The sequence below is a fragment of the Corynebacterium matruchotii genome (assembly GCF_011612265.2).
In the GTDB taxonomy this organism is placed as follows: Bacteria; Actinomycetota; Actinomycetes; order Mycobacteriales; family Mycobacteriaceae; genus Corynebacterium; species Corynebacterium matruchotii.
On record NZ_CP050134.2, the window covers coordinates 979518 to 1094860 of the forward strand.

Consider the following 115343-nt stretch of genomic DNA (forward strand, 5'->3'; position numbering starts at 1 on the left):
CAACACACATGCTCGATGGTGGCGCCGACCTGCGGGTCGTGCAGGAACTCCTCGGCCATTCCTCGCTGCAAACCACCCAGATCTATACCCACGTGAGTACCACCCGGTTAAAGCAGGCATATAACCAGGCGCACCCCCGGGCCTAAGCGCTCGGTGGGGGCTTGAGGCGAATCACTGGTGCCGGCAGCAGGGTTAGCGGGTTGATGTAGTCGTCCGCCCCGAATTTGGCGCCCCACTGCAATCCTGGGTAGCCGTGAGTGCCGCCCGGCGCGAGCGTGCCAATAGGTTGCTGTCCAGTCACGGTATCACCCACCGCGACGAGGGGCAGCACCGGCTGATACGTGGTACGCAATCCGCCTGGGTGTTCGATTGACACGGTGGGGATGCCGGCCAGTATCCCGGCGTAGATGACGGTCCCGTCACCCGCGGCATAAATCGGGTCGGTGGGGGCGGCCTCCAGGTCCACGCCACGGTGTCCGGGTAGCCAGTTTTTCGCCGGTTTGTTAAAGGTGCGCAGCACACGATTGGGCCGAGGCAGGCGGGTGACTGGATTGGTGAATCCTGTGGGGTGGCCGGTGTGTGGTGAGGCAGGATGCGTGGATCGTGTAATTTGTGGCTGGCTGGGGTTAGCGGTGGCAGGTGGGGGAGTGGATACCATCATGAGCACGACCATGAACAGCAGGAAGAGGAGCGGTGGGCGAAACCTGTAGCAGCTTGTCACAGCCTGGTGCGTCCCATCAAAGGCCATGTGTTGTGAGGTTTGTTGTAAGGTCATGCCTCCAGGCTCACCCCGGCTTTGGTGCCACCGCCAGCGGCCGGAAAACCGCCTGTGGAAACCGGTACAGGTGGTGCAGAAACATGCTTCTGGTGCGCCTGTGGCGTGGACCTGTGGATAACTTTACGGTGGGGTATGAAGGTGTGCGGCGCCGGGGCGTCGTAAAGCTCAATATAGCTGGCGGTACACATTTGTTTTCGTGGGGAGAAAAGACTACGATGACTCGCTGGTGGTGTGTCATTCGTGGCCGCGGTACCCCCGGGGCAACCCCGACGCATGTACCAAGAAAAATACGCGCGATCACGAACCCGCGCCCTCATCTTCCCTCGGGGGAATTGCGGTGGGGGTTGCAGGTGCCGAAATCCTCGAAACATGGTCCATATCATTGTGGTGTTTCAGGCGGTGCTGGTCGCTAGGGTGTGGGCAAAACCCACACAATTTCCATAACCAAAACTCTTAAAATTATAGAAAGGAAGCATCATCATGGCAGTCGTTACCATGCGCGAGCTTCTGGACTCTGGTGTGCACTTCGGCCATCAGACCCGCCGTTGGAACCCGAAGATGCGCCGCTTCATCTTCACCGAACGCAACGGCATCTACATCATTGACCTGCAACAAACCCTCACCTACATTGATGAGGCTTTCGAGTTCGTCAAGGAAACCGTCGCCCACGGCGGCACCATTTTGTATGTTGGCACCAAGAAACAGGCCCAGGAACCCATCCAGGAAGAGGCTAAGCGTATTGGCATGCCTTATGTGAACCACCGGTGGTTGGGCGGTATGCTCACCAACTTCCAGACCGTGTCGAAGCGTCTGCACCGCATGAAGGAATTGCAGGCAATGGAGTCTGAGGGCGGTTTTGAGGGTCGCACCAAGAAGGAAATCCTCATGCTGACCCGGGAACGCACCAAGCTGGAGCGGGTGCTCGGCGGCATTGCCGAGATGCATAAGGTTCCGTCTGCCCTGTGGGTTGTCGACACCAACAAGGAACACATTGCCGTCAATGAGGCACACAAGCTGAACATTCCCGTGGTGGCCATTCTTGACACCAACTGCGACCCCGATGTAGTCAACTACCCGGTTCCCGGCAACGACGATGCTATTCGTTCCATTGCCGTGCTGACCCGCGTGATCTCCGCAGCCGTGATTGAAGGCAAGAAGGCTCGGGAAGAGCGCGCTTTGGCCGCCGCCAAGGACGCTGCCGGCGATTCGCAGCGGGAAGAAGCCGTTGAGGTCGCCGCCAAGGTCGAGGCCCCTACCGAGGTAGCCGCCAAGGTTGAGGCACCCGCCGAGGTCGCAGCTAAGGTTGAGGCCTCCGCTGAGGTCGCCGCCGAAGCCAAAGCCGCCGAGGACAAGGCAACCCCCGCCGAATAATATTCGGTAAAATAAGCCGCGAAGCCCTCATCACAACATTTGTTGTTGAGGGCTTCAATGCCCATACCCCATTATTTTCCCATCCCCATTTACCGAGGAGGATCGCCCCTACCATGGCGAATTTCACCGCAGCAGATGTTAAGAAGCTCCGCGAGGTCACCGGCGCTGGCATGAGCGACTGCAAGAAAGCACTGGTCGAGACCGATGGTGACTTTGACAAGGCCGTCGAAATCCTGCGCATCAAAGGCGCTAAAGACGTGGGCAAGCGCGCCGAGCGCAACGCCCTAGAAGGTTTGATTGCCGTGTCCGGCACCACCCTGGTTGAGGTCAATGCCGAAACCGACTTCGTGGCTAAGAGCGCCGAATTCATTGAATTCGCCCAGAAAGTTGCCGACGCCGCCGCAGCAGCCAAGGCCAACACCCCGGAAGAGCTGGCTGCTGTTGAGGTTGATGGCAAGCCCGCCGGCGAAGCCATCCTGGAACTGTCCGCCAAGATTGGCGAGAAAATGCAGCTGCGCCGTGTCGCCACCCTCGAAGGCGATCACGTGTCCGTGTACCTGCACCAGCGTGCCGCAGGCCTGCCCCCCGCAGTGGGCGTGCTCGTAGCCTACAAGGGTGACGGTGCCGACGCCGAGGCTGCCGCCCACAATGCCGCACTGCAGGTTGCTGCCCTGAAGGCCCGCTACCTGACCCGCGAAGACGTTCCGGCCGAGGTCGTGGACAAGGAGCGCGCCATTGCGGAAGAAATCACCCGCCAGGAAGGCAAGCCCGAGCAGGCCATTCCGAAGATCGTTGAGGGTCGCCTGAACGGCTTCTACAAGGACGTTGTGCTGCTGGAACAGCCGTCGGTTGCCGACAACAAGAAGTCCGTGAAGCAGCTCATGGATGCCGCCGGCGCAACCCTGACCGGGTTCGTTCGGTTTGAAGTCGGCCAAAACTAGGCGCCGACATCACCACCCCCATGCACTACATGGGGGCATTTTTTCGCTTTTCGACGACTCAAGCCGGCACAGCGTGTGGGTAATGTGCCCCTATAACAGGTAGACTTTGGGGTCGTCGACAAGCTCATAGCAATGGGAAGGTATAGATACACCAATGACCGATAATCTCACCAAACGCTCCGGTGGTTACCAACGTGTAATGCTGAAACTGGGAGGTGAAATGTTCGGCGGCGGGTCGGTAGGTATTGATCCCGATGTGGTTTCTAATGTGGCACGGCAGATAGCCAGTGTGGCCCGTGATGGGGTGCAGGTGGCGGTTGTTATTGGTGGCGGTAACTTCTTCCGCGGCGCACAACTGCAACAACGCGGGTTGGATCGGAACCGATCCGACTACATGGGCATGCTCGGCACAGTCATGAACTGTTTGGCGCTGCAGGATTTCTTGGAACAAGAAGGCATAGACTGCCGGGTCCAAACCGCCATCAACATGGCCCAAGTGGCTGAACCCTATCTGCCGCTGCGGGCGAAACGCCACCTGGAAAAGGGGCGCGTGGTCATTTTCGGCGCCGGCATGGGCATGCCGTACTTTTCCACCGACACCACCGCGGCGCAACGCGCCCTGGAAATCGACTGCGAAGTGCTGCTCATGGCCAAAGCAGTCGATGGCGTGTACTCCGATGATCCCCGCACCAACCCGGATGCGGAATTTTTCTCCGACATCACACCGCGGGAAGTCATCGAACGAGGCCTGCGGGTGGCCGACGCCACGGCATTTTCGCTGTGTATGGACAATAACATGCCGATTCTCGTGTTCAACCTTTTAGAAGAGGGCAATATTGCCCGCGCCTGCTCGGGGGCGCAGATCGGCACACTGGTGCAATCCTAGCCGACCGGTAGGCGTCGACAAGCTCAAAGCTGTAGCAAATCTTATGCCCTGGGTGGGCTGTGATAATTTCTGCTTGCCTACCGCTTGTTGCTAGCCTAAATGAAGGAAGACACACGTCAACCTGCCCATTTCAACCTGCCTCATATAAAGGAATTCACCATGATCGACGAAATTTTGCTGGAATGCGAAGAACACATGAGCACCACCGTGGACCGCACCCGCGAAGAACTCACCACCATTCGCACCGGCCGAGCCAATCCCGCCATGTTCAACGGGGTGGTCGCCGATTATTATGGCGTGCCCACCCCCATCACCCAAATGGCCACAGTGTCGGTGCCAGAAGCCCGCATGATGCTCATCAAACCCTACGAAATGTCCATGATGGGCGTGATCGAAAATGCCATCCGCAACTCGGACCTGGGCGTGAACCCCACCAACGACGGTCAGGTGCTGCGCGTGACCATCCCCCAGCTGACCGAGGAACGCCGCCGCGACATGGTGAAGCTCGCTAAGTCCAAAGGCGAGGACGGTAAAATCGCCATCCGCAACGTGCGCCGCAAGGGCATGGACCAGCTGAAGAAAATCCACAAGGATGGCGATGCTGGCGAAGACGAAGTGCAGGCAGCCGAAAAGGAACTTGATAAGGTCACCCAAAAATATGTGGCCGCCGTCGATGAAGTGGTGCAGAAAAAAGAAGCAGAACTCATGGAAGTGTAAGCACGGATACGCGCCAAGAATTGCTTACGCTTACCTGCCGTAACCACGTGTTACCGCATGATTGCTGCATAATTATTGCATGAGTGATCCCCAGGGATGAGCACATAATCCTGGGGATTCTTTGCTAGAAACCCCTTGCTCGTGGCGGCTGCCGCCACATGGCACCAACGCCAAACCCCGATAGACGTGGAGCACGATGAAGAAAACCCCACCCCATATACCCAAGCCCAAAAATTCGGCCGGCCGTGATTTGAAGGTCGCCATTCCTGTGGGCATTGGTCTGTTTACCATTGTGCTTCTCGCTATCTTCGTCATCCCCTTCGGCTGGTACCCGCTTGTGGCGCTCGCCATATTTTCCGGGCAGTGGGAAGTAATCACCCGAGTCACCGAGGCCGGCTATGTGGTGCAACGCTGGTGCCTACTCTTCGGCGGGCAATTGATGCTGTGGCTTTCGTGGCCGTTCGGCACGACCGGGTTGGTGTCTGGTTTTGTTGCCGCCGTGCTGCTGCTCATGTTTTCCCGACTGTTTTATGCCGGGCCAGTCGCAGAACAACGCAACCCGCAGCCACAGCAGGGCGGCACCGACCCTGGGACACCTGCCCAGCTAAGTCAGTCGGAAGAGCAGGGGAAGCCGGAACGGCAGGGGCCGAAAAATTATGTGCGTGACACTTCCATGGGAGTGTTTATACTGACATGGATTCCCCTGTTCGGCAGTTTCGCCGCCATGATGAGTTTGCTGCGCGGGCATGACGACGTGCCCGGATCCATGTTCATCATCACATTCATGCTGTGCGTCATCGCCTCCGACACCGGCGGATACATTGCCGGGGTAATGTTCGGATCCCACCCCATGGCGCCCACGGTCAGCCCCAAAAAATCCTGGGAAGGTTTCGCCGGATCCACCATTTCCAGCGCCGTGGTGGGGGCGCTTATGGTGAGCAACCTCCTGTATTACGACTGGTGGTGGGGGATACTCCTAGGGTTCGGGCTGGCGGTGTGCGCCACCCTGGGTGACCTATTGGAGTCCCAGTTCAAACGTGAATTAGGGATCAAAGACATGTCCGGCATGGTCCCCGGGCATGGGGGAGTCATGGATCGGCTCGACGGCATGTTGCCCTCAGCCATGGTGACCTGGCTAGTGCTTTCGGTCATTGCAATATAAGCGGGGGTGGACAATTCATGGCGGGGTGGGTGCCAACTATGCTTTCTATCGGTGGCCCCTCGGCTCGTACCAGCATGGGTGACCTGTTGGCCGCAATATAAACCATTTCCTGCCAACCCGGTGCCCACGGAGTGCCGCGGTATCGCCACAGCCTATCGGGTGGTTTCCTTACCTGGCTCCCCGCCGGTGGCACGGATGCTATTGACGGTTTCGACAAGGTGCTTGTCGGTTTTAATGATTTGGCGGCGCAGCTGGAACATCCGCACACCACCCACCAATGCCATAATGAGCGCCCCGCTGATGGCGGCCAACAAGAAACCGATCCCGGCCGGGAACCGGAAATTCCAGGCAAACAGTACTAGATCTACTTGATCCTGGTTTTGCATGATAAATACCAGTAGCATAATGAGCAGTAGGGCGCCGGCGATCAGGGCAATCCAGGTGCCGCCGGCGAAGGATCCTTGCACCCCGGACGGCTGCTTGGCTTCCATTGCCGGGTAAGTTGGTTTTGCCAGGGGTTCGGCCGATTTCTTAGCCGATTTCTTAGCTGCCGTGTGGGATGCCGTGTCCGCAGTCGGGTGCGTTGGAGCGGACTCCTGGGATTCCACAGAAGTCGGGAAAGTTGGGGTTCCGGCGGCGGCAGGCGACTGTTTTGCAGAGTTCGAGGCGCCTGATTTTGTTGAGTTTTGAAGCGGCTCAGATGGCACATCAGAATGTGTGGGATTGTTCATGGGGTCTTTAGCCATAACTTTATTCAACTTTAGTTACCGCAGGAACGCAATTTTTCCGGGATTTTTCTGGGATATAGGTTCTTCATAGTACAAGTATATGATTTTCTATGTGTCTGCACATCCGATACCGTGGCCGTCGCAAAGCCGCGCCGGAGAACCGCAATGGGATCAGTGATGATACGTCAAATCGACGTGGGGAAGAAAACATGGCATGATGTGTGGGTTATGCCTACACCCATCCCCTTGAATTTCTCCACACCCCGGCGCGCCATGCCGCCGAAACATTTCGCCGACCTCACCCCAGACCAGCGGATTGCGGCCCTGGCGGATTTAGGCCTGCCGAAATTTCGGGCAAACCAGCTGGCCAAACACTATTATGGCCGGCTAGAGGCCGATCCGCGTACCATGACGGACCTGCCCGCCGCGGTTCGAGATGCTGTTGCCGAAGCATTATTTCCCACGCTCATGACCCCGGTGCGGCAGGTGACAGCGGATGATGGGGAAACCCACAAAACCCTGTGGCGGTTGCATGATGGAACCCTGCTGGAATCCGTGCTCATGCGCTACCCCAACCGCGCCACCCTGTGCATTTCCTCCCAGGCGGGGTGCGGCATGGCCTGCCCGTTCTGCGCTACCGGCCAGGCGGGGTTGGACCGTAACCTTTCCACCGGGGAAATCATCGACCAGGTTCGGTCGGCGGCCCGCACCATGGTGGCCGAGGGAAGTCGGCTCTCGAACATTGTGTTCATGGGTATGGGGGAGCCGTTGGCGAACTATAAGCGGGTGGTGTCCGCGGTGCGGCAAATCACCGCCCCCGTGCCCCAAGGGTTTGGGATATCGCAGCGCAATGTGACCGTATCGACGGTGGGGATGGCCCCGATGATCCGCAAGCTTGCCGACGAAAACCTCTCGGTCACCTTGGCGGTTTCTCTGCACACCCCTGACGATGAGCTTCGGGACACCCTGGTTCCGGTGAATAATCGCTGGTCCGTGGCCGAAGTGCTGGATGCCGCTGCCTATTACGCGGATCGGTCTGGTCGGCGGGTCTCCATTGAATACGCCCTCATCCGGGACATTAATGACCAGGGGTGGCGGGCCGATCTGTTGGGCAAAAAGCTGCACAAGGCCCTGGGGTCGAAAGCCCATGTGAATCTCATTCCGCTGAACCCGACCCCGGGCTCGAAGTGGGATGCCTCGCCGCGGGAGCAGCAGGCGGAGTTCGTGCGCCGGGTCATTGCCCAGGGGGTGACCTGCACCGTTCGGGACACGAAGGGGCAGGAAATCGCCGCCGCCTGCGGGCAGCTCGCCGCCGAAAACCGCGCTACCGCCTAGTTGATGATTCCTGCGACGCCGAACAGCCCATTATTCTGCGCCAGCGCCACCCCCACCTTGGTGGCCTTCGGATTCATGATGACGTCGCGGCTGTCTTTGTCTCCCAACCATGTGGCCACGGACTCGGTGGGGTCAGCTGTCAGATCAAACACCACCCGCCGCGGCATGGGGAACTCCACACGTTCAGTTCGGCTGAACTTCTCGGCATCGCTTTGCATGCTAGCGCTCAACTTAGCATCAAGGGTGAGCGCGGCGAGGTTTTTCTTCGCCCGCTCCGCATTGATCTGCCGCACAATGGTGTCGATACGCTGCTGGTCGCTGGCTATTTGGCCGGAAGTGAGCGGCCGCGCCGACACGAACCATTCGTTGCCGCTTTGCACCAGGCCGATCGCCACATGCGTGTATTTCTTCCCGGTGAGAATTTCCCGGAAACCAGGGGTGTCCCACGAATCCACCACGGCCAGCGGGTCGCGGTTACGGCCCACAGCCCGGAAATAACCCTGGTAGTAGGCCTTATTTTGGTCCTTCATGTGCTGAGCCCACTGCTGTTCCTCCGGGTTGAACGAGGGAGCCAACTGCAACGCGCCGGCACCCCGGGCGGCCCGTGCCGCATTGAGCTTTTCCACCAGCTTCGTCATGCGCTGCTCATTGGTTGACAGGGCCTCGCCCTCCGACTGGAAGTGCACAAAGCCACCCCACCAGGAGCCATCCTCATTGCCGGCCAGACCAATACCCACCTTGGTGACATCCGGCCGTTCCGCCAGTTGACGGAAATAATCCTGCTCTTTCAGGGTTTTCTGGTAGGACTCCACCGGGTCCGGGCCGCTGACAATCACAACGGAACCCGAATCGTCAAACACCCGACCGCCGCTCTTTAAAAACTCGTCGGCCCGGGCCTGTTGCTTCGCGCTCAACGCGGTATCCAACGTCACCGGCTGTAGATGCTTTGCTATCCGGGGTTTGTTGATTGCATCAAGCAGCCGCTGGATTTGCTGGCTCGTGTCTTCCGTCCCGGCCTCCGGTTTCCACGGGGCTGTGCTTGTCGACGCCCCACCGGTGGTGCCGGCACCCCGATTATTAGGGCTGGAAGAACCAGTCTTCGACCCCTGGTTTACGGTCCCATTCGTCTGGACGGGGCGTGCCGCCTCGGCAGTCACGGTCGGATGCTCCGACGCGGCAGGTGCGGGGGCCTCAACACTGGTGCTGGGGGTTGTTGGCTGCTGCGACCCGCTGGTGGTGGCCTCAGCCGAGGCGCTGGGGGAGGGATTCGTGCTGGTGCTGGAGATGTGTGAGGTGTGGGAGCCGGATCGGGAGAATGCGGTTGCCGCAGCAAAGACCGTCGCAAGGAAAGCCACGATCGGCAATGCCGGGCCCAACACCCGGATGATGTTATCGGGAATCCCCGGCAATGCTGCGCTGCCGGTGCTGCCTACGTTGCTGCTCCCCGCGGAGCTCCCCGGTGCGGCCGATGCGGTGGGGGTAATAACCGCGTGACCACCGCACATGAGGCTGGGAACAAGGACAACTGTGACGGCACTGCGCCGCCACTTTTTTGGTAGGGAATGATGGGACATGAGACCTCTCCTCGACGAATGTATCTAATCCGAAGCCCTCTTCGGGATGGCCTTAAGTCTAGACCAAAATAACCCTAAAATTAATATTTAGTATTTATTTAAAACTCTAAAAAACCCCTGGTAAATACCCCCTTCGGATTCTAAAATGCCCATTTACCAGCCCAATTAGCCAAGCGATTATCCTGCTTGTTGCCGGAATTATGTTATCAATTCTTAACCAATTACCTAATAAAAACTGCCCCCCAATAAGGGGAGCAGTACCACGATAAACAGCGAAACCACGACGGTCAGCTATAACATCACTTCTCTAACGACCGAAGATGCGCAACCCGCGACGGCTCAATATTCAGCGCCCGCAATTCCTTATCCGTCAACTCCGCATAAGGGCCAGTGCAGGTAGCCTGCAAATACGTCCAATCCGGCTCTACATGGCCAATCGGCTTATTATGGGCCGTCAACGTCCGTGCCTGTGTCCCCTTCGGCTCAAACAACTGAATAAGCAGCCCAACCGCAATCAACGCCGCAAACACAAACAAGAAAATGGTCTCAACATGCCCCTTATGGTTGCCAAAATTATACCCAAGCAACACAAACACGCTGATCCAACCGGCAATCTGCACCGCATTTTGACCAATGTGATGCCAACCCCAAGCGGCGGAAGGCTCATCTAAGGTGGAAACACCATTATGAACTTCGGGGGCAATCTCATGATGAGAACCGGCCACGTTCTTCTCCTTATCTCAATCCGGCGCAAGCTGATGGTGTAGGGGAATCAACACAACTAAATGAAAAAAACATAGCTACGCGAGAATGTGTGATGAACTAGATTTCCCCCTAATTTTTACACAACTACCGGCATAAAGCGACATTAATGCAGCACATATTATGATTACAGCACCCCACCCAGCAAAGACGACCAGTGTAAACACGCAAAATCACCCCCGGAAGAAAAATAATCAACCTAAAGTAGGTACACGATAGGGGGTAACCCTTAGTTGACTATTACACCAACTAGTGCCTGCTAGTGTCGCTAACGTGGCCACCAGGCTTCATCCATAATCACCCCACCCATCAGCAATAACCAAACAGCAACAAATAAAAACCACAAGCAAAACAAAAGTGAAACAATAGGAAATATGGTCAAACACGTAATTATCCTCGGCAGCACCGGATCCATTGGCACCCAAGCACTCCAAGTCATCGCCGACAACCCCGACAAATTCCACGTCGTCGGAATCGCGGCCGCCGGCCGAAACCCCCAGCTCATCATCGACCAAGCCCAAGCCCTGCGGCTCAACCCCGACCACATTGCTGTCGCCAACCCCCAAGCGGCCGAAACTATCGCCGCCGCCCTCGGCGGTGCCGTCCGCACCGGCGCCACCGCCGCCGCTGACCTGGTGAAAGCCATCCCCTGCGATACCGTCCTCAACGCGCTGGTCGGATCCCTCGGGCTCGCCGCCACCATGGCCACCATCGAAGTCGGCGCTACCCTCGCCCTTGCCAATAAAGAATCCCTCGTCGCCGGGGGCACGCTTGTCACCGAATCCGCCGCCCCCGGCCAAATCATTCCCGTCGACTCCGAGCACTCCGCCATGGCCCAATGCCTGCGTGCCGGGTCGAGAACCGAGGTTGATCGCATTGTGCTCACCGCCTCCGGCGGCCCGTTCCGCGGCTGGACTCGGCAACAAATGTGGGATGTGACCCCCGAGCAGGCCGCCGCCCACCCCACCTGGTCCATGGGGCAGATGAACACCCTCAACTCCGCCACCCTAGTGAATAAGGGGTTGGAACTTATCGAAGCCAGCCTGCTTTTCGACGTGCCTGCCGAACGGATTGATGTCACCGTGCACCCCCAATCCATTGTGCACTCCATGGTGACCTTCACCGATGGCGCCACCATCGCCCAGGCATCCCCGCCATCAATGAAACTTCCCATTGCCCTGGCCCTCCACTGGCCGTACCGGGTGCCCGGCGCCCAACCCGCCCTGGATTTCAGCGCCGCCACCACCACAAATTGGGAATTCATGCCCGTTGATAATGAGGCGTTTCCCGCAGTGCAATTGGCCCGCCAGGTTGCCACCTATGGGGGCATGCTGCCGGCAGTGTACAATGCAGCCAATGAGCAGGCCGCCGCCCAATTCCTTGCTGGCCGGATTGCCTTCCCCCAAATCGTTGATACCGTGTCAGAAATATTAAGCCACGCCGAGGCCTTCGCCAGAACTCCGGAATCGATCATGGAGGTTCTAGAGTGTGAGAAAGAGGCACGGAGCCTGGCCGACCGCTACCTGGCCACCATCATGCGTTAGGAGGCGGGACCCGCATGGCTACCTGACCGTACCGACATGACCACACCAAGACAAGATAAGGATCACCACTACCTGTTATGATGTCGTATTTCACCGGCGTACTTCTCTTTGCCCTGGGGATCGCCTTCACCATTGCTTTGCACGAATGGGGGCACTTTACCGCCGCCCGATATTACGGCATGAAAGTGCGCCGGTTTTTTGTGGGGTTCGGGCCCGAGGTGTTCTCGTTTCAGCGGGGTGAAACCGTTTACGGGCTGAAAGCCATTCCACTCGGCGGGTTCTGTGACATTGTGGGCATGACCAACCAGGACGAGGTCGATCCCGAAGACGAACCCCGGGCCATGCGGAATAAACCCTGGTGGCAGCGCATTATTGTGCTGTTGGGTGGCATTATCATGAACCTATTGATAGCGCTCATCATCCTCTATGGGTTGGCGGTCACATCGGGGCTGCCGAACCAAAACCCGGACACCACGGCGGTGGTGGGGGAGGTGGGGTGTGTCGCCCCCCGGCAATTAGATGCTAAAAATCTGGCCCCCTGCACCGGTAGTGGCCCGGCAGCCGCCGGTGGAGTGAAGGCGGGCGACCGGATCGTGGGGGTGGACAGCACCTCCCTGCAATCGTTCGAACAGTTACGCGAATATGTGAAGACCCGTCCGAATCAAACAATCACGCTGCATGTGGAGCGCGGCGACCAGAAACTTGATCTGCCCGTTGCCGTGGAGTCCGCGAGCCGGCTTGACGAAACCGGGCGGGAACACACCGTGGGCGCTATTGGCGTGACCAGTAAACCAGTGGAACTCTTCGTCTCCTACGGGCCGGTCACGGCCATTGGGGCCACTGCTGGGTTTGCCGGCTCCCTGGTGACGGCAACCCTGGATGGTTTGGCGTCGTTCCCGGCGAAGCTTCCCGGCGTTGTCGCATCAATCTTCGGCGCCGAGCGGGAGGCCGACGGCCCGATCAGCGTGGTGGGAGCCTCCCACGTTGGTGGGGTATTGGCGGAGCACTCCGCCTGGCCCATGTTCTTCCTGCTGCTGGCCAGCCTGAATTTCTTCCTGGCATTCTTCAACCTGGTGCCATTGCCGCCGTTGGACGGTGGGCATATTGCCGTCGTCCTCTACGAGCGTGTGCGTGACTTTGTTCGAAAGCTTCGGGGGTTGGCGCCAATGGGACCGGTCAATTACGACAAACTGATCCCATTGACGGTTGCCGTGGCGGCACTGTTGGCCGGGGTGGGCATCATCGTGATCGTGGCGGATATCGTGAGCCCAGTCCAACTATTCGGCTAGGCCGTGTTACGACGTCGCAAAGCGAGATTCGTGTCGGTCGTCAGGGCCGACGCCACCCCCAGCAGGATCAGGAGGATGGTGGGGGCGAGCATCATCCACGGGGCGCGGTCCACATAATTCACCGACTCGGATAAAATCTTGCCCCAGTTCGGGGAATCATGCGCGGCACCAAGCCCCAAGAACCCCAGGCTGACCAGCGCCAACGCATTATGCGCGATCCGGGATGCGGCATGCCGCACCACCGCCGGCCACAAGGTCGGCCACGTGTGCACCCGCAACAGTCGCCACCGATCGGCACCCTGCAGCTCCGCCCACCGGTAAAACCCGGTGGTCTTCGCCTCCTCCACCACGGCTGCGGTGTGTGCCGCCAAGGGAATCCACCCCACGCACATCACCGCAATGGCGGCGGTGGTCTGCGACGACCCAAACACGCCGGCCAGAATCACCCCAATGAACACCGCTGGTAGCGCATTCAGTGCGTCCCCCAACTTGGCCACCCAGGCGCCCGCCAACCCCAACGCGCACCCAATGATTGCACAGATGGCGGTCACCAGCACCGCCACCCCCAGGCTCACCACCATGCCCAGAGCAATGCGGGTCACCAAATCCCGCCCCACCTGATCCGTGCCCAAGGGGTGCTCCATGGACGGCGGCAGCAACTTATGGGCCGAATCAATCGTGGTACCCGGGGTGACGACCGCCATTATCAACAGCAGGACAAACGGGACAAGCACCGCAATAAGCAGCCAACCACCCCGCGGTTTATGCTGCGGCGATAATTGGGAGGAATAACTCGTGGCGGAATGAAGCAGTGGCGCCAATAGTCGGCGGCGCAGCCACTGCGACACCCCACCAGCTATAAGACCAATCACCACAGCCACCAGCACAATCACCTGCAACACCGGAATGTCCCGATCCCGGGCCGCCTGCACCCCGGTAAGCCCCAGACCCGGAATGTTAAACGTGGTTTCCACCAACGAGGTTGCCACCAACGTGCCGGCGAAAAACAGCACAATCTGCGGCATCAGTACCGCCATGCTTCGCTGCACCAACGCCAAAGATATAGTGCGCTTCTCCACCCCATTGAGCCGCCACGCCCGCACCCACTCCTCCTGTGCCACCTGGTCGATGGTGATAAGCAAAATACGACCCAGCAGACCCGACGACGGGAGAGCCAGGGACAACACCGGCAAAATCATGTGCCGGGGGGAGGAAAACCCACTAATTGGCAGCAGTTTCCACTGCACCGCAACCACAACCAGCAAGGTGACCGCCAGCACAAATTCCGGGAGGGCCCCAAGAATCGCCATGCCTAAAATATGGGAGGTGCGGGATTTCTTGCCCGCCACCACGGCCCGAATCCGCGGCCACACCAACAGCAAGGCGATGAGCGTTGCCACAATCGTGGAGGTTGCCGCAATGGTGATCGACACCCCGAAACCTGAAAGCGCTACCTGTGCCGCCGGCTGCGACGGATCCACCCAGCTCACCCCGAAATCCCCGTGGAGTGCCTTGCCGAACCAAGACGCCACACCGTCGGCCGCGGTGTCGGGCAAATCAAGCTCGGTGCGAATAGCATCCAACACCTCCGGGTCGGGTTCCCGCTCGGCCTCGCGGGCCCGAAACACCGCATGTGCCAGGTCACTGCCGTCTAAAAACGGCAGGATCGCGGTGACAAAAGCACTGCCAAGAAGCAGCAATGCCGGGAATACCAGCTGTCGGAGGAACCGCACAACCGGATTCGGGCGTGGCTCCGAATCCGCCTGATGATGAGTTTGTGATGATTGGTGCGTCTGGGCCACGGTCGGCCGCTCCTTCTCCACTACCCCCAATGCCTTTTGAGCCCTTGGGCTTCGTGGGTTCTTGGGTGGATATTATTGGGCTATTTTGGTGTCTTTGGTGAGTAGTTTCCGCTCATAGGTATCCATGGCGATACCATCGAGGTTCTTCGTGGAAATCACCGAATTTTCGTGGGCAATGGGGATCACCGCATTATCGGCAACAATTTTCGCGCTGATCTCCGCCGCCTTGGTATACCGTTCGTCAAGGTCGGTGATCTCGGAAGCTGACTGCAATTCCGTATCAATGTCTGCGTTGCAGTACTGCGACAGGTTATAGCTACCATCACACCCATAGTCGCTCATGAGGAAAGACACCGGGTCCGCAGCCCCCAGCCCATAGCCGCGGTTGCCTAACACCACGTCGAAATCTCCCCCCAAGATGGCGCTTTCGATAGCATTATACGGTTTGACCACAACCTCCACATCAAAACCGGCGGTGCGAAGCTGGTCCGCAATAACCGTGGCGGCCTCCGGCAACTCCGGTCGGGAATTCCAGGTTGCCAGCCTAATCTTCGTGTTTGGTTCCGGCTCGGTGGTGCCAGCCAGGGAATTCTTCGACACCACGCTCTTCGCCCACTCGCTGGTTTGTGCGAAAAGCGCCCCCTTGGGATTTTCCGCATGGTCCTCGTAAATATCCTTCACCACGGTGCCCGGGTCAACCACCTCTGCGACGCGGGCCCGTAACCCCGGATCCGCGAACACCCCCTTCTTCGTGTTCAAATGCAGGTAGGTGCCGCGGGGGATAGGAACAAAATCGGTTTTCACACCATCGCCCAACCCAGCCACCTGCGAAATGGGAATGCCCTGGGTAAGCGACACCTCACCGGATTGGATCGCCCGAGCCCGAGCCGAACCATCCTCGCTGAACGTAGTGGTCACCCCATCAAGCTGCGGTTTACCACCCCAATAGTCGGCAAACGCCTCGGTCTTTACCTCATCATTGGTCGCCGAGGTTACCTTAAACGGGCCGGTGCCGGTGCCCACAAGAGACGGATTATCCCCCTCGTAGGCGGACTCGGCCAGAATCACCGTGCCTGAATCGGTGAAACGCTGCGGCAGAATCGGATCATCCTTATCCGAGGTAACCTCCACCTCCAGGTCGCCTTTCTCCGTCACGGTTAGGTTCGCCTTGCCCAACCCCTTGGGCCGCGACGCCGCCTCCAGCGCCTTGGTGATCGAGTTCGCCACCGTCTTCGCCGTAAGCTCCGTGCCATCATGGAACTTCACCCCCTCACGCAGCTTAAACACCACGGTTTTCGCATCAGGGGTTTCCCACGACTCGGCCAGCCCAGGCGCCGGCTTCCCCTCCGAATCCAAGGTGACAAGCGTTTCCGCGATACCCAGGCGGGTGTTCAAAAGCGCATCATCGGAAAACGGGGACAGCGACGCAACCGGCTTAAACGGCCACGACACCTTGATGTTATTGCCGGTCACGGAATTATCCTCAGTGAAGCAGGCAGTGAGCGGCAGCGTGCACATGACAGCCGCCGTGAGCGCCACGATCCGACGATTCACAGACAAAAACATGAATACTCCTTACGATGTAGTGATAGTTGCGGCGAAATCAGTCGGTCACCGATTCCACCAATGCTTTACGACGCCTCGTCGCAATGACCGCAATTTTCGGCAATGCGACCGTAGACAACAATAATGCCGCGGTGAGCAGCAACCATGGGACAGTTGCCGGCGGCTGCGGGGTCTTCGCCCAATCCTCCAACCTGCCCAACACCAGGGAACTAATGAGCACCGCCAACCCGCCAAACGAGTTAAGGAACCCAAAATAGGTGCCCACATGCTTCTCCGCGGCAATAATCCCCACCAGATCCCGGGCGATGGGCAGGGCAATCATCTGCCCCACGTGCAGGAAAACCAACATCATGAGCGCCGGGATAAGCGCCCCAACCCCCGAAAATGGCGGGAACGGAGCGGCCACCGCCACAATGGCGAAACACAAGGCCATGGCCCCAAACCCCACCATGAGCGAGGTGGCTGTGGAACGCCGCTGCGCCCAGGCGGCAAGCGGCATTTGCAGCGTCAACACCAAAACACTGGCAAACACGAACATCCACCCCAAGGCGGACTGGGAGCCGGTGGCCCGCTCCAACTCGATGGGGAGCAGCAGATACTGCTGGTTATAGGTAACCAGCCCCGTGCTATAAAACAAGGCAAACACCAGAAACAGCGGGTTACGCAAAACCGTGGTGAGGCTGGCCAAGAGCGGTTCACCGGCGGGCGTATCCACGGCGGGGATGATAATCGCATGGCTGACAAGCAGAATCCCAAAAATCCCGGCCGCAATGAAACACATGACATCAAAACCACTGCTTAACAGCAAAGCACCCAACACCGGGCCGATGAGCGCCCCAATGCGCAAAAACAAGGCGTCGAGGGCAAATAAATCAGACCGGGTAATAATGCCTTCATCCTCCGCCTCCCGGCCGGCAACCGCGAACGATGCCTCGGCGGCGGGAGAGAAGAGCGCCGCGGCGAACCCAATGAGGATGACCGCAACCATGAGCTGCATCGTGGTGTGCGACAGGCCGGCGGCGACGAAACCAATAATGCGTATGGTGATACCAATCAGCAGGATTCTCTTCACCCCAAACCTATCGGTCAGCGCCCCGCCCAGGAAAAACAGCCCCTGCTGGCTGAACGTGCGTAGTCCCAGCACCAAACCAATCATGGTGCCGGTGGCGGCCAATGACTCCGACATATATGTAGCCAAAAACGGCACCACCAGGTAAAAACCAATGTTGAACATCATTTCGGTGAACAACAGCAACCGCACCGCCAAGGGGAGGCGGCGAAAACTACGAAGCTGGGTGGTGAGCGCTGACCTGCCGATACGAGTTTGAGAAGTCAAGGTAGGATCCTTCAATCAAGGCATTGAGGATGCGTGAAGCAACTCGAAGGCGTCGATAAGCTTCGCGCGCGCCGGGCTGGCATTGGTGCGGTCCCACAGCTCAGAGCTGGAAATATCCTCCACGATGCCGCCATCGGCCATAATGATGCAGCGGTCGCTGAGCTTTTCGGCGGCGGGAAGATCGTGGGACACCAAAATAGTGGTCATGCCGGGGGCCTGAAACAGTTCAATGACCAGCTCCCGCGCCGTATGGTCCAAGGCGCTCAATGCTTCGTCGGCGTACACAACAATGGGTTCGGCGATAAGCGCCCGGGCTATACCGACACGTTGCCGCTGCCCACCCGATAGTTCCCGAGGGAATCGGCCGGCAGCATCCGCCGGCAGATCGAGCGTGCGCAATAATTCCGGGATTCGTGCCACCGCGGCAGCCACATCACCGTTGGCGATAGCGACCGGCTCGGTGATAATGTCGCCCACCCGCATGGCAGGGTTGAGGCTCGCGTCAAGATCCTGTGGCACATAGGCGAACTCGCCGACCGGTGGGGCGATAACATCACCGGAGGTGGGGGTGAGCCAGCCGCACATGAGCCGCATCAACGTGGTTTTCCCCGCCCCGGAGGCACCCAGCAAAGCCACTTTCTCACCGGTGTCAATGGTGACGGTGCACGGCTTCAAATAGGGGGATACTGCGGCGTTTTTAAGAATAATCATCCCAGTTCTTTCGGAAAATCGCGGTGGCGGCGGTCAGGTCAGTGTTTGGGTCGGCTGGCTCTAAGGTAATGACATCTGGGCACAAGGCTTTGGCCGCGCCAAGATCGTGAGAAATAAACACAATGGACATGCCGTCGCGGGAATCTGTGACCAGCTTCCGTAGTGTGCGCACGACTTCTGCGGTGGCGATCGGATCCAGCGCGGACGTGACCTCATCGCACAGCAACAGTTGCGGCCGGGCCCCCAACGCAAACGCAATCGCGGCCCGCTGCCGCTGCCCCCCGGAAAGCTCCAACGGATAGCGGGAAAATAACTCCGGCGTCAGCGATACCTGGGCCAGCAGCTCATGGGCGTTTTCGATACTGCCGGCCGTGAGTGCCACCTGCTTATCGACGCGCTGAAGTGGGTTCAAGGCCCCAAAGGAATCCTGGCTGATAACCCCCACCTTGCCCCGGCGCTCCACCGTGCCCACACAATGGAGCGTTTCTACTGGGATATCGCCAATGGCGTGGGTGAGGGTGGTTTTCCCGGACCCGGAAGGGCCAATGACCGCGGTCAACGTGCCAGGGTTGATGGTGAGCTCTGGCACAATCACCGCGGTGGTCTCACCATATTTCAACTCAACATCGTGGAAATGACACAATGGAGCAGCGGCAGTGGGGGCGCTAATGATTCTCTCCTTACCGGTTATATGGTGGTACACAGGGACAAAGGTCAGTTAATGAAAATAGGCTCGTCTATGACGAACATGACCTTATTGAATATGTTTCCGGTTTTCAAGTGTCATATTTTGTCGGCAGAACCAATTCGTTGTGGTGGTACGCGAATGCAAAATCGTACAAATCGGGTCGGGGTTCACCTGTTTTCACTGATGAAAATGGTCAAAACCACCGCTTTTAGCACACCAATTCGAGGGGATAATGCGGACGTGACGTACTGCTACTGCCTGCCCCAATACCAATAAGGTGACCTAAATCATAAAAATCTCTGAGAGGTGAGACGAGTTCCAGTACTCTGGGGTTGTAATTTCGGCGAGAACACAAACAACCTCAAGAGAAGCACATGACACAACAAAACTATCCCGCAATGATGGTCACCGGCCTCTACAAAAAATTTGGGGACAAAATAGCCGTCAATAACCTCAACCTCACCGTTCCCCGCGGCAGCATCTTCGGCATCGTTGGCCCCAACGGCGCAGGTAAAACCACCATGCTCAACATGGCCACCGGGCTTCTGCGCCCCGACGCCGGCCAGGCAATAATCTGCGGTTTTGACATGTGGCATGACCCCATCCCCGCCAAAGCCGCCATGGGGTTGCTTGCCGACGGGCTCCCAGTCTTCGACCGCCTCACCGGGGAAGAATATCTTCAATACCTTGGTGCCCTCCGCGGCATCCCCGAAGCCGACCTCGCCCCCCGCATTAGCGAACTCCTTCACGCGCTCGGTCTGGAAGAAGCCACCGACAAATACATCGCCGATTACTCCGCGGGCATGACGAAAAAAATCCTGCTCGCCGGCGCCCTCATTCACAATCCCGACGTGCTCATTCTCGACGAGCCCCTCGAAGCCGTCGACCCGGTTTCCAGCCGCGTCATCCAACAAATCCTCCGCGCCTATGCTGCGGCAGGTGGAACCGTTATTTTAAGCTCCCACGTCATGGAACTTGTCGAAGGTTTGTGCGACCGGGTGGCCATTATTCACCACGGTACCGTGCGGTTGGAAGGCGATGTGAAAGAACTTGCCGCCCAAACCTCACTCACCGACCTGTTTGTTTCCATTGTGGGCGGTGGTGAACTCACCGAAGGCCAATTGCAATGGTTACAGCACAACCAGCCCGAGCAACCTCTTGGGCAACCATACCCACCAGGGCAGCCAGATCAGCGTGGTATGCAACCCGAACAACCCAACCAACCAAGGCGATTCGGGCGGCAAGAACCACCCCAACCAGCCTCCACCGCCCGCATGGGTGAGCCGGACGACCTGGGATCGGAACCAACCGAACAATTCGACGTCAGCGCACTCCGCAGCGTTGAACCGCCACGAACCAGTCCACCCTACCCCCTGCGGATGCCCCGAAACACCCCACCCGCCGACACTGCCGACAAACCAGTTGTGCCGCCTGCGCAACCAGAGGCCTACCCACCCACCTCGCCGCCCTCACCACCACGGGCCGGGCAGCAACCATACAGCTCGCCGCCCCAAGCGGAGCAACCAGGGGCAAAACAGCCAGGACGCACCATCCCCACGCCTTCGGGATACCCCTACTCGTCACCACCCAACCCGCAACCAAACCCACGCCAAAACTATCCCAACCCACCCCAATACGGGCAGCAACCACGACCATATTCCACCAACCCCACACCGACCGGAACCGGAGCCGGGACGACGGCAGGAACGGGGACAGCGGCTGGACCTGGGCAATCCTACCCCGACCAGCCCTACTCCGGGAATCCCTACACCGACCAATTCCAACAAATCAACTCCTACCCGCCTGCCGCGGAAACCCCGGACCCCACCCCAACCCAACAACCCTACGCGGGGCAACACAGGCAACCCACACAAAACCAGCCACCACAATCGCCAAAACCTGCGCAACCGGAATCATCGGAGCACGAAAAACCAGAAGACAACCAAGCCGAACAACAAAAACCCCGCTTCAATAACCCCTACTTCAACGGCCCAGAAACCTGGCGGTGACCCACCATGACAAACCCCATGCCATCAACCCCACCACCATCACCAATGCCGGCGGCACCAGCACCGGCCCCCTCGTCGGCGCCCGCCCCGAACATCACCCGGGTTCTGTTAAAACTCCACTACCTGCTGTGGACCCGCTCCCTCAAGAGCAACAAAAGCGCGATGATTATGAACATCTTCATCGCCCTCTACGCCCTCATCGGGCTCACAGTCTTCGGCATCACCATGGGCGTGGATCTCTCCGCGGGGCGCTACGCATCCCTGGCCGGAGCGGTAGGAATTGGCGCCGCCGCCTACATCATGATCGCCATCATGATTCCCTCCGGTGAAGGCCAGCTTTCCCCCGAATCATTCTCCGCCCTGCCGCTGACCGTCCGGCAACTCATGCCCAGTTTCTTCCTCGTCCAAGTGCTGCAAATTCGCGGCTTCATGGCTGTGCTGTGCACCACTGTCACCGCAATCATTGCGGCCGTTGCTATTGCCGGAAGCGCCGGGATAATAGCGGTCGTGGTGTTGGTGGTGGCCATGGTGCTGAGCCTGCTATTGGTTATTGTGGTGGCGGAATCCTTAGCAATGGCGATGTCCGGCAGCGCCAACCAGAGCAGTAGCAGCAAAAACAAACAAATCTATGTGGCCTTTGGTGCCTTCATCGTGGCCTGGTTGGCCTATTCCTCAATCTTCAACGGCTCAGACAACTCCCTCGACCTGGTGCGCTACGGCAATATCCTCCAGTGGACGCCGTTAGCGTCCGCGGCCGGTTTTGCCGCATTCGCTGCCGCCGGGCAATGGCTTTCAGCCCTGATCTGCCTGCTCATCACCGTGGCAACTATTGCGGCTGGCGGATATGTGTGGTGGCATTTCACCCACAAACGACTCGTCGCGCCCCTGGGCACAGGTGGGGTAGCCGGCGCGGGGCGGCGTCGCAAAGCTCGGGCGGCAGGCCAACAATCGTTGCTGCTACCGGGTTTGCCGTACACGCCGTTAGTCGCGGTGTATTCCCGCGCACTCCGCTACCTGATCCGCGATGCTCGGCAAACCATCATGATGGTTATGCCGCTAGTGCTGCTGTTTTATTTCGCAGTCATGGGCTTCCGGGATAACCCGTTTATGTTCTATGTGCTCCCTATTATCATTGGGCTGCTGTCCGGCACGAACGCGGTCAACGACTACGGTTTCGACGGGCCATCAAACTGGCTCCATCTCAGCAGTGGGGTGGCGGCCAAGGATGTGGTGCGGGGACGACATTGGGCCTCCATCACCCCGGCCATTCTCATTAACCTGGTCAGCTACATCCTGGTTTTGGTCCTCAATTTTTCCCACGTCATGGTGCTTTGCGTCATTGCCGGAATGGGGGCGGCCATCACCGCATGCGGCATTTCGCTGTTCCTCTCGGTACGGAACCCCTATCCCACAGCAAAACCCGGCACCAACCCGTGGCAAGACCGATCGGGGTTCTCCGTCAGCGCCTTCATTTCCGCATTTGCCGGCATCTTTTTAGCGTGGATTCCCATGCTGCCCGGAATCCTTGGCCTTACCTATGGTTACAACAATGACATGATCGCAGTTGAAATCATCGGTGTCATTCTCATTCTTGCGGTTCCCATAGCGGCGTATCTGCTGGTGATGCGCTATGCCATCCGCTACCTTGATAATCATTACCCGGAGATTTTCGCCAAAGTGCGCTCCTATGTGTAATCCAGTGTGTGTCGCAGTGCGAAACTGGCCGCACCACGGAGTTTTGGGGTAACAACGGTGAGGACAACAATCAGTGGGGGAGTGGGCATGGCAGGTTAGATGGGAAAACTAATCCAGTCATGGCCATGGTGCTAAACTTTTTGCAGAACTCCGCACACAACCCTCATGCGCTGCATGAATAATCCTCACATCATATTTACCAAGGAGCATTTTCGTGTCTACCCCTGTCGGCCTCGGACTTCCCACACAGGCGGAAGAAGTGCCTGTTTTGGCCCCACGGCGTAAAACCCGCCAACTCATGGTGGGCAGCGTAGGTGTTGGCTCCGACTATCCGGTGTCTGTCCAATCCATGACCACCACCAAAACCCACGATATCAACGCCACCCTGCAGCAAATCGCACAGCTCACCGCCAGCGGCTGCGATATTGTGCGTGTCGCCTGCCCTAAGCCTATCGACGCCGATGCGTTGCCAACCATCGCCAAAAAATCCCCCATCCCGGTGATCGCCGACATTCACTTCCAACCAAAATACATTTTTGCCGCCATTGACGCCGGCTGCGCTGCTGTGCGCGTCAACCCCGGCAACATTAAAGAATTCGACGGCCGGGTGAAAGAGGTCGCCCACGCTGCTCGGGACGCCGGAATCCCCATCCGCATTGGGGTCAACGCCGGATCCCTCGACAAGCGACTACTAGCAAAATACGGCAAAGCCACTCCCGAAGCCCTGGTCGAATCGGCCCTATGGGAGGCGTCACTGTTTGAAGAGCACGGCTTTGGTGACATAAAAATCTCCGTGAAGCACAACGACCCGGTCATCATGGTGTCCGCCTACCGGCAACTCGCGGAACAATGCGACTATCCCCTCCACCTTGGGGTGACCGAGGCCGGCCCAGCCTTCCAAGGCACCATCAAATCCGCCGTGGCCTTCGGCGCTCTCCTCAGCGAGGGCATCGGCGACACCATTAGGGTTTCCCTATCCGCCGACCCCAAAGAAGAAGTAAAAGTCGGTGACCAGATCCTCCAATCCCTCAACCTGCGCGAACGCGGACTGGAAATCGTATCTTGCCCCTCCTGCGGCCGGGCCCAAGTGGACGTTTACACACTCGCTGAAGAAGTCACCGCGGCACTCGACGGCATGGACATCCCATTCCGCGTGGCCGTCATGGGCTGCGTGGTGAACGGCCCAGGCGAGGCCCGCGACGCCGACCTGGGGGTCGCCTCCGGCAATGGTAAAGGCCAAATCTTCGTCAAAGGCGAAGTGATTAAAACCGTGCCAGAATCCCAAATTGTTGAGACCCTCATCGAAGAAGCCATCAAACTTGCCGAAGAACAAGGCCTGGAAATCAAAGAAGGCGGAGCAGCAAAAATATCCATCACAAAATAACCGCCGGACGGTGGTACCATGTGGTGCGGTAACCCGACGCAGATCAACCGCACACAGTTACCGGTGATAATCGTGCACTAACTCATGCCGGTCACCTCGGTGTGGTGGCGAAACACCCCCGAAAACCCGTGCTAAAGTGTGCCGCATGAATAGAGCTTCCGCGCAGGTCATAGCCATAGTCACAACAACTATCATGGCCACAATGTGGCTTACCGGATGCACCCCCAAACCACTATCCGCCCAGCCGGTCATCGACGAATTCATGCGGCACATGAGTGCCACCGACTTCGCCGCGGCGGCTCACCTCACCGATCAACCCGACACGGTAACCCAAGTGTGGGAAACCACCTGGAATGGGCTGCAAGCAGAAGCATTACACGTGGATGTTCACGACATCACCATCCGCGACTCCGTCGCAACCGCCGCCTACACCATGACCTGGCAGCTGCCCCGCGACCGAAAATTCACCTATGACACCGCCATGACCCTCAATAGGATCAACGACCAATGGGTCATTCGGTGGCAACCCACCGTGCTCCACCCCAAACTCGGCGCCAACCAGCACCTAGAACTCCAGGCAATCAATGCGCAACGCGCCAGCGTAGTCTCCTCCGACGGCTCCGACATCCTCGTGCCCGGATCGGTGGAACGCATCCTCGTCGACACCCACAAAGTGACCGACGCCACCCGCACCGCCCGCACCATCGCCGCAGCCCTGACGACGGCGAAAGCAACCGACCACACCCTTGTCACCATCGACCCGGCCGACCTGGCTAAAAAACTCGCCGCAACCACCGGAAACTACTCCGTCACCACAATCCCCAAGACCATTGCGCCCACCATCCGCGACCAACTCCAGGATGACCCCGCCATCATCTTCCACGAAGAAGCCGCCATGGTCAGCAAAGACCCCGGATTCGCCCCCGACATCATTGCCCGGGTAGCAGGCTTGGTAAATAACCAACTCGACGGCTCCAACGGATGGCGAATAGCCATCGTCACCCACGACGGCGCCCCCATCGAAGACCTGGAACACCACGAACCCAAAGTTGCCCCAGCCGTACAGGTCAGCCTCGACCGCAAAGTGCAACTAGCGGCAGAAGAGGCTGTTAACCAGCGCAAAGAAATGAAAGCCATGATCGTGGCAATCCGGCCCAGCTCGGGCGAAATCCTGGCGGTAGCCCAAACCGACAAAGCAGACGAAGACGGGGCAGTAGCGCTCAGCGGTCAATTCCCACCAGGCTCAACCTTTAAAATCATCACCGCAGCCGCGGGACTCCAAGACCAACACCTCACCCCCGAATCCATCGTGCCCTGCCCCGGCGCCATGAACCTTTACGGCCGCCAGGTCACCAACTACAACATGTTCAGCCTGGGAAACGTGCCGCTGCAAAAAGCCTTCGCCCGCTCCTGCAACACCACCTTCGCTAACATATCCACCCAGCTGCAACAAGGGCAGCTGCGAGACATGGGCAAACAATTCGGCCTGGGTGTCGACTACGACATTCCTGGGCTGACCACCATCACCGGCTCCATTCCGGAAGGCAAAACCGAACTGGAAAAAACCGAAGCCGGCTACGGGCAAGGTCTCACCCTTGTCAGCCCCTTCGGTTTGGCCCTCGTGTCCGCCACCACGGCTCACGGTTCCACACCCACCCCTCGACTCGTGAGCGGTTTCGAAACCAAAACCAACGAAAAAGTGTCGCAGCCAGCGCCGGAAACCATTGAACAATTACGCTCCCTCATGGGAGCAGTCACCGAAGCCGGCGGCACCGCGAGCGGTATCCGGGCCGGCGGCAAAATTTACGGCAAAACCGGTGAAGCGGAAATCACCGGTGGGTCCCACGCCTGGTTCACCGGCTACCGGGACGATATCGCATTCGCCACCCTCATAGTGATGGGCGGCGGCTCGGAATCGTCGGTGGCAGTGACGGACAAATTCTTCACCCGACTCGATGAGCTGCGTTCGGCACCACAACAGCAAGACACAACCCCCTGACAAGCGCGCGCAGTGTGCATAGTGCGGATCGCTGTGCGGCGTCGATGAGTAAAAACATACCGAATTTTATGGCCTGGTTTACGATAGACACATGACTAACCGCAAGCCATTGGTGCAAGAAAAATCCACCCCCATCCGCACAGTCCCCGACAATATTCCCCGTCCGGAATATGCGTGGCGGGACGAAGTCCAAGAAAACTGTGGGGAACCATGGGTACAAACCCCGGAAACCATTGAGGCCATGCGTGAAGCATCAAAGATTGCGGCCAACGCGCTCTACGAGGCAGGCAAAGCGGTGGCGCCGGGAGTCACCACCGATGAATTGGATCAGATAGCTCACGAATACATGCTCGATCATGGGGCATATCCATCAACGTTGGGGTATTTAGACTTTCCGAAGTCTTGTTGCGTGTCGCTCAATGAGATTGTGTGCCATGGCATTCCCGACACCACGGTGATTGAGGACGGCGATATTGTCAATATTGATGTCACGGCGTTTAAAAATGGGGTGCATGGGGACACAAACGCCACGTTTCTCGCCGGTAACGTGTCGGAAGAGCACCGGTTACTGGTGGAGCGCACCAAGGTTGCCATGATGCGGGGTATTAAGGCAGCCAAGCCCGGTCGGGAAATTAACGTCATCGGTCGGGTGATCGAATCCTACGCTAAGCGTTTCGGATACACCGTGGTGCGGGACTTCACCGGTCACGGGGTGGGGCCCACCTTCCACAATGGGCTAGTGGTGCTGCACTACGATTCCGACACCTACACGAACCTGTTACAACCCGGCATGACCCTAACGATCGAGCCGATGATTAACCTGGGTGGGCTGGACTATCGGATTTGGGATAACGGGTGGACGGTACAAAACACGGATTACCGATTCTCTGCCCAGTTTGAGCACACCATTGTGATTACCGACGACGGCAACGAAATTCTGACGGTGCCGGATGCCCACTATTTTGATGGTCTTGATAGCTTCTACGCGAAGTAAATTTCGAACATGGTTGCGTTTTTAGTGGCTGGTTGCACCTCGGATGCGGGAAAATCCGTGGTGGTGGCCGGGCTGTGTCGAGCATTGCGGCGGCGTGGTTACCGTGTGGCGCCGTTTAAAGCCCAAAACATGTCGAATAATTCCGTGGTGACTCCTGATGGTGGGGAAATCGGGCGGGCCCAGGCGCTCCAGGCGGTGGCCTGCGAACTGGAACCTAGCACACTGTTTAACCCGATCCTGTTGAAACCCGGGTCGGATAAAACTTCGCAACTAGTGGTGCACGGTCAAGCCCAGGGTGATGTGAGCGCCGCATCATATATTGAGCATCGAATTTACCTGCGGGAGGTAGCGGCCCAGGCGTTGCGGGACCTGGAGGCTGATTATGACATTGTGGTGTGCGAAGGGGCCGGGTCACCGGCGGAAATTAATCTCCGCGAAACCGACATCGCCAACTTTGGGCTAGCTGCGGCGGCCCAGTTGCCGGTGTATGTGGTGGGCGATATTGACCGTGGTGGGGTATTGGCGCACTTTTTTGGCACCTACCACATCGTAGACGCGGCCGACCGGGCGTTGATTCGGGGGTTTGTGGTGAATAAATTCCGGGGGGACCAGTCGATCCTGGACCCAGGGTTGGCGGAGTTGGAAAACCGCACCGGGGTGCCGACGGTAGCGGTGCTGCCCTACATTCACGGGTTGTGGGTGGACGCGGAAGATTCGCTTCAGGCGCAGGTGGGGGCGACGATTGGGCCGCAACGCCCGGCGTTAGGCACGCAGCGGCTTCGCATTGCCGCGGTGCGGCTGCCCCGAATCTCTAACACCACCGATGTGGAGGCGTTGGCGTGCGAACCCGGGGTGAGCGTGACCTGGACGGTGGACCCTGACTATATTGCCGAGGCAGATGTGGTGGTGCTGCCCGGTTCGAAGGCGACGGTGAGCGATCTCGCATGGCTACGGCGGCAGGGGATTGCTGACGTTATTGTGGAGCGGGCTGCCGCAGGTCGGCATGTGGTGGGGTTTTGTGGAGGATTCCAAATGATGTGCCAGCACATTACTGACCCGGTGGAAGCCCACACCGATGAGCCCATAGCCGGGTTGGGGATTTTCGACGCTGACATTGTGTTCTCGCCGACAAAAACCCTGATCCGGCATGCGGACACCGGGGCTTACGAGGTGCACCATGGGCAGGTGGTTCGCTCCGCGGAAACCGTGTGGATTGACAACGATTGCGTGCGGGGCAACCTGTTTGGCACCCATATCCATGGGATGATGGAAAACGATGCTTTTCGACGGGCATGGCTGCGGGATTGCGCGGCAGCCTTGGGGAAGACCGGTTTCGTCGTGTCAGAAACCACCAGTTTTGCTACTGAACGGTTGAACCAGTTAGAAACCATCGCCGACGTGATCGAAGCACACTGGGATATCGACGGGTTACTGGCAGATCTTCAACAGCAATAATCTTATTGGTTTCAGCAGCAGCTGTTGTTGTGGGAGTGGTCCACGCGGCAACCGTCCCTAACAGGGTAATGGTGGTCAATTCCCACAGCAAGAGTGCGGGTTTGAACTCGCCCACATTGATCGACACCATGATCTCGCTGATGGCGACTACTATGACCAGAATCAAAGCTGCCTGGGCAGCGTAACAGGCCAGGCAGCTACCATGCTGGTGACGCTGCTGACCATTCTGGTGGCGACCACGATGTGGAAGCCAGCGAGAAAGCTGAGCTAGGCACTGCGCCGAGCCGCAAAGTGCAGCCAGTGCACCAACCCAAATAACCACCGGGTCAAACCTGAAGTCTATTGTCGCCCAGGTGGCGACGATAAGACCGCCGGTGATAAGCGCAATCCACGGGGTTAGTATGCGGGGCAATTGGAGGAACCCGCCAATAAGAATGACTGTTGCCGCAACCGGAACCGCTATAGTCCATGCGTTCATCATCGCAGTGTGAAGCCGCGTGACCCCACTATGATGAGCCACTGCTAAAACCATGCCAACAAGCAACATGATAACGCCGCCTACGGCCGCCAGCCAGGCGCCAACACTACGAAGATGAAATTGCAGCCTCCATACAGTGGCTGCGGCCCCAAATGTGATTCCGGCCGCTAATAACACCGCTGATACCGGGTTCTGGAGATAGAAATTTGCAGCAAACACGGCAAGCATCACGGCAATACCCGTGACAATACTTGCCGCGGCGGACCGATTAGTGACAGTGTGGACACCGAGAACATCGGTGGTTGCGCTGGTTGCCGTGTCGATGGGCGAAGCCACAGTGTGGGTGAGTGATGGTGCGTCTGCTAGTGGGTTCGTGGCAACATGTGGGGCGTATAAGCGGGTGATGGATGTGGATAATGACATGGCGATAACTTAACGGCTCGGTGACGGGGTGCACTTAAGGCTACGACACCACAATAACCACATCTGTCACAAACGCGCCGCCTGTCACAAAACTCTCATAAAATTCCCATAGAATTCCAAGAAAACCCCACAGATTCCCGGTTGGCATGGTGATCTGTGGAGTTATAGTGTGTCGATTTTATAAGCTAAAATTCTAGCCCAAGCAGCGCATTCTCAATCAATTCCGGCAACGCCGGATGAATCCAATACTGATCCCGGGCGGCTGCACGCACATCCAACCCGAAGGACATGATCGTCACCAATTGCTGTACTAATGTTGCCGCCTGCGGCCCAATGATATGCGCTCCCACTAATTTGCCCGTGTCTTTGTCGGCAATGAGCTTGGCGAAATTCTCCGTATCGTTCATCGCCCAGCCATAGGCCACATCACCATATTTTTGCACCTTCACCGTAACGTTGATGCCCTGATCCCGCGCTTCTTTTTCGGTCAACCCTACGACACCAATCTGTGGATGCGTGAACACTGCCGCAGGAACATTCTCATGCGGCAATTCCCGCAATTCATCAGGGTGCAAGATGTTGTGGCGAATGGTACGCATTTCCGCGTTAGCAACATGTTTCAGCTGGTAAGGCGAGGAAACATCCCCCAATGCCCATACGCCTGGCGCGGTGGTCTCCCCATATTTATTCACCTTGATGCGATCCCCAACCATGTCAATGCCAGCCTTGTCAAGATCCATGAGATCGCCATTGGGAATCCGTCCGGTAGCAATCAGCATGACCTCGCCGTGAATTGTGGAACCATTCGACAGCGTGGCGGTAATACCTGACTCATCTTCTGTAAGGTCAGTGAATGTGACGCCCAAATGTGTGGTCATGGCCTCACTCGTCGCCCGGGTGATTCGGTCGGAAATGTCCGTATCGAATCGTTTCAACAGTCGATTCGACCGATTCACCAGGGTCACGTCGACGCCCAGAGCCTTAAACATGTGGCTCATTTCCAGCGCAATAAAGCTACCACCCATGACAATCATGGATTTGGGCAGCTTCGGAAGCCGCATGATGTTTTCGTTGGTGTAGTAGGTAATGCCTGATTTGGTGATTACTTCAGGAATGGCCGGCCGGGATCCAGTTGCAATGACGATGATGTCACCCGAAATAATGCGCTTTTCTGCGCCTTGACCAGTGCTTAATATTTTAGGACCAACAAAGACCGCATGGTGGTCATAAACATCGATGTTGGGGGTTTCGGGGCCACGACGATAGGCTTCGCCACCTGCCGCTATGGGGTCGATGCGATCCGAGAAAACTCGCTTGACAATTTCTGACCATGCCACATCGGTGAGTTGCGCGGAAATGTTGTATTTGCCGGAAGTGCGAATGGTTTCGGCCACCTCCGAGGTGTAAACGAACATTTTGGTGGGGATGCAGCCAACATTGAGGCAGGTGCCGCCGAATTTTCCTTTTTCAATGATAGCGATGGATTTATCGTCAAATTCTGGTCCGGGGATGGAATTGCCTGATCCAGCACCGATGATGATGAGATCGTAGTGCTTATCGACCCGAATATTTGTCATAGAAACACTCACTTTATTGTGTGGTGGAGAAAATCTTACGATCACCCCAACGCGCCATGGTAGAAAAACATTCCCACGGCAGCCACATGTGTCACATATGTGTTGTGTTTGTGTGTCTGCCCTGTGGTATGTTCCATCACACATGTTGCATAGCGCGTTGGCGGCTGTGGGTGTGTGCTTCAAACTCTTAAGCGGGTTCGTTACCGTCTTCTATTATTGTGCTGGCATGCTGGGATACGGGTTGCGTAAGGATGCGTTTTGGCTAGTTATTCAGCATCGTCCGATTCCATAATTGGTGGGTGCACGACCGAATCTAACCATGCCGCACACATGGCAAATGCTTGTTGTCGTATGGGTTTTCGGGATAAAAACACATCATGGATCGCGCCATAAACCCGAATGGCTGTGACTTGGGCTGCTACCCGCGGCGCCCATTTATGGATTTGCTCTACGTCTAATAGCGTGTCTGCGCTATGCGACCTTTCCGGTGAATAAGACTTTCCTAAAATTGACTCGTGTGAGCTTAAAACCAGCGTGGGGATGCCCGCATCGACTTGGCCAGAATGGATCTGTTGTTGACCCTGTTTGATTGCCCGTAGCCACCCCACATATTTCCTATGCCCGTATAGCGGTTTCATTGTGGTATCGAATTCCCATTCCCCACCTACGGATGCGTGAATGGTTTTGCCGTAGGTGCTCAAAGTTACGCCGGGGATAGCCGTGTGAGGTCGGCGTTTACCAATCACATTCACCACCGGGGTGAGTCCCAGCGACATCCATGCAGGCACCATCATGTCCAACCAGGGACTATTCAGGACCAAAGCTGTCATGTGCTGGTGCAACTGGGGATTATGAGTTTTGATGTTATCCAACCATAGGGGGGCGATCAGGCCACCAGTGGAATGAGCAATGATAATGATTTGCTGGTGGATTGTTGCGAGATATTCCATCACCGTGGTGAGGTCAGTGAAATATTCGGTGATACTGGTGATGTAATGCCATGATTGGCCAGGTCGGTATGATCTCCCGCATTTACGCAGGTCGATGGCATAAAAAGCATACCCTTGGTTGGCGAAAAACTCAGCGACATGGGTCTGGAAAAAATAATCTGACATCCCATGGATAAGGAGGATGGCGGGTTGATTGTGACCATCAGGGGCAGGATTGTTGTTCCCGGTCGGGGTGCTTTCAGAGGTTTCGGCTTTTTGAACACCCTGGTTGCTTTGGGCTCCTTGAACACTTGGAGTGTAGCGAACCAATGTCGTATAAATATCGGTTTCCCCATCCGGGTCTGTTCCGAGAGCAAAAGACATGCTCTCATAATCGGGTCCCAACATGTCAGGCTGCCAATGAGCATTAGGTGTGGTTGAAGACAATGCGTTGTGGAAGTGATCGAGGTGATGGGAGTCCGTGGAATGACCAGTATGGTCGGGCTCATTGGTTGGGGGAGTGGGGGAAACAGAAGAATTCGCCATGCTTTTACTCTATTAGCAATTTCGTCAGACAGTTAGGTTGATGATGATATTCATTGCGTTTGAGTGGGTTTTGGGCAGGAGCGAATAGATTTTTTCGAACAGCTTATTCAACTGCTTGGAAAACCCATCTACACCAACAAGTGGAAAATCAGAAAGAACATGGCATCTAACTTGCTTTTGCCTACTTTCGGAAACCAAGTTATGCGTGGGAAAGCTGAATAAGCTTCCCGATTTGAGGTATCAGTTTCATACCCATGGGGTAGCGAATCATTGCTTTCAGGCATCGCAGATTTTCGGCTGATGAGGGGTATCGTTGGTTTCTCGGGCGATGTTGACATAAAATCTCAGGTTTTCAGGTAACCCAATTATTGCAATTAAACCTATTATTTAAAATAACTTCATCGTATAAAGTGGGAAATAAATACTCTAAATTTCATTATTGATCTCCCGTGGTGTTGGGTGGGATATTGGGGGTGGTTTGCGAAAGAAGAACCTCGGAGTCTTTCGCAGTGGTATGGGGGCGATATACGTACTATTTACTTCTTATGGGGGTAGCTTACTGGGGGTATTTTGGGGATATTTCCAAAAAACGTCAGGGGATACGAGAGATATTCAGTATTTTCAATACCCCCGATTGAATCGGGCGTACACTATAACCCCAATGGGTGAGGATTCCTTCGCGTCACAACCCAAAACCTATATTTATCCGTCGCAACCACCGGAAAAATAAGGTTCCTCGGACTAACGGTTGCTTAACAGACCCACACACGATCAGAAGAAAATAAGGGAAATCGAAATGTCAGATTCTGCCATCAGTGCAACAGCTGCCGCCGAAGTCGACGTCGCGCTCATCGGCGCTGGAATTATGAGTGCCACCCTAGGCGCATTCCTACGCACACTCGAACCACAATGGTCCCAAATAGTTTTTGAACGCCTAGACGCTCCCGCTGAGGAATCCTCCTCCCCTTGGAATAACGCCGGCACCGGGCACTCCGCACTCTGCGAACTCAACTACACTCCCGAAGTCCGCGGCCGAGTCGAAATTTCCAAAGCCGTTGCCGTCAACGAAAAATTCCAAGTCTCCCGGCAATTCTGGTCCTACCAAGTAAACCAAGGCGTGCTCCCTGATCCACGGGAATGGATCAACCCCGTCCCTCACGTCTCTTTCGGACGTGGCGAAGAACAAGTAAACTACCTGCGGAAACGATATGAAAAGCTAGCTAACCACCCGCTTTTCCCTAATATGCGGTTTGCCGATGATCGGCAAAAATTTGAGGAAATGCTACCACTCATGGCGGAAGGCCGTCCTGAAACCGACAAAGTAGCAATCTCCTGGACCGATGCTGGCACTGACATCAACTACGGCGCCCTTACCAAACAATTCCTTGCCGCAGCCCAAACCCACGGGACCGAAATCCGCTACGGGCATGTCGTAGAAAACCTCCGCCGCGACGGTGACAAATGGAAAGTCATCGTAAAAAACCGCCACACCGGCGACGTATCCGTTGTCCGAGCTAACTTCGTCTTCGTTGGCGCTGGCGGTATGGCGTTGCCCCTTCTGCAAAAATCCCGAATCCCCGAAATCCGTGGTTATGGTGGATTCCCGGTATCCGGCCAATGGCTTCGTTGTACCAATCCGGAAATCATTGCCCAACACTCCGCCAAGGTTTACGGCAAAGCATCCGTTGGCGCCCCACCAATGTCCGTCCCCCACCTCGACACCCGTGTCATTGATGGGGAAAAAGGCCTCCTCTTCGGCCCCTATGCTGGCTGGACCCCGAAATTCCTCAAGCAAGGATCCTGGTTCGACCTGCCGAAATCCCTCAAAATCACCAACGTTGCCTCAATGCTTTCCGTCGGCTTTAAAGAATTTGGCCTCACCAAATACCTCATCACTGAGCTGCTCAAAGACAAAGAAGCCAAGCTTGAAGCCCTCCGCGAATACATGCCCAATGCCCAAGAAGAAGATTGGGAACTTGTTACCGCAGGCCAGCGCGTCCAAGTAATTAAACCTGTTGTCGGTCCTTCCTTCGGCAAGCTGGAATTCGGCACCAATTTGGTCTCCCACCTGGATGGTTCTATCGCAGGTCTCCTCGGCGCATCCCCCGGAGCCTCCATCGCCCCGGCAGCAATGCTTGAGGTTTTGGAACGCTGCTTCGGTGACCACATGGTTGAGTGGGGCGACAAGATCAAGGAAATGGTCCCATCCTATGGCGTGAAGCTCGCAGCCAACAAAGACATGTTCAACGACATGTGGGACTATACCCAAGCAACCCTCAAACTGGACAACTAACCCACTACCAGCTCCTGTTTTCAATAAGCCACACGCTCATCAGGTATCTTAGATTTACCAGACGAGTTACTAGCAGTCATCACCAGCTGTCGGTAACCACCAGCGTGTGGCTTATTGCCATGCCCACACCCAACCATAACCATCTAACAAGGTTCTACATGTCTGATATAATAGCTGCTAAATACCCATTTTCCGCTGTCGTAGGCCAAGACCAATTACAGCTCTCCCTCATCCTCACCGCCATCGCCCCCCGAATTGGCGGCGTTGTCATCCGTGGGGAAAAAGGCACAGCCAAAACCACAACCGTTCGAGCCTTCGCAGCCCTCCTTGGTGATGCCCCACTCGTCAACCTTCCCATCGGTGCCACCGAAGACCGTGTTGTCGGTGCCCTCGACCTGGAAACCATCCTCACCCAAGGCAAAGCCACCTATCGTCCAGGACTCCTTGCCGAAGCCAACAACGGTGTCCTCTACGTCGATGAAGTCAACCTCCTCGCCGACCACATTGTTGACGCCCTCCTCGACGCCGCCGCCACCGGCACTGTCACCATTGAACGCGACGGCATATCACATTCCGCACCAGCAAATTTCGTGCTCGTCGGAACCATGAACCCCGAAGAAGGCGAACTCCGCCCCCAACTCCTCGACCGCTTCGGCCTCTCCGTCGATGTCGCGGCATCCCGTGACGTCACCGTCCGAACCGAAATCATCAAACGACGCCTCGCATTCGAAGACCAACCCGAAACCTTCGTCGCCCGCTGGCACGATCACGACACCACCATTGCCGACCGCATCCACAACGCTAAAAACCTTCTCCCCACCATCAGCCTCACCCAAACCAACCTAGAACGCATCGCGCACCTCTGTGCCGCCTTCGACGTTGACGGAATGCGGGCCGATCTTGTTATCGCCCGCACCGCCTGCGCTCATGCCGCCTGGGAAAACCGCACCCAAGTGACCGACGAGGACATCCGAGTTGCAGCTGAACTAGCCCTCCCGCACCGCCGACGCCGCAACCCCTTCGACGAACCCGGCATCGACAGCGACCAACTCGACGACATCATGGAGGAAGCCCAACAACAACACCCAGAACCCGAGCCAGAAGAACAACCCAACCCCAACACCGGTGAAAACTCCGACGAAACCCCGGAAACACCCCCAGAGTCCACCAACACTGATAACCAAACTTCAAACGAGGAGGTAACAAGCGCCGAACAAGGCGCCCCCTTTCGCCGTTAAACAACTCCGCTACGCCGCAAATAACAGCATCGAAGCCGCGCCAGGGCGCCGAGCCCCCGCCTACACCCGAGTCGGTTCTACCGCCTACGCCAGCAACACGGGTCATGGCCTGCACATCATTGGCACCCTGTGGGCGGCAGCCGACCGGGGTGTCCGATTGGAAAATGGTCGGGTGGAATTCCAGCCGGAAGACCTGCGGGGAGCGAAACGACGAGGGAAAGAATCCAACCTGATTGTTTTTGTTGTTGATGCTTCAGGATCCATGGCTGCCCGGGATCGACTCGCAGCAGTCACTGGTGCAGTGCACTCCCTCCTTGGAGATGCTTACCAGCGCCGGGATCGGGTTGCTGTCATCAGCGTCAGGGGACGCCAACCTGAAATATTATTGCCACCAACCGGCAGTATTGATGTTGCGCGGCGTCGGTTAGAGGATGTAAAAACAGGTGGGCGAACTCCGCTTCCCGAAGGATTGAAATTAGCTGCAGACCTTATCGAACGAGAACACCGGCGAGAACCCGGTCGGCGGGCCATCTTGGTCATCCTCTCTGATGGTAAAGCCACAGGCGCAAACGGGTTAACCAACCTTCGGATGGTAGCCCACGACATTGCGCAACGTGGCTTGGCAGGTAGCGTCGTCATTGATTGTGAAAATCAATCCCGGATTCGGCTTGGTCTCGCGCTCGAACTGGCGAAAAACCTAGGTGCGCCTTGCATCAGCATGACCGAGCTTAACGCGGAATCCGTTACCGGGGTCATCAATGCAATCTAACTATTTATAATTCAACACATCCCACACTCACACATTTTGTGTTATCAATTCCAAAGGAGTAAAACACTCATGCCTAAAGGTAAAATTGATCCGGCAAACATTCCCGACGACGGCTTGACTACCAAGCAACGCCGCTCGCTTCCTATTACCGCAATTCATACCGGACCGGGCAAAGGGAAATCCACAGCGGCCTTCGGCATGGCACTCCGAGGCTGGAATAATGGTTTCAACATTGGGGTGTTTCAATTCGTCAAATCAAAAACCTGGAACTCTGGTGAAGAAGCCGTTTTCAAACGCCTAGGACAACTACACGACGAAACCGGGGTTGGTGGCTCCGTCGAATGGCAGAAGCTAGGAGAAGGCTGGTCTTGGTTGCGGAAGACAAGCAGTGAGGAAGAGCTCGCTCAACACGCCAATGAGGGTTGGCAGGAGATTAAACGACGCCTTCAAGCCGAGACACACGACATGTACGTCCTTGACGAATTCACCTACCCCATCACATGGGGATGGATCGACATTGATGATGTTGTAGAGACTCTCCAAAATCGCCCAGGAACCCAACACGTCATCATGACCGGCCGTAATGCAGACCCTAAACTCATTGAAATAGCCGACCTCGTGACCGAAATGACCAAGGTCAAACACCCCATGGATGCTGGTCGTAAGGGTCAAGCAGGCATTGAATGGTAATTATCCCTCGATCGTCGGTCCATGGGTATTAGTCAGGCAACAAATGCTCATGCCACCGCAGTATCAGGAGGTCCGGCGGTAGGTGGGTTCATCGCCGGGATTCCGTTGTCTTTCGTGACAGGCCTAGTTTTGACTGCATTGGTCACGGCGGATACTTCAGGATTCCGGCCTTGGGATAGTATTCCGCCAGATACCAACGTTGCACATAAATCAGCCACACGAGCGCAAAGATATTCTTCCGCCGAAACATGGGCTTTTTGCGCTGTGAGTGTGAGTTGTTGGTGAAAAACTTTCGCAGGCTCCGGTTGTAGTCGTAATACAACCTCTACCATCCCGTTGGGCATTGGGATCATAACTGCTGGTTTACTCTTATTGGCCTGCGACTGTTCTCGGCGTCGTGCTGCCTCTTGTGCTTTACGCCGGGCATCATCGTCAACGGTGATACGGGCTTGCATGAGTAGTTTCCGCATTGTTGTAGGGGTGATCCATTCCGGAGAATCACACAAGTGCCGCAACTCAGACTGGATTTGTGACAGTTGTTTATGGTTGAGCCCACGTAAATGCTTGCCAATGATGGTGAGTCGGGTGATATCCATGGTGCCCGTCGTGGTGATGTTTTTACAAAGATTAGCGATCCGACTGAGCGCCCGAACAGCTATAATGAGATAGTTTGCATGGATTCTGCTCACCCCCAATGATTCCATGATGATTTTTCGCAGCTCGACAGGTTTATATCCTGGATCATGTGCGACGCCAAGGAGGAAAGCAAAGACCTTTCGATTATATTCTTGTGTCACAGCTTTGAAGCCTGGTTCCTGATTGGTGGCTGATATTGTTGCGGGCTGGGTCGTAGTGGAACCTACGCAGCGGCCCGGGCGATTCCGGCGATTTCGACGGGTTTTACGGGCGGCGGACATGGCAATGATCCTCTCGAACATAGAAGAAATGATATTTTTGGTGGGGGAAGTTTTTCCTCTTGACTCCACAGTAAAGACACTTATTAAGAAAAGTCCAGAAAAAACCGAAAATAATTTAGCCTGTGGATAACTAGTTTGCTATCCTGGGGAAATGCGTTAGGGCTGCACATTAGTTATCCACAGGTAGATGTGCTAGTTGCCATTTTCCTGGGGTTTTAGGTTTAGTCTTATAAACTTATTGAGGGGTGGTTTGGGGGTAGGTAATTGCCGGAGCTTGGGGTAAAGCGGGTGTGATTAGTGTGATTATGATGAAAGAATCATGACTAGTCATTCGCCATCCGCTTCATCGTCCACAGCCACCCCCGGAGTGTGTATTGCCGCCACTGCTTCTGGGTCAGGCAAAACTACCATTGCCACAGGCCTTATTGCGGCTCTGGCCAGTCGAATGAAAGTGGCGCCGTTTAAGGTAGGCCCCGACTATATTGACCCTGGGTACCACAGCATTGCATCGGGTTGTGTGGGTCGAAATCTTGATTCTGTCTTATGCGGTAACGACCTCATCGGTCCCCTTTACCATTATGGTTCGCAACATGCTGACATTGCGGTGGTTGAAGGCGTCATGGGGCTTTTCGACGGTCGCATATCCGATGGTGCCGGATCCACTGCAGATATAGCCGCTAAACTGGGCATTCCCATCCTGCTCATCGTTGATGCGCGGGGCATGAGCCAATCTGTAGGGGCGGTGGTTCGTGGATTCGCAACAGCTCGTAGTGATGTGCGTATCGCCGGGGTCATTCTCAATAAAGTGGGAAGCGATCGTCACGCGGCCGTGTGCCGGGAAGCAGTAGAAGCCGAGGGGATTCCCGTGGTGGGTAGCATCCCACGTCAACATGACATTGTGGTGCCATCCCGGCATCTGGGGCTGGTGACAGCCATAGAGCATGGTGAAGCGGCGCTCAAAGCCATTCAAAGCATGGAAAAACTCATCGAACAAACTTGTGATGTTGATCGTATTAGCGCACTCGCCGACTGCTCCTACACCGGTCCGATGTGGGACCCGACCACTGTGGTGGATAAAGTTGGACAACCCACCATCGCCATGGCTGGCGGGCCAGCGTTCACCTTCGGTTATGCGGAACACCGTGAACTATTAGAGGCGGCAGGGGCCACAGTGGTAGTTTTCGACCCGCTTCAAGACGCCTTGCCTGCCTGTGATGGGCTTATCATTCCCGGTGGTTTTCCCGAAGAACACGTGGTGGAACTCGCCACCCGCCAGGACCTTCGGTCGGCAATAGCCCACATGGTGGCCGAAAATAAGCCCATTTATGGTGAATGCGCGGGGATGCTATGGTTGTTAGAAACGCTCAATGATCATCCAATGTTGGGGGTCATTGGCACAGGTGCCGACATGGGGCACAGGCTCACATTGGGATACCGCACCGCGGTGGCGATGACTGATTCCATCATGTATCAAACAGGGGAGCGGGTTATCGGTCACGAGTTTCACCACACACGCCTGCGGCAACCACAGGCACCAGGGTTTGAACCGGCATGGGGATGGCGGTCTTGGTCAGGGGATAAAGTGTTCGAAGGATTTGTGGGGGGTACCGTGCTCGCCTCATATTTGCACTGCCACCCGGCCGCAACACCAATGGCGGTGCAGCGGTTTGTTGCGGCCAGCGAGGCCAGCCGCAGATAACCTAAATAATCTCCGATTGGTAGCGTGATGACATGACAAAATCAGCGGAATATTCCACATGTGACACTCCCCATGGCAAATTTACGGTGGTGTGTGAGTCCGAAACAGTGCTGGCCGCCGGGTGGACCTCTGATGCGGCCGAATTATTGGTGCTTGTTCATCCAGACATCCGACCGGAAACAATAACCCAGAATGATGATCGGTGTGCCGCAGCCATATCCGCGGTGCAGGCATTCTATAAGGGAGACTTTTCGGCTGTCGGAAAGCTCGCTGTGCGGCAACAGTCGGGACCATTTCGAATGCGGGCGTGGGAAACGCTACGGAAAATCCCGGCAGGAGCAACACTCACCTACGGTGAATTCGCGGTACAAGCCGGAAACCCGCGGGCAATTCGGGCCGCTGCCGGTGCCTGTGCCGCAAATGCGGCGGTCCTGTTCGTGCCCTGCCACCGGGTGGTGTCTGCCGGTGGAAAACTGGGAGGATTTCGTTACGGTGTGGACATTAAGCAAGAACTTCTTGAGCTGGAAACCCGATGAGTCTCTGACCTAAGCTTACTAATCATGACTTTTCAACCTCTCGTTTCATTAATCGGTGGTGGCCCTGGTGCCTGGGACCTTATTACTGTGCGCGGAATGCGCAGATTGCAGGACGCCGACGTGATTTTGGCTGACCATCTCGGCCCCACCAGTGAGCTGCACCAGTTATGCAGCGTTGATAGTAAAAAACTTATCGACGTCTCAAAGTTGCCTTATGGGCATCAGGTTGCGCAAGAAAAAATCAATAATCTCTTACTCACCCACGCCCAATCCGGTAAGAAAGTAGCCCGCCTCAAAGGCGGTGACCCTTATGTTTTTGGCCGCGGATTTGAAGAACTGCAATTTCTAGCCAGCCATGGTGTAGCCTGTGAGGTTATCCCAGGCGTGACCAGCGCAATTTCCGTCCCGGCACTTGCCGGGGTACCTATTACCCACCGCAGTGTTGTCCATAGCTTCACCGTGATCTCAGGACATCTACCACCAGGACACAAAGACTCCCGTAACAATTGGGAGGCCCTTGCCCACACCGGCGGCACGCTGGCGGTCATCATGGGGGTGAAGAACGCACCAAAAATTGCCGCAGCCATCATTGCTGCTGGTCGTGCACCAGAAACCCCAGCAATCGTGATTCAAGAAGGCGCCACCACCAACCAGCGTGGTTATCGTTGTACCTTAGGCACCCTTGCCGAGACTATGAAGACGCACAACATTCAACCCCCAGCTGTTTATGTCATTGGAGATGTGGCCGGGCTTTCCACAATGAGCCTCAGCTCAGAAGAACCAGCATCCAGCTGAATTTCCATCCCCGCGTTGCGAAGCACATCAGCAACATCGCGGGCGGACGTGATATCCCCATCGTGCTCCGCCAACATCCGGGCGGCCACCCCCTTATAGTGCTTATTGAAGTGACTCACTACCTTAAGCTTCCCATCCGGTTGCCGCTTTTCCACGCGCAATGTCGCCGCCCTTGACACCTTACCAAGCTGCTGGTACACGCCAGATCGCAGATCGACAATGAACTCGTCAACCGTGGCTAGTGCGGCAGAAATTTCCTGCCCCCAGCGACTCTTCATCGTGGGAGTCTCCCCATTTGGTCGCGGTAGCTTAGTATTTCCCGATAGCCGATACATGGGGATACGATCAGACGCCATAAGCAGCCCGAACAGTGCATCCCCAACAGCAAGACGCCGCCACGCGGCAGGTGACAGGGAAGGGGCCGACAGGGCGTCGTAAAGCACACCAGTGAATCGAAGTAGTGCCGGTAGAGTAGGGCTGGACAACAACACCTTGTTGTATTCAACTAGCCTTTGTTGTTTCCTAGAGACCCCCAATACCCCCAACGCCTCAGACAAGTGCAAACGAATAAGGTCAGAGGCAATATTCTCCCGTGTGGGGTTCAGCATCGGAAACGACAAGGTGGCGAAGTCAAGGGGGGATCCGTCACCACCTGCGGCTTTGGTCTCAGACGGCGGCAAGATAATGAGCATGGAAATAAACCTACTAGCTGGGGTATTGCCGCAACAAACGTGGAAAATTCTGTCAAACCATCCTACGAAATATCAAGTGGAATAACTATGGATGGTGGGGAAAAATCCCCACCAAAACTAGACGTTATTGATGAGAAGCGACTAGCCTTGGTTACGCACTTCAGTCAATCATTAATACGATAAAGATGTGGAGCCTATGGTGGCAAAAACGCTGAGCATGGTGAAACCAGATGATGAATCGACGGTACCTTCAGCAGGCCAGGTTGTAACCAACCAGCCTAAAGTGGCGCCATTTTACGCCAGTAACACTAGAGTGAGCAGTTTTCAGCTCATCCCCAATAACCAGCGGGGGCAGGTGGTGCGTCGAATACTTAACATTGGTCCACCCACCGACACGGAACTGTCTGAACTCGTGGACGCCGCCCAGCCGGCTCCCACCAAAAAAGCCAAATACCGGATTCGTAGAGTACCCGCCATTGATGGGTTACGTGGTCTAGCGGTGCTTGTTGTGGTGATCTATCACTTCTTCCGCAATGTTACTCCCGGTGGGTTCATGGGTGTGGACATGTTCTTTGTGCTCTCCGGCTTTCTTATTACCTCATTACTGCTACGAGAGCGAGCAGTTACCGGTACCGTTAACCTGCTCCAATTCTGGAAACGCCGGGTGCGACGCATTTTCCCCGCCGCCTTCGCCGTGCTATTCATAGTTACCGCACTTGCCGGGCTTATCGGTGGTGATGTTGCGGTAGGGCTTGTCAACCAATTTATTGGTACTGTTTTCTTCGCTAATAACTGGGTGCAAATAGCCGGAAGCGAAAGTTATTTCGCCGATTCCGGGGTGCAAATATTTGCCCACTACTGGTCACTAGCAGTGGAAGAACAATTCTATGTCATCTTCCCACTATTATTTTTAGTCCTTGCTCGACTTCGGCCACGAATTGCTAAATTCGCTATTGGCGTGCTCATCATCGTGTCATTTGTCCTCATGCTGCGATTCTATGATCCCACCGCCGACCCCACCCGGGTTTACTACGGAACAGACACCCACTCCTTTGGTCTCCTCATCGGTGTGTTGGTTGCCTACCTCACCACCAGCATCAACCCCGAATCAGCGAGCGACTCCTGGCCGGTTACCGCCTTGCGTAACCACCCGCTCCTCACCCAAATCATCGCCGCAATCGCATTCATAGCGCTGCTGATTATGGTGTTTACCGTTGCCGACACAGCCCCCATCACCTACCGGGGCGGCCTGCTGCTTGCAAGCATCCTCACCGCCATCGTGCTTACCACCCTGCTGGCGGAAATCGGCCCAGTGCACACCATTATGTCGCACCCAGCACTCCGCTGGTTAGGGGAGCGGTCGTTCTCCCTCTACCTTTGGCACTGGCCCATTGTGATGCTGATCAAACAGCTATTCATGAACAACCGTATGGCAGTATCCCAATGGACTATCGGCGCTATCGCCTTCGCGCTCTCCATTCCCATCGCCCACTACAGCTATATGTGGATCGAAACCCCCATCCGCCGTCGTGGCTATCGGGCCGTACTGGGCAATATTTGGGGAGGAACCGCATGGTGGGGTCGCGGCATTGTCGCACTCGCAGTAGCAGGAATTATGATTTCCACCACAATTGCTGTTGCCACATCACCAACAAAAACTAGTCTAGAGCAGCAACTTACCGCTATCGCGGAAGAGCAAACGCCTAAACATCACGAAATTACCGCCATCCCAGCCGCGGAAAACACTGATGTTATGGCGCCCACTTTTGGGCCGCAGCTCACCCCACCCGGCGATAGGATCACCGCCATTGGTGACTCTGTCATGCTGGGCAGCCTTCCCGCGCTGGAACAACGATTCCCCGGGATCTATGTTGACGCCCAAGTATCCCGTGCTCTCATTAAAGGCATCGAAATTGTTCGAGAGCTCAAAGATGCGGGCAGGCTCGACCCATTTGTAATACTAGGATTCGGCACCAATGACCAGTTGGAACCCGAAAAACTCGAAGAAATGATGCAGCTTGTAGGGCCAGAACGCATGGTCATTATGATAATGCCCTATGGGGATCGGCAATGGATTCCGCAATCCCAGGCGGTCATTGCCGAAGCTCAAAACACCTACCCCAATCTTTTTGTGGCGGATTGGTGTCAACGAGCCAGGGCCGATAAAACTCTGCTTCACACGGATTTGATTCACCCCAGCCCGGAAGGCGTCCGCCAATATACGAACAGCATTGATGATGCATTCCACCAGTGGGCTAACCACCGTAAGCGCCCGGTTACCCAGTGCGGCGTATAGAATGTGTAATCTGAATCGGTGATCGTAGAGCAGCGAGCGTCGACAGGCGAAAAATTAGAAATAATGCGAATCCGTTATCTGGTATTGGCCATGCTATTTACGTTGGCCGCATGCACGTCAGGGGAAACACCAACAGCTGGCACCGCCACCCCTGGCACCGCGGTCATAGGGACCAGCACAATCACTAATTTTTTGCCCATAACCGCTCCTGGTGCCACCTCTGCTGGTGACCGGCTGCTCACGGGCATCCTCTACCAACCCTTATTCAGCTACCAGCACAAAACACCAACAAAATACAGCCTCGACACCCTACGCTCCCTTGCTGAAGTCACCAATGTGAGCGAAGACGGGCTCACCTACACCATTGCCCTAAGGAACCGCAGCTGGTCTGACGGTATACCCATCACCACCTACGACATCGAATTATGGTGGCGGCTCATTCTCGCCAATAAAGAAAACTGGCGGGGATATCATCAGGGCCGAATCCCAGATACTATAACCTCGCTCACCATTACTGATCCCATGACGTTTACCGTCACCACCGATAAACCCTACGATCCCAACTGGTTCGTAGGTAACGAACTCGCCCACGTCATTCCACTACCACAACACATATGGGACCCGGACAATATCGCCAACACCCCAGCTGGTGCCGCCCGTCTCTATGCGGACCTTACAGCCGCCGCCCCGGATGCTAAAAATAAATTCCTCACCGCGGTGTCCGGCCCGTACAAACTCGACAACCTGAAAAATGGCACAGTCACCCTCACCGCGGTAGACAAATATGACGGCCTTGACAAGCCCCGCATAGGCACCATAAAACTCCAACCAACACCCGACAATGACCTGGGCACTAGCCTCACAACCAAAAAACTCGATGTTGCCATGCTGCCATCAGCCACCACAGCGGACCAGGTGAAAAAACTACAAGACAGTGGGTTTACGGTGGCGCCCCAATACGATTGGGGAATCAGCTACCTCAGCTTCAACTTCAACAACAAAACATCCCTGCCATTGCTGGAACAAACCTATATACGGAAAAGTCTGCAACGGCTCATCAACCAAGATAACCTGATAAAAAACTCCTGGTCCGGTGAAGCACGCAAAGGATGCGATGTCCTGCCAACAGCACCCAACGCGTCGGATAACCCCTGCCCCCCAACCGTTGCCTATGATCTACAAGCAGCCAAACAAGAACTAGCACAACACGGTTGGCAGCAACACGGCGCCGACATGGTGTGCACCGAATCTGCCAAATGCGGCGAAGGAATAGCACCCAACACCAAACTCACATTCACCGTGGTCGCCACGAAAAACAGCCCGGCCATCCGGGAACTTGAACAACTACGCGACGAATTCGCCCAGGCCGGAATCACACTAACCATCAACCAAGTACCAGACGCCGTGGCTGTCATGTCAGACTGTGCACGAACCGCACGGCAATGCGAATGGGACCTGGGCCTGGCAACAACCCCACTATCCTGGGTGTTTCCCACATACCCATCGGGCGAACACATATTAGCCACAAACAGCGCCGCCAACTTCGGGGGATTCTCCAACCCCCAAGCCGACGAACTCATTGCCAAAACCTACCAATCGGCCACCCCCGATTCGTTAGCCACCTACAGTAACTTCATCAACGAACGACAACCAGTGCTGTGGCTACCACAACCACCAGTGCGATACATCGCCTACCCCAAAAACCTCAACGGTGTAGACAACGATGCCCCCCTCATTCCCCAAAACTGGTCCACACCCTAAACACCCACACACCAGGGCCATCCTTGGCCCTCCCCATCATTATTTCTTTGCCTCGATACCTAAAGAATTCACATACGAATACACCTCATCCTCACTTGGCATTTTCGAAGAAAACTGAAGATACACCGTAAACTCATCCCGCGGATAATAAAAATACACAAAACCCATACTCCCCTTTGCCGAACTCATGCCAACCTCCGGCTGAGAACCACTGGCCTTCCGGATTGTCTTCCGGGAGATCTTCGGCGCATCCGTGGCGCGAGTAGCCTTACCCGACTCCAACTCATTCCGGGCAGTCTCCGCATCCGCACCCGGCACCCACCGGATCTGCGCCCCAGACAATATTTGCTTCTCATCATAGGCCACAGAACACTTATAAACAGGCACCGTGATCTGCTTATTATATTCATCAGCCTTACCATTACACTTTTGCATTACTGCAAGTAACTTCTCCGGCAAAAACTGATTCGCAGTACTATAACGTTCAAGCAACGGAATCTCCGCATTCTTCGCCGTGGTATTCACCTCCGTCACCGTGGACTTATAGCCAAACACCAAATAACCAACAACACCCGCCACCACAACCAAAACCACGCCAACTGCCAGCAACACAGGCTTGCTCACACGCAATCGTCGCCGAGGCACCACCCCCGATGCCGACACATCACTGCTCTCCCCACCATTAGAGCCCAAAACCCCAGACTCTACGTTAAATGGGTTACTCATAATCTCCTCACTCAAGGGCACTCATGAACGTAATAAGGACAGCTTCCATGGTTGCACACAAAAGAATAATGCGCAGCAAATAACAGGCATAAGAAGCGCCCCCTCGTCGAGGGGCGTGCTGCTAGTATTACCAACCATGATTACCAGACTTTCTTCACTATTCCTGCGCACACTACGGGAAGATCCGGCCGACGCCGAAGTACCCAGCCATAAACTTCTCGTGCGGGCCGGCTACATTCGCCGCGCCGCACCAGGGGTATACACCTGGCTGCCCCTAGGCCTCCGCACCCTACGCAAAATTGAGAAAGTCGTACGGGAAGAAATGGACAACATCGGTGCCCAAGAACTCCTCTTCCCAGCCCTCCTATCCCGCGAACCCTACGAACAAACCCGCCGATGGACCGAATACGGGGACAACCTTTTCCGGCTCAAAGACCGAAAAGGCAACGACATGCTCTTAGGGCCCACCCATGAGGAAATGTTCGCCCGCCAAGTCAAGGACATGTTCACCTCCTACAAGGATTTCCCCGTCACCCTCTACCAAATCCAAACCAAATACCGTGACGAAGAACGCCCCAGGGCCGGTATCCTCCGCGGTCGAGAATTCGTTATGAAAGACTCCTATTCCTTCGACATGACCGATGCAGGATTGGAACAATCTTACCTAGCGCATCGCGCCGCCTACCAGGCAATATTTGACCGGCTCAACCTAGAATACGCCATCTGCAAAGCCACCTCCGGTGCAATGGGGGGTTCCGCATCAGAAGAATTCCTCGCCATTTCCCCCAACGGCGAAGACACATTCGTGCGTGCAACCGAAGGCGACTATGCCGCAAACGTCGAAGCCGTCACCACCCAACCCGGTACAACCCGAGACTTCACCAACCTTCCTGAAGCAGTCGTACACGAAACCCCCGAGTCCACGACCATCGCAGCTTTGGTTGATTGGGCAAACGGTGCCGGTATCACCATCGACGGGCGGAACGTTACCGCCGCAGACACCCTCAAATGCCTCGTCGTGAAAATCCGCAAACCAGGTGAAGACTGGCAAATCGCCGCAGTCCTCCTGCCCGGCGATCGGGAAGCCGACGAAAAACGACTAGCAGCATCCTTCGAACCTGCTGAGGTCATGCTCGCCGATGAAGAAGATTTCAAAAACAATCCCTTCCTCGTCAAAGGCTATGTTGGCCCCATCGCACTACGCAATAACGAAGTGCCAATCTACGCCGACCCCCGAGTGGTATCCGGTACCTCATGGATCACCGGCGCCGATGCTGACCAACGACACGTCGTCGGTCTGGTATGCGGCCGAGACTTCACCATCGACGAATACGTGGAAGTCGCCGAAATCCGAGAAGGCGACCCCGCACCCGACGGCCAAGGCGTGCTGACCCTCGAACGCGGCATCGAAATCGGGCACATTTTCCAACTAGGGCGAAAATACACCGAAGTTTTTGACGTCCAAATCCTCGACGAACACGGCAAACGAACTATCCCCACCATGGGTTCCTATGGCATTGGTATCTCCCGGCTCGTGGGAGTCATCGCCGAACAACACCACGATGACAACGGCCTAAACTGGCCCGTCGAGGTCGCCCCATACCAGGTGCATGTGGTGGTGGCCAATAAAGACAAAGCAGCACTCGCCGCCGGCGACGACATTGTGGCGCAACTCGATGCCACAGGCGTAGAAGTACTCTTCGACGACCGGCCCAAAGTAAGCCCAGGCGTGAAATTTAAAGACTCGGAACTTTTAGGAATGCCCTACATCGTGGTACTCGGCCGCAGCTTCAGCAACGGCATCGTGGAACTACGAATCCGAGGCGGCGAAACCCTGGAAGTACCGGCAGCAGACATCGTCGACACGGTGACGAAACTCATCCACAAATAACCCGATAACCAGGCGTCCACAGGTGCTTTCCGGGCTACTTAGCCCGAAGATACCCTGCGATGCTCAGCGACAACAGCCGCCATGCCGGAGTCGTGGCGGCTTCCGCATCATGAACATGCAACGCATCCAACTCCTTCGTCAACTCCGTGAGGAAACTCTGGGCAGTCGCCGAATCGGTTGGCAGCGGCTGATTAAACGTATACGCAGGTAACCGTGCCGGGGCTTGATCCCCCAACGCCTCCCGCAGTTTCTCCGCAACAGCCTCATGGCGATCATCAACCCCATCGGCCGCATTATCCACCTGCTCATCCCCAAACGCCTCAATAATCCCCACCGCATAGTCGAATGCGTATTCGGCCTCCAAAGCAGCCTTGGCGGCAGTGATAGCAGCGGCGCGGGCATCCCCCTCACTCCGCGCCGGGTCCAGCGTCACATTGGGCAGGTCCGGGGTGGTTTGTTCGCTCGCCACGTATGAAAGGTAAAGGTTCACCACAACAGGTAGAGACTCCTGGGGGACATCCGCCAACACCTGCAACACACCACTGCTGCCAGCATCGGGAAGGTCTATATTTGCCGTCGCTGCCGCGGGATCACAAGATTTCGGTATCTCCGAATTTTTGTGGTGGCCGCACAATCTAACGATCTCGGCTGTTAAGGCCGGTTTTTCTGACTCAGGTGCTACCGCCAGTAGTTTACTCAACGCCTCATTAGGGGAGGGGTTCGCGCAGGCTGCGAGGGTAAATGCTGCCATTACGGCCGCCATGAGGATGGTGAGGAAACGCTTCATGAGGTGTCATTGTACTAGCATGGCAGCCATGGCTTTCCCTACATCGGAGATACTTTTCCCCCTGGTGCAACCAGTAGCAGACCAATACGGCATGGATATCGAATATATTAAAATTTCCCGCGCCGGCAAGAAAAGCGTGGTCGCCATTGCCGTTGATGCAGATAACCGGCCCGATTCCGACGTTTTGGAAGCAATCACACAGGAAATTTCCGAGCTTTTTGATGAACAAGAAACCGCTGGCGTGCTGAATTTCGGTCCAGGATATACGTTGGAGGTAAGCACCCCGGGGGTAAGCACACCATTGACGAAACCACGACATTGGCGCCGTAACCGTGGTCGGCTTGTCACGCTTGTCGACGACGGCAAGAAACGCCAGGTCCGAATCGGGGCGCTGAACGACGACGAAACGTCCGTCATCACCATTGAGCGTGTTGGTAAAAAATTTGTGGTTGCCCCGATTCAATTAGCGGATTATCCTTCGGTGGTGGTAGAAGTTGAGTTCGCCACTCCAACAGATAACGAGTTGGAGTTAGTTGCTAGCAATTACGACGATGCCGTGATATTCCAACACGGTGAGAGGATTTAAGTAAACAAGTGAATATTGATGTTCAAGCGTTGAAGGCCATCGAAACCGAGAAAGGTATTTCGGTTCAGGTGCTCCTGGAAACAATTGCCAGTGCCTTGATGCATGCCTATCGTGAATACAAGGATGCCCCTCCTGCGCCCAATACTCAAGCCCGCGTGGACATCGATATCGCCACCGGTGCGGTAGCCGTCATCATCAGCGAGCTTGATGATGAGGGCAATGTGGTGCAGGAGCACGATGATACCCCCGCTAATTTTGAACGCATCGGCACTGTGGCTGTTCGTGATGCCATTGTAAAGCGCCTACGGGAAGCCGAAACCCGTCAAGCCTATGATGCGTATTCCGAATATGAGGGTCGGGTGGTTTCCGGTGTGGTGCAGGCCGATATTCACGCCAACGAGCGTGGCATTGTGGTAGTGCATTTAGGCACCGAAGCTGATGGTCAAGACGGCATTCTTCTGCCAGCCGAACAGATCCCTGGTGAACAACTCAAACATGGTGATCGGGTGAAATCATTCGTGGTAGGAGTAAACCATAATTCCCATTCGCTGAGCATTAACCTATCCCGCACCCATCCGGAATTAGTGCGACGCCTTTTCGAATTGGAGATTCCAGAGGTGGCGGACGGTTCCGTGGAAATTGTGTCCATCGCTCGGGAGGCGGGGCATCGTTCTAAGGTGGCAGTTCGGGCCAGGGTGAAAGGACTGAATGCCAAGGGGGCATGCATTGGGCCACGGGGTCAGCGGGTTACCAATATCATGAAAGAGCTCAACGGGGAAAAGATCGACATCATCGACTATTCCGACAACCCGGCGGAATATGTGGGTAACGCTTTAGCGCCGTCGAAAGTGGTTGACGTGGAAATTATTGACGCGACTGCCCAAACCGCACGGGTTACGGTACCCCACTACCAGTTGTCGCTTGCTATTGGTAAAGAGGGGCAAAATGCCCGGCTTGCAGCCCGATTGACTGGTTGGAAGATCGACATCCGCTCAGATGCGGCATGACACCCTAAAAATTCTTTAGCGGGGAAGTAATCGGCTTGGTTGAATTAACTTTTAAGTGTTCATCGACTAAGCTTGGCAAAGGCTCTAAAGAAATTAGGGTTGTGGTGGAATTATTGGTGTGAGGAGTTGGATGACGATTAAGACGTTACGTGAGTCGTCGACAGGCGACAACGGGAAACGTGTCATCCGCATACGCACCTGTATTGCGAGTCGTCAACGACAACCAGATACCCAACTGTTACGGCTGGTGGCGCAACATGTAATACCACCAGTTATTGTGCCCGACCCACAGCGCAGTATGCCAGGTCGGGGTTGTTGGATCACCCCAACATTAGCCGCTTTAGAGTTGGCCGAAAAACGCAATGCCATAGGCCGCGCGTTACGGGTGTCTGCGCCAGTAGACACTGGTCCGGTACGAAAGTATCTCGCAAAACTTGGCGACGAGCCTTAACACATGACCGGATCAAGAAATTTAAGAAAGAAGACCGAACACTGATGAGCACACGATGAAGCATCAGCGATGAACGTCCACAAACTACGGGCGAAAAGCCACAGATAAGTCCGGCCCCAATCCGGGCATGTGCCTTTTCGCTGAAAAGAACAAGGAGAAAAGTGCCCGGAAAGCTACGTGTACACGAGCTAGCCAAGCAGCTTGGCGTAACCAGCAAAGAGCTGCTTGCCACCCTGAAAGAAAAGGGTGAATTTGTTAAAACCGCATCTTCTACCATCGAACCTCCCGTGGTGAAGAAGATGAAAGAACATTATGCCAGCCTCGGCATAACCACGAATCATGAGGCGCCGGCGGCAAAATCTACGCAATCAACCCCAGCGGCTAAGCCTGGTGCGCCGAAGCCAGGTGCGGGCGGTGCCAAGAGTGCTGTCAAACCTGGACCTGCCGCGAAACCCGGTGCTCCGAAACCAGGTGCTACCGCGAAACCCGGCGCCGTGAAGCCTGGTGCGCCGAAGCCAGGTGCGGGCGGTGCCAAGAGTGCTGTCAAACCTGGACCTGCCGCGAAACCCGGTGCTCCGAAACCGGGTGCTACCGCGAAACCCGGTATGCCGAAACCGGGCGCCGTCAAGCCTGGTGCTCCGAAACCAGGTGCTACCGCGAAACCTGGTGCTGTGAAGCCTGGTGCCCCGAAACCGGGTGCTGGGACCGCCGCGAAACCCGGCATGCCGAAACCGGGCGGTACTGCCACGCCGGCTAAGGCCGCGACTCCGACCTTCACGGAGCCAACGAAATCCGGTACTCCGAAGCCGACTCCCAAGCCTGGGATGCCGACGCCAGGAACCATGCCCCGGCCGCAAGCCAAACCTGGTCCAAAACCAGGTGCTCGTGCTCCGCGGGTTGCCAATAATCCCTTCTCCACTGGTGGAGACCGGCAAGCCCCCCGCCCCGGTGGGCGTAATGCCGGCGGCAACCGTCGCCCCGGCCAGGGCGGTGGCGCTAACGATCGTGCTAATCAACGCTCCAATAATCGAGGCGGGCGCGGCGCTAACCAATCAGATCAGCGCACTCCTCGTCCTGGTGGGCAGGGCACTGGTCAAGGACGTCGGCCTTCGCCGGCCATGATGCCCAGCCAGCCCAGCCCTGGGCAGATGCCGTCTCGTTCGGCTTCGGGTGGTGCCGGCGGGCCCCGCGGTCGCTCCGATAATCAGGGCTCTAACTTTGGTGGTCGCCCTGGTGGCGGCACCGGTGGGCGTGGTGGCCGGCGTGGCGGTACCGCGGGTGCGTTTGGTCGCCCTGGTGGTGCCCCACGGAAAGGCCGGAAGTCCAAGCGGCAGAAGCGCAACGAATACGAGGCAATGCAGGCTCCCAACGTTATTGGTGGCGTGCGGTTACCCGACGGTAAAGGCGCAACAGTCCGATTGGCGCGGGGTGCTTCTCTGTCTGATTTTGCGGAAAAAATCAATGCCGAGGCTGCTGCACTGGTGCAGGCTCTGTTTAACCTGGGTGAAATGGTGACCGCAACGGCCTCCGTGTCGGAAGAAACCCTCATGTTGCTCGGTGAGGAAATGAACTACGTGGTTGAGGTCGTTTCCCCTGAGGATGAGGACCGGGAACTGCTGGAATCCTTCGACCTGCAATTCGGTGAAGACACCGGTACAGAAGAAGACCTGGCGTCCCGCCCGCCGGTGGTGACCGTCATGGGTCACGTCGACCACGGTAAAACCCGCCTTTTGGACACCATCCGTAAAACCAATGTTGGTTCCGGCGAGGCCGGTGGCATCACTCAGGGTATTGGCGCATATCAGGTGAAGGTGAACGTTGACGACGCAGAACGTCAAATTACTTTCTTGGATACCCCGGGTCACGAGGCATTTACCGCCATGCGTGCTCGTGGTGCAAAATCCACCGACATTGCGGTGTTGGTGGTTGCCGCCGACGATGGTGTGATGCCGCAAACCGTGGAAGCCATCAACCATGCCAAGGCTGCCGACGTGCCGATCGTGGTTGCGGTCAATAAGATTGATAAGCCCGGCGCGTCCCCGGAGAAGATCCGTGGCCAATTGACCGAGTATGGTTTGGTGCCAGAAGAATATGGTGGTGACACCATGTTTGTCGATATTTCTGCTAAGCAGAACATCAATGTGGATGGGTTGTTGGAGGCCGTCTTGCTGACCGCCGATGCTTCTTTGGATCTGCGGGCTAACCCGGACATGGATGCTCAGGGTGTGGCTATCGAAGCCCACCTGGATCGTGGTCGTGGTCCCGTGGCGACCGTCATTGTGCAGCGTGGCACGTTGCGGGTTGGTGATTCCATTGTTGCTGGTGACACCTATGGTCGGGTGCGGCGCATGGTGGATGAATACAGTAATGATGTGGAAGAAGCAGGTCCGTCCCGACCCGTTCAGGTGCAGGGTCTGAATGGGGTTCCTGGCGCCGGCGACAATTTGCTGGTGGTAGAGGATGACCGGGTTGCCCGGCAGATTGCCAACCAGCGGAATGCCCGCAAGCGTAATGCTTTGGCGGCGCGGACCCGGAAGCGCGTGTCCCTGGAGGACCTGGATGCGGTGCTGAAGGAACAATCCACCTTGAACCTGATTCTCAAGGGCGACAATGCTGGTTCTGTAGAAGCCTTGGAAGAGGCGTTGCTGAAGATTGATGTGGATGATGAGGTACAGCTGAACATCATTGACCGTGGTGTGGGTGCTGTGACTCAGACGAACGTCACGTTGGCTGCTGCTTCCGACGCTGTCATTATTGCCTTCAACGTGCGTGCCGAGGGCAAAGCCACCGAGGAAGCCAACTCGGAGGGCGTGGATGTGCGCTACTACACCGTTATTTACCGCGCTATCGAAGAGGTGGAGGCTGCCCTGCGTGGCATGCTGAAGCCGGTTTATGAGGAGCGTGAGGTTGGTAAGGCAGAGATCCGGGCCATCTTTAAGGCTTCTGCGGTGGGCTTGATTGCCGGCTGTAAGGTTGAGGAAGGCAAGGCGCGTCGCGGCGCATCCGTGCGGTTGGTTCGGGATGGCAATGTGATTGCCGCCGATGCCACGATCACCTCGTTGCGGCGAGAAAAGGATGATGTGACTGAGGTTTCCGCCGGTTACGAATGCGGTATGGTGTTGTCATACCCAGATATTCAGGTGGGCGATATCATCGAGGTCTTTGAACAGGTTGAGGTGCCCCGTACCTAAAACACGGTAAGTGTAATAATGTCCAGCCGCGGGCCGTGGGATGCTTGGGTTTGTTCCAGGTTACGGCCTGCGGCTGGAAAATGACTATCACGGCTCTACTTTTGGCATACGCTAGAGAAGGTGGGGCCGTGGGTTTTTATACTATTGGCGGATGAAAACTCGTCGAAAAGTAAAAATTTGAAGGTAATAAGGAGAATAATCGTGGCTGATTCAGCACGTGCGCACCGATTAGCGAAACGGATTTTGCATATCGTTGCGTCCGCTATCGAGCGGGAAATTAAAGACCCTGGTTTGGCGTATATCACTATCACGGATACTCGGGTTACTGGTGATCTCCATGACGCAACCGTGTTTTATACGGTGCGGGGTAAGAATATTGCGGATGAACCCGATACTGAGGCTGCCGCTCAGGCACTGACTCGGGCGAAGGGACAGTTACGCAAAATTGTTGGTGACCAGTTAAGCGTTCGGTTTACTCCAACGCTTACTTTCGAATTGGATACAATGCCGGAATCGTCTGCACGGATGGAGGAATTATTGGCGCGTGCCCGGAAGCGGGATGCCGAGCTGGCAAAACTGCGGGAAACCGCTACTCCGGCTGGGGACGCGAACCCGTATAAAACCGACCCAGAAGAGTAATACAGTTAACACCAATGAGGGGAGTTCGTTATGCAAGATCAATCCGCGGTGGCCGCATCGGTGACAAGCGAACCGCAGTGGGATGATGCCACTGCCTGGGTGCATGAGAATCATCGGTTTGCGGTTATCGGGCATATCACCCCCGATGCGGACGATGTGGGTTCCATGTGTGCCATGATTGCCGGCCTGCACCAACTGGGGAAAGAAGCGGTGGGGCTTATTGGGCAGAGTCTGCCTCTCGACGATTCGCTGCTCACCATTCCCGGGGCCGAGGACATTCTTGTGACGGATGAACTACCACCTTGTGACGCTATCATTGTGGTGGATTGTGGTTCTTCTGCCCGTATGGGCGCGTTGGAGGAGGCTGTGATGCGGCGGGAATCGGATGTGATTTTAATCGATCATCATGCCTCTAACCTGGGATGTCGGGGTATTAATCTCATTGATTACACCGCGGAATCATCCACGACCATCATTAGACAATGGTTTGATTATTTAGGCGTAGAGCTCACCCAGGATATTGCCCATTGCCTCTATGTTGGGTTGTTGACGGATACTGGCGGGTTTCGGTGGGGGCGGCCGGTCATGCATGCGTTGGCTCAGGAACTTGTGAATACTGGGTTGGATATCCGCACCATTGGTAATCAAATGTTTGATGGGTTGAGTTTTTCTGATCTCACAATGATTGGGAAGGTCTTGTCGTCGCTGGAGATACACCGGTCGGATTGTCATGAGATTGCTTTTGCGTTCGCTACCCATGATGTGATTGCCGGCCATAGTTTGCATGCGGTGGAGTCCATTGCCGACTATGTGCGGGGGATGAAAAACATTGATATATCGGTGGTGATTAAGGAATACCAGCCGGGTTTTGCGGGGGTGAGTTTACGGTCGGACACGATTGATGTGTCCGAACTGGCTCATTATCTTGGCGGTGGGGGGCATTTGCGGGCTGCGGGTTTTACCTGTTCCGGCACGATTGCGGAGATTACTGCCAATATAATTTCTGCCGCCAATAAGTCCTGTCCAGTATTACATCAGAATCAAGAGGCACCCATTCGATAATGATGGATTCGGAATCTGATGCTGGTACGGTGGTTCCTGGCGAGGTGCCGCTTAGTGCGGCGGGTGCCGGTGCTGCCGGTGACGTGGGTGCCGGTGCGGGAGATCAGGGAAATGTGAATCAGAAAAATTCGGACCAGCCGGTTCAAAAAGTGTTGGTCCAGGAGGTGTCGGCAGCCCGTATTTTGGGGTTGGCGCTACCCGCCCTGGGGGTGCTCATTATCACTCCCTTGTTTCTGTTGCTTGATACCGCTGTGGTGGGCCGTTATGGCGGTAAGGTGCTTTTAGCGGCTCTCGCTACTGGTACCACCCTGTATGCGCAGGTGACAACGCAGCTCACGTTTTTAAGCTATGGCACCACCATCCGGTCTTCGCATCAGTATGGTGCCGGGGATACTCGTGGGGCGATCAGTGAGGGGGTGCAGGCCACGTGGATGGCTGTGGTGGTGGGTGCTGTTCTCACCCTCATCATGTGGGTTGGTGCCCCACAGTTCACCCTGTGGTTGTCGCAGGATCCTACGGTGGCGCAGCTTGCAACCCAATGGTTGCGCATCACTAGTTTTGCTATTCCGTTGGTGCTCATTGACATGGCTGGAAATGGGTGGCTTCGGGGTATCCAAAATACCAGGCTACCCCTGGTTTTCACGTTGTCTGGGTTGGTTCCTGGCGCGATTCTTATCCCAGTGTTGGTGCTCCGGTTGGGGATTGTGGGGTCGGCGTGGGCAACCTTGGTGGGTACCGCGATCACAGCCACCCTGTTTTTAGGGGCGCTTGTGCGGGCCCGCACCGTCCATGGCGGGGATTGGCGGCCTAACCCAATCATGATGAAACAGCAGATCGTGTTGGGGCGCGACCTGATTTTGCGTTCTTTGGCTTTCCAGGTTGCGTTTATGTCTGCCGCTGCCGTGGCGGGTCGGATTGGGCCGCAGGCGTTGGCAGCGCACCAAATCCTGCTGCAATTGTGGAATTTTCTGACTTTGGTGCTGGATTCTTTGGCGATTGCGGCGCAAACTCTCATCGGTGCGGCGGTTGGGGCCGGCTCTGTCATGGCGGCGAAACAGGTGGGGCAGCGGATTTTGGCCTACTCCACGGGGTTTGCGCTGGTGCTGGCCGCTGTGTTTGGTGCCGGGTTCGCGGTCATTCCCCGGATTTTCACCACTGATGCAGCTACGTTAGCTGCGCTGTCTGGGCCTTGGTGGCAGTTGGTGGCCATGATTCTCATAGGTGGGGTGGTGTTTGCCCTGGATGGGGTGTTGTTGGGGGCTGCCGATGCCAGCTATCTGCGGAATATTACGATTTGTGCGGTGATTGGTGGTTTCCTGCCTGGAGTTGCGGTGGCATGGTGGTGGCACACCGGATTAGTGGGGGTGTGGTGGGGGCTTTTAGGCTTCATTATGATTCGGCTAGTGGCGGTCGTGTACCGGTTTTATTCCATGAAATGGGTGGCGAATGGTATTCACACCGGTGAAGGCAGTGATGGGTGATGCTGCCGACAGGGCGATAGGGTGATTAGGATGATGCGCGGAATCGCCGGAGGCGGCCAAGTGGGTGATGGGGCAGTTTCGGGTTAAGATTATGTGGTTGTCTGCCGCATCACACCTTAGGGTTGTTGTGCCCAGTAGTCACCATGTGGTTATTGTTGCAGGTGGTGGGCGATATGGCATGTTGGTAACGCACGGTTGTAGCGTGACGGAAGTGATGAAGGTTCATCCAAGGAGGACACCATGACGCACACTTTATGGGCGGTGTCCGATTTGCATGCCGCGGTGCGTGATAATTCCCAGCACATCATGAGTATTCATCCCGCTGATCCGTCTGATTGGCTTATTGTTGCTGGCGATGTGGCGGAACGTAATAATGTCATTATTGATGTTTTGGCCATGTTGCGTAGCCGGTTCGCTAAGGTGATTTGGGTTCCGGGAAACCATGAGTTGTTTTCTCGCACATCGGACCGGTTTCGAGGTCGAGATAAATATAACGAACTTGTGGATTTATGCCGCAGGATTGATGTGTTGACCCCGGAGGATCCTTACCCCATGTTTCATGGGGTGACTATTGTACCGTTGTTTACGCTGTATGATTATTCGTTCCGCCAGCCGGGTTTGGGGGTGGAAGAGGCGGTGCAGTCGGCCCGGGATAAGGGCATTATGCTCACCGACGAGTTCGCTATTGCCCCGTTCGTGGATGTGCGTGGCTGGTGTTGGGATCGGCTGGCGTATTCCATTAAACGGTTGTCTCGTACCACTGGGCCAACGATTTTGGTGAATCATTGGCCGTTAGTGGTGGAGCCGGTGAATCAGGTTCGGTTTACGGAGATTGGGTTGTGGTGCGGTACTCGGCACACCCGTTCGTGGGCGCGGCGTTATGATGCCCAGGTTGTGATTTATGGTCATTTGCACATGCCGGGGGAGATGGTTGTGGAAGGGGTTCGGCATGTGGAAGTGTCGTTGGGGTATCCGCGGGAGTGGCGGATGCCTGGCCATTTGGGTTTGTGGCCGTATCCGGTTATGGAGGTGGATGGGGAAAATGGTTGATCCATCGTTGTTTCCCGAGTCGGCAAAATTTTGCACGATGAATGTGGCGAATCATTCGACTGATCTGACTCGGTTTAATATGTTGCACCCGTTGGAGCGCGCATTGGTGGCGCATGCGGTTGATATTCGCAAAGCAGAGTTTGGTGATGCCCGGTGGTGTGCGCACCAGGCGTTGGCGGATCTAGGTAGGGATTCATCGCAGCCGATTTTGCGTGGTGAGCGGGGTATGCCATTGTGGCCGTCGGCGGTGTCGGGGTCGTTGACGCACACGAATGGGTTTCGGGCGGCGGTCGTGGCGCCCCGGTTGTTGGTGCGGTCGATGGGGTTGGACGTGGAGGTGGCGGAACCATTACCGGAGGGGGTGATTCATTCTGTTGCCTTGCCGACCGAAATCGCCCAGTTGGAGCGATTGCAAAGTCGGGGGGTGGATTGTGCCACAAAACTGTTGTTTTGTGTGAAGGAGGCAACCTATAAGGCGTGGTTTCCGCTTACACATAGGTGGTTAGGGTTTGAGCAGGCTGAGATTGATGTACGGGATGATGGTACATGCACGTCGTATTTGCTGGTGCGCCCCACCCCGGTGCCGTTGATTGAGGGGCGGTGGCAGATTACCAATGGGTATATTGTGGTGGCCACCTATGTGACATAAGGTTACGTGAGGGTTGCGGGTCGGGCCACGAACACGGTGGCCAGGCGATTTCCGGTTTCTTTGACGAGGGCGATACTGCGTCCGTCGGGGGATACGGCGGCGTGGGTGCCGTCAAGACCACGTGCGGGCAACCACTGTCCCAGGCTGAGTGCGGTGGCTTCGGCTTCGGTGATGGCAAGGGTGGGGTAGCAGCGGGTGAGTGTTTGGTCGAGGCTGAGTGATAGGTGGGGGTTGGTTTCTAATTGCGTGAGGGTGCGGGTGTCGGCGAGAGTGAAGTTTCCGACTGCGGTGCGGCGGAGGGCGGTGATGTGCCCACCAACGTGGAGGACTTCGCCCAAGTCCCGGGCAATAGATCGAATATATGTCCCCGAAGAGCAGTCAACAGTGATATTCATGTCGATGAACTCATCGTGGTGGTCGAAACCGGTGGGGGTGAGTTGGCTGATGGTGACTTCCCGGGCGGGGATGGTGATGGATTCGCCGGCGCGCACCCGTTCGTGGGCGCGTTTGCCGTCGATTTTGATGGCGCTGACCGCGGCGGGTCGTTGCATAATGCGTCCAATAAATTGGGAAAGTGCGGCGGTGATATCGTCGTCGGTGAGGTGGGTTGTGTCGGCACGGCTTATTTCGGCGCCTTCGGCGTCATCGGTGGTGGTGGCCATGCCGAGCCGGATGGTGGCTTGGTACGATTTTGTGGCGGCAACAAGGTGCGTGAGGAATTTTGTGCCCCGGTTTATGCCAACAATGAGCACCCCGGTGGCGAGCGGATCAAGGGTTCCGGCATGCCCAACGCGTCGGGTGTGGAAGATGCGACGCAGCCGCCCAATGACATCGTGTGAGGTCATTCCTGCTGGCTTGTCGACGACCACAAGGCCGGAGGTGGCTAATGGATCTGGGGAGGCTTGTGTCATGACAGTTTAGTCTATGTGGTTTGCCGTTCATCACGTAGTCTTAATCCCGTGGATATTTGGCATGGGATTACTGAAGTACCGAAGGATTTGACCGGTTCCGTTGTGACCATTGGGGTTTTCGATGGCATGCACCGGGGGCATAGTCGATTGTTGGCGGCCGCAACAACCAGGGCGCATGAATTGGGTCTACCCAGCATATTGCTTACTTTTGACCCGCATCCATTGGCGGTGTTGCGCCCGGATCGGATGCCACCGTTGTTGGGGACGGTGACGCAGCGAGCGTCGTTAGCTGCTGCCCAGGGGATCGACCATATTTTGGCGATGAGTTTTAATGTTGCGGTGGCGCAGCTAAGCCCGGAAGAATTTTTCCTCCAGATTGTTCGGGATACGCTCAAAGCCCGGGCCGTGGTGGTGGGCTCGAATTTTACGTTCGGCAAAAAAGCCGCAGGTACCACGGAAGTATTGAGGGAACTCGGCCACAAGTATGGTATTGAGGTGCATGTCATTGATTTGTTAGTGGAGGATGATGCGGTGATTTGCTCCACGCTGATTCGGCGTTTGCTGGGTGAAGGTAAGGTGCGGGAGGCAAATGCCGCGTTGGGGCGGGAATTTTCTGTTGCCGGTGAAGTGGTGCGAGGTGCCGGCCGTGGAGGGCGGGAATTGGGGTTCCCAACAGCCAATTTATATTTCTCCGATTTGGTAGCGTTGCCCCAGGACGCTGTGTACGCTGGGTGGTTAATGGTGATATCGCAGGCACCTATCGACGGTGACATGAAGCAGGGAGTACGGTACCCAGCCGCAATCTCGGTTGGGCACAATCCTACATTTGGCGATAAACGCCGCAGCGTAGAAAGTTATGTGATTGGTAAAAACGCCGATCTTTATGGGCACACGGTCGTGGTGGAGTTCGTGGACTGGGTGCGAAGCATGGAAAAGTTCACCGGTGTTCCCGAACTATTGGCTGCTATTCACCAGGATGTTGCTGAAACGCTACGAATCCTAGAGGTGGAGAAGTAAAAATGACAAAGATTATTTTAGATTTAGACATGGGTATTGATGATGCCCTGGCCCTGGCTTATGCGCTGGGATCCCCCGAATTGGAGCTCATTGGGATCACCGCCACTTACGGGAATGTGCTCGTGCAAGACGGGGTGCGTAACGATCTTGCCTTGTTGGAGCTCTTCGGCAGGCCGGACATTCCGGTGTTTGTGGGGGAATCGCATGCCCTGGCTAAGGATGGTTTCGAAGTGTTGCCCATCTCGGAATTCATTCACGGATCCAACGGTATCGGGGATGTGACTGTACCGGACGCTGCTGCTTGCTGTCAGAAACAATCGGCGGTGGACTTCCTTATCGATAGTGTTGCTAAGTACGGTGATGACCTGGTGATCGTCCCCACCGGCGCCATGACGAACATTGCTACCGCCATGCGTAGGTCGCCGGAATTCGCGGAGCGGGCCCATATCGTGTTCATGGGTGGGGCACTCGCAGTGCCAGGCAATGTGAACGCGTGCGTGGAGGCAAATATCAGCCAGGATCCAGAGGCTGCGGACATCATGGTGCGGCATGGCAAGGATGTGACCATGATTGGTTTGGACGTCACTCTGCAAACCCTTTTGACCTATGAGGAAACCCGCAAGTGGCGGGAATATGGGACGCCGGCAGGTCAGCTTTTAGCCGATGCTACCGACTATTACATCAAGGCCTACGAGACCACAGCTCCTGAACTGGGTGGTTGTGGTCTGCACGACCCGCTTGCGGTAGGTGTTGCCATCGATCCAACATTAGTGACACTTCTGCCCATCAATCTGAAGGTGGATCTAGAAGGCCCCACCAGAGGCCGCACCATTGGGGACGAAAACCGGATGGGCGAGTCTGCAACTACTCGGGTGGCGGTTGCAGTGGATGCGCCCCGATTCCTGACCGAGTTTATGGCCCGGGTAGGGAAAGTCGCCGCAGGTTTGTAATATGTGCTACGATGCTTGAGGTTTCCCGTACTGGGGTTCACAACAGTTGGGAAACAGCAGCTTATGTGGCTGCTAGTAGTATGTAGTGTGGACTGAAATAGTATCAAGGAGTAGTTCCTATGGCGTTGACCGCCGAGCAGAAGAAAGCAATCCTAGCCGAGTATGGTCTCCACGAGACCGACACCGGTTCCCCCGAAGCACAGGTGGCATTGTTGACCTCCCGGATCAACGCCCTGACCGAACACCTGAAATTCCACAAGCATGACCACCACTCCCGTCGTGGCCTGCTGTTGCTGGTGGGTCGCCGCCGTGGGTTGCTGAAGTACCTGGCCGCCAATAATGTGGACCGGTACCGTGACCTGATTTCCCGCCTGGGGTTGCGTCGCTAAGCATTAACCGTGCCTTGCGCCCTTTACCGCTCACAAGTGGTGAAGGGCGTTTTTGTTATTTCTTGAACCCGCAGGCAAAAGCATAAAAGCAAATTCCATAGCAGTTGTGGCTATGTTATGATTTTCATCGTTGTGTTTTTCCAAAGAATCGAAATCAATCTTGACAGACGGCACCGATGACCGTCGCAGCCACGACAATACAGAGGAGACGTGCGCTATGAGCAATAAAAACACCAGGAAAGCAATTTCTTATAACGAGGATACCGAATTTGGTATTACCGAAGCCACCGTCACCGTCGACAATGGTGACTTTGGTTCCCGCACTATCCGGTTTGAAACGGGACAATTAGCCCGCCAAGCAGGCGGTTCCGTCACCACTTACCTAGACGAAGACACCATGTTGCTGTCCACCGTCACGGCTTCGAAACAACCCCGGGAAGGCTTCGATTTTTTCCCATTGACCGTAGATGTGGAAGAACGCATGTACGCCGCAGGGCGGATTCCTGGATCATTCTTCCGGCGGGAAGGACGACCGTCGACCGAAGCCATTCTCGCCTGCCGACTTATCGACCGTCCATTGCGTCCAACCTTTGTCAAAGGGCTGCGGAACGAAGTGCAAGTTGTGGTGACGGTTTTATCCATCGACCCTAAAGACATGTACGATGTGGTTGCCATTAACGGCGCATCCGCCGCAACCCAACTCTCTGGCCTGCCAGTATCCGGCCCGGTGGGGGGCGTGCGCATGGCATTGATTGCGGACAAGAAACATCCGAAAGGGCAATGGGTGGCATTCCCCACCCACGCGCAACACGAGGAAGCCATTTTCGAACTCGTTGTTGCCGGTCGCATTGTGGAGAAAAAAGTCGGCAAGAAAGTCTTCAATGATGTTGCCATTATGATGGTCGAGGCCGGCGCCACCGAAGGGGTCATTGATAAAATCTCCGAAGGAAAACCCGCCCCCACCGAAGAAGTAGTCGCCGAAGGCCTGGAAGCTGCGAAACCCGTCATCGAACTCCTCTGTCTCGCCCAACGTGGCCTCGCCGACCGAGTGGCCAAAGAACCTCAAGAATTCCCGCTCTTCCCACCATACAGCGATAACATCTACCAAGCAGTAGAACGCAAAGCCACCAAAAAACTCCGTGACCTGCTGACTATCAAAGACAAGCAAGAACGCGACGACGCCACCAACGCTTACCTCGAACAGGTGATGGATGGCCTCATCGGTAAATTCGCCGAGGATCTGGGCGAAGCCGACGCCGAAAAAGAAATCCGGGCCGCCTACAGCGCCGTCATGAAGAAAATTGTGCGCCATATGATTTTGACGGAGCATTTCCGCATCGACGGCCGGGGCGTGACTGACATCCGGGATCTGGGGGTAGAAGTTGATCTGATTCCCCGCGCCCATGGCTCTTCCCTTTTCGAACGCGGCGAAACCCAAATCATGGGTGTGACCACACTCGACATGTTGAAGATGGAACAACAAATCGACTCGCTCACGCCCACCACCACCAAACGCTATATTCACCACTACAACTTTCCGCCCTATTCCACTGGGGAAACCGGCCGGGTTGGTTCCCCGAAACGTCGTGAAATCGGTCATGGCGCCTTAGCGGAACGCGCCCTCGTGCCCGTCATCCCCTCCCGGGAGGAATTCCCCTACGCCATCCGGCAAGTTTCCGAAGCGCTTGGCTCGAACGGTTCCACCTCCATGGGATCCGTGTGCGCCTCCACCCTGTCTCTCTACAACGCCGGTGTGCCGCTCAAAGCCCCTGTCGCCGGCATCGCCATGGGCCTCGTGTCCGATGTGGTCAACGGCAAGGAACGCTATGTGGCGCTCACCGACATCCTCGGCGCCGAAGACGCATTCGGCGACATGGACTTCAAAGTGGCGGGCACCGCCGACTTCATCACCGCCCTGCAACTCGACACGAAACTCGACGGCATCCCCTCCAAAGTGCTGGCCGACGCGTTAGCGCAAGCCCGGGATGCCCGGCTCACCATTCTCGACACCATGGCTGAAGTCATCGACATCCCCGACGAAATGAGCCAATTCGCGCCCCGCATCACCTCTGTGAAAGTGCCAGTATCGAAGATCGGTGAGGTCATCGGCCCGAAGGGTAAAACCATCAACCAAATCACCGAAGAAACCGGCGCCGAGGTGTCCATCGAAGAAGACGGCACCGTATACATCTCCGCAACCTCCGGTGAGGCCGCCGACGCTGCGATCGAAAAAATCAACGCCATTGCCAACCCCCAACTACCGAAAGTAGGGGAGCGGTTCCTGGGCAGCGTCGTCAAAACCACCCCATTCGGCGCGTTCGTCTCCCTGCTGCCCGGCCGCGACGGCCTGGTGCACATCTCCAAATTAGGCGGCGGTAAACGTGTCGAAAAAGTCGAAGACGTTGTCAATGTTGGCGACAAGATCGAGGTGGAAATCCTCGACATCGACAACCGTGGCAAAATCTCCCTCGGACTCAGCGGCGACAGCATCTAATCTGTAACACCGCACAACACGAGCCCATCACCCACCAGGTGGTGGGCTTATTCTGATGGCGAGTTTCTTTCTGCACTAGACTGCTATTGCGAAACAAATATCGTCGAAAAGCATGCTAAGGAGAACACCATGACCATCAAAGTAGGCGTCCTAGGAGCACAAGGCCGAGTCGGACAAGCCGTAGTTGCTGGCGTTACCGCCGCCGACGACCTGGAACTCGTCGCCCAAATCGACCGCGACGACACCCTCCAAACGCTTATCGACGCCCAGGCGGACGTCATCGTCGACTTCACCACCCCCAACGTTGTCATGGACAACCTCGAATTCTGTCTCACCCATGGCATTCACTGCGTGGTCGGCACCACCGGATTCACCCCCGAACGCCTCACCCAAGTCGAAGCCTGGGCCACCAGCAACAACACCAACTGCCTCATCGCCCCCAACTTCGCCATCTCCGCGGTCCTCACCATGCAATTCGCAAAACAGGCCGCCCGCTTCTTCGACTCCGCCGAAGTCGTCGAATACCACCACCCCAACAAACTCGACGCCCCCAGCGGCACCGCCATCCACACCGCCGAAGGCATCGCCGCCGCCCGGCACGCCGCCCACCTGCCTGCCATGCCCGACGCCACCACCCAAGCCCTCGACGGCGCCCGCGGCGCCAATGTTGACGGCGTCCCCGTCCACGCCGTACGCATGACCGGCATGGTCGCCCACGAAGAAGTTATCTTCGGCTCCCAAGGGCAAACACTCATCATCCGCCAAGACTCTTACGACCGCATGTCCTTTATCCCCGGTGTCCTCCTCGGTGTACGCAACGTGGGCACCCACCCAGGGCTTACCGTCGGCCTGGAACACTACCTGGGAATCTAAACCATGGCGCGGGCATCACACCTTCACGTGCAACTAGTAGCACACAGCCAATTCCACCCCCCAACCGATATCGGTTGGGAAACCGACGCAGCTACTGACCCAGAAGCGCTCGTTGAATTCGCAGGTCGTGCCTGCTACGAAACCTTCAACAAACCCAACCCCCGAACCCGAAGCAACGACGCCTACATCCGCCACATCATGGAAGTCGGGCACCTTGCCCTGCTGGAACACCCCACCGCTACCATCTATGTGCGCGGTATTTCCCGCGGGGCAACCCACGAACTCACCCGCCACCGGCATTTCAGCTTCTCACAACTCTCCCAACGCTTCGTCCACCCCGAAGAATCCGAAGTTGCCGTGCCGAAACTCATTGCCGACGATGCGGAACTATCCCAAGTATTTTTCCGCGCCATCGACAACACCCGGTTGGCCTACGATGAACTTCTCGCCGCCCTGGAACTCAAACTACGTGACGAACCTAACGCGGTACTCCGACGCAAACAAGCACACCAGGCAGCCCAAGCTATCCTGCCGCGCGCCACTGAGTCCCGCATCGTGGTCACCGGTAACTTCCGCACCTGGCGGCATTTCATCGGCATGCGCGCCACCGAACACGCCGACGTGGAAATCCGGGAACTCGCCGTGGCCTGCCTGAAACTCCTCAAAACCGCCGCCCCCACAGTCTTCAGCGACTTCGAAATAGCTGCCCTTGCTGACGGAACAGAAATGGCAACCAGCCCATACGTCACCGACTTTTAGACACACTCAGCAGAAATTTATCTGCTAAGTTACAAGTAATCCACACAAACGGGGTAACCTTGTTGTTCATGAGCACAGGTTTGGCAGCGAAGACGGGTGCCGACGTATTCGGCACAATTTCCGTCGCAATGGTTACCCCCTTCACTACCACAAATAATGTGGATCTTGACAAAGCCACCCAGTTGGCACGTCACCTTGTCGACCACGGCGTCGACTCGCTAGTGCTAGCAGGCACTACCGGAGAATCACCCACTACCACGCTGTCGGAAAAACTCGACCTGCTCACCGCTGTCCGCCGCGAAGTCGGCGACAGCATCAAAATTATTGCCGGCGCCGGCACCAATAACACCGTCACGTCGGTAGAATTAGCACGCGCCTCAGCCCAAGCCGGGGCCGACGCCCTCCTGGTAGTAACACCCTATTATTCCAAACCAAGCCAGGAAGGCATCTACCATCACTTTGCGACAGTTGCGCAGGCAACTGACCTGCCTGTATGCTTATACGACATTCCGCCTAGGTCAGTAGTGCCCATAGCCGCCGACACCATGCGTCGATTAGCTGAACTACCCACCATCCAAGCCGTTAAAGATGCCAAAGGCAACATTGCCGAGGCAACCGCCCTCATTGCGGAAACCGGTTTGGCCTGGTACTCCGGTGACGATCCTCTCAACCTTCCCTGGTTAAGTGTAGGCGCCACCGGATTCATTTCAGTTATCGGTCATCTCGCACCGGCACAACTTGTCCAATTACATCAATCGTTTAATAATGGCGACCTTGCCCAAGCGCGCAAGATCAACGCTTCACTCAACCCACTGGTAGCAGCCCAAGGAAAACTAGGCGGAGTCACCATGGCCAAGGCCGGCCTCAAACTCCAAGGCCTCGATATGGGGACTCCTCGCCTACCGGTGATGGCGGCAACCACGGAGGAGATCGAAGCGCTACGCCATAACATGGAAAAATCTGGAGTTTTATAATATGACTGAACCCCGTAGTCGTTCCCGAAAGGTTACCCGTAAAGCGGGACCCCCGGAGGCTGCTGAATCGCCGGTATTCCAGGCACCCACCGCTGCGAAAACCGCAGCAAAAACCACGCCCAAAAACTCAAAAACTGGTGCGCCGAAAACCACCACAACCAAAACTGGTGCGGCAAAAACCGCCACGAAAACCACCACATCCCAAAAAACCGGCGGCTCTAAAACCCCGAAAAAAACCACCGGTCGGGGTTCGGGACCCGTCGGGCGAGACAACCGTAACCGGCGCAATGTGGTCAAATCCATGCAAGGCGCCGACCTGACCGGGCGGCTGCCCCTTCCGAAAAACCCACCCAAAAACGGGCTGCGCATCTACGCCCTCGGTGGTATATCCGAAATCGGCCGCAACATGACCGTTTTCGAATATAATAACCGTCTTCTCATCGTGGATTGCGGCGTGCTTTTTCCCTCCTCCGGCGAACCCGGGGTCGACCTTATCCTGCCCGACTTTGGCCCCATCGAAGACAAAATCGGCAATGTTGACGCCCTCGTCATTACTCACGGGCATGAAGACCATATTGGTGCCATCCCCTGGCTGCTGAAACTCCGGCCCGACCTGCCGATCATTGCCTCCAAATTCACCCTGGCCCTGATCGCCGCCAAATGCCGGGAACACCACCAGCGCCCCAAACTCATTGAGGTGGGTAACACCTCCGTGGAGAACCGAGGGCCATTCAACCTTCGCTTCTGGGCGGTCAACCACTCTATACCCGACTGCCTCGGCATCGCCATTAAGACCAAGGCGGGCCTTGTCGTCATGACCGGTGACATTAAACTTGACCAAACCCCACCAGACGGTCGACCCACCGACCTGCCGGCCCTGTCCCGCCTCGGCGACGAAGGTATCGACCTGTTCCTGTGCGACTCCACCAACGCCACCACCCCTGGAATCTCCGGCTCCGAATCCGCCATCGCCCCAACCCTTAAACGCATCGTGGCGGATGCGAAACAACGCGTCATCCTCGCTTGCTTCGCCTCCAACGTGTACCGGGTGCAGGCCGCGGTGGATGCGGCTGTCGCTGCCGGCCGCAAGGTGGCCTTTAATGGTCGCTCCATGATCCGCAACATGGAAATCGCCGAAAAACTCGGCTACCTTCGGGTTCCTCGTGGCACCATTGTCAGCATGGATGACGCCACCAAGATGGCGCCCCATAAGGTTATGCTCATCACCACCGGTACGCAGGGTGAACCCATGGCTGCCCTGTCGCGCATGGCGCGCCGGGAGCATCGGCAGATCACGGTGCGTGATGGGGATGTGATTGTGCTGAGCTCGTCGTTGGTGCCAGGCAATGAGGAAGCGGTGTTTGGTGTGATCAACATGCTGGCCCAGATTGGTGCCACGGTGATTACCAATAAGGACGCCAACGTGCACACTTCGGGCCACGGCTATTCCGGGGAGTTGCTGTTCCTCTATAATGCGGCGCGGCCGAGGAATGCCATGCCGGTGCATGGTGAATGGCGGCATTTGCGGGCCAATAAGGAGCTAGCCATTGCCACCGGTGTGGACCGAAACCAGGTGGTGTTGGCCCAAAACGGTGTTGTGGTGGACATGGTGAACGGTAAGATTTCCGTCGCCGGCCAGATACCCGTGGGCAACCTGTATGTGGACGGCGTGACCATGGGTGATATCGACCAGGAGGTGCTTGACGATCGCACCTCGATGGGTGAAGGGGGTCTGATTTCGATCACCGCTGTGATTGACAACCGCACCGGCCGCCTGTTGGAGCACCCAACGGTGCATGCGAAGGGCTTCTCCGACGATGCGAAAACCATGATGCCGGAGGTCCAAAACCTGGTGGAGAACACCATGAATGATTTGGCCGCTGAGGGCGAAAACGATCCCTACCGCATGGTGCAGCACCTGCGTCGGAAAGTGTCACGGTATGTGGAACAGACGTGGCGGCGTAACCCCATGATTATGCCCACCGTTGTTCCCATGAGCTCGGACGTGCATTCGCCCATCGATGATGATGAGGTGAAACGCAGCCGCCCCAGCCTCTAAGCCGCCCCAGCCGGTTGTAACCGGAAGGTAGCCTAGGAGCTAATTAAAGTCATGTCGCCTGATGATTACACTGTGTGACATGACTTTTTCTGATGTGCAACGCCACAAACTCGTTCACTTGCTGCGCGAGGTTGGCCCGGATGCGCCCACACTCTGCGAAGGGTGGACGACACTGGATCTGATCATACATTTGGTCATTCGGGAAAATTACCCGTTGGCTGCCGCCGGAATGATGGTGCCGCAACTATCGGCTAAATTAGCGGCCCAAACCCAGCAGCTGAAGGCCACCGTGCCGTATACCGAATTGGTGGATCGGTGGGAGCGGGGGTCACGATTGTGGCCGGTGGCGAAGGCGGATCGGTGGTTGAACACGGTCGAACATTTTGTGCACTATGAGGATGTTTCCCGGGCTCAGCCGGGGAAGGCGGACCAGCCGCAGCATGTGGATCGGGCAGATGAACAGGCGTTATTGCGTGGCCTGAAGTCCATGTCGAAAATGCTGCTTCGTTCTTCGACGGTGCCGGTGGTGGTGCAGCCCGATGGGTGGCCGCGGGTAGTGGTACACGATACGCGTGGGGTGGCGCACAATGGCAGCGGCGTGGCGACCGTCAGTGGCCCGGTGGGGGAGATCGTTTTATGGCTATTTGGTCGTGATGTTGCACAAGTAACGGTGGATGATGTATCGGCGGGTATTCGTCGTTCGCAGGCGTAGCCTCACGCGGGCGGGTGTGGTGCGGAAACCTCCGGTGAGTTGGCGTAGGGGAGGGGCGAATTTCGCCTAGGTTTTTCGCTATCATCCCAAGATAATGTGACAAAAATTTATTGTTGTCTTTCAGTGTTGCGTGAGTGAAAGTAGTGACATAAGCGGTTACACTGTGATGCATGACTGTCAGAAGCACTTCTTCGACGGGCGATGCGCAAGGTAGCCGCACGCCCCACCCCGACACCGGTGAATCCAGCTCCGCTAACAGCTTGACGGGAGATGATGTGACATGTCGGATACGGTAAGTTCTACTTCCGGTCAGGATACGGGCTATGCTTCTCGACGGGCCGCAGCAACCTCTGGCGAACGAACCGGGTCTGCGGTTTCCGCGGTTGGGGCGGGCTTGACCGCGGCCTTTGGCGTGACCGCTCGTGGCTTAGGCAATGTCACCCGACTGGTAAAGAACCGTAAGGCATCGCGTGCGTCACATGATACGTCAGATACTGAGGAGCTTAATGAGGTGGCCGGCAAAAAATCGACGAGTAAAAAGACGGCCGCAAAGAAGACCGCCAGCAAAAAACCCGCGGGCAAGGGTGAACCAGCAAAAACAAAGCCCGATGCGGATAGTGTTGGGCTGGCCCTTATTGCGTTGGCGGTGGTGCTGGGCGCCTCCGTGTGGTTCGAAGTCGCCGGCCCCATTGGTTCGGCAATCGCCACAATGACCTACCTGCTGATGGGGGCTGGTGCGTTGATACTGCCCATCGCGCTCGTCGTGTTGGCGGTCGCACTTATGCTGGGCTACCAGCCGCATCCACAAAATCGCATGCGCACCATTGGTGGTTCGGCGCTCATCATTGCCGCCATGTTGGGCCTATTGCAGATCATGGCGGGGAATCCCGAAGCGTGGAGCGATCGCATGCAAGCCGGTGGCGTCATTGGGTTTGTGATTGGTGGCCCGCTGGCCGCAGGTTTTACCGAATACCTGGCCATCCCGTTATTGCTGCTGTTGATAGTTTTCGGGGCGTTGCAGGCGACCGGCATTAGCGTGCGGGAACTATTCATTATTATTCGTAATTTTATAGAACGCCATCGTGATGACGAGGATTATGACGATTATTACGAAGACGACTACGACTATGTTGACCAGGAAATAGCGGCACGCGCAGAGGGGCGCCCGGTGCCAACCCGCCGGCCCCGACGAACCCCGCGGCGACAGCAAGAGCGTTACGACGAGGAACCGTACGATGATTACGACGACTATGACGACTACAGCTATTCCGATGCGGAAACCTCTGCCTTTCCGCGGCAGAACACCGAGGAACGCAAGAAGTTAACGACCGACACCGATGAATTCCCGCCGGTCACCGCATCCCGGGCGGCTCGATCCCGCCGGCCGCGTTCCCGCCAAACCATGCGACCCGCCCAAGGGGCAGCCCAGGCGGCGGCAAAAGCCGTGTCGGATGTGGCCAAAGCCGCCGGCACCGCGGCAACCGCAGCATCCACGGCAGTAACCGGTGCCGCCGCGGCGAAAGCCAACACCACCGGTGCCGTCGCTGACGCGGTGACCGATGCCGCCGCGGACGTTGCCTCCCAAACAGTAAAGTCCGCGGAAAAACTCGGTACCGCTGCGCTTTCCGGGGCAGCTGGTGTGGCTGATGCCGTGGCCCGGTCGCAAAAGAACCTCCGGCAGGCCCAAGGTCGGCACAACAATGCCGAAATTACAGCAGGCAATGCGGAAGCGGACACCGAACCCATTGCTATGCGCCCAACCCAGGGGGCAGCTAATGCTGGAAAACATGCCGTGGACCTGGCCGATACGGCCGCCGCTGACTCGTCGGCAGAAGACGGGGCGGCCGACACGGCTTCGCAGGCGATGGGGAAGCACCATTTGGTGGAGGGACCCGACTATCAAATCCCCAGCACATCCCTGCTCACCCCGGGGGCTCCTCCAAAGACTCAAACCGCGGCTAATGATCGCATGATTGAGGCCATCACCGACGTGTTCACGGAGTTCAAAGTGGATGCCCACGTGGTGGGATTCAGCCGCGGCCCAACAGTAACCCGTTACGAGGTGCAGCTAGGCCCCGGCGTGAAAGTATCAAAAATCACGAATTTGCAGTCGAATTTGGCTTACGCCGTTGCCACGGATAACGTGCGATTGCTCACCCCCATTCCAGGAAAATCGTTGGTGGGCATTGAGGTTCCCAACACCGACCGGGAAATGGTGCGGTTGGCGGATGTGCTCAATAACCCAGCCATTCACGAAGACGCGGACCCCATGCTCATTGGGTTAGGTAAAGACATCGAGGGGCATTTTGTGGCCCATTCGGTGCAGAAAATGCCGCACCTGCTTGTCGCGGGCTCCACCGGCTCCGGTAAGTCAGCGTTTGTGAATTCGCTACTGGTATCGCTGCTCACCCGCGCTACCCCTGAGGATGTGCGACTGATTCTCGTGGATCCGAAAATGGTGGAGCTCACACCATACGAGGGAATCCCACACCTGATTACGCCGATCATCACCCAGCCGAAAAAAGCTGCCGCCGCATTGCAATGGTTGGTGGAAGAAATGGAACAACGCTACCTGGACATGAAATCGGCCCGGGTGCGGCACATCAAAGATTTCAATCGGAAAATCCGCGCCGGCGAGATCGAAACCCCTGCCGGCTCCCAACGCGAATACCAGGCCTACCCCTACATCGTGTGTATCGTGGACGAGTTAGCGGACCTCATGATGACCGCCCCGAAGGAGATCGAAGACTCCATCGTGCGCATCACCCAGAAGGCCCGGGCGGCAGGTATTCACCTGGTTTTGGCCACGCAACGCCCATCGGTGGATGTGGTGACCGGGCTGATTAAGACCAACGTGCCGTCCCGGCTAGCGTTCGCCACCTCATCGCTGACCGACTCGCGCGTGATCTTGGACCAGGCGGGTGCGGAAAAACTCATTGGCATGGGCGATGGGCTGTTCATCCCGCAGGGCGGGCGGCCGCAACGCATCCAGGGCGCATTCGTCACCGATGAGGAAATCCAAGCAGTGGTCGATGCCGCCCGGGAACAGGGCGAACCGGTGTACACCGAGGGCGTTACCGAGGACAAGTCCGCGGAAAATAAGCGAGAAATCGATGACGATATCGGCGACGATTTAGAGAACCTCCTCCAGGCGGTGGAGCTGGTGGTGACCTCACAACTCGGGTCAACATCAATGTTGCAGCGCAAAATGCGCATCGGGTTCGCCAAGGCCGGCCGCCTCATGGACCTCATGGAATCCCGGGAGATCGTGGGTCCCTCGGAGGGCTCCAAGGCCCGGGAGGTGCTCGTGAAACCGGAGGAATTAGACACGGTTTTGTGGCTGCTTCAAGGCGCGGACCCGAAGAATGCCCCGAAGGAAAACCCTGGTAGTGACGCCCCTGATGGTGGTGGTGCTGTGTCGGCCAATGATGGTGGTACCAAGGTTGCTGCAGCCACATATAACCCCACTCAGAATGCGTTCTAAAACGTGCTAGCATAGGATGACATCGTTGGAGGGGAGTACCCCATAATCAGCGTAGACCGTCAACACGTGACGCTTTTTTGAAGACGATCCGGTCTCGCTGGCCCGCACCACCTGGCGTCGTCAAGCAGGAAATACGCACTAGTGGGTGGGGGAGACCTCCGGCTCTATTTGTACGTAATACGAATAAGACCGGAGGTCTTTTTATGGAAGTAAACCTGATGACCTGGGCGATCACTATTGCATTAGTAATCGGCCTGTTCATTTTCGACTTCTATTCCCATGTGCGTACACCGCACGAACCTACCCTCAAAGAATCTGCCATTTGGTCGCTGGTTTATGTGACCCTGGCCTGCCTCTTCGGCATTTTCCTGTGGTTTACATGGTCCGAGCCCGGTAACCCACATCAGCATGGGTTGGAATTCTTCCACGGCTATATTGTGGAAAAAGCACTTAGCGTCGACAACCTGTTTGTGTTTGCCCTCATCATGGGCAGTTTCCAGGTGCCACGGAAATATCAGCAGAAGGTACTGCTCATCGGAATTATGCTGGCGCTTGCCTTCCGGCTCGTGTTTATTCTGCTGGGCAAAGTCGCCATCGACGCCTGGTCTGATGTGTTTTACCTGTTTGGTCTGTTCCTGCTGTATACCGCGGTGAAGCTGGTCATTGACGAAATTCGGCACGTGCCGGAAATAAATCCGAACGACATGTGGTTGATTAAAACCTTGCGTCGGATCATTCCGGTGGCCCACGGTTATGAGAGCGATCACCTGTTTATCCACAAAAAGGGCCAGTTTGCCGTGACCACGCTGCTTGTGGCGTTGATCGCTATCGGCATGATTGACGTGATGTTTGCGCTGGATTCCATTCCGGCGATCTACGGTATTACGGTGGAACCCTATATTGTGTTCACCACGAATGCGTTCTCGCTGCTGGGACTACGGCAAATGTACTTCCTGCTCGATGGGTTATTGGACCGGTTGGTGTTCCTGCCCTATGGCCTGGGCGGTGTGCTGGGGTTCATTAGCGTCAAACTCATCCTGCACGCGCTGCACGAAAACAAACTAGGGTTTATCAACGGTGGCGAGTCGGTACCGGTGCCGGAAATTCCCACCGTATGGTCGCTCGTAACCATTGTGGGCATTTTAACCATTGCGGTGGTTGCCTCGTTGATTAAGGTGAAACGCGACGAAGCGCAGGGTGCCATTGCCCTGAAATGGAATAAGGACTACGACGATATTCCCATGAATGGCGCGGAAGCAGACGGCACCCCAGCGAGGCCGAAAAACCCTTCGACAAGTAACGCTTCGGCGGACGGAAACCCGCGGGAAACCTAGACACCAAAGATGTTCAGTACCGGGTTCCAGGTGTGAAACACCCGCCCGGTGAGCGCATTATTGGTGTGGAATGGATCATCGGCCATAAGTGCCTCAGCGTCGGCAATCGTGGCGGAATCGTCAAGTTGAATCACAATGAGAGCGTCACCATCCCCATCGGTATAGGGGCCGGAACCAATGAGTTTGCCTTCCTCTTTCAGCTTTCCGAGAAATTCCCGGTGGGCGGGGCGCAGTTCGATGATCTGCGGGCTGTCGGCGGGGTAGTGGTATTCAATAGCAAAAACAGTCATGATTTTGATGCTAGTCGGTGATGAGGTTCCGCATGGGGTGATTCCCAGTCCATCGTTGTAGTGTTGTTATTTATGAATGATGCCGTCTCTAGCGCACCAACCCCAGCCAAGCCGTCGAATCTGAATGTTCCTAACATCCTGACCAGCATACGGATCTTGGCTATTCCCCTCTTTGCCTGGTTAGTGCTCCGCAGCGAAGGCCAACACATGTCCTGGATGTTATGGTCGTTGGGCTGCTTCGTGGCGTTGATGATTACCGACAAACTTGATGGTGATATTGCGCGTGCGAAAAACCTTGTGACCGACTTTGGGAAAATCGCCGACCCCATCGCCGACAAGGCCCTGATTTCTACGGCACTCATCTGTCTGAATATTAACGGCAGCCTGCCCGTGTGGGTGACCATCGTGATCCTAGTGCGGGAGATCGGCATCACAATTTGGCGGATGTTTGAGCTGCGTAAAGGCAATGTGGTACCCGCATCGAAGGGTGGAAAGCTGAAAACCGTCCTGCAAACCATTGCGGTCACACTATTTTTAATACCACCGGCGCACATATTCCACTACCCGGCACTGGTGGTCATGCTTATCGCAGTGGTGGTGACCACGGTTACAGGCTGCCAGTATATTGTGGACTCCATGAAACTGAAAAAGACGGTGACCGGTGAGTAGCACGGTTACGGCGCGGGAAGTCATCACTTCGCTTATCGACGCAGGTCAGACCGTTGCTACTTGTGAATCCCTCACCGCCGGGTTGCTGGCCGCCACGCTTGCCGACGTTCCCGGCGCTAGCGCCGCGCTTCGCGGTGGTCTGGTCACCTATGCGACGGACCTCAAGCACACGCTGGCGCGCGTGCCGCAGGAAGTACTGGTGGCGCATGGCCCGGTGGCGCGGGAAACCGCCATTGCCATGGCCCGTGGGGTGCGGGATGTGTGCGGCGCCGATTGGGGAGTGTCGTTGACCGGGGTGGCTGGCCCGGATCCGCAGGATGGCCACCCGGTGGGGGAGGTGTGGGTGGGTGTTGCCGGCCCGGAGGGCACTGGGGTGGTGCATACTGGGGTGGCCGAACTGGCCGGAACCGTTCTCGGATCGACAGACTTATTGGTGGGCGATCGGGCCGCAATCCGGCGCCAGGCGGTGACGGCAGCATTGGCGGTTATGGTGCGGGTTCGGGCTGGTCACATAGGTTGAGTTACCCTGACTCAAGAAGGTTGGAGAAAAATTGGAAAAGCGGGAACAAATTTCCGGTATCATTCGTTGGAGTAAATGATGATGAAATATACCGCAGTTCTAGATAAGCCAGTAACAAAACGTACCCCGAAAACTCCAGAGCCGTTACTGCGGCAAGCTCTTGGTGCAGCGCTGCGCTCGTTTCGCGCTGACAAGGGAATTACGCTGAGGGAATTGGCCGAAATTTCTCGCGTGTCGCCCGGCTATTTGTCCGAGTTGGAGCGGGGTCGCAAAGAAGTGTCTTCCGAATTGCTAGCTAGTGTCTGTCACGCATTGGGGACGAGTGTGTCTGATGTTCTCATCGAAGCTGCTGGTTCCATGGCCATGCAGAATGTGGAAAAGGAACTAGTTCGGGTGTAGCAGCCCCATCTGTGTCGGCTTTTGGCGAAGAGTCGACATATTTACTAACTAAGATGTCGGTCTCTCCACTAAGATGGGCACCGGTTCAAATGAATATCATGAGTAGAAAGGTGCTTTAAGCGATGGCAAACCCCTTCGTGAAGGCATGGAAATATTTTATGGCCCTCTTCGATAGCAAGATCGACGAGCATGCGGATCCCAAAGTGCAGATCCAGCAGGCCATCGAAGAGGCCCAACGGCAGCATCAGGAATTGTCCCAGCAGGCAGCGGCGGTTATTGGTAACCAACGGCAGTTGGAGATGCAGTTGAACCGCAGGTTAGCGGATATTGAGAAGCTGCAGGCCAATACTCGGCAGGCCATCCAATTGGCGGATAAGGCTCGGGCTTCGGGGGACATCCAGAAAGCTACCGAGTATGAAAACGCCGCCGAGGCGTTTGCCGCCCAATTGGTAACTGCGGAGCAGTCGGTGGAGGACACCAAGAAACTGCACGATCAGGCTTTGCAGCAGGCTTCGGCTGCGAAGAAAGCAGTGGAACGCAACTCCATGGCGTTGCAGCAGAAAGTTGCAGAGCGCACCAAGCTTCTTAGCCAGCTGGAGCAGGCCAAGATGCAGGAGAAGGTGGCCGAGTCTATCCAGTCCATGAATTCCATCACCGCTCGGGATACGCCAAATTTGGATCAGGTGCGGGAAAAGATCGAGCGGCGTTATGCCAACGCTTTGGGCTCGGCCGAGCTGGCGGAGAATACGGTGCAGGGCCGCATGGCAGAAATCGAGCAGGCTGGGGTACAGATGGCTGGGCATTCCCGTCTAGAGCAGATTCGCGCCCAAATGGCGGGCGAATTGAGCCCTGGCACATCCGCAAGTCCGCAGCAGTCCATTGAAGCGGCTAAGCCCCAGGCTTCGGTTGCCGATGATGCGGTTGCCCGGCGGATGCGGGAGCTGCGTGGTGATCTATAAACTGCTTTAAACTCGTCATCACAAAAATGCCCCAGGGATGCCCGGGGCATTTTTGTTTGTGTCAGTGGGGCAGACTATAGTGCAATAAAAGAACACTGGTCTTTTATTGAGTTTAGGGTATTCCGGAGGTATTGACGATCATGGCCGCATCAAAAACACGTATTTCTTTCCTAATTATTTTGGGTGCCCTGATGTCGATCACCTCACTATCGACCGACATTTATCTTCCAGCGCTTCCCACCATGGAAGCCGCATTGGGCGGTGACTCAGAGCTCACAATTACCGGTTTCCTCATCGGGTTTTCGCTTGCCCAATTATTATGGGGCCCAATTAGCGATCGGATTGGCCGAAAAATCCCCCTGATTATCGGCATCATTCTCTTCATCATTGGCAGCATTGGTTGTGCCACATCAACCAGTATGACAATGGTGGTCTTCTGGCGGGTATTCCAAGCACTGGGTGCCTGCGTGGGACCAATGCTGTCACGGGCAATGATCCGAGACAGCTATGGGGTCACCGAAGCCGCCCGAACATTATCCACCCTAGCAATGATTATGGCCGTGGCCCCCATCGCCGGCCCACTGCTCGGTGGTGCACTGTTGACGATAGGGACGTGGAAACTCATTTTCTGGGTCATGGCCGGTGTGGGCGTAATCTTCTTCGGAACGATATTTTTCTTGCCGGAAACCCTACCGTCAGCATCGCGCACCCACCAGTTGCTATGGGAAACCTTCGCTAACTACTGGACCTTACTGAAAACCAGAACATTCATGCGCTATGTGCTATGCGTCACCGCATTCTATGTGGCCGCCTACGCTTTTATCACCGGCTCACCCAAGGTATACATCACGTATTTTGGTGTGCCAGAACAGTATTATGGTCTGTTCTTTGGCTGCAATATCATTGGGCTCACCCTGGTTAGCGCGCTGAACCGTCGACTAGTCATGAGCTACACCATGGATACCCTGCTTCGGCGCTCTCTCGTGGTAGCAGTCATATCGGTAGTGATCCTAACGATATTTTCTATCACCGGCATTGGTGGTCTGTGGGGAATAGTCATTCCCATGTTCGTCATGTTCAGCATGAATGGGATCATCGCTTCCTGCACCAATGCTGCCGCCCTGAATGCAGTGCCACCCACCATGACTGGGGCAGCAGCTGCACTCTTGGGGTCGCTGCAATACGGCAGCGGCATTATCTCGTCGCTCCTGCTGGCGCTGTTTGTCTCGGACACACCATACGCCATGACCAGCATCATCACATTCTTTGTGGTGCTGTCCGCCCTCTGCATGGTGGGGAGCACCGCTCATCCTGCCCAACCGGTTCGGCCGGGCGTCGACAAGCATTAATTTATGCGGTACGGGTGAATTGAATCCGCCAAGCGTCAGGGCCTTCACTCAAATATTCGACCGCGAACTCCTCATCACGTGCCGCAATCTCCCGCAGCAACGGCAATGGATTATGCGGCGCAATAATAATCATGGCCTGCCCGATATCGCGCGTGCTCAATGCGCCATGAATCGCACCATGTCGGATTTCGTGCGGAATCTGCACCACATCAAGCTCGGGAATACTGGCATTATTGGCTAACGGAAGATCACGAGGCATAAGAGAATCCTTTCGATAAAAAGTTGGGTCATTACCATTTAACCATCACCGGCGCCGCGAGCCCATAGCGCATCAGCAATATGATGCGCGCGGCGAATCGACCTGATGATGACCGGGGTGCCAAATGCGGTAATAGAAAACGTGGCGCCGCGAGCCTTACGTGCATCCAACACCTCATTAATAGTGTTCAACATGAGCGGAATGAGTCGAATGGTGAGCGAAATCGTTAAAACGATCGTATCCACGGGCACACCCAGGCGAGCGGTGGGGCGTAGTGCCCGTTCCAGGGCATCCATCATTTCCTCAATGGTGGTGGTGAGCGTGAGCAACACGGCAAGCATGACCGAACCAAACAGCACGATCATAATGGCGGCGGCCCGTTCCCACCCCAACTGCCACCATTGGAACGCCCCCAGAAACAGCAGCAGCGGAATTGGTGGCCAGAGCTGTGCCCACATGATGCGCGGCGGAATGCGGGCAATACCGTAGAGAATAACTGCTATGGCGAGAAAAATCAGCGCAGGATACAGCGATTTCACCCATATGCTTGTGCCAATAATCGCAAGGATAAGCGTGCAAAACTTCACCATGGGGGGCGTGCGGTGAATCATGCTCGCGCCGGGAACATAGGTGCCCAGGGGAATACTGCGGATCATAGGGCACTCCGATTCATGAGCGTGGTGTAAAAATCAATGACGTCCGTGGGGGAACCATCGGCGGCGATGCGATGATTATCAATGCATAACACTCGGTCGAATCCGGTGAGGAAATCCAGATCGTGGCTGACCACAATGAGTTGCTGTTCCAGTGTATCGAATACTTTTCGAATCTTTAATCGATTACGCATGTCGAGAAGCGTGGTCGGTTCGTCGGCAATAATCACGTCGGGTTCGATGACTAACACGGCCGCTAGCGCCAGCAGTTGCTTTTGCCCACCAGAGAGGAGATGCGGCGAGTGCTGGGCGTGATGCTCTAGCCCAAATCTTTCTAGCATGGTGCGGGTCCGGTCGGTGCGTTCCGTCTTGCTGAGTTTTAAACGCCGTAGCGAGAACGCGATATCGTCCTCCACGGTGGGCATGACGATCTGGTTTTCCGCGTCGGAGAACACAAACCCGACTTTTCGCCGAACTTGTTTGCCATTTTTTGCCACGTCGAGGCCGTCGACGGTGACCGTTCCGGTTGTTGCCGTTCCTAACCCATTGATGAGGCGGATGAGGGTGGATTTTCCGCCGCCGTTGGCGCCAATGATGCCGATGCGGTTTTCGGTGAGGGTGAGGTTAATGTCGTTGAGCACTAATCGGTCGTCATAGTGCACGCTGACATTGGTGAATTCGATGGTGGACACCGGTGTGCTCCTCGTGGTGAATAAAAAAGCCCAAAGTGTGGCGCTTTGGGCAAAACTGGTGGTTACTTATGCTTTTCGACGTTGCCCCAGGGATTGGGGATGTCATTTCCGGAGATATTACTTTAAGAATGCTTTCCTGCGGATGTCGGGGAGGGACAGGTGCACACCGGAGGCGATGGCAACAGCGCAGGTGGCCTTAATGAGATCGGGGATGAGGAAGGGAACATTGACGGCGAGCGCTTGGCCAAAGGACATGTCGGCCCGAAACATCATGCCGACCGAACCGCAGAGGTATTGGCAGGCCAGGGCGGCGATAGCGCCAAGGGCAAGATATATGGTGAGTGCCTTGCGGTTTCCCCGAGGGGCGAGGTAGGCGATACTGCCAGCAACCGTGGCGGATACAAGGTAGCCGACAAGATAGCCAATGGTGGGGCCGCCCAGGGCCGCGAGCGTGGTTTTGCCGCCGGCGAGCACGGGCAGGCCGATGAGGCCAAGGCCGAGGAATAGGAGTGCAGTGAGGAAACCGCGGGTGCGACCCAATATGAGGCCGGCAAGAATGACGGCGGCGTTTTGCAGCACAATAGGCACGCCGGCGGCGCCGACGGGGATGGCGACGAATGCTAGCGCAATGATTAAGGCGGCGAAGACCGCAATGTAGGCCACATCTAAGAGTGGGTTACCTGCGGGGGTAGGTGCGGATTCCTGCCGATGTGGGCTATCGGCAGTGGTTGCGGATTGGTTATCCTGTGATGCAGTCATAGCTTCACACCCTACAGTTAAACACTGTTCAAACCATGATGAAGACCTAAAAATACCCACAAAAAGGGGTAATTTTCAGGAGTGTGGTACGACTATTTCGAGATTTACTTGTTTGGTTGAGGGCGGTGAGCGGCTGAGGGTACCAACATGGGTGTCCCGTTATGGGGATACTCATGCGGGTACACTCCTATGGTGACCCCAGAATGACGGTACCTATAGGGGTGTGCTTTTTCGGGGACACCTTGGTGAGGGCATCGATATTTGGGGCCATAACTGGGGGTGAATAATTACCGCCTGCCGATTTTGGCCTAGATGTTTCTGATTATGTGAGCCCATCATGATGCCTCTAACGTCGATACAATGACGGCATGCGGCTAACGGAATTTCACAAACTCATAACCGACGAATTTGGTGATACGCGTGGGGCGTGGATTGTTCACTCGCACATGATTGTCGCGCTGGGTGGAACTGCCGAAGAACTCATAGATGCTGGCACCGATCCCCGCGACATATGGTGGGCGTTGTGCGAAGATTTTCGAATCCCACCGGAACGGCAATTAGGAAAAGACGAATAGGTGCAGCGGTGATCGAATGTCGGTGCATGGTCAAGAAAACCGCAAATAATCAACACTTCGAACAATCATGCGCCTGCATTATGATGCGTGTCCGGTACGTGCTTTAGCGTAATACTCGCCATCACAAACCGGCACCACAGTAAAATGCTGGTGGTTTCGGAATGTGGGGGAGAGAAATGTCACAATCGAGAGCCGAAACTGTTCTTCGATCAGTCCAACCATATGGCCCTTCATGTAGGTTACTGCTTAGGTCTCACTCACTTGTTGCAGTGGCCCGCATGACCGGCCCCATCGACCCGCCCTAGGCATGCACCTAGGTCTATTCTAGAAGGAATCATGGCTACTAAAAAGAGCACCAAAACAACCAAAGCCGCCGTCAACGATCGGCAAAAAGCACTCGATACCGCCCTGGAACAAATCGAAAAAGATTTCGGTAAGGGTGCGGTCATGCGGCTGGGGGACGACAACCGGCCGCCCATCAGCGCCATTTCCTCCGGTAACACCGCTATCGACGTGGCGTTAGGCATCGGCGGGTTCCCCCGGGGCCGCATCGTGGAAATCTACGGTCCGGAATCATCCGGTAAAACCACCGTGGCGCTCCACGCCATTGCCAGCGCCCAACGTGAAGGGGGCATAGCTGCCTTTATTGACGCCGAACATGCCCTGGATCCGGAATACGCCCGGAAGCTAGGGGTCGACACCGATGCGCTGCTGGTCTCCCAGCCCGACCATGGTGAGCAGGCCCTAGAGATCGCCGACATGCTGATCCGCTCCGGCGCCATCGACCTCATCGTCGTTGACTCCGTGGCCGCCCTCACCCCGAAGGCCGAAATAGAAGGCGACATGGGGGATAGCCACGTGGGCTTGCAGGCTCGCCTCATGAGCCAGGCGCTTCGGAAAATGACCGGTGCCCTGCACAACTCCGGCACCACCGCCATTTTCATCAACCAATTGCGCGAGAAAATCGGCGTCATGTTTGGTTCCCCCGAAACCACGACCGGTGGTAAGGCCCTGAAATTCTATGCCACGGTGCGGTGCGATGTGCGGCGCACCCAAACCCTGAAGGATGGCCAGGATGCCATTGGTAACCGCACCAAACTCAAGGTCGTGAAAAACAAGGTATCGCCGCCGTTCAAGATCGCCGAATTTGACATCGTGTACGGTGAGGGCATTTCCCGGGAATCCACCCTCATCGATATGGGCGTCGACAATGGCATCATTAAAAAGTCCGGCTCCTGGTTCACCTACGAGGGCGACCAATTAGGCCAAGGCAAGGAGAAGGTTCGCATGCTGTTGAAGAACACTCCCGAACTGGCCGACGAAATCGAAGAGAAAATCCTCAAAAAACTGAAGGTCGGCAAATACGCCAACCTGCCGGACGAGGAAACCACCAACGATTCCGTAGATTCCGTGCCGGATGTCGACTTCGACGACAATGCTGATGAGCAGCAAGCCGAATAATGCGAAAGAGCGCAAGCTTGAGCAGCTTCGGGCCGCACTAGCCCACTACGAGCGCCACGGCAGTGATCTCTTCGACCACCAGGCCGAGGACGCCAAACGGCAAGTGCGGCACCGCGCCCTCTTGCTGCTCGATCAGCGGGCCAGGTCCCGCCACGAACTTCAGGAACGCCTTGTCGCGCTCGACTTCGACACCCGGGTTATTGCGGACGTGCTTGACGAGTTGGAACAGTCCCGGCTCGTGAACGACCATGATTTTGCCATGGAGTGGGTGAGACAACGCCACGAACTCCGCGGCAAATCCCGCAGCGTACTCGACCAGGAACTCCAGCGTAAAGGCATTAGCCCGGAGCACCGTGCCGCGGCCCTGGAACAAGTCGATGATGACGCCGAGTATCACTGTGCCAGGGAGCTTGCCGCCAAAAAAGCCCGGCAGATCACGAAGCCACCCGCCGACTATGCGGAGCAGGAGAAATACCTGCGGCGGATCGTCGGCGTGTTGGCCCGTCGGGGTTTCGCGTCGGGAATGAGCTTCGCCATCGCCAAGGAAGCGTTAGAGCAGCGCATCGCCGAATTATCCTGACGAAACCGCTAGCGCCCAGCGCCTTGACGTGGTAAAGCGTGGCGAAGTGGGGTCTGACTTTGGGCTTTCCGGTCGGCCCCGATTAGAATTGCAACCCGTGTCAGCACCGATCATGAAAAACGAAGCCAATCTTGCCGATTACACCACCCCCACAGCTACCACCCCGGATTCTGTGGCAGGCCGCACCTATGAGGTGCGTACCTTTGGCTGTCAAATGAACGTGCATGACTCGGAACGACTCTCTGGGCTGCTGGAGGATGCCGGTTACCAGCCCGTGGTTGCGGGCAACACCCCGGATCTCATTGTGTTTAATACATGCGCGGTGCGGGAAAACGCCGACATGCGACTCTACGGCACCCTAGGGTCGCTCCGCAGCGTCAAGGAACGGCATCCCGGCATGCAGATCGCCGTCGGCGGGTGCCTGGCGCAAAAAGACAAGGATGCCGTGGTGAAGAAGGCACCCTGGGTCGATGTGGTGTTCGGCACCCACAACATTGGATCACTGCCGGCGCTGCTCAAGCGCGCATCCCATAACCACCAGGCCGAGGTGGAGATCGTCGACGCCCTGGAGCAATTCCCGTCGGTGCTGCCCGCCAAACGGGAATCCGCCTACGCCGGCTGGGTGTCGGTGTCCGTGGGCTGCAATAACACCTGCACCTTCTGCATCGTGCCATCCTTGCGGGGCAAAGAAATTGATCGCCGTCCTGGTGATATCCTCGCCGAGGTGCAGGCCCTCGTCGATCAAGGTGTGGTAGAAGTCACTCTATTGGGGCAGAACGTGAACGCTTATGGTGTGAACTTTGCGGACCCCGACCTGCCGCGGGACCGTTCGGCTTTCTCCCGGCTGTTGCGCGCCTGCGGTGAGATTACCGGCCTGGAGCGGGTGCGGTTCACGTCCCCTCACCCGGCGGAATTCACCTCCGACGTGATCGACGCCATGGCGGAAACCCCCACCGTGTGCCCCCAATTGCACATGCCACTGCAATCCGGTTCGGACAAGGTGCTCAAGGAAATGCGCAGGTCATACCGGACCAAGAAATTCCTGGCCATCCTTGACGAAGTGCGGCAGAAAATCCCGCACGCGGCCATCACCACGGACATTATCGTGGGCTTCCCCGGCGAGACTGAGGAAGACTTTCAGGCCACCCTCGACGTGGTGGAAAAGGCCCGCTTTACTAGCGCCTTCACCTTCCAATATTCGCCGCGTCCCGGCACGCCCGCCGCCGAATACGAGCAGCAGGTCCCCAAGGAAGTGGTGCAGGAACGCTACGAGCGGCTCATCGCCCTGCAGGAGCGTGTGTGCCTGGAAGAAAACCAGAAACTTGTGAACACAGAGGTAGAACTTCTCGTCCAGGCCGATGGTGGGAAGAAGAACGCCAAGACGCATCGCATGACCGGCCGGGCCCGCGACGGCAGGTTGGTGCACTTTCATCCGGTCGGCAGCATCGACCAGAGCATTCGCCCCGGCGACATCATCACCACAACAGTGACAGAGGCGAAGCCGCACTTCCTCATCGCCGATGCCGGGGTGCTCACGCATCGCCGCACGGTGGCCGGCGACATGAGTGAGGCCGGCAAGGTTCCCACCACCGCGCCCATTGGGGTGGGGTTGGGCATGCCGAAGATTGGTGCGCCCGCTCCGGCAGTCAGCGCGTCGACAAGCAACTGCGATTCCACCGGTTGCGGTTGCTAGGATAAAAGGCATTATCCCACTCACCGCGTTCTTAAGGATATGCCCCATGTCGGAACCCAAACCTGATCTCGCAACCCTAGAAAAACAGGCCGCCGGCACCATTTCGCTGAAATCCGGCCGTGGCTATCTCATTGTGGCCTGGGCGCTCTTCACCATAGGCCTACTGCTGCCGCACGCCGGGTCGCTCAGCGGCTGGCAGGTGCTCATGTGGCACAAAACCATCGACGGCATACACATCGGCATTGTCGAATCTGTGTTCGTGTGGTTGGGTACCCTGGGTCTCGTGATCAGTGGGGGACTACTGCTCATCACCAAACGCACAATCTTCGCCAATATTACCTACCTGCTCACTGGCATGGCGCTTCTCGCATCGCTGTTCGGTATGTGGATGCGCCTGCAAGACAAAGAAACCACCGGCGGCCCCGGCCTGGGCTTGGGGTTCTTACTGCAGGTCCTAGCAGTCATCATCACCACCTATGCGCTGTCCGTCATGATTCTGCGCCGCAGCGACGAACAGAAAGCAATCGCGCAGCAGCGGGCAGCAAGCGAAGACCTGGACGAGGTTGGGTATGCGCAGCGCGCCGCGCTTGTGAGCCAACAGCAGAACACGCCCGAAACCAATCCCTTGCTTGTCGACGACCGACGCAAGCGTGCCGCCGAACGCCACCACACCAAGAAAACCAAAAACTAGAAAACCTTTTCGAAACACTGTGTGCGGGAGGTTTCCCGGAAATCCACCGAATAATTAGCCACCAACATGGGCTCATTATCCTCAGCCACAGCCGTGTAGATCGACCGCACCTCAGGCCACCGCTCCTGCACTTCCTTGCGCAGTCGATACTTGAGCGCAGAAGACAGGTTCAGTCCCCGATGCCGGCGGTTCACCACCGTTATCTGCTGCTCGGCGCAATCCGACCCCCGCATCCGCCGCACCTCGGACAGGCCCGCAACCACACCGAAATACACCAACACCACCATCAGCGATTGTTCGCCATCGCGCAGCTGGTGATCCCACCGTTTCCTCGTCCACGGCACTACATCCCGAGTCAACCCACCAACTGGCATGTCCGCTTCGGCCTCTGTGTAAAGCTGTAGTAGCGGCTCTCTGTGTTGCTCCGGTGACCGATGGTCCTCATACACCACAAAATCATATCCGGGCGGCAACACCGGTCCTTCCCACTGCGACTCCGATGATGTGGGAATCACCCCACACAACTCCACCATCCCCAGATAATAGCCACAGTCTAATAGCTCCCACTCGAAATCCCCCTCGCCACCCGACAGCGGTACCCCATGCCATATTCGAATAAGGGTTCGCCCCACGGCCTGTGTGAACTCCTCAATCCCCGCAATGAGTTCCCGCCACGCCGTCAGCTCCGACCCGGTGGCCGGTCCGCCCGGGGTCTCTGGGAGAAAATCAACTCCCAACACCAAGTCCGCGTCCACCCCTTGGGCGCCCGGCGTCATAGTCGCATCCACATACCCCAACACCTCAACGTCATCCGGCAGGCCCGGGTGAGCCGAGCCCGCATCAGCGGCAATCAGCGGATACCCCAGCGGTGAGCGTCGAAAAGCGGAAAGATCCGGCTCACCCGAAACCGCAACCAACACCACCGACTCCCGCACCGGGGTGGGCCGCAGCGACTCGCACACCACCTCTGCCGACGCCGAATCAGCCACGTCACCACTCACATCCTGATGCGCAACATTGGTGGCAAACACAAAATTCACCAACGCATCACTATAGTCCGCAGGCGTCACGTCGGTTTCAGGGGGCGCAAATTGAAAAAAGACAGTCATGGCTTAACCATAACTGTCTCACCTACCGGCAGCCTACCGCGACTCTACCGCATGAATAGCAGCATCCGCCCACTCCTGCCACTGGGCGGCCTGCTCCCGGAACTTCTGGGCATCCTTCGTCTTACCCTTCGCCTCTGCAGCCTCCGCCGCGGCCGTGAACTCTTTCACCTTCGCCGTAAACTGTGCCGCCCGGGCCTGCGCCTCTGGATCCGTACGCCGCCACTGGTCCTCCACCGCTCGGCTCACCAACGACTCCAGCTTGAAGATCTTGTCTTCAAACTCCCGCACCCGGCCCCGCGGCACAAACCCGATCTCTTCCCACTTCTCCTGCAGCTCGCGCAGCTTTGCCCGTGCCACATCAGCCGAGCTTGCCGACTCAATCGCCGGACCATACTCGGCCAGCAACGCCTCCTTTGCCGCCGCATTCGCGGCAAACTCCTGATCCCGCTTCTCATGCTCCGCATTGCGTGCATCAAAGAAATGGTCCTGGGCCGCCTTGAACGCATTCCACAACTTATCATCCATGTCCCGCGGCGCCCGGCCAGCCTGACGCCACCGATCCATCAACTCACGAAACGCCCGGGCGGTCTCATTCCAATCGGTGGAATCCTTGATAGCCTCAGCCTGCGCCACCAACCCCTCCTTGACGCGCTGCGCCGAAGCCCGACCCCGATCCAACTCCGCAAAATGCGCCCCCCGACGCCGATTAAACGAATCCCGCGCCCGCGAATACCGCTTCCACAGCGCATCATCGGTTTTCCGATCCACCCCCCGAATCGTCCGCCACTCATCCAAAATGGCCCGAATCCGGTCGCCGGCCTGCTTCCACTCCGTGGAATTCTCCGCAATATCCTCGGCCTCCGCGGCCAACTCCTCCTTGCGGGCAATCGCCGCTTGCCGACGAGCCTGCTTCTCCTCCTTGGCCCGCTCACCGGCAACAATCGCCTCATCCATGAACTTCGTCAGCCGTGACCGCAGTGACTCCACATCCCCAATCACCGCGGCCTCATCCAACGAATCCCGCAACTGCTCGGCCTTGCCTCGCAAATGCGCCGACTCCGTGGGATGACTCTGCAACCGGGTCTCCAAATTGATAACCTCAACCACCAGATCATCAAACCGGGCCCCATAATGTGCCAACCCCTCCGCCGGCGTACCCGCCTGCCAGGAACCAATCAGACGCTCCCCATCGGTCGTCTTCACATACGCATTCCCCGACTCGTCAACCCGACCCCACTCTGCCGGATCAGACGCCGCCGGAATGGTAACAGCTGGGCGGGCCGCAGGCTGCGCCGTAGGAGTGGGGGCCGTGGGACGCGAAACTCCGCCGGCAACAACACCGGGACGAGGGCCTGGCTTAGGGGGGTGGGGAGTAGTCATGGCAAAATTTCCTTACAGTAATTGTGCCGCGCGACGCGGCTGCCGAAACGAAAATGACAAGAGAGTAGTCTTCCCAACAAACCTCAATGAAGCATCCGGGATCTAGGAGCACAAGCCATGAAGCCACGCCCATGCCAGCTAGCACAAGAAAACACTCCTCACCAAACATACCTTGAAGACGCGAGCAATGTCATTTGAACCACACCACACCAGCAGTAAACCCGCACATGACCTGCACGAGAATCCCATGACCCCGCCAACAACCACAACGCATACGTCGCCCATCCGGCCGGTTGCCATTGTTGGGCCCACCGCCTCCGGAAAATCCGCCCTCGGCATCAGCCTCGCCCACGCCTGCAACGGCGAAATCGTCAACGTTGACTCCATGCAGCTCTACCAAGGCATGGACATCGGCACCGCCAAACTCACCATCCCCGAACGCGCCGGCATTCCCCACCACCTGCTCGACATCTGGGACGTCACCGAAACCGCCTCCGTCGCCCACTACCAAAACCTCGCCATCGCCACCGTCACAGACATCATGGCCCGCGGGAAACTCCCCATCCTCGTCGGCGGCTCCATGCTCTACGTGCAATCCCTCATCGACGACTGGCAATTTCCCCCCACCGACCCACAGGTGCGAAAGAACTGGGAGAAAAAACTTGTCGACATAGGCATCGCAGCCCTCCACGACCACCTGAAAACCCTCGACCCCGAGGCCGCCGCCATTATCGAAGCCAACGATCCTCGCCGCACCGTCCGGGCACTCGAAGTCATCGAACTCACCGGCCGGCCTTTCACCGCATCCCAGCCCCCGAAAACCGCCCCGCCCCGATGGGACACCATCATCATTGGGTTGCGCACCACCAGCGACTGGCTGAACCCCCGCATCACCCAGCGAACCGAACAAATGTTTGCCCAGGGATTCATTGACGAAGTGGCCGACCTTGTCGCCAATCGCGGCCTCATAGCCGACTCTACCGCCGGCCGAGCCATCGGCTACGCCCAAATCCTCGCCGCCCGCGCCGGACAATTGGCCTGGGACGATGTGCTGGAACGAACCATTATTAGTACCCGACGATACGTCCGCCGGCAACGCAGCTGGTTCAACCGGGACCCCCGCATCCACTGGATTGACGCCACCGACACCGAAAACCCACCATACGAACAAATGCGCAACATTCTTATAGCCGAGGGGGTATCTTGTGGGTAACACCAGGTGAAACCGCATGACAGGAACATCATCCGTGGGTACCATACGTTAGTAATAAAAGAATTCAATTAACAAAAGCTAAATATTTCAAAAATCAGAAAGAGTCATGCCGATGACCGCACCGCACACACTCAACTCCCACCCAACCACCATCGCCTTCACGAAAGGCCACGGCACCCAAAACGACTTCATCATCCTGCCCGATCCCGAAGCCCAACTCTCCCTCACCCCACAACTCATTGCCACCCTGTGCGATAGGCAACGCGGCATCGGCGCCGACGGAATCCTTCGGGTCGCCACCACCGGCGCCCTCCGCCGCGCCGGGCTCCTGACCAATAACCCCACCAGCCTCGAAGCCATCAGTGATGATGACTGGTTTATGGACTACTACAATGCCGACGGTAGCGTCGCGGAAATGTGCGGCAATGGCACCCGCGTCTTCGCCCACTATGTTCGATCCCGGGGGCTGGTCACCACTGACCAATTCACCATCGGTACCCGCGCCGGGGCGAAACCGGTCACCGTACATTCATTCGATGACGATAACGCCGTGGTGTCTGTTGCCATGGGGCCGGCCACATCATTAGGGGAGTCCACTTGCTCCATGGGCGGCCGCATGTATGCCGGTATGGGAGTGGACATGGGTAATCCGCATTTAGCCTGTGTGGTTCCAGGGCTTACCGCGGAAGCCCTGGCCGACCTCACCCTGGATCGGCCCGAGTTTGATGCCGAATTCTTCCCCGAGGGGGTCAATGTGGAGGTACTGACCGAACTTGCGCACAGCCCAGAGGGTTATCGCACACACATGCGGGTTTATGAGCGTGGGGTAGGGGAGACCCGTTCCTGCGGCACCGGCACCGTGGCCGCGGCCCGGGCGGCCCTAGCCTATGCGGGCTTCGTCAATGGCACCGTCATGGTGCAGATTCCCGGCGGGCAGGTGGAAGTCACCATTGATGGCGATACCTCTACCCTGCGTGGCCCGTCCGCTCTGGTGGCCACCGGGGAGCTGCATTGTGCGGCGCTGAACTAAGGGGTGTTGTTGGTGGCTGAGGATTGCAGCTCTTTCAGGCGTCGATAAGCGGCGTCTTTACGGGTGCGGCGCCGATCGTGCACCACGTAGGCTGCGAACACCCCAAGCAGCAGCACCAGCAGCGAGAACGCGGAAATCGTGGCGTAGCGCAGGGAACGGGATTCTGCGGTATTATCGTCGGCCAATGATGTTGGGGCAATGTCGAAACCCGACACCGTAATCATGGCAAGCGAGGGGTTACCGAAATTATCCCAAGCCTTGACCGTGGTCGTTTCATCCTTGTCGAATACCCGGGAGTAGGTGTTCTTCTTGCCCGCCACTTCCTTCCATTCGGAAGAAATACCACGCAGCGGCTCGTCCGTGGTGATGACAATGGTGACCGGACCCTTCTTCTCCGAATCAAGATCCTGCTTATTCACCACCGAAATAACCGGCCCCTGGTATTCCGAGGCGGCACCGGCATCATTACGCACCCAACCACGCTCGTTCATGAGCGTTTTCGCCTCATCGAAACTGGGATGCGGGCACCAATACACGCCTTCCGCGCCGATGGTGAGGTTTCTAGGCGCCTTTTCGCTCCGTACCCAACCGTCGAGCGTGGAGGAATAATTAATGGGGGATAGGCCGGAATGGTCAAAAATGTTATTGGCCTTAGTCAACGACCCTACATTCCAAGTACGCAAGTTGATGTCGAAATCCGTGGCCCCATCGAACATGGCTGTCATGTCCTGCACCTTGGAGGTGTCCCAACTGCTAATGTCGGCGCTGAACGTTTTCGCGTGCGCAAACATGGAATGCATCTCAGTCACATTGGAGGTATCCCAGCCGGAGATATCACCATTAAATGCCTGGGCTTTATTGAACATCCCCGCCATGGAGGTCACACTATTGGTATTCCATGCCGCAATATCGCTATCAAAGCGGGTTGCCCCATCGAACATGTAAGCGGTTGAACGCACCTTATTGAGGTCCGGAGCGCCTGCGTATGGCGTGAACTGCACATTGGTTGCCCGTTGGAACATACCCTCCATGCTGCGCCACTGATTCGTGCCCCAGGAATCCACCCGCAATAACGCATCGGTGGTTTGCGGCCGACCCCCAGAAAACCCCAGCTGCAGCCGGGGGATTGCGCCCTGGATGCCTATGGTGTATTCGCCGGGATTGTCGTAATTACACGCTGCACTATCGTTTGGCTTATCTACCTTGAAGGAATTGCTCGGGTTAGCGATGTCACACGTGACTTTGAAATGCGGTTCGGCATCCCCTACCCCTGGCGCCGACATCGAAAAGCTTTTCGACGAGTCCCCAGTCAGGCGAGTGTCAACCGTAAACACAAATGCATCAGGATTGCTGCTAATGAAATTCTCTCGCAGGGATTTTTCTTTTGCCGACTCTGCAGCCGTCGCAGCGGTGGCGGATTCACTACCGTTTGATGAGGTGCTTGTTGATGACGTCGATGTGGAACTCGTGGCCGAAGAAGACGTTGATGGTTCCGTCGACGAGTGTGGAGTTTCGGAAGTGGGATGCTGCGCCCCCCGGGGCACGGTGGCCTCCGGGTACTGTGGTGGGTTTTGTTGATGCGAATCACCGTTAGGTGTTGCGGCCTGACCACTGCCCGAATTATTTGGGATCTGTGGCACGGCTGGCGCCGGCACCTGGGGTGCGGCGGGGGCCGGTTCATTATTCAGCGGAATGCTGGGGCCCACGATAGGGACCGGCACTCCTGGGGCTATCACCACGGGTACCACGGCTACGGGAGACACCTCCACCCCAAGTTCGATTTGGGCTGCGGCGGGAGCGGCTGTGGCAAACAAGGTGCAACCAGTTAGCACAGCGGTGCTGAGGCACGCTGCCCAACGATGCGATGCGCGGGTGCGCTTGCTCAAGTCGTCTTCTCCTGTCTAGCCGAATATAAAAAGTTGTGTCAAAACTCACAAATTAGAGTTTTTTGCTGCACCTTTGCTGGTGATATTTAGTGCATAATGTAAACCATGATGAGTCCACAAAAGATTTCATCTTGAGAATACCAAAGATATTTAAATTTGATAATAGCGCTAACACCCTTTCCTTAGCCCAAACTTAGGTCTGCTGCCATAATTCTGGGTGATTATCTGCAAAGATGAAGATGTTTTCACATTCGAGTAGTATTCTCAGCTTGCCCCTTAGTGAGGGGCCATATCAGGGTGGCCATATTTTATGTTAAGCCGCCATGACATGCATAATTTGCTGCAATTGTGGTACATAAACTTTCGGTTGCTGTCGAAAAACTTATGCCATGAATCGTCCCAATCTCGCTTCAATAACACTATTCTAGATGGCGTTTGCTCTTTTGATTTTTTATTTGAATAGACTGAACACAGCATTATTTATTTCTAGCCCATATTCTATGTTGTGACACCTGGAGGTATCTCATGAGAATCCTATTGACGGCTTTCAGTCCTTTTAATGGCGCAACGGAAAACACTAGTTTGGCCGTTGTCACGAATCTCGCGGAACTCTTGCCTAACCATAAAACCCAAGTATTGGAATTGCCGGTGGCCTTCGCCAACTCCCATAAGGTTGCCATTTCTACCGCTAAACAATTTCGCCCCGACATTATCCTCAGCTTCGGTGAAGACGCCACCCGTAACAGCATCAATGTGGAAACCCAGGCCTATAACCAACAGCAAGCCACCATTCCCGACAATGATGGTTTCCAACCCAAGGGCAAGGCCATCATTCCTGGGGGTATTCCCACCATTGCCACGAACTTTCCTATTTGGCCCAAGGCAGTGGTGGCTAGTTTGCGGCAAACCCCCTGGCCCATGGAATTAAGCGCCAACCCTGGTGGCTTTGTCTGCAACCATTTGGCCTATCATCTTTACAGCTCACCGTTCCCCACCTTATTCATGCACGTGCCCGCCCTGCACTCTGGCAATGATGCAGCTACGGCAGCCGCCGATGGGGATGTGGCCGGTGAAGTGAGGGGCATGGAAGCCGACACCTCCACGCCTCCTACGGTTTCTGATCCGGCGGATGCGGTACAGAAGATAGCTGAGACGGTGTGGATGTTCGTCGACAAGCTTAGCTAGCCTGGTAGTTCTTCCCCAGACGCTGGGCAGATTGTCGCGCCTGTAACCAAGCCTCCTTGAGCTCTAGCGCCCGCACATCGGTGAGTTTGAGCAGCGACTCCAACTGCTGGATGCTGAGGTTTCGACTGAGCCGATCGTTGAGCCTAGGCACAAACCGTCGGGAAGTGCTCGCCAGAAAATGAAACGAAGAAATATCGGGATCGGTACAGTTCTCATCGGCCAATGCTGGCCGGTGTAGTGTGCGATCCGCAATAGATTCCGTATCGTTTTTGTATAAAAAATCCTCGTACTTCCGTAGGGTATCCTCAATATCCTCCCGAGAAAGCACAATAGATGCCTTCAGCGCAGCCGTTTCCTGCGAATATGGATGATAACGCGACAATAAAAACGACGCGACCAAAATGAGGCAGGATAGTGCTGCCCCCTCAATTTGCAGCAACGCAACCAATAACAAGCAGGCACCAGCGATCGCAACCCACGGCCAGGCGATGCCCGAGGAGTCGTAATCGTCAATTGCCTCTATCTCTTGCACTTGTAGCTCACCCACTTAACGCAAACCTTACGCTCAACTTCGCTACTGAAGCCTTAGTGACCACCACAACCGCAGCTGCCGGATCCGCAACCACCAGAACCGCACCCCTGTGGTGCCAAGAGCGAACCAACCATGACCGCCCGCCCGGCAATCACACTGTTTTTCTTAGGCAATTCAGTAATATTTAAGGAGTCGGGAAGGCATACATCATAGGCGAACGATCCGTCAACCGTGGCGTGAATGAATCGCTGCCCCGTGAGTGCATTGGTGCGGTAATCCGCATCGAGCACCCGTGCGCTAAACGACGCCCCAGCATCCGGGTGAGCTGCACCATTACCATCAGCAACCACCGAAATCCCATCAGAATCCAAAAATCCGGGCTGGTTTCCGGTCTCGGCAACATAGTCGTCAACGGTGGGGTAGTATCGCAAATCTTCCGCCGAAGCGAGAGCGGTAATAGCGACCTGTTGCCACCGCTGTTCTGGTTCGTCCACCAAGAGTGGGCCTTGCGCCAGATTGCATGTTAACGAAGTAACAGCCTGGCCGTTATAGTCAATGATGTCGCATAATGCTAGAACATCGTTCAACATGGTCACGTGTGCAAAACTCATGGCAACCGAATCGAACCCGGCATATGTGGCAAACGGTTCCACTGCTAGAATATTGATCTGTGCACCAGAAGAATCCGCATACTGAATTAATTGGCCGCCCCTAACTTCACCAGTGACGCTAAGCTTATTAGTGCTAATGGCAGCTTCGACGGCATCCTGCCATTTGTCGAATTTCATGCCTAAAGCCACAAGATCATTGCTCATAGCACAACATTGTACGTGCTGAAGTCTAAGAAATAGTCATCGTATTGATGGTTGAGATGCTATTGTTACACCTGTTGTGATTTCCGCCATTTTTTGGCCAAGTATCCCGGAATCCACCCCCCACAAAGAGGGTCAATAATTAGCTACTCATAGAATTCCGAGAACAATTTTAGGCCTATCGGGGGCTGTAGCACTTCATGTGCTTGCTGGTAAACCATAAAATTCTACAAAAAGACGCAATAAAAGACTGAAAGTATGCCAAAAAACACTTCCCATCAACCCTATACCCAGACAACCCACACCAATACACACGAAGAACTCATCAAGGAAGCCTTCAAAGACCACACCCTCACCACGGTATCGACCGATGCCACCACACCACCTGCCAACATTGCAATGGTAACCACCGATGACGTAGTTGAGAATCATGGGGTTTCCGTAGCCGCAACCGGCGCAGTTTCCGGCATGTCTGCTGATACAGCCGCAACTGGCGTGCTTACAGCAAGCATGCCCATGGTCGGCGTGCCCACGACCGGTGAGCTTGACCTCGAAGAACGGTCTTCTTTCCGCCGCATCTCCGGCAGCTCCGACATCTACGCCACCGACCAAGACGACGGATACGACGTCGAATACCGAAAACTCCGCCTCGAACGGGTCATTTTGGTGGGCGTGTGGACCGAAGGCACCACCGCCGAAATTGAAGCCACCATGCGTGAACTTGCGGCCCTCGCCCAAACCGCCGGATCCGAAGTCGTTGATATGCTCTACCAAAAACGCGACCGGCCCGACCCCGGCACCTACATTGGGTCCGGTAAAGTCCAAGAACTCAAAGACATCGTTCAGGCCACCAATATTGATACCGTGATCTGCGATGGTGAGCTTTCCCCCGGCCAAATGATTGCCCTGGAAAAGGCCCTTGACGTCAAGGTCATTGACCGCACCATGCTCATCCTCGACATTTTTGCCCAACACGCCAAAAGCAAGGAAGGCAAAGCCCAGGTATCGCTTGCCCAAATGGAATACCTGATTACCCGGGTTCGCGGCTGGGGTGGTGCGCTATCCCGCCAGGCTGGTGGCCGCGCCGGGGGTTCGAACGGCGGCGTGGGGTTGCGGGGCCCCGGCGAAACCAAAATTGAGGCGGATCGGCGCCGGCTGCGCTCCGACATGGCTAAGCTGCGGAAAGAGATTGCCGGCATGCAGACCGCGCGGGAGATCAAGCGTTCCCGCCGGCGGGCGTCGACCATTCCGCAGATTGCCATTGCCGGCTACACGAATGCCGGAAAATCCTCCCTCATTAACGCCATCACCGGTGCCGGCGTGCTGGTAGAAGACGCCTTATTCGCCACCCTGGACCCCACCACCCGGCGCGCCGAATTGGCGGATGGCCGAACGGTGGTGTTTACCGACACGGTGGGGTTTGTGCGTCACCTGCCAACCCAGTTGGTGGAGGCGTTTCGGTCCACGCTGGAGGAGGTGGTTGGTGCGGACCTGGTGTTGCACGTGGTGGATGGTTCCGACCCGTTCCCTCTGAAGCAGATTGCCGCGGTGAATAAGGTCATTGGTGAGATCGTGCAGGAATACGGGGAGACTGCGCCCCCGGAGATCATTGTGGTGAATAAGATTGATGCGGCCGACCCACTGGTATTAGTGGAGCTGCGGCATGCTGTGGATGATGTGGTGTTTGTGTCGGCGCATACTGGTGAGGGGATTAGCGAGTTAGAGGCGCGGATTGAGTTGTTTTTAAACAGCTTGGATTCGCATGTTGAGCTGCTGGTTCCCTTTACCCGGGGGGATGTGGTGTCGCGGGTGCATCAGTATGGGACGGTGTTGCGTGAGGAGTACACGGAGGCCGGCACCCGGATTGATGTGCGCCTGGCCGCGGAGCTGGCGGCGGAGCTTGCCGAGTTTCAGGTGTCGACAGATACCGCCAGCTAAGCCCGGTTACGTAGCATGTTTGGTTAGGTTGTGGTGGGCCAGTAATAATAAAGGTTCGTGAGCACATCTTCTTTTGGTTTGTTTCGGTGGTCGATCCATGGTGATGGCAAGACCATTCAACCTGGTGCGGTGGTGGCCCCGGATGAGCGGCTGTCGTGGGGTCGCACTATTGGCATTGGTATGCAGCATGTGATTGCCATGTTTGGGGCGACGCTGCTGGTTCCCACCTTGACGGGGTTCCCGGTGAATACGACATTATTATTCTCCGGGGTGGGGACGATGGTGTTTTTGGTGATAACCCGGAACCAGCTGCCGTCGTATTTGGGGTCGTCGTTTGCGTTTATTGCCCCGTTGTTGGCGTCGAAAAGCCTAGGGTTTGGGGCGCAGCTGGGTGGGGTGGTGGCTGCGGGCCTGGCGCTCATGGCGGTGGGGTTGGTGGTGAAACGCCTGGGGAAGGGGATTATTGATACGGTGATGCCGCCCGCGGTAACGGGGGCGATTGTGGCGCTGATTGGGTTTAATTTGTCGGCGTCGGCAACGAAGAACTTTGCGACGCAACCCATGGTGGCAACCGTGACGTTAGGGGCGATCATGGTGTTCACCGTGGCTGGCCGGGGCATGGTGGCCCGGTTGGGGATTTTGTTGGGGGTCATCACCGGATGGGTGTTTGCCGCGGTCACCGGGAATCTTTCGGAGGGGGCGTCGGCGGCAATCGCGGCTGCCCCCTGGGTGGGGTTGCCGCAGTTTCACACGCCGGAGTTTCATTTGTCGGCGGTGATGGTGTCGCTGCCGGTGGTGATTGTTTTGATTGCGGAAAATGTGGGGCATGTGAAGGCGGTGTCGGAGATGACGGGCCGGAATTTGGATGCCCAGGCTGGAAATGCGCTCATCGCCGATGGTTTAGGGACCGTGCTGGCTGGTGGTTTCGGGGGTTCGGGGACGACAACCTATGCGGAGAACATTGGGGTGATGGCGGCAACCCGGGTGTATTCCACCGCGGCCTATTGGGTGGCGGCGCTCACGGCGGTGGGGTTGGCGTTTGTGCCGAAGTTTGGGGCGCTGATTTTCACGATTCCGGCCGGGGTGTTAGGCGGTGCGGCCCTGGTGCTTTATGGTTTGATTGGCATGCTGGGGGTGCGAATCTGGCAGGACAATAAGGTGAACTTTAACAATCCGGTGAATTTGATAGCTGCTGCTGTGGCGTTGGTGGCGGGTATCGGCAACCTGACACTTGTGGTGTTTGGCATTCACCTGGAGGGTATTGCCTGGGGGTCGGTGGGGATTATCGCTGGTTATCCCCTGTTACGGTGGCTTTATACCACCATGGGTGAGGGGAAAACCGCACGATTCTAGGGGTGGGGGAGCACGGTGGTGATGTCGTGGATGAGTCGGGCGGCTACCTTCGCGGTCCGACCATCCACATCATAGGTGGGGTTGAGCTCCACCACGTCGACGAGTCGGAGTTTGCCGGTGTGGGCGGCAGCCAAGCACATTGCGCGAACCTGGGGGAGGGCCACTCCCAGGGTGGCCGGGGCGGACACCCCGGGGGCGACGTGGGCGGGAAGCACATCAAGATCAATGCTGAGGTGCAGGATGTCCGCGGTGGCGGCCGCTTTGGTGACGAGTTCCGCGGCCTCGGCTGCGGTCAGGTCCGCCAACGCATCGTCGGTGACATAGGTGACGCCTAACTGGTCGGCGGTCTGAAACAGGATGCGGGTGTTATTCGGTTCGGAAATACCCAGTACCGTGTAGTGGAAGTCATGCGGCCAGGCGTCGGCGATCTGTTTGAACGGGGTGCCGGAGGTGGCAATATCGCTGGTGCGCAGGTCAAAATGGGCGTCGAGGTTGATGATGGCAATGGATTTGCCGTCACCATGGTGGGACTGCCGCAAGCCCCGGTGGGAGGCCCAAGATGTTTCGTGCCCGCCGCCGAGCGTCACCACGGTGCCGGAACCATTATCAAGCAGGGCGGCCACGGTGTCGCTCAGCTGCTGCTGCCCTGCCTCCAGGTCCGAGGTGTTGGTGTAGGTAATGGTGTGGGCGTCGGCCCGAACCCTATCGTCGTGGATAGCCAGTGACGCCAGGGCCTCTCTAATAGCGGTGGGCCCGGTCGCGGCTCCCACCCGGCCGTGATTGCGCGCCACCCCGGTGTCTGAGGCGAACCCCACCAGGGTGATGGCGTTCGGCGGCACGGGCTCGGCCTCGGCATCAATGATGGTGGTGAACCAGCGGGCATGTTCGTCGCCCGGCCTATCGTCGCGGCCGTGCCAATGAAAATATTCGGTCATGTGCTCTAGGATAGATCTTCATGTCCAAGGTGCCCGCAGCCACCCACACGCTTGCCATACTGCGTCTGCTCATGACCACCGATGCGCCGATTTCGGCGGCCCGGATCGCCACCCAACTACGGCTACCCCGATCCACCACCTACCAGTTGTTGAAAGTCATGGTTGATGCGGGGTTTGTCATGCACCTGAAATCTCACCGCACCTATGGTTTGGGGGCGGCCGCATACTCCCTGGCCCAAGCGTATTCCACCCAACAACCACTGGTGCGGGCCAGCACGCGGCACGCCCAGGCGCTGGCGAAACTGGCGGGCGGCAGCGCCCACGTGTCCCGGCTCTCCTCCGGGATGGAGGTGCTGTATGTGCTGGAGGAACGCTCCACGGCGGCGGTATCCCTCATCACGGATGTGGGGGTGCGGTTAGCGGCGGAACGCACCGCGTCGGGGCGGGCGATGCTGGCGGCTCTGCCCGACGCGGAGCTGAAGGCCCGGGTCGATGCCGCCGGTTTGGGCCGGCAGTGGCAAAAAATTCACACCATGGTGCAGCAGGTGCGGTTGCGGGGGTGGGCCGAAGAAACCGAGGAAGTGTCGGTGGGGCAGAGCTCCATTGCCGCGGCGGTGCTGGACCACACCGGGCGGCCGGCCGCGGCCCTGGCCGTGACGTTTACCCCAGGGGTGGGCGTCGATAAGCATGCCGAGTTGGTGGCGGAAACTTGTCGACGGGCGCAGCAAGTGCACACCACATTGTTTGGTGCCGCCTAGAAACCCATGCTAGTCTCGGCGGTGGTCACACCTTATGCCTGGCTATCGCATGAGGGGACAAAAGGTGAGGTAACCGCCGCACCTTATTGTAAGCGATAGCATAATCAGGAGAACACCATGACCATTACCGTTGGCATCGGCGCACTGACCATCACCGACGTGGTGAATGTGGCCCGACACGATACGCCCATCATCCTTGACCCCGCCGCCCTGGCGGAGGTGGCGAAAACCCGGCAGCACATTGAAGAACTCGCCACGGAACCCACCCCGGTCTACGGGGTCTCCACCGGCTTTGGCGCCCTCGCCCGCCGCCATATTCCCCAGGAGCTCCGCACCCAATTGCAACGCAGCCTGGTGCGCTCCCACGCCGCCGGATCCGGTCCGGAGGTAGAACGCGACGTCATTCGCGCCCTCATGCTGCTCCGGCTTTCCACCCTCATGACTGGCCGAACAGGTGTTCGCCCCGTGGTGGTGGAAACCTATGCCGCCCTCCTCAACGCCGGCATCACCCCCATCGTTTACGAGTACGGATCCCTCGGCTGCTCCGGGGACCTTGCCCCCCTCGCGCACTGCGCCCTCGCACTCATGGGCGAAGGCGACGTTCGGCTTGCCGACGGCACGAAAACCCCCGCCGCCGACGCCCTGGCCGCCGCCGGCATCACCCCCCTCATCCTCGCCGAAAAAGAAGGCCTCGCCCTCATCAACGGTACCGACGGCATGCTCGGCATGCTTTGCCTCACCCTCGCGGACCTGGCAAACCTTATCACCACCGCCGACATTGCCACCGCCATGACCCTCGAAGGCCTCCGCGGCACCCCCACGGTTTTCGCCGACGACCTGCAACAACTCCGGCCCCACCCCGGGCAGGCCCGCTGCGCCGCCAACATTCGCACCCTCGTCGCCGACTCCGGCATCCTCGCCGCCGCCCACACTGAATTCCAACGCAACCACGTCCAAGACGCCTACTCCATCCGCTGCTCCCCGCAGGTCACCGGGGCGGTCCGCGACACCGCCGACTACGCCACCACCGTCGCTAACCGGGAACTCGCCGCCGCCATCGACAACCCGGTGGTCACCCTCGATGGGCGAGTCGTCAGCAATGGCAACTTCCACGGCGCCCCCATCGCCTACGTCCTCGATTTCCTCGCCATCGCCGTCGCCGACCTGGCAAGCATCTCCGAACGCCGCACCGACCGGTTCCTCGACGTCGCCCGCAACCGGGGCCTCAACGCCTTCCTCGCCGACGACCCCGGTGTCGACTCCGGCCACATGATCGCCCAATACACCCAAGCCGGCATCGTCTCCGAACTCAAACGCAACGCCGCCCCAGCCAGCGTCGACTCCATCCCCTCCTCCGCTATGCAAGAAGACCACGTCTCCATGGGGTGGTCCGCAGGCCGGAAACTCCGCCGCAGCATCGACGGGCTCGCCCGCGTTCTCGCCATCGAAATCCTCACCGCCGCCCGCGCCATCGACCTCCGCACCACCGACGACACGAACACCCCCGCGCCGGGCACCGGGGCAGTCGTGGCGCGCCTGCGGGAAACCGTGGCCGGCCCCGGCACGGACCGCTACCTGGCCCCCGAAATCGCCGAAGTCGTGGCGCTCGTCATGGACGGCAGCCTGGTCGCCGCTGCTAAACACGCGGTGGGGGAGCTGCACTAACACCACCAAGTTGCATTCGCCGCGCCGAACTGCAACAGTAACAAGCAGACATGTAAGGAGACTCCCGTGTAATTGACCGACTGACCACCCCACCAGCGCGCCCCACCCCTGCCGGTGGTGCGCGCACCAGTCGTGTCGTTCCCACACAAGGAGTCTCATCATGCATCATCCCTTCGGCCTGCCCGAAACCCTCCCTGGTACCCACGCGCCCGCCCGCATTTGGGCGCCACTCGTCGACGTCGATCATGCGGCACAACGCCAAATCCGGGCGGTCGCCGACCTGCCCTGGACCCACGGGGTGGCCATCATGCCCGACGTGCATGTGGGCGCCGCCGTCACCATTGGCAGCGTCATCGCCATGCGCGACGCAGTATCCCCCGCAGCCGTCGGCGGCGACATTGGCTGCGGCATGATGGCCGTCCGCACCAACCTCACCACCAGCGATCTTCCCAACAACCTTGCCCCACTCCGGGCCGCATGGGAAGCCGCGATACCGGTCGGCCCCAACCACCACACCACCCGTGCCCCCATTCTGAAAACCCACGGGCTCATCCGCCAACGACTCACCCGCCACTTCCGGCGCTTCACCGACCTCAGCGTCGACGTGTCCGCAAGCGAACAAACCGCTATCCGCCAATGCGGCACCCTGGGCGGCGGCAACCACTTCATCGAACTCTGTGCTGACACCACCGAAACCATTTGGCTCACACTGCACTCCGGCTCCCGAAACATTGGCAAAGAAATCGCCCACCGCCACATTGGGCGGGCAAAAACCCTGGACTGGAACCGCCACGGCCCCAACCATAACCTCCCCGTCATCCTCCGCAAAGACGCCACCGGGGCGGAACAAACCGAATGGGCGGACTACCTTCACGACCTCACCTGGGCCCAAAACTATGCCGCTCTCAACCGAACCATCATGATGGCCACCATCAAAACCGCACTCCATAACCTCCTGCCCCAAGTGCGCTACACCACGGAAATCGACTGCCACCATAACTACGTTGCCATAGAACACCACGACGGGGTGGAATTGGCCATCACCCGCAAAGGTGCCATCAGCGCCACCAGTGGTGAGTGGGGAATCATCCCCGGATCCATGGGCACCGGGGCCGCCATCGTGCGCGGCCTCGGCAACCCGGCAGCCTACTGCTCCGCATCTCACGGCGCCGGCCGAATCATGAGCCGCAGCGAGGCCCGCCGCAGCTTCACCCTCGACGACCTTGCCCACCAAACCGCCGGGGTGGAATGCCGTAAAGACCCAGGCGTGCTCGACGAAATCCCGGGCGCCTACAAAAACCTCGACCAGGTCCTCGCCTATGAACAAGACCTGGTGACTGTCGAAACCAACCTCACGACCCTCCTCTGCGTCAAGGGCTAACCACCCATGTGGGCGTCGTCAAGCAAACACCAGCCCTAAAACGTCCGGTATCTCGGACAAACCACCCCCAAAACCGCTACCCTCACCCCCATGCCACGCGATAAAGTGGGGAGAATCAGCCCGTCGGCATCGAGGTGATAGCCCCAGCGCCACCACCGCTGGACCCCGAGCCGGCCCGGCCTGACCCCAACGACGAAAACCCCAAGGAGAACCCATGACCGCCGGCCCCCGGGAAGTCCGCGCCCCCCGCGGCACTACCCTCACCGCCAAATCCTGGCAAACCGAAGCGCCCATGCGCATGCTCATGAACAACCTTGACCCCGAGGTAGCCGAACGCCCTAACGACCTGGTCGTCTACGGCGGCACCGGCAAAGCCGCCCGCAACTGGGACGCCTTCGACGCCATCATCGCCGCCCTCAAAGACCTCAACACCGACGAAACCCTCCTCATTCAATCCGGCAAACCCGTCGCCGTTTGGAAAACCAACCCCTGGGCACCCCGCGTCCTCATTGCCAACTCCAACCTTGTCGGCGACTGGGCCACCTGGCCCGAATTCCGCAAACTCGAAGCCGAAGGCCTCATCATGTACGGCCAAATGACCGCCGGCTCCTGGATCTACATCGCCACCCAAGGAATCCTCCAAGGCACCTTCGAAACCTTCGGCGCCATCGCCCGCAAACGATTTGGCGGCAGCCTCGCCGGCACCATCACCCTCACCGGTGGCTGTGGCGGCATGGGCGGCGCCCAACCACTCGCCGTCACCCTCAACGGTGGTGTCTGCATCATCGCCGACGTCGACAAAACCCGCTTAGAACGCCGCCACGCAAAACGCTACCTCGACACCATCGCCACCGACCTCGACGACGCCATCACCCAGGCCAACCAGGCAAAAGCCGACAAACGCGCGCTCAGCATCGGGGTCGTCGCCAACGCCGCCGACGTATTCCCGGAACTGCTCGCCCGACAACGCGCCGGTGACATCACCATCGACATCGTGACCGACCAAACCTCCGCCCACGACCCCCTCAGCTACCTCCCCCGGGATGTCCCCTTCGAAGCCTGGCACACCGAAGCCGCCGAAGACCCCGTAACATTCACGAAAAAATCCCGGGAATCCATGGCCGCACAAGTCCAAGCAATGGTGGAATTCCAAGACGCCGGCGCTGAAGTATTCGACTACGGCAACTCCATCCGCGACGAAGCCCGCCACGCCGGATACGCACGCGCATTCGAATTCCCCGGATTTGTGCCCGCCTACATCCGACCCCTCTTCTGCGAAGGCCTCGGCCCCTTCCGCTGGGCTGCCCTCTCCGGCGACCCTGAAGACATCCGCGTCACCGACCAAGCGCTCAAAGAACTCTTCCCCGAAAACGAGCACCTTCACCGGTGGCTCGACGCGGCCGAAGAATACGTAGAATTCGAAGGCCTACCAGCGCGCATCTGCTGGCTAGGCTACGGTGAACGACATAAAGCCGGGCTGCTCTTCAACCAACTCGTTGCCGAAGGAAAAATCTCGGCACCCATCGTCATCGGCCGCGACCACCTCGACTCCGGCTCCGTCGCCTCACCCTACCGCGAAACCGAAGCCATGCTCGACGGCTCCGACGCCATCGCCGACTGGCCCCTCCTCAACGCCCTCACCGCCGTAAGCTCCGGAGCAACCTGGGTATCCATCCACCACGGCGGCGGCGTCGGCATCGGCCGCAGCATCCACGCCGGCCAAGTATGCGTCGCCGACGGCACCGAACTAGCCGCACAAAAACTCGAACGAGTACTCACCAACGACCCCGGCATGGGCGTGGTACGACACTTCGACGCCGGCTACAACCGGGCCGCCGAAGTCGCAGCCGAACGCGGCATCACCATGCCCATGGAATTCCACAGCCGAGAAACCCAAGGATAACAGCGTGACCGCAGTCCTATTCGAAAACATTAGCGAACTACGCACCGTGTCGGCGCTCGGCACCCTCGCTAACGCAGCAATCGTCGCCGATGACGGCCGTATCGCCTGGATCGGCCCCACCACCCAAGCACCTGCCGCTGATACCCGCATCAACCTGGGCGGACGCGCCGTACTCCCCGGCTGGGTCGATTCCCACACCCACATGCTTTTCGACGGCAACCGCGCGGCAGAATTCGAAGCCCGCATGGCCGGACAAAGCTACGCGGCAGGCGGAATTAACGTCACAGTGACGGCTACCCGGGCCGCCACCGACACCCGATTAGAACAACTACTACACGACCGGATCAATGCCGCCCGCGCCGGGGGAACTACCACCCTGGAAACCAAAACCGGTTATGGGTTGGATGTGGAATCGGAACGCCGAGCTGCCCGCATTGCCGCCACCGGGGTAGATGACGTGACATTCCTGGGGGCCCACGTGACGCCGGTCGGGGCAGACCCGGACGACTATGTGGACCTGGTGTGCGGGGACATGCTGGATGCGGTTGCCCCCTACGTCCACTGGATTGACGTGTTCTGTGAGCAGGGAGCGTTCGACGAGTCCCAGTCCCGGAAGGTGCTGCAAGCCGGTCGGGCGCGCGGCCTGGGGTTGCGGGTGCACGGCAATCAATTGGGCGCAGGCCCCGGTGTGCGGTTGGCCTGCGAGTTGGGGGCGGCCAGCGTGGATCACGTGAATTACTTAGACAGTGAGGACGTGGAACGCCTGGCGGTCAGCGACACCGTGGCAACGGTGCTTCCAGCCTGTGATCTTTCTACCCGGGAACCGTTCGCCCCGGCCCGGCAGCTGCTCGACGCCGGGGCGCATGTGGCTATCGCATCGAATCTCAACCCGGGCACCTCATACACGTCGTCGATGAATTTCTGCGTGGCCACCGCAGTGTTGCAAATGAGGCTCAGCCTGGACGAGGCCATTACCGCGGCCACCCGTGGCGGGGCGAAGGCATTACGCCGACATGATGTGGGTGGGGGAGTGGACCCGCAGGGCCGGCCGGCGGTGGGCACACTGGCGGTAGGGGCACGCTGTAACCTGCATGTATTAAACACGAATCATGCAATTGATTTGGCCTACCGCCCGGGAATGCCGCTGACCTGGGGCACATTCATCGATGCTGTGCCTGTGCGATGATGCCGTGTCGGTGTGATCGCGTCCCATCGGCGTGATAGCACCGAGTCAGTGCGGTAGCTAAAAAATAGCTAAAACCCCACCGGAGGTTCAAAAATAACATGAACCACCGGTGGGGTTTTAGTGCGTGAAGGTTCGACTACTGGGCGTCGAGGTCCTGCTCGATGAGAGCGGCGATCTTCTCCACTGCCTCAGCATTATCAGACTTGACGGTGACCTTGTCGCCCTTTTCGGCACCAAGCGCCATAATCATCAGCGAGGAAGCAGCATCGGTTTCATCATCCTCTTCGCCTTCGAGGAACAGGAAGATCTCCTCATCATATTCGCCAGCTGCTTCGGCGATGATGGAAGCGGGACGAGCATGCAGCCCAACCTGGGAACCGACGACAACAGTCTTGGAGGCCATAGATGGTCCTTTCGTAGTGTCTGACTCATGTGATGCAGACGGGATTATTTTTCGTTTACGTAGGAAGTTTTTCTTCCCAACGTCTGTGCCCGATTCTATGAGGTTTTAGAGGCAACCGCCACAAAATGGGCAAAGTATTTGATATTTCACACATACGGATTTTCCGGCATCGGCACAAAATGAGTGATGAACTGGGAAAATCCGTATTATGATGCAGCTCCTATGCAGCGACTGCCTGGGCGGTATCCTTGGCAGCCTGGGCCATGAGGGTCTTATTCGGCCAGAATTGCTTCAGGGCAATAATCAGTACCGTGGAGACCGCAATGCCGGCGACCAGGGCAATGATCCAGCCAAGCAGCGGGCTGATGGCGAAGAACACGAAGATACCACCGTGCGGGGCGCGTGAGCCCACACCCAACACCATGGAGATAGCGCCGGTGACCGCACCACCAGCCATGGTTGCCGGAATCACCCGAAGCGGGTCGGAGGCGGCGAACGGGATGGCGCCCTCGGAGATGAACGACAGGCCTAACAACCAGGCGGACTTGCCGTTTTCCTGCTCGGCGGCGGTGAACAGGTTCTTGCGCAGCATGGTGGCGATCGACAAGGCGATCGGTGGGATCATGCCGGCACCCATGACGGCGGCCATGATCTTCAACGATGCTTCATCGCCGGTAGACAGGCCGGCGGTGGCAAACAGGTAGGCTGCCTTGTTCACCGGACCACCCAGGTCGAAGCACATCATCAGGCCGAGAATCACACCCAACAGCAAGGCGGAGCTGCCGGACATGGAGGTCAGCCAGTTTTGCAGACCACTGAGAATTGCGGCCAGTGGCCGACCCAAGAGCAGGAACATTACCAGACCAACGACCAGCGAGGTGCCCAGCGGGATAATGACCACCGGCATGAGGGATTGCAGCACCTTCGGCACTTTTTGGTTGCCCAACCACATGGCAACAGCACCAGACAGCAGACCGGTGACCAGGCCACCAATGAAACCAGCACCCAAGGTCACGGAGATAGCACCACCGACGAAACCTGGGGCGATACCCGGGCGACCAGCCATAGCGTAGGAAATATAACCAGACAGGGCGGCCACGACGAAGCCCATGGCGGCCTGGCCCGTGGCAAAGAGCACCGAACCCAGGTACAGCGCAAAGGCTGGGTATGCGAATGCTACTTCCTTACCATCGAAATCAACGGTGGTGGGCGGCAAATTGGTCAGGGAGTACTCGGTGACGAATTGCTTCCACGGATCGATACCATTGACTTGTTCGCCGATCTGATAGCCGCCAACGAGGAAACCCAGCGCAAGCAACAGACCACCGGCCGCGACGAACGGCACCATGTAGGACACGCCGGTCATCACGGCTTGTTGCATGCGCTTGCCGACGCTTAACCCACCTTCGGCAGCCTCGCTGCTGTCGGAGGATGATGAGCTGCCACCACCTGCCACCTTTGGGGCATTGGGGTTTTTCGTGGCCGCGACGGCCTCTTCCAACATCTTCACCGGTTCGTTAATGGCGCGCTTCACGCCGGATTCAATCACTGGCTTTCCAGCGAACCGTTGCCGATCCTTCACCCCAATGTCGGTGGCGAAGATCACGGCATCCGCCTTCTTCACAATGTCTTCCGGCAGCGGTGTGATAGAGGAAGAACCCTGGGTTTCCACATGCAGGGTCACGCCGGGCATTTCTTTTGCGGCGATGGCTAGGGCGTCGGCAGCCATGTAGGTGTGGGCAATGCCGGTGGGGCAGGCGGTGATGGCGACGAGCGTCAGGCCGTCGTCGTCCTTGGCGCTGGCGCCTTCAGGCTCGTCCGCCGGGGCTTTCTTCGGGGCGCCGGCCACCACATCGGTGACCAATTCCACGAGTTCTTCCTTGGTGGCTGCACCACGTAATGCCTCAATGAATTCCTTGCGCACCAGGTTACGGGCCAATTTGGATAAGATCTTGAGGTGGGCTTTGCCGGCACCATCGGGGGCGGCGATCATGAACACTAAGTTCGCAGCCCCGTCGGGACCACCAAAGTCTACGGGGTTTTTTAATCGGGCGAACGCTAAGGTCGGCTCCGTGACGGAGGCGGACCGGCAGTGGGGGATTGCGACCCCGCCTGGGACGCCGGTGGCGGCCTTCGACTCCCGGGCCAGCACATCTTTGGCAAGGCCTTCGGCGTCTGTGGCCCGACCGGCATCGGCAACAACCTTGGCGAGATTCGTAATCACCTCAGTTGTGTCGGAGCCGAAATCAACATCAAGTTCGACAAGATCTGTCGAAATTATTGACGAATCAGACATAGGGATTATTCCTTACAGTCAAGCCCCAACCCCAACCACAAACCAGGACCGGGGCTCGATTAATTGGATGAATGAACTAGAAGGGATAGGAAGTGAGTAGCTTTAGACCAATGCCCGGATGGTGATCCGGTCGGCATCAACCTGGTTTGGGGTGGGAATAGTAGTACCAGGCAGGGTCACTGCGGTAGAACCATAAGCAACACCCAACGCCAAAGCTCGTTCGGGACTCAGCCCATCGGAAATGCCCATGACGAAACCAGCCAAGGTGCAGTCACCGGCGCCAACAGTCGACAGTGGTGTCACCGGTGGCGAGGTAGCCAACCACACCCCGTTGTCAGTCACCAGCACGGCGCCGGCGGCCCCTAAGGTGATGAGCGCCATGGGGAGGCCGCGTTTGACCAGCTTGGTGGCGGCAATAATGACCGGCTCATAGTTACCGGCCAGGGCTTCCGCCTCTAGCGAGGTGCCCGAAACCCCCACGATCTGCCCCAGCTCTAGGCTGTTGGGGGTCATGATGTCGGCATGATGCTTCTCCAGGTCATGGGCAACCGCTAATAGGGGTGCATCCGAGGTGTCGATGGCGATCTTGACGTTGGGGGCTTGGGCCCGCAAGAGGTCCACCAGGTGGGAGTACCAATTCTCGGGCACCCCGGGCGGTAGGGAGCCAGCCATGACTACCCAATCAGCCTGTTGAGCATGCTCCACCAGGGTTTTTTCCATAGCGGTGATGTCGGATTCGGTGAGCACCGCGCCCACACCATTGACCTTGGTGGTCTCTCCGGCCGGGTCGGCAAGCGTGGTGTTGACCCGCACCGGATCGCTGACTGGGGTGCACTGGTAGGGAACCTTGGTGTTATCCAACAGGCTCAAGAACGGGTCCCCGGCTGCGGCTGGGAACACAGCAAGAGTGCTGTGTTGTGCCTTGTAGATGGCGTGGGAAACATTGATGCCCTTACCACCGGCAACGGAAGTAGCCGATGATAGCCGGTTGACTCCGCCGGGGATGAGGGTGCCGGTCAATTGGAAAGTGGCGTCAATGCTGGGATTGGGGGTTAGTGTGAGTATCACGGAATCACCATACTTGTGTCGTAGGGGTGGAGTTTGGACGTAAAATCGGGCGGCACATTGCGGTCAGAAACCACGACGTCAATGTCGGAAAGCTTGGCGAATTGGACATTCGATTCCCGACCCAGCTTGGTGGAGTCGCAGAGCACTACCACGTGATTTGATTGGGAAATCATGGTTTCTTTCACGGCCGCCTCCCGCGGGTCGGAGGTAGTGAGCCCGTGGGTAAGACTGAGAGCGGTGGTCCCCATGAAAGCGATATCTGCACGGAGACTGCGTAGGGTTTCCACAGCATTTGGCCCGACGACGGCTTGGGTGCGGGCCTTAATGGTGCCGCCCAGAATAGTGACTTGAGGAACACCGACGGCGGCAACGGTGTGGGCAACATTGGGAGAGTTGGTAACAATGCTCCAGTTTTGTCCCCGATAATTATGCGCCAGGGTACTGGCGAAGGCCTCGGTGGTGGAGCCGGCATCAATGAAAATGGCCGCGGTGGGGCTGGGGATGAGTTCGATTGCTTTTTGGGCGATGAGGTTTTTCCGCCGCTGGGATTGTTGAATGGGCAGCTCATCATCATCGTCGGTGGCAACAAGGTCTGATTGCGGGGTGAGAGCGCCGGCGACGGCGCCGCCATGTACTCGACGGAGCAGGCCCTTGGCCTCTAAAGACTTCAGATCACGTCGAATAGTTTCGGCAGTGACACAGAAGCGCTCGGCAAGATCCGCGACGGAGCAGCGGCCGGTGTCATTGGTGATTGCGACAATTGTCGATTGGCGCCCGTTGATCTGCGCGACTGTTGCCACGTGTTGGCTACCTCCTGACGTTGTAGCGATGTTGATATGCCGCTGAAGTGCGGAATGGTGAAAACTCACATTGAAGTGGGTTTATGGGGTTAGTGGTAGGGGTGAAAATTTTAGTAAAAACCTAGGAACCACTCTGCAAATCATAGTTACCAATATGGGGATTGAAATGATTTCTATAAGCACTCCTATTATTAATGTAGAGCGTGCAACCTATGGTGTGGGTTTAAATGTGGGAAACAACATACTAAAAATTTTTGCGGGGACGTTTTCCCCGAATTTCCGGTTGTAGTTCAGCTACCGACCCATAATCACCCGAAAATGTGGGAATCCATGCTTAGTTTATGCCCGGTTATTTTTGATTGTCAATCATATTCAGAAAAACTCTCGAAATATTGGCGTGAAATGCGATAAATCACAACAAAATTTGTGACTTTGATTTTGTTTCTATTGCGGAAGTGTGGATTTTATGGTGTCCTAGTTCTAACAGGAACTCCAATGTGAAGATAGGTGGCATACGTTGAAGAACGTGAGCGTTGACACTGTATTAAAAGGTACTGCTGTGGTCCCCGGGGTGCGTTATGCGCCGGCAGTATGGATCAGCCCTCGCCCGAAACTACCCAAGGCTGGTCAAGTTGTGGCGGAAAACCAGCGGGAAGCTGAGCTCAGCAGGTTTAATGATGCGGCAGACGTTGTGGCCGAGCGGCTTCTTCAGCGTTCAGCACACGCCAAGGGCGCAGCAGCCGAGGTGCTCAAGGCAACCGCCGGTATGGTCAATGACCGTGGTTGGCGTAAGGCGGTGCGGAAGGGTATTACCGGTGGTCACCCGGCAGAGTATGCTGTTGTTGCAGCCACCACTAAATTCGTGACAATGTTCGAAGCCGCCGGCGGCGTGATGGCAGAACGCACTACAGACCTTCGGGATATCCGCGACCGGGTCATTGCGCAGCTGCGTGGCGAGCCGGAGCCAGGTTTGCCGGACGTGACCGAGCGAGTAGTGCTCTTCGCCGACGACCTGTCCCCGGCCGATACCGCCGCCCTCAACGTGGATTTGTTCGTGGGCTTGGTCACGGAACTGGGTGGTCCGACGTCGCACACCGCCATCATTGCCCGCCAATTGAATGTTCCCTGTATCGTGGCAGCCGGTTCTCAGATTCATAGCGTTGTCGCAGGCACCCCGGTGCTTGTCGACGGCTCCCTGGGGACGATCTCTCTTGGCGCAGATCCGGAAACCGCAGTTCAGGCCGAGCAAGAGTCCAAGATGCAGGCCGAGCGGGTCGCCCAGTGGCGAGGTCCAGCCAAGACCAAGGATGGGCACCATGTGCAATTGCTGGCCAATGTGCAAGACGGCAAGGCCGCCCGCATTGCTGCCACGGAATCCCAGGCAGAAGGCATTGGGTTGTTCCGCACCGAGCTGTGCTTCTTGAACGCCACCACCGAACCGTCAGTCAAGGAGCAGGCCGAGGTCTATAAGAAGGTGCTGGAGCAGTTCCCGAACTCCAAGGTTGTGGTTCGCTCCCTGGATGCTGGTTCGGATAAGCCGGTGGCCTTTGCCTCCATGGCCGACGAAATGAACCCGGCCTTGGGTGTGCGCGGTCTGCGTGTGGCCCGCGCCAACGAGGCGCTTCTGACCCGCCAGCTCGATGCCATTGCTAAGGCCGCTTCCGAGTTGGGCCGTACCGAAGAGACCGCCCCAACCTGGGTCATGGCCCCCATGGTGGCTACCGCCCGGGAGGCCCAGTGGTTTGCCGGCTTGTGCGGGGATCGGGGCTTGACTGCCGGCGCCATGATTGAGGTGCCGGCTGCCTCCCTGATGGCCGATAAGATTATGCCGCACCTGCGGTTTGTGTCGATCGGTACCAATGACCTGACCCAGTACACCATGGCTGCGGACCGCATGTCCCCGCAGCTGGCCTACCTGACCGACCCGTGGCAGCCGGCAGTGCTGCGACTCATCGATCACACTTGTAAGGAAGGCAAGAAGTTCAATACCGCCGTGGGCGTGTGCGGTGAGGCAGCCGCCGACCCGCTGCTGGCCTGCGTCTTGACTGGTTTAGGCGTGAACTCCCTGTCTGCCGCTTCCACCGCCATTGCTGGTGTGGGTGCTCAGCTTGCCGCTGTCGACCTGGAGACCTGTCAGAAGGCCGCCGAAGTGGCCCTGAATGCTGAAGGGGCAACGAACGCTCGCGCCCTGGTTCGGGAACTGCTGTTGGGCGATAAGGCCTAAATAATTGCCGAAAAGCCACCCTGATTGCGATGCGGCAGGGTGGCTTTGCGCTGGCTGCTAGTCGCCCGCGACCTAGCCTGCGCTAGCTGGCGATGATGACTTCTACATTGCGGTCGCGGAGCGCCTTGACGAACGACTCGGGCGCATTAGCGTCCGTGATAATCACGTCAATATCGTCGACGGAACCAAAGCTCACCAGGTAATCGGTGCCCATTTTGGTGGAGTCGCATAAAACCACGACCTTGCGGGCATTGGTGATCATCGCGGATTTAATGGCGGCTTCCTGCGAGTCGGCCGTCGATAAGCCATGGTCAACCGTGAGCGCATTGGTGCCGATGAATGCCACCTCGGCGCGCATGAGTGCCAGGGTGCGGAGCGCCGCGTTTCCCACGACTGCTTGGGTAATGCCGCGCACGGACCCGCCAAGAAGCTGTATTTCATCCAACCCTGAATTAGCTAAGGTAAGGGCAATGGATAGGCTATTGGTCACGATCGACCACTGTTTTGCGGCGGGCTGCATCGTGATGAGCTCGGCGAAGGCCGCGGTGGTTGTGCCGGCGTCGAGAAATATGCCGCCGCCTGGGGCTTCGGGGAGGAATTGCAGGGCGGCATGTGCAATGGAGCTTTTTGCTCCCGATGCGGAGCGAAGACGTGCATCCACACTGTATTCCGTAGTTTGGAATGTTTGATTCGCCACCGCACCACCATGTACCCGGTGCACCACGCCTTCACGGTCGAGGACCGCTAAGTCACGCCGGATGGTTTCTGCGGTGACATCGAATCGCGCAGCTAATTCTGTGACATTAACCCGTCCCTCCACGGCTGTGAGGGAGGCGATTTGACGACGGCGCTCCTCCGAATACATGACTCCTCGGCTTTCTATCTGCAGTGAGTGG

At 57.1% G+C, this 115343-nt stretch carries 99 protein-coding genes and 2 pseudogenes (1 of these 101 only partly in view); 67 read left to right on the top strand and 34 right to left on the bottom strand.

The features are described from left to right. Window positions 1-146: the final stretch of a tyrosine recombinase XerC gene (locus tag HBA49_RS04465; protein ID WP_005526468.1), read on the top strand. It extends 850 nt beyond the left edge of the window; only the last 146 of its 996 coding nucleotides appear in the window; the start codon falls outside the window, past its left edge; it ends in the stop codon at window positions 144-146. On the opposite strand, the gene HBA49_RS04470 is transcribed toward HBA49_RS04465, so the two are convergent. Beyond that, window positions 143-775, bottom strand: a complete 633-nt coding sequence (locus tag HBA49_RS04470; protein WP_005525968.1) for a murein hydrolase activator EnvC family protein — start codon at window positions 773-775, stop codon at window positions 143-145. The genes HBA49_RS04465 and HBA49_RS04470 overlap by 4 nt on opposite strands. Before the next feature lie 483 nt (window positions 776-1258). On the opposite strand from HBA49_RS04470, the gene rpsB reads away from it, so the two are divergent. The 5 genes from rpsB (at window position 1259) to HBA49_RS04495 (ending at window position 5855) form a co-directional block, all read left to right on the top strand. Continuing rightward, entirely contained in the window at window positions 1259-2149 is an 891-nt protein-coding gene (gene rpsB / locus HBA49_RS04475) for a 30S ribosomal protein S2 (protein WP_005525949.1), read from the top strand. 113 nt (window positions 2150-2262) lie between these two features. Next, window positions 2263-3090, top strand: a complete 828-nt coding sequence (gene tsf / locus HBA49_RS04480) for a translation elongation factor Ts (RefSeq protein ID WP_005520707.1) — start codon at window positions 2263-2265, stop codon at window positions 3088-3090. Window positions 3091-3244: 154 nt separating this feature from the next. Beyond that, window positions 3245-3976, top strand: a complete 732-nt coding sequence (gene pyrH / locus HBA49_RS04485) for a UMP kinase (protein ID WP_005520710.1) — start codon at window positions 3245-3247, stop codon at window positions 3974-3976. Window positions 3977-4135: 159 nt separating this feature from the next. Beyond that, on the top strand, window positions 4136-4693 hold the full coding sequence (gene frr / locus HBA49_RS04490) for a ribosome recycling factor (RefSeq protein ID WP_005526295.1): 558 nt from the start codon (window positions 4136-4138) through the stop codon (window positions 4691-4693). 196 nt (window positions 4694-4889) lie between these two features. After that, window positions 4890-5855, top strand: coding sequence for a phosphatidate cytidylyltransferase (locus HBA49_RS04495; protein ID WP_005525993.1), 966 nt, complete (start codon window positions 4890-4892; stop codon window positions 5853-5855). Window positions 5856-6007: 152 nt separating this feature from the next. Here HBA49_RS04495 and HBA49_RS12865 read toward each other — a convergent pair whose 3' ends face one another. Further along, window positions 6008-6601, bottom strand: coding sequence for a LapA family protein (locus tag HBA49_RS12865; RefSeq protein ID WP_338080829.1), 594 nt, complete (start codon window positions 6599-6601; stop codon window positions 6008-6010). Between the two features lie 210 nt (window positions 6602-6811). On the opposite strand from HBA49_RS12865, the gene rlmN reads away from it, so the two are divergent. Then, on the top strand, window positions 6812-7918 hold the full coding sequence (gene rlmN / locus HBA49_RS04505; RefSeq protein ID WP_081455693.1) for a dual-specificity RNA methyltransferase RlmN: 1107 nt from the start codon (window positions 6812-6814) through the stop codon (window positions 7916-7918). Here rlmN and HBA49_RS04510 read toward each other — a convergent pair. Together HBA49_RS04510 and HBA49_RS04515 are read right to left on the bottom strand one after the other, a co-directional pair. Continuing rightward, window positions 7915-9492 carry a CAP domain-containing protein gene (locus HBA49_RS04510; protein ID WP_005525582.1) on the bottom strand — a complete coding sequence of 526 codons (1578 nt, stop codon included), beginning with the start codon at window positions 9490-9492 and terminating at the stop codon, window positions 7915-7917. The two genes, rlmN and HBA49_RS04510, sit on opposite strands and share 4 nt — an antisense overlap. 299 nt (window positions 9493-9791) lie before the next feature. Further along, window positions 9792-10217, bottom strand: coding sequence for a DUF2631 domain-containing protein (locus HBA49_RS04515; RefSeq protein WP_005525750.1), 426 nt, complete (start codon window positions 10215-10217; stop codon window positions 9792-9794). 411 nt (window positions 10218-10628) lie between these two features. Here HBA49_RS04515 and dxr point away from each other — a divergent pair, with 411 nt between their 5' ends. Continuing rightward, window positions 10629-11798, top strand: a complete 1170-nt coding sequence (gene dxr, locus HBA49_RS04520) for a 1-deoxy-D-xylulose-5-phosphate reductoisomerase (protein WP_005526537.1) — start codon at window positions 10629-10631, stop codon at window positions 11796-11798. 77 nt (window positions 11799-11875) lie between these two features. Continuing rightward, entirely contained in the window at window positions 11876-13087 is a 1212-nt protein-coding gene (locus tag HBA49_RS04525) for a M50 family metallopeptidase (RefSeq protein WP_005526347.1), read from the top strand. Here HBA49_RS04525 and HBA49_RS04530 read toward each other — a convergent pair. The 5 genes from HBA49_RS04530 to HBA49_RS04550 form a co-directional block, all read right to left on the bottom strand. Beyond that, on the bottom strand, window positions 13084-14889 hold the full coding sequence (locus HBA49_RS04530; protein WP_225866012.1) for an ABC transporter permease subunit: 1806 nt from the start codon (window positions 14887-14889) through the stop codon (window positions 13084-13086). The genes HBA49_RS04525 and HBA49_RS04530 overlap by 4 nt on opposite strands. A gap of 72 nt (window positions 14890-14961) precedes the next feature. Beyond that, entirely contained in the window at window positions 14962-16455 is a 1494-nt protein-coding gene (locus tag HBA49_RS04535) for an ABC transporter substrate-binding protein (RefSeq protein WP_005526513.1), read from the bottom strand. 37 nt (window positions 16456-16492) lie between these two features. Then, the gene (locus tag HBA49_RS04540) at window positions 16493-17791 is read right to left on the bottom strand and encodes an MFS transporter (protein ID WP_005525866.1); all 1299 of its coding nucleotides are present in this window, start codon (window positions 17789-17791) and stop codon (window positions 16493-16495) included. 15 nt (window positions 17792-17806) lie between these two features. After that, window positions 17807-18502 carry an ATP-binding cassette domain-containing protein gene (locus HBA49_RS04545; RefSeq protein ID WP_005526125.1) on the bottom strand — a complete coding sequence of 232 codons (696 nt, stop codon included), beginning with the start codon at window positions 18500-18502 and terminating at the stop codon, window positions 17807-17809. Next, window positions 18489-19121 (bottom strand): ATP-binding cassette domain-containing protein, encoded by a 633-nt coding sequence (locus tag HBA49_RS04550; RefSeq protein WP_162019698.1) that lies wholly within the window; start codon window positions 19119-19121, stop codon window positions 18489-18491. Before HBA49_RS04550 ends, HBA49_RS04545 begins: the two co-directional genes overlap by 14 nt. 443 nt (window positions 19122-19564) lie before the next feature. Here HBA49_RS04550 and HBA49_RS12870 point away from each other — a divergent pair. The 6 genes and pseudogenes from HBA49_RS12870 to HBA49_RS04580 form a co-directional block, all read left to right on the top strand. Then, window positions 19565-20323: pseudogene (locus HBA49_RS12870) on the top strand (ABC transporter ATP-binding protein); the annotation flags it as partial. Window positions 20324-21205: 882 nt separating this feature from the next. After that, window positions 21206-22894 (top strand): hypothetical protein, encoded by a 1689-nt coding sequence (locus tag HBA49_RS04560; protein ID WP_225866013.1) that lies wholly within the window; start codon window positions 21206-21208, stop codon window positions 22892-22894. A gap of 214 nt (window positions 22895-23108) precedes the next feature. After that, window positions 23109-24278 carry a flavodoxin-dependent (E)-4-hydroxy-3-methylbut-2-enyl-diphosphate synthase gene (gene ispG / locus HBA49_RS04565; RefSeq protein ID WP_034995224.1) on the top strand — a complete coding sequence of 390 codons (1170 nt, stop codon included), beginning with the start codon at window positions 23109-23111 and terminating at the stop codon, window positions 24276-24278. Between the two features lie 193 nt (window positions 24279-24471). Continuing rightward, window positions 24472-26277, top strand: a complete 1806-nt coding sequence (locus HBA49_RS04570; protein WP_225866019.1) for a penicillin-binding transpeptidase domain-containing protein — start codon at window positions 24472-24474, stop codon at window positions 26275-26277. 91 nt (window positions 26278-26368) lie between these two features. Beyond that, on the top strand, window positions 26369-27271 hold the full coding sequence (gene map, locus HBA49_RS04575) for a type I methionyl aminopeptidase (RefSeq protein ID WP_005526484.1): 903 nt from the start codon (window positions 26369-26371) through the stop codon (window positions 27269-27271). Window positions 27272-27280: 9 nt separating this feature from the next. Beyond that, window positions 27281-28726, top strand: a complete 1446-nt coding sequence (locus HBA49_RS04580) for a cobyric acid synthase (RefSeq protein WP_005526602.1) — start codon at window positions 27281-27283, stop codon at window positions 28724-28726. Here HBA49_RS04580 and HBA49_RS04585 read toward each other — a convergent pair. The 3 genes from HBA49_RS04585 to HBA49_RS04595 all read right to left on the bottom strand — a co-directional run bounded on the left by HBA49_RS04585 (window position 28632) and on the right by HBA49_RS04595 (window position 32541). Continuing rightward, window positions 28632-29540, bottom strand: a complete 909-nt coding sequence (locus HBA49_RS04585; RefSeq protein WP_040431868.1) for a hypothetical protein — start codon at window positions 29538-29540, stop codon at window positions 28632-28634. The genes HBA49_RS04580 and HBA49_RS04585 overlap by 95 nt on opposite strands. Window positions 29541-29812: 272 nt before the next feature. Next, on the bottom strand, window positions 29813-31204 hold the full coding sequence (mtr, locus tag HBA49_RS04590) for a mycothione reductase (RefSeq protein WP_005525719.1): 1392 nt from the start codon (window positions 31202-31204) through the stop codon (window positions 29813-29815). Window positions 31205-31470: 266 nt separating this feature from the next. Then, window positions 31471-32541 (bottom strand): alpha/beta hydrolase, encoded by a 1071-nt coding sequence (locus tag HBA49_RS04595; RefSeq protein ID WP_040431867.1) that lies wholly within the window; start codon window positions 32539-32541, stop codon window positions 31471-31473. 934 nt (window positions 32542-33475) lie between these two features. Between HBA49_RS04595 and mqo the strand changes: the two genes are divergently transcribed. From mqo to cobO, 4 genes are all read left to right on the top strand, one after another. Next, window positions 33476-34972 carry a malate dehydrogenase (quinone) gene (mqo, locus tag HBA49_RS04600; protein ID WP_005526623.1) on the top strand — a complete coding sequence of 499 codons (1497 nt, stop codon included), beginning with the start codon at window positions 33476-33478 and terminating at the stop codon, window positions 34970-34972. Window positions 34973-35130: 158 nt separating this feature from the next. Continuing rightward, a complete protein-coding gene (locus HBA49_RS04605; protein WP_005520762.1) occupies window positions 35131-36210 on the top strand; it encodes a magnesium chelatase ATPase subunit I in 1080 nt (359 codons plus the stop codon). A 28-nt stretch (window positions 36211-36238) separates the two neighbouring features. After that, the gene (locus HBA49_RS04610) at window positions 36239-36979 is read left to right on the top strand and encodes a vWA domain-containing protein (RefSeq protein WP_034995229.1); all 741 of its coding nucleotides are present in this window, start codon (window positions 36239-36241) and stop codon (window positions 36977-36979) included. Window positions 36980-37048: 69 nt separating this feature from the next. Beyond that, the gene (gene cobO / locus HBA49_RS04615; RefSeq protein ID WP_005525714.1) at window positions 37049-37669 is read left to right on the top strand and encodes a cob(I)yrinic acid a,c-diamide adenosyltransferase; all 621 of its coding nucleotides are present in this window, start codon (window positions 37049-37051) and stop codon (window positions 37667-37669) included. A 47-nt stretch (window positions 37670-37716) separates the two neighbouring features. On the opposite strand, the gene HBA49_RS04620 is transcribed toward cobO, so the two are convergent. Beyond that, the gene (locus HBA49_RS04620; RefSeq protein ID WP_040431864.1) at window positions 37717-38607 is read right to left on the bottom strand and encodes a DUF222 domain-containing protein; all 891 of its coding nucleotides are present in this window, start codon (window positions 38605-38607) and stop codon (window positions 37717-37719) included. A gap of 298 nt (window positions 38608-38905) precedes the next feature. On the opposite strand from HBA49_RS04620, the gene HBA49_RS04625 reads away from it, so the two are divergent. Genes HBA49_RS04625 through cobA form a run of 3 tightly spaced genes read left to right on the top strand, consistent with a single transcriptional unit; the run spans window position 38906 to window position 41616 of the window. After that, complete coding sequence (locus tag HBA49_RS04625; RefSeq protein WP_005525879.1) at window positions 38906-40285, top strand: cobyrinic acid a,c-diamide synthase CobB; 1380 nt, start codon at window positions 38906-38908, stop codon at window positions 40283-40285. Between the two features lie 32 nt (window positions 40286-40317). Beyond that, complete coding sequence (locus HBA49_RS04630) at window positions 40318-40821, top strand: methylated-DNA--[protein]-cysteine S-methyltransferase (protein ID WP_005520772.1); 504 nt, start codon at window positions 40318-40320, stop codon at window positions 40819-40821. A gap of 24 nt (window positions 40822-40845) precedes the next feature. Then, window positions 40846-41616 carry a uroporphyrinogen-III C-methyltransferase gene (gene cobA / locus HBA49_RS04635; protein WP_005525921.1) on the top strand — a complete coding sequence of 257 codons (771 nt, stop codon included), beginning with the start codon at window positions 40846-40848 and terminating at the stop codon, window positions 41614-41616. Here cobA and yaaA read toward each other — a convergent pair. Beyond that, window positions 41547-42308 (bottom strand): peroxide stress protein YaaA, encoded by a 762-nt coding sequence (yaaA, locus tag HBA49_RS04640; protein ID WP_050773699.1) that lies wholly within the window; start codon window positions 42306-42308, stop codon window positions 41547-41549. The two genes, cobA and yaaA, sit on opposite strands and share 70 nt — an antisense overlap. A 313-nt stretch (window positions 42309-42621) precedes the next feature. Between yaaA and HBA49_RS04645 the strand changes: the two genes are divergently transcribed. Together HBA49_RS04645 and HBA49_RS04650 are read left to right on the top strand one after the other, a co-directional pair. Next, window positions 42622-44604: an acyltransferase family protein gene (locus HBA49_RS04645; RefSeq protein ID WP_225866014.1), complete on the top strand. Its 1983-nt coding sequence runs from the start codon at window positions 42622-42624 to the stop codon at window positions 44602-44604. 63 nt (window positions 44605-44667) lie between these two features. After that, window positions 44668-46365, top strand: coding sequence for a peptide ABC transporter substrate-binding protein (locus tag HBA49_RS04650; RefSeq protein ID WP_225866015.1), 1698 nt, complete (start codon window positions 44668-44670; stop codon window positions 46363-46365). A 39-nt stretch (window positions 46366-46404) separates the two neighbouring features. Here the strand turns inward: HBA49_RS04650 and HBA49_RS04655 are convergent, their stop codons facing one another. Next, entirely contained in the window at window positions 46405-47091 is a 687-nt protein-coding gene (locus tag HBA49_RS04655) for a hypothetical protein (RefSeq protein WP_225866016.1), read from the bottom strand. 136 nt (window positions 47092-47227) lie between these two features. Between HBA49_RS04655 and HBA49_RS04660 the strand changes: the two genes are divergently transcribed. Then, window positions 47228-48982, top strand: coding sequence for a proline--tRNA ligase (locus tag HBA49_RS04660; protein ID WP_040431860.1), 1755 nt, complete (start codon window positions 47228-47230; stop codon window positions 48980-48982). 34 nt (window positions 48983-49016) lie between these two features. Here the strand turns inward: HBA49_RS04660 and HBA49_RS04665 are convergent, their stop codons facing one another. Then, window positions 49017-49769, bottom strand: coding sequence for a hypothetical protein (locus HBA49_RS04665; RefSeq protein WP_005525562.1), 753 nt, complete (start codon window positions 49767-49769; stop codon window positions 49017-49019). A 28-nt stretch (window positions 49770-49797) separates the two neighbouring features. On the opposite strand from HBA49_RS04665, the gene rimP reads away from it, so the two are divergent. From rimP to HBA49_RS13210, 4 genes and pseudogenes are all read left to right on the top strand, one after another. Next, a complete protein-coding gene (gene rimP, locus HBA49_RS04670; RefSeq protein WP_034995547.1) occupies window positions 49798-50355 on the top strand; it encodes a ribosome maturation factor RimP in 558 nt (185 codons plus the stop codon). A gap of 8 nt (window positions 50356-50363) precedes the next feature. Then, entirely contained in the window at window positions 50364-51362 is a 999-nt protein-coding gene (nusA, locus tag HBA49_RS04675) for a transcription termination factor NusA (RefSeq protein WP_005520788.1), read from the top strand. Between the two features lie 130 nt (window positions 51363-51492). Beyond that, window positions 51493-51813, top strand: a complete 321-nt coding sequence (locus HBA49_RS04680; RefSeq protein WP_081446604.1) for a YlxR family protein — start codon at window positions 51493-51495, stop codon at window positions 51811-51813. Between the two features lie 161 nt (window positions 51814-51974). After that, window positions 51975-52067, top strand: a pseudogene (locus tag HBA49_RS13210) (translation initiation factor IF-2 N-terminal domain-containing protein); the annotation flags it as partial. 114 nt (window positions 52068-52181) lie between these two features. Here the strand turns inward: HBA49_RS13210 and HBA49_RS13215 are convergent. Continuing rightward, on the bottom strand, window positions 52182-52865 hold the full coding sequence (locus HBA49_RS13215; RefSeq protein ID WP_425267532.1) for a pentapeptide repeat-containing protein: 684 nt from the start codon (window positions 52863-52865) through the stop codon (window positions 52182-52184). A 96-nt stretch (window positions 52866-52961) separates the two neighbouring features. Here HBA49_RS13215 and infB point away from each other — a divergent pair, with 96 nt between their 5' ends. The 6 genes from infB to HBA49_RS04710 all read left to right on the top strand — a co-directional run bounded on the left by infB (window position 52962) and on the right by HBA49_RS04710 (window position 59885). Then, window positions 52962-55004 (top strand): translation initiation factor IF-2, encoded by a 2043-nt coding sequence (infB, locus tag HBA49_RS04685; protein ID WP_425267533.1) that lies wholly within the window; start codon window positions 52962-52964, stop codon window positions 55002-55004. 201 nt (window positions 55005-55205) lie between these two features. Then, window positions 55206-55643 carry a 30S ribosome-binding factor RbfA gene (gene rbfA / locus HBA49_RS04690; protein ID WP_005526324.1) on the top strand — a complete coding sequence of 146 codons (438 nt, stop codon included), beginning with the start codon at window positions 55206-55208 and terminating at the stop codon, window positions 55641-55643. 30 nt (window positions 55644-55673) lie between these two features. Then, window positions 55674-56705 (top strand): DHH family phosphoesterase, encoded by a 1032-nt coding sequence (locus tag HBA49_RS04695; RefSeq protein WP_005526434.1) that lies wholly within the window; start codon window positions 55674-55676, stop codon window positions 56703-56705. After that, window positions 56705-58186: an MATE family efflux transporter gene (locus HBA49_RS04700; RefSeq protein WP_005525826.1), complete on the top strand. Its 1482-nt coding sequence runs from the start codon at window positions 56705-56707 to the stop codon at window positions 58184-58186. Before HBA49_RS04695 ends, HBA49_RS04700 begins: the two co-directional genes overlap by 1 nt. 240 nt (window positions 58187-58426) lie before the next feature. Then, window positions 58427-59236 carry a metallophosphoesterase family protein gene (locus HBA49_RS04705; protein WP_005520802.1) on the top strand — a complete coding sequence of 270 codons (810 nt, stop codon included), beginning with the start codon at window positions 58427-58429 and terminating at the stop codon, window positions 59234-59236. Continuing rightward, the gene (locus HBA49_RS04710; protein WP_005525690.1) at window positions 59229-59885 is read left to right on the top strand and encodes a 4'-phosphopantetheinyl transferase family protein; all 657 of its coding nucleotides are present in this window, start codon (window positions 59229-59231) and stop codon (window positions 59883-59885) included. The genes HBA49_RS04705 and HBA49_RS04710 overlap by 8 nt, the downstream gene beginning before the upstream one ends. 2 nt (window positions 59886-59887) lie before the next feature. Here HBA49_RS04710 and truB read toward each other — a convergent pair whose 3' ends face one another. After that, window positions 59888-60796: a tRNA pseudouridine(55) synthase TruB gene (gene truB, locus HBA49_RS04715; protein WP_005526607.1), complete on the bottom strand. Its 909-nt coding sequence runs from the start codon at window positions 60794-60796 to the stop codon at window positions 59888-59890. 48 nt (window positions 60797-60844) lie between these two features. Here truB and HBA49_RS04720 point away from each other — a divergent pair, with 48 nt between their 5' ends. The 11 genes from HBA49_RS04720 to HBA49_RS04770 all read left to right on the top strand — a co-directional run bounded on the left by HBA49_RS04720 (window position 60845) and on the right by HBA49_RS04770 (window position 75841). Next, a complete protein-coding gene (locus tag HBA49_RS04720) occupies window positions 60845-61813 on the top strand; it encodes a bifunctional riboflavin kinase/FAD synthetase (RefSeq protein WP_005526234.1) in 969 nt (322 codons plus the stop codon). A 2-nt stretch (window positions 61814-61815) separates the two neighbouring features. Then, window positions 61816-62763, top strand: coding sequence for a nucleoside hydrolase (locus HBA49_RS04725; RefSeq protein ID WP_005525756.1), 948 nt, complete (start codon window positions 61816-61818; stop codon window positions 62761-62763). Between the two features lie 119 nt (window positions 62764-62882). Next, window positions 62883-63152 (top strand): 30S ribosomal protein S15, encoded by a 270-nt coding sequence (rpsO, locus tag HBA49_RS04730; RefSeq protein ID WP_005526491.1) that lies wholly within the window; start codon window positions 62883-62885, stop codon window positions 63150-63152. Between the two features lie 217 nt (window positions 63153-63369). Next, on the top strand, window positions 63370-65646 hold the full coding sequence (locus HBA49_RS04735) for a polyribonucleotide nucleotidyltransferase (RefSeq protein ID WP_005525686.1): 2277 nt from the start codon (window positions 63370-63372) through the stop codon (window positions 65644-65646). Window positions 65647-65775: 129 nt separating this feature from the next. Then, a complete protein-coding gene (dapB, locus tag HBA49_RS04740) occupies window positions 65776-66519 on the top strand; it encodes a 4-hydroxy-tetrahydrodipicolinate reductase (protein WP_005526102.1) in 744 nt (247 codons plus the stop codon). A 3-nt stretch (window positions 66520-66522) separates the two neighbouring features. Further along, the gene (thyX, locus tag HBA49_RS04745; RefSeq protein ID WP_005526520.1) at window positions 66523-67278 is read left to right on the top strand and encodes an FAD-dependent thymidylate synthase; all 756 of its coding nucleotides are present in this window, start codon (window positions 66523-66525) and stop codon (window positions 67276-67278) included. Window positions 67279-67346: 68 nt separating this feature from the next. Beyond that, window positions 67347-68252: a 4-hydroxy-tetrahydrodipicolinate synthase gene (dapA, locus tag HBA49_RS04750; RefSeq protein WP_040431858.1), complete on the top strand. Its 906-nt coding sequence runs from the start codon at window positions 67347-67349 to the stop codon at window positions 68250-68252. Window position 68253: 1 nt separating this feature from the next. Continuing rightward, entirely contained in the window at window positions 68254-70311 is a 2058-nt protein-coding gene (locus HBA49_RS04755) for a ribonuclease J (protein WP_005526573.1), read from the top strand. 79 nt (window positions 70312-70390) lie between these two features. Further along, entirely contained in the window at window positions 70391-71023 is a 633-nt protein-coding gene (locus HBA49_RS04760; protein WP_225866139.1) for a TIGR03085 family metal-binding protein, read from the top strand. Window positions 71024-71303: 280 nt separating this feature from the next. Continuing rightward, a complete protein-coding gene (locus tag HBA49_RS04765) occupies window positions 71304-74507 on the top strand; it encodes a DNA translocase FtsK (RefSeq protein WP_005526284.1) in 3204 nt (1067 codons plus the stop codon). Window positions 74508-74710: 203 nt separating this feature from the next. Then, window positions 74711-75841, top strand: a complete 1131-nt coding sequence (locus tag HBA49_RS04770; RefSeq protein ID WP_005520825.1) for a TerC family protein — start codon at window positions 74711-74713, stop codon at window positions 75839-75841. Here HBA49_RS04770 and HBA49_RS04775 read toward each other — a convergent pair. Then, a complete protein-coding gene (locus HBA49_RS04775; RefSeq protein ID WP_005526207.1) occupies window positions 75838-76131 on the bottom strand; it encodes a YciI family protein in 294 nt (97 codons plus the stop codon). The genes HBA49_RS04770 and HBA49_RS04775 overlap by 4 nt on opposite strands. Window positions 76132-76203: 72 nt before the next feature. Between HBA49_RS04775 and pgsA the strand changes: the two genes are divergently transcribed. The 5 genes from pgsA (at window position 76204) to HBA49_RS04800 (ending at window position 80027) form a co-directional block, all read left to right on the top strand. Next, window positions 76204-76800, top strand: a complete 597-nt coding sequence (gene pgsA / locus HBA49_RS04780; RefSeq protein WP_005520827.1) for a CDP-diacylglycerol--glycerol-3-phosphate 3-phosphatidyltransferase — start codon at window positions 76204-76206, stop codon at window positions 76798-76800. Beyond that, on the top strand, window positions 76793-77320 hold the full coding sequence (locus HBA49_RS04785; RefSeq protein WP_005525814.1) for a CinA family protein: 528 nt from the start codon (window positions 76793-76795) through the stop codon (window positions 77318-77320). Before pgsA ends, HBA49_RS04785 begins: the two co-directional genes overlap by 8 nt. A 78-nt stretch (window positions 77321-77398) precedes the next feature. After that, window positions 77399-77719: a helix-turn-helix domain-containing protein gene (locus HBA49_RS04790; protein ID WP_034995244.1), complete on the top strand. Its 321-nt coding sequence runs from the start codon at window positions 77399-77401 to the stop codon at window positions 77717-77719. A gap of 122 nt (window positions 77720-77841) precedes the next feature. Continuing rightward, on the top strand, window positions 77842-78678 hold the full coding sequence (locus HBA49_RS04795) for a PspA/IM30 family protein (protein WP_005520830.1): 837 nt from the start codon (window positions 77842-77844) through the stop codon (window positions 78676-78678). A gap of 140 nt (window positions 78679-78818) precedes the next feature. Continuing rightward, window positions 78819-80027, top strand: coding sequence for a multidrug effflux MFS transporter (locus HBA49_RS04800; protein WP_005526080.1), 1209 nt, complete (start codon window positions 78819-78821; stop codon window positions 80025-80027). A gap of 1 nt (window position 80028) precedes the next feature. Here HBA49_RS04800 and HBA49_RS04805 read toward each other — a convergent pair whose 3' ends face one another. The 4 genes from HBA49_RS04805 to HBA49_RS04820 all read right to left on the bottom strand — a co-directional run bounded on the left by HBA49_RS04805 (window position 80029) and on the right by HBA49_RS04820 (window position 82390). Further along, a complete protein-coding gene (locus HBA49_RS04805; RefSeq protein WP_005520832.1) occupies window positions 80029-80286 on the bottom strand; it encodes a DUF2249 domain-containing protein in 258 nt (85 codons plus the stop codon). A 38-nt stretch (window positions 80287-80324) separates the two neighbouring features. Then, the gene (locus HBA49_RS04810) at window positions 80325-80942 is read right to left on the bottom strand and encodes an energy-coupling factor transporter transmembrane component T family protein (RefSeq protein WP_005520833.1); all 618 of its coding nucleotides are present in this window, start codon (window positions 80940-80942) and stop codon (window positions 80325-80327) included. Further along, on the bottom strand, window positions 80939-81631 hold the full coding sequence (locus HBA49_RS04815; protein ID WP_005520834.1) for an energy-coupling factor ABC transporter ATP-binding protein: 693 nt from the start codon (window positions 81629-81631) through the stop codon (window positions 80939-80941). The genes HBA49_RS04810 and HBA49_RS04815 overlap by 4 nt, the downstream gene beginning before the upstream one ends. A gap of 117 nt (window positions 81632-81748) precedes the next feature. Further along, a complete protein-coding gene (locus HBA49_RS04820; protein WP_005526262.1) occupies window positions 81749-82390 on the bottom strand; it encodes a biotin transporter BioY in 642 nt (213 codons plus the stop codon). Between the two features lie 368 nt (window positions 82391-82758). Between HBA49_RS04820 and HBA49_RS04825 the strand changes: the two genes are divergently transcribed. From HBA49_RS04825 to HBA49_RS04845, 5 genes are all read left to right on the top strand, one after another. Further along, a complete protein-coding gene (locus tag HBA49_RS04825; RefSeq protein WP_005520836.1) occupies window positions 82759-82965 on the top strand; it encodes a DUF3046 domain-containing protein in 207 nt (68 codons plus the stop codon). 336 nt (window positions 82966-83301) lie between these two features. Beyond that, window positions 83302-84426, top strand: coding sequence for a recombinase RecA (recA, locus tag HBA49_RS04830; protein WP_005520838.1), 1125 nt, complete (start codon window positions 83302-83304; stop codon window positions 84424-84426). Beyond that, on the top strand, window positions 84401-85006 hold the full coding sequence (gene recX, locus HBA49_RS04835) for a recombination regulator RecX (RefSeq protein ID WP_050773698.1): 606 nt from the start codon (window positions 84401-84403) through the stop codon (window positions 85004-85006). Before recA ends, recX begins: the two co-directional genes overlap by 26 nt. A gap of 112 nt (window positions 85007-85118) precedes the next feature. Then, the gene (gene miaB / locus HBA49_RS04840; RefSeq protein ID WP_040432034.1) at window positions 85119-86699 is read left to right on the top strand and encodes a tRNA (N6-isopentenyl adenosine(37)-C2)-methylthiotransferase MiaB; all 1581 of its coding nucleotides are present in this window, start codon (window positions 85119-85121) and stop codon (window positions 86697-86699) included. A gap of 46 nt (window positions 86700-86745) precedes the next feature. Further along, window positions 86746-87390, top strand: a complete 645-nt coding sequence (locus HBA49_RS04845; RefSeq protein ID WP_005526365.1) for an Rv2732c family membrane protein — start codon at window positions 86746-86748, stop codon at window positions 87388-87390. Here HBA49_RS04845 and HBA49_RS04850 read toward each other — a convergent pair. Next, window positions 87387-88499, bottom strand: a complete 1113-nt coding sequence (locus tag HBA49_RS04850) for a hypothetical protein (RefSeq protein ID WP_050773697.1) — start codon at window positions 88497-88499, stop codon at window positions 87387-87389. The genes HBA49_RS04845 and HBA49_RS04850 overlap by 4 nt on opposite strands. A gap of 33 nt (window positions 88500-88532) precedes the next feature. Next, the gene (locus HBA49_RS04855; RefSeq protein ID WP_005526562.1) at window positions 88533-89879 is read right to left on the bottom strand and encodes a DUF349 domain-containing protein; all 1347 of its coding nucleotides are present in this window, start codon (window positions 89877-89879) and stop codon (window positions 88533-88535) included. 247 nt (window positions 89880-90126) lie between these two features. On the opposite strand from HBA49_RS04855, the gene miaA reads away from it, so the two are divergent. Together miaA and dapF are read left to right on the top strand one after the other, a co-directional pair. Continuing rightward, window positions 90127-91092, top strand: a complete 966-nt coding sequence (miaA, locus tag HBA49_RS04860; protein WP_040432032.1) for a tRNA (adenosine(37)-N6)-dimethylallyltransferase MiaA — start codon at window positions 90127-90129, stop codon at window positions 91090-91092. Between the two features lie 112 nt (window positions 91093-91204). Next, complete coding sequence (gene dapF / locus HBA49_RS04865; RefSeq protein ID WP_005525518.1) at window positions 91205-92122, top strand: diaminopimelate epimerase; 918 nt, start codon at window positions 91205-91207, stop codon at window positions 92120-92122. On the opposite strand, the gene HBA49_RS04870 is transcribed toward dapF, so the two are convergent. Further along, window positions 92119-94008, bottom strand: a complete 1890-nt coding sequence (locus tag HBA49_RS04870) for a BspA family leucine-rich repeat surface protein (RefSeq protein ID WP_112767218.1) — start codon at window positions 94006-94008, stop codon at window positions 92119-92121. The two genes, dapF and HBA49_RS04870, sit on opposite strands and share 4 nt — an antisense overlap. A gap of 525 nt (window positions 94009-94533) precedes the next feature. Here HBA49_RS04870 and HBA49_RS04875 point away from each other — a divergent pair. Next, entirely contained in the window at window positions 94534-95193 is a 660-nt protein-coding gene (locus tag HBA49_RS04875; protein ID WP_005525836.1) for a pyroglutamyl-peptidase I, read from the top strand. Here the strand turns inward: HBA49_RS04875 and HBA49_RS04880 are convergent. Then, window positions 95186-95740 carry a hypothetical protein gene (locus HBA49_RS04880; protein WP_005520857.1) on the bottom strand — a complete coding sequence of 185 codons (555 nt, stop codon included), beginning with the start codon at window positions 95738-95740 and terminating at the stop codon, window positions 95186-95188. The genes HBA49_RS04875 and HBA49_RS04880 overlap by 8 nt on opposite strands. A 38-nt stretch (window positions 95741-95778) precedes the next feature. Next, a complete protein-coding gene (locus tag HBA49_RS04885; RefSeq protein ID WP_005520858.1) occupies window positions 95779-96540 on the bottom strand; it encodes a hypothetical protein in 762 nt (253 codons plus the stop codon). A gap of 465 nt (window positions 96541-97005) precedes the next feature. On the opposite strand from HBA49_RS04885, the gene hflX reads away from it, so the two are divergent. Together hflX and HBA49_RS04895 are read left to right on the top strand one after the other, a co-directional pair. Then, window positions 97006-98475, top strand: coding sequence for a GTPase HflX (hflX, locus tag HBA49_RS04890; protein WP_081455692.1), 1470 nt, complete (start codon window positions 97006-97008; stop codon window positions 98473-98475). A gap of 57 nt (window positions 98476-98532) precedes the next feature. Next, complete coding sequence (locus HBA49_RS04895) at window positions 98533-99828, top strand: uracil-xanthine permease family protein (protein WP_005526021.1); 1296 nt, start codon at window positions 98533-98535, stop codon at window positions 99826-99828. Here HBA49_RS04895 and hutG read toward each other — a convergent pair. Beyond that, window positions 99825-100763: a formimidoylglutamase gene (hutG, locus tag HBA49_RS04900; protein ID WP_005525860.1), complete on the bottom strand. Its 939-nt coding sequence runs from the start codon at window positions 100761-100763 to the stop codon at window positions 99825-99827. The two genes, HBA49_RS04895 and hutG, sit on opposite strands and share 4 nt — an antisense overlap. A gap of 20 nt (window positions 100764-100783) precedes the next feature. Here hutG and HBA49_RS04905 point away from each other — a divergent pair, with 20 nt between their 5' ends. From HBA49_RS04905 to hutI, 5 genes are all read left to right on the top strand, one after another. After that, entirely contained in the window at window positions 100784-101521 is a 738-nt protein-coding gene (locus HBA49_RS04905; protein WP_005526485.1) for an IclR family transcriptional regulator, read from the top strand. 117 nt (window positions 101522-101638) lie between these two features. Further along, window positions 101639-103186, top strand: coding sequence for a histidine ammonia-lyase (gene hutH, locus HBA49_RS04910; RefSeq protein ID WP_005526092.1), 1548 nt, complete (start codon window positions 101639-101641; stop codon window positions 103184-103186). Between the two features lie 160 nt (window positions 103187-103346). Beyond that, the gene (locus HBA49_RS04915; RefSeq protein WP_005526606.1) at window positions 103347-104567 is read left to right on the top strand and encodes an RtcB family protein; all 1221 of its coding nucleotides are present in this window, start codon (window positions 103347-103349) and stop codon (window positions 104565-104567) included. A gap of 214 nt (window positions 104568-104781) precedes the next feature. Further along, on the top strand, window positions 104782-106470 hold the full coding sequence (locus HBA49_RS04920) for a urocanate hydratase (protein WP_005525740.1): 1689 nt from the start codon (window positions 104782-104784) through the stop codon (window positions 106468-106470). Window positions 106471-106474: 4 nt separating this feature from the next. Next, a complete protein-coding gene (hutI, locus tag HBA49_RS04925) occupies window positions 106475-107656 on the top strand; it encodes an imidazolonepropionase (RefSeq protein ID WP_005526000.1) in 1182 nt (393 codons plus the stop codon). Between the two features lie 136 nt (window positions 107657-107792). Here hutI and HBA49_RS04930 read toward each other — a convergent pair whose 3' ends face one another. From HBA49_RS04930 to HBA49_RS04945, 4 genes are all read right to left on the bottom strand, one after another. After that, the gene (locus HBA49_RS04930) at window positions 107793-108059 is read right to left on the bottom strand and encodes an HPr family phosphocarrier protein (protein WP_005520871.1); all 267 of its coding nucleotides are present in this window, start codon (window positions 108057-108059) and stop codon (window positions 107793-107795) included. A 220-nt stretch (window positions 108060-108279) separates the two neighbouring features. Next, window positions 108280-110355, bottom strand: coding sequence for a PTS fructose transporter subunit IIABC (locus tag HBA49_RS04935; RefSeq protein WP_005525590.1), 2076 nt, complete (start codon window positions 110353-110355; stop codon window positions 108280-108282). A gap of 102 nt (window positions 110356-110457) precedes the next feature. Continuing rightward, window positions 110458-111423 (bottom strand): 1-phosphofructokinase family hexose kinase, encoded by a 966-nt coding sequence (locus HBA49_RS04940; protein ID WP_005520873.1) that lies wholly within the window; start codon window positions 111421-111423, stop codon window positions 110458-110460. After that, the gene (locus tag HBA49_RS04945) at window positions 111420-112223 is read right to left on the bottom strand and encodes a DeoR/GlpR family DNA-binding transcription regulator (RefSeq protein WP_005520874.1); all 804 of its coding nucleotides are present in this window, start codon (window positions 112221-112223) and stop codon (window positions 111420-111422) included. Before HBA49_RS04945 ends, HBA49_RS04940 begins: the two co-directional genes overlap by 4 nt. A gap of 517 nt (window positions 112224-112740) precedes the next feature. Between HBA49_RS04945 and ptsP the strand changes: the two genes are divergently transcribed. Beyond that, window positions 112741-114447 (top strand): phosphoenolpyruvate--protein phosphotransferase, encoded by a 1707-nt coding sequence (gene ptsP / locus HBA49_RS04950; protein WP_005526155.1) that lies wholly within the window; start codon window positions 112741-112743, stop codon window positions 114445-114447. A gap of 82 nt (window positions 114448-114529) precedes the next feature. Here the strand turns inward: ptsP and HBA49_RS04955 are convergent, their stop codons facing one another. Then, complete coding sequence (locus HBA49_RS04955) at window positions 114530-115312, bottom strand: DeoR/GlpR family DNA-binding transcription regulator (protein ID WP_005520877.1); 783 nt, start codon at window positions 115310-115312, stop codon at window positions 114530-114532. Window positions 115313-115343: the final 31 nt, after the last annotated feature.

Coding starts and splice junctions, on each gene's coding strand:
- HBA49_RS04605 (WP_005520762.1), top strand. CDS start 35,131: ATGTCTGATATAATAGCTGCTAAATACCCATTTTCCGCTGTCGTAGGC.
- pyrH (WP_005520710.1), top strand. CDS start 3,245: ATGACCGATAATCTCACCAAACGCTCCGGTGGTTACCAACGTGTAATG.
- HBA49_RS04545 (WP_005526125.1), bottom strand. CDS start 18,502: ATGATTATTCTTAAAAACGCCGCAGTATCCCCCTATTTGAAGCCGTGC.
- HBA49_RS04875 (WP_005525836.1), top strand. CDS start 94,534: ATGAGAATCCTATTGACGGCTTTCAGTCCTTTTAATGGCGCAACGGAA.
- HBA49_RS04725 (WP_005525756.1), top strand. CDS start 61,816: ATGACAAAGATTATTTTAGATTTAGACATGGGTATTGATGATGCCCTG.
- cobA (WP_005525921.1), top strand. CDS start 40,846: ATGACTTTTCAACCTCTCGTTTCATTAATCGGTGGTGGCCCTGGTGCC.
- HBA49_RS04625 (WP_005525879.1), top strand. CDS start 38,906: ATGACTAGTCATTCGCCATCCGCTTCATCGTCCACAGCCACCCCCGGA.
- HBA49_RS04705 (WP_005520802.1), top strand. CDS start 58,427: ATGACGCACACTTTATGGGCGGTGTCCGATTTGCATGCCGCGGTGCGT.
- HBA49_RS04820 (WP_005526262.1), bottom strand. CDS start 82,390: ATGACTGCATCACAGGATAACCAATCCGCAACCACTGCCGATAGCCCA.
- truB (WP_005526607.1), bottom strand. CDS start 60,796: ATGACACAAGCCTCCCCAGATCCATTAGCCACCTCCGGCCTTGTGGTC.
- HBA49_RS04760 (WP_225866139.1), top strand. CDS start 70,391: ATGACTTTTTCTGATGTGCAACGCCACAAACTCGTTCACTTGCTGCGC.
- hutG (WP_005525860.1), bottom strand. CDS start 100,763: ATGACCGAATATTTTCATTGGCACGGCCGCGACGATAGGCCGGGCGAC.
- rpsO (WP_005526491.1), top strand. CDS start 62,883: ATGGCGTTGACCGCCGAGCAGAAGAAAGCAATCCTAGCCGAGTATGGT.
- HBA49_RS04470 (WP_005525968.1), bottom strand. CDS start 775: ATGACCTTACAACAAACCTCACAACACATGGCCTTTGATGGGACGCAC.
- mqo (WP_005526623.1), top strand. CDS start 33,476: ATGTCAGATTCTGCCATCAGTGCAACAGCTGCCGCCGAAGTCGACGTC.
- HBA49_RS04650 (WP_225866015.1), top strand. CDS start 44,668: ATGCGAATCCGTTATCTGGTATTGGCCATGCTATTTACGTTGGCCGCA.
- frr (WP_005526295.1), top strand. CDS start 4,136: ATGATCGACGAAATTTTGCTGGAATGCGAAGAACACATGAGCACCACC.
- HBA49_RS04695 (WP_005526434.1), top strand. CDS start 55,674: ATGCAAGATCAATCCGCGGTGGCCGCATCGGTGACAAGCGAACCGCAG.
- HBA49_RS04535 (WP_005526513.1), bottom strand. CDS start 16,455: ATGTTTTTGTCTGTGAATCGTCGGATCGTGGCGCTCACGGCGGCTGTC.
- HBA49_RS04885 (WP_005520858.1), bottom strand. CDS start 96,540: ATGAGCAATGATCTTGTGGCTTTAGGCATGAAATTCGACAAATGGCAG.
- recX (WP_050773698.1), top strand. CDS start 84,401: ATGCTGATGAGCAGCAAGCCGAATAATGCGAAAGAGCGCAAGCTTGAG.
- recA (WP_005520838.1), top strand. CDS start 83,302: ATGGCTACTAAAAAGAGCACCAAAACAACCAAAGCCGCCGTCAACGAT.
- mtr (WP_005525719.1), bottom strand. CDS start 31,204: ATGACAAATATTCGGGTCGATAAGCACTACGATCTCATCATCATCGGT.
- HBA49_RS04790 (WP_034995244.1), top strand. CDS start 77,399: ATGATGAAATATACCGCAGTTCTAGATAAGCCAGTAACAAAACGTACC.
- HBA49_RS04955 (WP_005520877.1), bottom strand. CDS start 115,312: ATGTATTCGGAGGAGCGCCGTCGTCAAATCGCCTCCCTCACAGCCGTG.
- rlmN (WP_081455693.1), top strand. CDS start 6,812: ATGCCTACACCCATCCCCTTGAATTTCTCCACACCCCGGCGCGCCATG.
- HBA49_RS04495 (WP_005525993.1), top strand. CDS start 4,890: ATGAAGAAAACCCCACCCCATATACCCAAGCCCAAAAATTCGGCCGGC.
- HBA49_RS04710 (WP_005525690.1), top strand. CDS start 59,229: ATGGTTGATCCATCGTTGTTTCCCGAGTCGGCAAAATTTTGCACGATG.
- map (WP_005526484.1), top strand. CDS start 26,369: ATGACTAACCGCAAGCCATTGGTGCAAGAAAAATCCACCCCCATCCGC.
- HBA49_RS04935 (WP_005525590.1), bottom strand. CDS start 110,355: ATGTCTGATTCGTCAATAATTTCGACAGATCTTGTCGAACTTGATGTT.
- HBA49_RS04920 (WP_005525740.1), top strand. CDS start 104,782: ATGACCGCCGGCCCCCGGGAAGTCCGCGCCCCCCGCGGCACTACCCTC.
- HBA49_RS04525 (WP_005526347.1), top strand. CDS start 11,876: ATGATGTCGTATTTCACCGGCGTACTTCTCTTTGCCCTGGGGATCGCC.
- HBA49_RS04700 (WP_005525826.1), top strand. CDS start 56,705: ATGATGGATTCGGAATCTGATGCTGGTACGGTGGTTCCTGGCGAGGTG.
- yaaA (WP_050773699.1), bottom strand. CDS start 42,308: ATGCTCATTATCTTGCCGCCGTCTGAGACCAAAGCCGCAGGTGGTGAC.
- HBA49_RS04560 (WP_225866013.1), top strand. CDS start 21,206: ATGACAAACCCCATGCCATCAACCCCACCACCATCACCAATGCCGGCG.
- hflX (WP_081455692.1), top strand. CDS start 97,006: ATGTCTGCTGATACAGCCGCAACTGGCGTGCTTACAGCAAGCATGCCC.
- hutH (WP_005526092.1), top strand. CDS start 101,639: ATGACCATTACCGTTGGCATCGGCGCACTGACCATCACCGACGTGGTG.
- HBA49_RS04845 (WP_005526365.1), top strand. CDS start 86,746: ATGTCGGAACCCAAACCTGATCTCGCAACCCTAGAAAAACAGGCCGCC.
- HBA49_RS04630 (WP_005520772.1), top strand. CDS start 40,318: ATGACAAAATCAGCGGAATATTCCACATGTGACACTCCCCATGGCAAA.
- HBA49_RS04805 (WP_005520832.1), bottom strand. CDS start 80,286: ATGCCTCGTGATCTTCCGTTAGCCAATAATGCCAGTATTCCCGAGCTT.
- HBA49_RS12865 (WP_338080829.1), bottom strand. CDS start 6,601: ATGGCTAAAGACCCCATGAACAATCCCACACATTCTGATGTGCCATCT.
- HBA49_RS04850 (WP_050773697.1), bottom strand. CDS start 88,499: ATGACTGTCTTTTTTCAATTTGCGCCCCCTGAAACCGACGTGACGCCT.
- HBA49_RS04915 (WP_005526606.1), top strand. CDS start 103,347: ATGCATCATCCCTTCGGCCTGCCCGAAACCCTCCCTGGTACCCACGCG.
- HBA49_RS04680 (WP_081446604.1), top strand. CDS start 51,493: ATGACGATTAAGACGTTACGTGAGTCGTCGACAGGCGACAACGGGAAA.
- HBA49_RS04825 (WP_005520836.1), top strand. CDS start 82,759: ATGCGGCTAACGGAATTTCACAAACTCATAACCGACGAATTTGGTGAT.
- HBA49_RS04855 (WP_005526562.1), bottom strand. CDS start 89,879: ATGACTACTCCCCACCCCCCTAAGCCAGGCCCTCGTCCCGGTGTTGTT.
- HBA49_RS04665 (WP_005525562.1), bottom strand. CDS start 49,769: ATGAAGCGTTTCCTCACCATCCTCATGGCGGCCGTAATGGCAGCATTT.
- dapA (WP_040431858.1), top strand. CDS start 67,347: ATGAGCACAGGTTTGGCAGCGAAGACGGGTGCCGACGTATTCGGCACA.
- HBA49_RS04800 (WP_005526080.1), top strand. CDS start 78,819: ATGGCCGCATCAAAAACACGTATTTCTTTCCTAATTATTTTGGGTGCC.
- HBA49_RS04620 (WP_040431864.1), bottom strand. CDS start 38,607: ATGTTCGAGAGGATCATTGCCATGTCCGCCGCCCGTAAAACCCGTCGA.
- rimP (WP_034995547.1), top strand. CDS start 49,798: ATGGCTTTCCCTACATCGGAGATACTTTTCCCCCTGGTGCAACCAGTA.
- HBA49_RS04655 (WP_225866016.1), bottom strand. CDS start 47,091: ATGAGTAACCCATTTAACGTAGAGTCTGGGGTTTTGGGCTCTAATGGT.
- dapF (WP_005525518.1), top strand. CDS start 91,205: ATGACCGCACCGCACACACTCAACTCCCACCCAACCACCATCGCCTTC.
- HBA49_RS04755 (WP_005526573.1), top strand. CDS start 68,254: ATGACTGAACCCCGTAGTCGTTCCCGAAAGGTTACCCGTAAAGCGGGA.
- HBA49_RS04770 (WP_005520825.1), top strand. CDS start 74,711: ATGGAAGTAAACCTGATGACCTGGGCGATCACTATTGCATTAGTAATC.
- HBA49_RS04510 (WP_005525582.1), bottom strand. CDS start 9,492: ATGTCCCATCATTCCCTACCAAAAAAGTGGCGGCGCAGTGCCGTCACA.
- dapB (WP_005526102.1), top strand. CDS start 65,776: ATGACCATCAAAGTAGGCGTCCTAGGAGCACAAGGCCGAGTCGGACAA.
- HBA49_RS04595 (WP_040431867.1), bottom strand. CDS start 32,541: ATGTTGGGACCCGATTATGAGAGCATGTCTTTTGCTCTCGGAACAGAC.
- tsf (WP_005520707.1), top strand. CDS start 2,263: ATGGCGAATTTCACCGCAGCAGATGTTAAGAAGCTCCGCGAGGTCACC.
- HBA49_RS04580 (WP_005526602.1), top strand. CDS start 27,281: ATGGTTGCGTTTTTAGTGGCTGGTTGCACCTCGGATGCGGGAAAATCC.
- pgsA (WP_005520827.1), top strand. CDS start 76,204: ATGAATGATGCCGTCTCTAGCGCACCAACCCCAGCCAAGCCGTCGAAT.
- HBA49_RS04795 (WP_005520830.1), top strand. CDS start 77,842: ATGGCAAACCCCTTCGTGAAGGCATGGAAATATTTTATGGCCCTCTTC.
- HBA49_RS04930 (WP_005520871.1), bottom strand. CDS start 108,059: ATGGCCTCCAAGACTGTTGTCGTCGGTTCCCAGGTTGGGCTGCATGCT.
- HBA49_RS04660 (WP_040431860.1), top strand. CDS start 47,228: ATGATTACCAGACTTTCTTCACTATTCCTGCGCACACTACGGGAAGAT.
- HBA49_RS04810 (WP_005520833.1), bottom strand. CDS start 80,942: ATGATCCGCAGTATTCCCCTGGGCACCTATGTTCCCGGCGCGAGCATG.
- rpsB (WP_005525949.1), top strand. CDS start 1,259: ATGGCAGTCGTTACCATGCGCGAGCTTCTGGACTCTGGTGTGCACTTC.
- HBA49_RS04775 (WP_005526207.1), bottom strand. CDS start 76,131: ATGACTGTTTTTGCTATTGAATACCACTACCCCGCCGACAGCCCGCAG.
- HBA49_RS04765 (WP_005526284.1), top strand. CDS start 71,304: ATGTCGGATACGGTAAGTTCTACTTCCGGTCAGGATACGGGCTATGCT.
- miaA (WP_040432032.1), top strand. CDS start 90,127: ATGACCCCGCCAACAACCACAACGCATACGTCGCCCATCCGGCCGGTT.
- miaB (WP_040432034.1), top strand. CDS start 85,119: ATGAAAAACGAAGCCAATCTTGCCGATTACACCACCCCCACAGCTACC.
- thyX (WP_005526520.1), top strand. CDS start 66,523: ATGGCGCGGGCATCACACCTTCACGTGCAACTAGTAGCACACAGCCAA.
- HBA49_RS04735 (WP_005525686.1), top strand. CDS start 63,370: ATGAGCAATAAAAACACCAGGAAAGCAATTTCTTATAACGAGGATACC.
- infB (WP_425267533.1), top strand. CDS start 52,962: ATGCCGTCTCGTTCGGCTTCGGGTGGTGCCGGCGGGCCCCGCGGTCGC.
- dxr (WP_005526537.1), top strand. CDS start 10,629: ATGGTCAAACACGTAATTATCCTCGGCAGCACCGGATCCATTGGCACC.
- HBA49_RS04905 (WP_005526485.1), top strand. CDS start 100,784: ATGTCCAAGGTGCCCGCAGCCACCCACACGCTTGCCATACTGCGTCTG.
- HBA49_RS04570 (WP_225866019.1), top strand. CDS start 24,472: ATGGCCACAATGTGGCTTACCGGATGCACCCCCAAACCACTATCCGCC.
- cobO (WP_005525714.1), top strand. CDS start 37,049: ATGCCTAAAGGTAAAATTGATCCGGCAAACATTCCCGACGACGGCTTG.